The 93778-nt window shown below is 62.3% G+C and carries 83 protein-coding genes and 4 tRNA genes; 55 read left to right on the forward strand and 32 right to left on the reverse strand.

Features of this window, described 5'->3' with window-relative positions:
- The first annotated feature begins 119 nt into the window (after positions 1-119).
- The 7 genes from GOB87_RS07650 (at position 120) to GOB87_RS07680 (ending at position 9552) form a co-directional block, all read left to right on the forward strand.
- Complete coding sequence (locus GOB87_RS07650; protein WP_166314601.1) at positions 120-266, forward strand: hypothetical protein; 147 nt, start codon at positions 120-122, stop codon at positions 264-266.
- A 122-nt stretch (positions 267-388) separates the two neighbouring features.
- Entirely contained in the window at positions 389-1702 is a 1314-nt protein-coding gene (locus tag GOB87_RS07655) for an HlyD family secretion protein (protein ID WP_166314604.1), read from the forward strand.
- Entirely contained in the window at positions 1699-3972 is a 2274-nt protein-coding gene (locus GOB87_RS07660; RefSeq protein ID WP_242006235.1) for a peptidase domain-containing ABC transporter, read from the forward strand. Before GOB87_RS07655 ends, GOB87_RS07660 begins: the two co-directional genes overlap by 4 nt.
- A gap of 87 nt (positions 3973-4059) precedes the next feature.
- On the forward strand, positions 4060-5220 hold the full coding sequence (locus tag GOB87_RS07665; protein WP_242006236.1) for a metallophosphoesterase family protein: 1161 nt from the start codon (positions 4060-4062) through the stop codon (positions 5218-5220).
- Complete coding sequence (locus GOB87_RS07670) at positions 5217-7898, forward strand: AAA family ATPase (protein WP_166314607.1); 2682 nt, start codon at positions 5217-5219, stop codon at positions 7896-7898. The genes GOB87_RS07665 and GOB87_RS07670 overlap by 4 nt, the downstream gene beginning before the upstream one ends.
- A gap of 118 nt (positions 7899-8016) precedes the next feature.
- Positions 8017-8949, forward strand: a complete 933-nt coding sequence (locus GOB87_RS07675; protein WP_166314610.1) for a ribose-phosphate pyrophosphokinase — start codon at positions 8017-8019, stop codon at positions 8947-8949.
- Between the two features lie 12 nt (positions 8950-8961).
- The gene (locus GOB87_RS07680; RefSeq protein ID WP_166314613.1) at positions 8962-9552 is read left to right on the forward strand and encodes a histidine phosphatase family protein; all 591 of its coding nucleotides are present in this window, start codon (positions 8962-8964) and stop codon (positions 9550-9552) included.
- 39 nt (positions 9553-9591) lie between these two features.
- Here GOB87_RS07680 and GOB87_RS07685 read toward each other — a convergent pair whose 3' ends face one another.
- Positions 9592-9831 carry a hypothetical protein gene (locus GOB87_RS07685; protein ID WP_166314616.1) on the reverse strand — a complete coding sequence of 80 codons (240 nt, stop codon included), beginning with the start codon at positions 9829-9831 and terminating at the stop codon, positions 9592-9594.
- A gap of 133 nt (positions 9832-9964) precedes the next feature.
- Here GOB87_RS07685 and GOB87_RS07690 point away from each other — a divergent pair, with 133 nt between their 5' ends.
- Complete coding sequence (locus GOB87_RS07690) at positions 9965-10396, forward strand: CHRD domain-containing protein (protein WP_166314619.1); 432 nt, start codon at positions 9965-9967, stop codon at positions 10394-10396.
- A 123-nt stretch (positions 10397-10519) separates the two neighbouring features.
- On the opposite strand, the gene serB is transcribed toward GOB87_RS07690, so the two are convergent.
- Positions 10520-11416, reverse strand: coding sequence for a phosphoserine phosphatase SerB (gene serB / locus GOB87_RS07695; RefSeq protein WP_166314621.1), 897 nt, complete (start codon positions 11414-11416; stop codon positions 10520-10522).
- A gap of 1 nt (position 11417) precedes the next feature.
- Between serB and miaA the strand changes: the two genes are divergently transcribed.
- Positions 11418-12482 (forward strand): tRNA (adenosine(37)-N6)-dimethylallyltransferase MiaA, encoded by a 1065-nt coding sequence (miaA, locus tag GOB87_RS07700; protein ID WP_166314922.1) that lies wholly within the window; start codon positions 11418-11420, stop codon positions 12480-12482.
- On the opposite strand, the gene GOB87_RS16965 is transcribed toward miaA, so the two are convergent.
- Entirely contained in the window at positions 12479-12601 is a 123-nt protein-coding gene (locus tag GOB87_RS16965; protein ID WP_264805869.1) for a hypothetical protein, read from the reverse strand. The genes miaA and GOB87_RS16965 overlap by 4 nt on opposite strands.
- Here GOB87_RS16965 and ilvB point away from each other — a divergent pair.
- From ilvB to ilvC, 3 genes are all read left to right on the forward strand, one after another.
- Complete coding sequence (gene ilvB / locus GOB87_RS07705; protein WP_166314624.1) at positions 12600-14414, forward strand: biosynthetic-type acetolactate synthase large subunit; 1815 nt, start codon at positions 12600-12602, stop codon at positions 14412-14414. The genes GOB87_RS16965 and ilvB overlap by 2 nt on opposite strands.
- Positions 14415-14510: 96 nt before the next feature.
- Positions 14511-15080 (forward strand): acetolactate synthase small subunit, encoded by a 570-nt coding sequence (gene ilvN, locus GOB87_RS07710; RefSeq protein ID WP_166314641.1) that lies wholly within the window; start codon positions 14511-14513, stop codon positions 15078-15080.
- 77 nt (positions 15081-15157) lie between these two features.
- Positions 15158-16177, forward strand: coding sequence for a ketol-acid reductoisomerase (gene ilvC, locus GOB87_RS07715; protein ID WP_166314925.1), 1020 nt, complete (start codon positions 15158-15160; stop codon positions 16175-16177).
- A 97-nt stretch (positions 16178-16274) separates the two neighbouring features.
- Here the strand turns inward: ilvC and GOB87_RS07720 are convergent, their stop codons facing one another.
- Together GOB87_RS07720 and GOB87_RS16970 are read right to left on the reverse strand one after the other, a co-directional pair.
- The gene (locus GOB87_RS07720) at positions 16275-16865 is read right to left on the reverse strand and encodes an NYN domain-containing protein (protein ID WP_242006239.1); all 591 of its coding nucleotides are present in this window, start codon (positions 16863-16865) and stop codon (positions 16275-16277) included.
- Entirely contained in the window at positions 16837-16968 is a 132-nt protein-coding gene (locus GOB87_RS16970) for a PIN domain-containing protein (RefSeq protein WP_264805865.1), read from the reverse strand. Before GOB87_RS16970 ends, GOB87_RS07720 begins: the two co-directional genes overlap by 29 nt.
- Positions 16969-17093: 125 nt before the next feature.
- Here GOB87_RS16970 and GOB87_RS07725 point away from each other — a divergent pair, with 125 nt between their 5' ends.
- Positions 17094-17444 (forward strand): RidA family protein, encoded by a 351-nt coding sequence (locus GOB87_RS07725; RefSeq protein WP_166314644.1) that lies wholly within the window; start codon positions 17094-17096, stop codon positions 17442-17444.
- 24 nt (positions 17445-17468) lie between these two features.
- Here GOB87_RS07725 and acuI read toward each other — a convergent pair whose 3' ends face one another.
- The 4 genes from acuI to proP all read right to left on the reverse strand — a co-directional run bounded on the left by acuI (position 17469) and on the right by proP (position 21718).
- On the reverse strand, positions 17469-18455 hold the full coding sequence (acuI, locus tag GOB87_RS07730; protein ID WP_166314647.1) for an acrylyl-CoA reductase (NADPH): 987 nt from the start codon (positions 18453-18455) through the stop codon (positions 17469-17471).
- Between the two features lie 358 nt (positions 18456-18813).
- Positions 18814-18890 (reverse strand) — tRNA-Arg (locus tag GOB87_RS07735).
- Positions 18891-18979: 89 nt separating this feature from the next.
- Positions 18980-20185: an S-methyl-5-thioribose kinase gene (gene mtnK / locus GOB87_RS07740; protein ID WP_166314650.1), complete on the reverse strand. Its 1206-nt coding sequence runs from the start codon at positions 20183-20185 to the stop codon at positions 18980-18982.
- 78 nt (positions 20186-20263) lie between these two features.
- Complete coding sequence (gene proP / locus GOB87_RS07745) at positions 20264-21718, reverse strand: glycine betaine/L-proline transporter ProP (protein ID WP_166314653.1); 1455 nt, start codon at positions 21716-21718, stop codon at positions 20264-20266.
- Positions 21719-22013: 295 nt separating this feature from the next.
- On the opposite strand from proP, the gene GOB87_RS07750 reads away from it, so the two are divergent.
- From GOB87_RS07750 to GOB87_RS07770, 5 genes are all read left to right on the forward strand, one after another.
- Positions 22014-22685 carry a 2OG-Fe(II) oxygenase gene (locus GOB87_RS07750; RefSeq protein ID WP_242006240.1) on the forward strand — a complete coding sequence of 224 codons (672 nt, stop codon included), beginning with the start codon at positions 22014-22016 and terminating at the stop codon, positions 22683-22685.
- A 139-nt stretch (positions 22686-22824) separates the two neighbouring features.
- The gene (locus GOB87_RS07755) at positions 22825-24456 is read left to right on the forward strand and encodes an electron transfer flavoprotein-ubiquinone oxidoreductase (protein WP_166314659.1); all 1632 of its coding nucleotides are present in this window, start codon (positions 22825-22827) and stop codon (positions 24454-24456) included.
- Positions 24457-24560: 104 nt separating this feature from the next.
- Positions 24561-25310 (forward strand): electron transfer flavoprotein subunit beta/FixA family protein, encoded by a 750-nt coding sequence (locus GOB87_RS07760; protein WP_166314662.1) that lies wholly within the window; start codon positions 24561-24563, stop codon positions 25308-25310.
- A gap of 2 nt (positions 25311-25312) precedes the next feature.
- A complete protein-coding gene (locus tag GOB87_RS07765) occupies positions 25313-26248 on the forward strand; it encodes an electron transfer flavoprotein subunit alpha/FixB family protein (RefSeq protein ID WP_166314665.1) in 936 nt (311 codons plus the stop codon).
- Positions 26249-26393: 145 nt separating this feature from the next.
- A complete protein-coding gene (locus GOB87_RS07770; RefSeq protein ID WP_166314668.1) occupies positions 26394-28748 on the forward strand; it encodes a bifunctional diguanylate cyclase/phosphodiesterase in 2355 nt (784 codons plus the stop codon).
- A 9-nt stretch (positions 28749-28757) separates the two neighbouring features.
- On the opposite strand, the gene GOB87_RS07775 is transcribed toward GOB87_RS07770, so the two are convergent.
- The 4 genes from GOB87_RS07775 to GOB87_RS07790 form a co-directional block, all read right to left on the reverse strand.
- Positions 28758-29990, reverse strand: coding sequence for a multidrug effflux MFS transporter (locus GOB87_RS07775; protein WP_166314671.1), 1233 nt, complete (start codon positions 29988-29990; stop codon positions 28758-28760).
- A 107-nt stretch (positions 29991-30097) separates the two neighbouring features.
- Entirely contained in the window at positions 30098-31438 is a 1341-nt protein-coding gene (locus GOB87_RS07780; RefSeq protein ID WP_166314674.1) for a class I SAM-dependent RNA methyltransferase, read from the reverse strand.
- A complete protein-coding gene (locus GOB87_RS07785) occupies positions 31422-33323 on the reverse strand; it encodes a DEAD/DEAH box helicase (RefSeq protein WP_373320704.1) in 1902 nt (633 codons plus the stop codon). The genes GOB87_RS07780 and GOB87_RS07785 overlap by 17 nt, the downstream gene beginning before the upstream one ends.
- Before the next feature lie 453 nt (positions 33324-33776).
- Positions 33777-34226: a hypothetical protein gene (locus GOB87_RS07790; RefSeq protein WP_166314680.1), complete on the reverse strand. Its 450-nt coding sequence runs from the start codon at positions 34224-34226 to the stop codon at positions 33777-33779.
- A 120-nt stretch (positions 34227-34346) separates the two neighbouring features.
- Between GOB87_RS07790 and GOB87_RS07795 the strand changes: the two genes are divergently transcribed.
- The 29 genes from GOB87_RS07795 to GOB87_RS07935 all read left to right on the forward strand — a co-directional run bounded on the left by GOB87_RS07795 (position 34347) and on the right by GOB87_RS07935 (position 64718).
- Positions 34347-35804 (forward strand): NAD(P)H-hydrate dehydratase, encoded by a 1458-nt coding sequence (locus tag GOB87_RS07795; RefSeq protein ID WP_166314683.1) that lies wholly within the window; start codon positions 34347-34349, stop codon positions 35802-35804.
- Positions 35805-35894: 90 nt separating this feature from the next.
- Positions 35895-35979 (forward strand) — tRNA-Leu (locus GOB87_RS07800).
- A 125-nt stretch (positions 35980-36104) separates the two neighbouring features.
- A complete protein-coding gene (gene tig / locus GOB87_RS07805; protein WP_166314686.1) occupies positions 36105-37436 on the forward strand; it encodes a trigger factor in 1332 nt (443 codons plus the stop codon).
- Between the two features lie 242 nt (positions 37437-37678).
- The gene (locus GOB87_RS07810; RefSeq protein WP_166314689.1) at positions 37679-38317 is read left to right on the forward strand and encodes an ATP-dependent Clp protease proteolytic subunit; all 639 of its coding nucleotides are present in this window, start codon (positions 37679-37681) and stop codon (positions 38315-38317) included.
- A gap of 127 nt (positions 38318-38444) precedes the next feature.
- The gene (gene clpX, locus GOB87_RS07815) at positions 38445-39710 is read left to right on the forward strand and encodes an ATP-dependent Clp protease ATP-binding subunit ClpX (RefSeq protein ID WP_166314692.1); all 1266 of its coding nucleotides are present in this window, start codon (positions 38445-38447) and stop codon (positions 39708-39710) included.
- Positions 39711-39923: 213 nt separating this feature from the next.
- Positions 39924-42422, forward strand: coding sequence for an endopeptidase La (lon, locus tag GOB87_RS07820; RefSeq protein WP_166314695.1), 2499 nt, complete (start codon positions 39924-39926; stop codon positions 42420-42422).
- A 153-nt stretch (positions 42423-42575) separates the two neighbouring features.
- Positions 42576-42860: an HU family DNA-binding protein gene (locus GOB87_RS07825; protein WP_166314698.1), complete on the forward strand. Its 285-nt coding sequence runs from the start codon at positions 42576-42578 to the stop codon at positions 42858-42860.
- A 111-nt stretch (positions 42861-42971) separates the two neighbouring features.
- Positions 42972-43046, forward strand: a tRNA-Val gene (locus tag GOB87_RS07830).
- A gap of 336 nt (positions 43047-43382) precedes the next feature.
- A complete protein-coding gene (locus GOB87_RS07835; protein WP_166314701.1) occupies positions 43383-43748 on the forward strand; it encodes an NADH-quinone oxidoreductase subunit A in 366 nt (121 codons plus the stop codon).
- A gap of 52 nt (positions 43749-43800) precedes the next feature.
- The gene (locus GOB87_RS07840) at positions 43801-44382 is read left to right on the forward strand and encodes a NuoB/complex I 20 kDa subunit family protein (protein WP_166314704.1); all 582 of its coding nucleotides are present in this window, start codon (positions 43801-43803) and stop codon (positions 44380-44382) included.
- Positions 44375-45031 (forward strand): NADH-quinone oxidoreductase subunit C, encoded by a 657-nt coding sequence (locus GOB87_RS07845; protein WP_166314707.1) that lies wholly within the window; start codon positions 44375-44377, stop codon positions 45029-45031. The genes GOB87_RS07840 and GOB87_RS07845 overlap by 8 nt, the downstream gene beginning before the upstream one ends.
- A gap of 13 nt (positions 45032-45044) precedes the next feature.
- Complete coding sequence (locus GOB87_RS07850) at positions 45045-46337, forward strand: NADH-quinone oxidoreductase subunit D (RefSeq protein WP_242006241.1); 1293 nt, start codon at positions 45045-45047, stop codon at positions 46335-46337.
- Entirely contained in the window at positions 46334-46975 is a 642-nt protein-coding gene (locus GOB87_RS07855; RefSeq protein ID WP_166314710.1) for a complex I 24 kDa subunit family protein, read from the forward strand. Before GOB87_RS07850 ends, GOB87_RS07855 begins: the two co-directional genes overlap by 4 nt.
- A 12-nt stretch (positions 46976-46987) precedes the next feature.
- On the forward strand, positions 46988-48322 hold the full coding sequence (gene nuoF, locus GOB87_RS07860) for an NADH-quinone oxidoreductase subunit NuoF (protein WP_166314713.1): 1335 nt from the start codon (positions 46988-46990) through the stop codon (positions 48320-48322).
- Positions 48323-48327: 5 nt separating this feature from the next.
- Entirely contained in the window at positions 48328-50358 is a 2031-nt protein-coding gene (gene nuoG, locus GOB87_RS07865; protein ID WP_166314716.1) for an NADH-quinone oxidoreductase subunit NuoG, read from the forward strand.
- A 4-nt stretch (positions 50359-50362) separates the two neighbouring features.
- A complete protein-coding gene (gene nuoH / locus GOB87_RS07870) occupies positions 50363-51385 on the forward strand; it encodes an NADH-quinone oxidoreductase subunit NuoH (protein WP_166314719.1) in 1023 nt (340 codons plus the stop codon).
- Positions 51385-51873 carry an NADH-quinone oxidoreductase subunit NuoI gene (gene nuoI / locus GOB87_RS07875; protein ID WP_166314722.1) on the forward strand — a complete coding sequence of 163 codons (489 nt, stop codon included), beginning with the start codon at positions 51385-51387 and terminating at the stop codon, positions 51871-51873. Before nuoH ends, nuoI begins: the two co-directional genes overlap by 1 nt.
- Positions 51874-51915: 42 nt before the next feature.
- Complete coding sequence (locus GOB87_RS07880; RefSeq protein WP_166314725.1) at positions 51916-52656, forward strand: NADH-quinone oxidoreductase subunit J; 741 nt, start codon at positions 51916-51918, stop codon at positions 52654-52656.
- Complete coding sequence (gene nuoK / locus GOB87_RS07885) at positions 52653-52976, forward strand: NADH-quinone oxidoreductase subunit NuoK (protein ID WP_194303270.1); 324 nt, start codon at positions 52653-52655, stop codon at positions 52974-52976. Before GOB87_RS07880 ends, nuoK begins: the two co-directional genes overlap by 4 nt.
- 5 nt (positions 52977-52981) lie before the next feature.
- A complete protein-coding gene (gene nuoL / locus GOB87_RS07890; protein ID WP_166314728.1) occupies positions 52982-54925 on the forward strand; it encodes an NADH-quinone oxidoreductase subunit L in 1944 nt (647 codons plus the stop codon).
- 46 nt (positions 54926-54971) lie between these two features.
- Positions 54972-56396 carry an NADH-quinone oxidoreductase subunit NuoN gene (nuoN, locus tag GOB87_RS07895; RefSeq protein ID WP_166314731.1) on the forward strand — a complete coding sequence of 475 codons (1425 nt, stop codon included), beginning with the start codon at positions 54972-54974 and terminating at the stop codon, positions 56394-56396.
- A 7-nt stretch (positions 56397-56403) separates the two neighbouring features.
- Positions 56404-57195, forward strand: a complete 792-nt coding sequence (locus GOB87_RS07900) for a biotin--[acetyl-CoA-carboxylase] ligase (protein ID WP_264805842.1) — start codon at positions 56404-56406, stop codon at positions 57193-57195.
- Positions 57179-57991 (forward strand): type III pantothenate kinase, encoded by an 813-nt coding sequence (locus GOB87_RS07905; protein ID WP_166314737.1) that lies wholly within the window; start codon positions 57179-57181, stop codon positions 57989-57991. Before GOB87_RS07900 ends, GOB87_RS07905 begins: the two co-directional genes overlap by 17 nt.
- A gap of 9 nt (positions 57992-58000) precedes the next feature.
- Positions 58001-59650, forward strand: coding sequence for a ribonuclease J (locus tag GOB87_RS07910; protein ID WP_166314740.1), 1650 nt, complete (start codon positions 58001-58003; stop codon positions 59648-59650).
- A gap of 150 nt (positions 59651-59800) precedes the next feature.
- Entirely contained in the window at positions 59801-61129 is a 1329-nt protein-coding gene (proS, locus tag GOB87_RS07915) for a proline--tRNA ligase (protein ID WP_166314743.1), read from the forward strand.
- Positions 61129-62376: a lipoprotein-releasing ABC transporter permease subunit gene (locus GOB87_RS07920; RefSeq protein ID WP_166314746.1), complete on the forward strand. Its 1248-nt coding sequence runs from the start codon at positions 61129-61131 to the stop codon at positions 62374-62376. The genes proS and GOB87_RS07920 overlap by 1 nt, the downstream gene beginning before the upstream one ends.
- On the forward strand, positions 62369-63049 hold the full coding sequence (locus tag GOB87_RS07925) for an ABC transporter ATP-binding protein (RefSeq protein ID WP_166314749.1): 681 nt from the start codon (positions 62369-62371) through the stop codon (positions 63047-63049). Before GOB87_RS07920 ends, GOB87_RS07925 begins: the two co-directional genes overlap by 8 nt.
- A gap of 95 nt (positions 63050-63144) precedes the next feature.
- Complete coding sequence (locus tag GOB87_RS07930) at positions 63145-64116, forward strand: L,D-transpeptidase (protein ID WP_242006242.1); 972 nt, start codon at positions 63145-63147, stop codon at positions 64114-64116.
- 230 nt (positions 64117-64346) lie between these two features.
- On the forward strand, positions 64347-64718 hold the full coding sequence (locus GOB87_RS07935) for a hypothetical protein (RefSeq protein WP_166314752.1): 372 nt from the start codon (positions 64347-64349) through the stop codon (positions 64716-64718).
- A gap of 261 nt (positions 64719-64979) precedes the next feature.
- On the opposite strand, the gene GOB87_RS07940 is transcribed toward GOB87_RS07935, so the two are convergent.
- From GOB87_RS07940 to fliI, 8 genes are all read right to left on the reverse strand, one after another.
- Positions 64980-66551 carry a 2-isopropylmalate synthase gene (locus tag GOB87_RS07940; RefSeq protein ID WP_166314755.1) on the reverse strand — a complete coding sequence of 524 codons (1572 nt, stop codon included), beginning with the start codon at positions 66549-66551 and terminating at the stop codon, positions 64980-64982.
- A 290-nt stretch (positions 66552-66841) separates the two neighbouring features.
- Positions 66842-67303 (reverse strand): hypothetical protein, encoded by a 462-nt coding sequence (locus GOB87_RS07945; protein WP_166314758.1) that lies wholly within the window; start codon positions 67301-67303, stop codon positions 66842-66844.
- A 308-nt stretch (positions 67304-67611) separates the two neighbouring features.
- On the reverse strand, positions 67612-67938 hold the full coding sequence (trxA, locus tag GOB87_RS07950; protein WP_166314761.1) for a thioredoxin TrxA: 327 nt from the start codon (positions 67936-67938) through the stop codon (positions 67612-67614).
- Between the two features lie 93 nt (positions 67939-68031).
- Entirely contained in the window at positions 68032-71550 is a 3519-nt protein-coding gene (gene addA, locus GOB87_RS07955) for a double-strand break repair helicase AddA (RefSeq protein WP_166314764.1), read from the reverse strand.
- The gene (gene addB, locus GOB87_RS07960; RefSeq protein WP_166314767.1) at positions 71547-74636 is read right to left on the reverse strand and encodes a double-strand break repair protein AddB; all 3090 of its coding nucleotides are present in this window, start codon (positions 74634-74636) and stop codon (positions 71547-71549) included. The genes addA and addB overlap by 4 nt, the downstream gene beginning before the upstream one ends.
- Positions 74633-75118, reverse strand: coding sequence for a tRNA (adenosine(37)-N6)-threonylcarbamoyltransferase complex ATPase subunit type 1 TsaE (gene tsaE / locus GOB87_RS07965; protein WP_166314770.1), 486 nt, complete (start codon positions 75116-75118; stop codon positions 74633-74635). The genes addB and tsaE overlap by 4 nt, the downstream gene beginning before the upstream one ends.
- Positions 75119-75360: 242 nt before the next feature.
- On the reverse strand, positions 75361-75792 hold the full coding sequence (fliJ, locus tag GOB87_RS07970; RefSeq protein WP_166314773.1) for a flagellar export protein FliJ: 432 nt from the start codon (positions 75790-75792) through the stop codon (positions 75361-75363).
- Positions 75793-75824: 32 nt separating this feature from the next.
- A complete protein-coding gene (gene fliI / locus GOB87_RS07975) occupies positions 75825-77228 on the reverse strand; it encodes a flagellar protein export ATPase FliI (RefSeq protein ID WP_166314776.1) in 1404 nt (467 codons plus the stop codon).
- 187 nt (positions 77229-77415) lie between these two features.
- On the opposite strand from fliI, the gene GOB87_RS07980 reads away from it, so the two are divergent.
- Positions 77416-78159: a response regulator transcription factor gene (locus GOB87_RS07980; RefSeq protein ID WP_166314779.1), complete on the forward strand. Its 744-nt coding sequence runs from the start codon at positions 77416-77418 to the stop codon at positions 78157-78159.
- A gap of 7 nt (positions 78160-78166) precedes the next feature.
- Here GOB87_RS07980 and thiD read toward each other — a convergent pair whose 3' ends face one another.
- From thiD to GOB87_RS08010, 6 genes are all read right to left on the reverse strand, one after another.
- A complete protein-coding gene (gene thiD / locus GOB87_RS07985; RefSeq protein WP_166314782.1) occupies positions 78167-78991 on the reverse strand; it encodes a bifunctional hydroxymethylpyrimidine kinase/phosphomethylpyrimidine kinase in 825 nt (274 codons plus the stop codon).
- A 3-nt stretch (positions 78992-78994) separates the two neighbouring features.
- Positions 78995-80353 (reverse strand): phosphoglucosamine mutase, encoded by a 1359-nt coding sequence (glmM, locus tag GOB87_RS07990; protein WP_166314785.1) that lies wholly within the window; start codon positions 80351-80353, stop codon positions 78995-78997.
- 104 nt (positions 80354-80457) lie between these two features.
- Positions 80458-81894 carry a pyruvate kinase gene (gene pyk, locus GOB87_RS07995; RefSeq protein WP_166314788.1) on the reverse strand — a complete coding sequence of 479 codons (1437 nt, stop codon included), beginning with the start codon at positions 81892-81894 and terminating at the stop codon, positions 80458-80460.
- A gap of 107 nt (positions 81895-82001) precedes the next feature.
- A complete protein-coding gene (locus tag GOB87_RS08000; RefSeq protein WP_242006243.1) occupies positions 82002-83036 on the reverse strand; it encodes an SH3 domain-containing protein in 1035 nt (344 codons plus the stop codon).
- A 67-nt stretch (positions 83037-83103) separates the two neighbouring features.
- Complete coding sequence (locus tag GOB87_RS08005) at positions 83104-83490, reverse strand: DsrE family protein (RefSeq protein WP_166314794.1); 387 nt, start codon at positions 83488-83490, stop codon at positions 83104-83106.
- Entirely contained in the window at positions 83487-84287 is an 801-nt protein-coding gene (locus tag GOB87_RS08010) for a HesA/MoeB/ThiF family protein (protein ID WP_166314797.1), read from the reverse strand. The genes GOB87_RS08005 and GOB87_RS08010 overlap by 4 nt, the downstream gene beginning before the upstream one ends.
- A gap of 104 nt (positions 84288-84391) precedes the next feature.
- Between GOB87_RS08010 and GOB87_RS08015 the strand changes: the two genes are divergently transcribed.
- On the forward strand, positions 84392-85015 hold the full coding sequence (locus GOB87_RS08015) for a DUF2939 domain-containing protein (RefSeq protein WP_166314799.1): 624 nt from the start codon (positions 84392-84394) through the stop codon (positions 85013-85015).
- Positions 85016-85085: 70 nt separating this feature from the next.
- Here the strand turns inward: GOB87_RS08015 and GOB87_RS08020 are convergent, their stop codons facing one another.
- Positions 85086-85313, reverse strand: a complete 228-nt coding sequence (locus tag GOB87_RS08020; RefSeq protein WP_166314800.1) for a DUF3126 family protein — start codon at positions 85311-85313, stop codon at positions 85086-85088.
- 216 nt (positions 85314-85529) lie between these two features.
- Here GOB87_RS08020 and GOB87_RS08025 point away from each other — a divergent pair, with 216 nt between their 5' ends.
- A complete protein-coding gene (locus tag GOB87_RS08025) occupies positions 85530-86207 on the forward strand; it encodes a hypothetical protein (RefSeq protein ID WP_166314802.1) in 678 nt (225 codons plus the stop codon).
- Between the two features lie 10 nt (positions 86208-86217).
- Here GOB87_RS08025 and hrcA read toward each other — a convergent pair whose 3' ends face one another.
- On the reverse strand, positions 86218-87288 hold the full coding sequence (gene hrcA, locus GOB87_RS08030) for a heat-inducible transcriptional repressor HrcA (RefSeq protein WP_373320702.1): 1071 nt from the start codon (positions 87286-87288) through the stop codon (positions 86218-86220).
- 212 nt (positions 87289-87500) lie between these two features.
- On the opposite strand from hrcA, the gene rph reads away from it, so the two are divergent.
- Together rph and rdgB are read left to right on the forward strand one after the other, a co-directional pair.
- Complete coding sequence (gene rph / locus GOB87_RS08035) at positions 87501-88229, forward strand: ribonuclease PH (protein ID WP_166314804.1); 729 nt, start codon at positions 87501-87503, stop codon at positions 88227-88229.
- The gene (rdgB, locus tag GOB87_RS08040) at positions 88226-88828 is read left to right on the forward strand and encodes an RdgB/HAM1 family non-canonical purine NTP pyrophosphatase (RefSeq protein WP_166314806.1); all 603 of its coding nucleotides are present in this window, start codon (positions 88226-88228) and stop codon (positions 88826-88828) included. The genes rph and rdgB overlap by 4 nt, the downstream gene beginning before the upstream one ends.
- A 41-nt stretch (positions 88829-88869) precedes the next feature.
- Here rdgB and rpoH read toward each other — a convergent pair whose 3' ends face one another.
- On the reverse strand, positions 88870-89766 hold the full coding sequence (gene rpoH, locus GOB87_RS08045) for an RNA polymerase sigma factor RpoH (RefSeq protein WP_166314808.1): 897 nt from the start codon (positions 89764-89766) through the stop codon (positions 88870-88872).
- Between the two features lie 235 nt (positions 89767-90001).
- Positions 90002-90988, reverse strand: a complete 987-nt coding sequence (locus GOB87_RS08050) for an RluA family pseudouridine synthase (protein WP_166314810.1) — start codon at positions 90986-90988, stop codon at positions 90002-90004.
- A gap of 50 nt (positions 90989-91038) precedes the next feature.
- On the opposite strand from GOB87_RS08050, the gene GOB87_RS08055 reads away from it, so the two are divergent.
- From GOB87_RS08055 to GOB87_RS08065, 3 genes are all read left to right on the forward strand, one after another.
- Positions 91039-91371, forward strand: coding sequence for a hypothetical protein (locus GOB87_RS08055; RefSeq protein ID WP_166314813.1), 333 nt, complete (start codon positions 91039-91041; stop codon positions 91369-91371).
- Positions 91372-91446: 75 nt separating this feature from the next.
- Positions 91447-91522, forward strand: a tRNA-Glu gene (locus GOB87_RS08060).
- Between the two features lie 198 nt (positions 91523-91720).
- Positions 91721-91924, forward strand: coding sequence for a hypothetical protein (locus tag GOB87_RS08065; protein WP_166314816.1), 204 nt, complete (start codon positions 91721-91723; stop codon positions 91922-91924).
- Between the two features lie 139 nt (positions 91925-92063).
- Here the strand turns inward: GOB87_RS08065 and GOB87_RS08070 are convergent.
- Positions 92064-93778 (reverse strand): glycosyltransferase family 61 protein (locus GOB87_RS08070; protein ID WP_166314819.1); only part of this gene is annotated, 1715 nt, incomplete at its 5' end.

A 93778-nucleotide genomic window follows, 5' to 3' on the forward strand; every position in this document is an offset into this window, starting at 1 on the left:
AACAATCAGAGACCATTCTTCGTCGCTGATATCAGACGGATATGGTTTGCGTGCAGTATTCATCCATCTGTTCTGCAACACTCACGCCAGAAAGTACATAACACCCTCTAGGTCAGAGTATGACAGTCTGTCAGGCCACTACGCTGCTGAACAATGTTGTGGCTTCCATTCACTCCGCTGTGACATTGAATGGCTGTGGCAAGGTGACGGCAATGAACACGATTACCTTCCCGCCTTCCGCTGGCGGTGGCGGCTTCGGTTCCTGATTTTTTATCAGAATCGGCCCGCGCAGCCTTCGGGATGCGCGGGTGTTCCGTTTTTCTTTATTATTGGACACTAACCCTGTAAGGGCACGTTTTCCGCACCTCATGGGGTTTGCTCGGTCGTAATGTCATCTCTTTACCGTCAGGAAGCGCTGGACGCTCGTCGGCAGGCCTGGCTGGGACAGGTGCAGGCGACCCAGTCTCTTTCGATCAGAGTGATCGCGTGGGTTACGCTGATCCTCGTCCTCCTCACCGTTGTTTATCTCCGATTCGGCATCTACACCCGGCGCGTGCACGCCACGGGACTGATGCTGCCGCCCACTGGCCTTATCACCATCGATGCGACCGCCGCTGGAATCATCAGTCGGCGCACAGCGGAAGAAGGGCTCCACGTTCACAAGGGCCAACCGCTTTTCGTGATCGACCTTGAGGCGCGCACATTGGCGGGCGCCACGCAGGAACAGGTGCTTGCCCAACTCCATCGTCAGAAAGAATTGCTGGAACGCCAGAAGGAAATCCGCATCGCGGACGCTCCGGTGGAAAAGCAGTCACTGGTCAATCAGATCCGCAATCTCGATCAGCAGCATCGCCTGACGGCTCTGCAGCTTTCTCACGATGCGCAGGTTCTTCCCGTCGTGGAAGCGGCCGTCAACCGTATGCGCAACGCCCAGAGCGCCCACCTCGTGACGGAGACGCAGTTCCAGAGCCAGCTCTACACCTACGCTCAACTGCTGAGCAGTCACGCGCAGTTTCTGCAGAATTACACAGATACCGAAGGCAAGATCGCGGACAACACATCCAAGCTCATGCGCTATGACCGTCAGACGGCGCACGATATCAACGAACTGGATCGGCAGATTTCCGACGTCGATAAGCAGATCGACGAGAGCGAAAGCCACCGCGAAATCGTCATCACCGCGCCGGAAGATGGCGTTCTGACCGCTGTGCGCGGCAATCTGGGGCAGCAGGTGTCCACCGGCGCACCGCTTGTCACGCTGCTGCCCACCGGTCGCACGCTGGACGCGGAACTCTATGTCAGCAGCGCTTCCATCGGCTTTTTGCGTGAAGGCGAGCCGGTTCTTCTGCGTTACGCCGCCTTTCCCTACCAGCGTTTCGGTCTTGCCCGTGGGCATGTGATCGAGATTACACGCGCGCCCCTCACCGCCACGGACCCAACGCAGGCGTCCCAGCAGGCAAATGGGCAGGGAAGCCGCGACAAGAAAGACGGAGGCGGTGGCAACGACATCTACCGTATCCGCGTGAAGCCGGATCTCCCCTATATGATGGCGTATGGGGTGAAGAAACCGCTGGAGGCCGGCATGGCGGTCGAGGCGGATATCGCCATCGATTCCCGTCGACTCTATCAATGGATACTGGACCCTGTGATCAGCATGCATGACAGTCTGACGAACGTCAGCAGCGGGATTACGGGCCAATGAAGAATCCGTTCGCGGCGCTCCAGTTCGGTTTCGGCAAGCGCGTTCCAGTTATTTTGCAGGTTGAGGCTGCCGAGTGCGGACTGGCCTGCATCGCCATGGTCATGGGCTATTACGGCCACCGGATCGACCTCGCGACCATGCGCCGCCGCTACTCCGTCTCCATTCAGGGTGTGACGCTGCGCAGTCTGGTGCAGATCGCGGACCAACTCGGCTTTTCCACCCGCGCCGTGCGGCTGGAACTGGAAGATCTGACCAACCTTCGCAAGCCCTGCATCCTTCACTGGGGCATGAACCACTTTGTGGTGCTGGTGGACGTCAAGGGCGACAAGGTCATTATCAATGACCCGGGCGTGGGGCGCCGGACACTCTCCATGGAGGAGGTGTCGCGCGAGTTCACCGGTGTTGCGCTGGAAATCACCCCCAATGAGGGATTCGAGCGCAAGGACGAGCGCGAGACCATTCGCCTGCGCGATCTGTTCCGCCATGTGGTGGGCCTGCGCGGCGCGCTGATGGGGCTGTTCTTCCTTTCGCTGGGGCTGGAAGTCATTGCGCTGATGTCGCCGATGGTCTCGCAGGTCGTGATCGATGAGGTGATCGTCACCGCCGACCACGATTTGCTCAAGACCATCACCTTCGGGCTGGCGTTGCTGCTGCTGCTCCAGATGTTCATTGGCTCCGTGCGGACCTGGGCTGTGACGCTGTTCAGCACGCGCGTCGGGCTGGAGTGGAGCACCAGCCTGTTCGACCATCTCACGCGCCTGCCGCTGGACTATTTCGCCAAGCGGCATGTGGGTGATGTACTCTCGCGTTTCGGTTCGCTCGGCTCCATCCAGCAGGCGATGACGACCGACATGGTGCAGACCGTCATGGACGGCATCATGGGCGTGGGCATGGGCATCATGCTCTTCGTCTATGGCGGCTGGCTCGGTCTTGTGGCGTGCGTGGCGTTGTTCCTCGACATTTTGCTACGGCTGGTGACGTACAGTACTTACCGCGAAGCGTCGGAGGAGCAGATCGTCGTCAGCGCCAAGCAGCAGAGTCATTTCATCGAGACGCTGCGCGGCATGGCGAGCGTCAAGCTGCTGGGTCTGCGTGAGCGCCGCCGTTCGACGTGGCTCAACATCGTCATCGACAGCATCAATATTAAGCTACGCCTGCAACGGTTCGATCTGATCTATGGCCGTCTGGGTGATTTCATCTTCGGGGCCGATCGTCTCATCATGATGGTGCTGGGCGCGACGCAGGTGATGGATGGCTCCATGTCGGTCGGTATGCTGGTGGCGTTCCTGTCCTACAAGGATCAGTTTGCCGGGCGCGTCGGATCGCTGGTCAGCACCGGATTCAAACTGCGGATGCTCAACATCCAGAGCGATCGTCTGGCCGATATCGTCATGACCGAGCCTGAGCCGATCTCGCCCGGAATCGTGCATGAGGCACACGGCACGCCGGCGGGACTGGCCTGCCGTGGCGTGTCGGTGCGCTATGCCGCGCAGGAGCCATGGATTTTCCGCAATCTGGACCTCGATGTACCGGCTGGCAGCAGTGTCGCCATCGTGGGGCCGTCGGGCTGCGGCAAGACGACGCTGCTCAAATCCATGATGGGGCTGCATCCGCTCGATGACGGCAATATCTACATGGATGGCATCGACATCGCTGTGATGTCGCTGGAAGCCTACCGCGAGCGGATTGCGGGCGTGTTGCAGGATGACGGCCTGTTTTCCGGTTCCATTGCGGACAATATCAGCGGTTTTTCCGATCATCCCGATCAGGCGCTGATCGAGCAGTGCGCACAGCGTGCCGCTATTTTCGATGACATCAAGCGCATGCCCATGGGCTTCGAGACGCTGGTGGGCGACATGGGTGATGCGCTTTCGGGCGGTCAGAAGCAGCGCGTGATTCTTGCCCGTGCGCTCTACAAGCAGCCGCAAATCCTGTTTCTCGATGAGGCGACCAGCCATCTGGATGAATACACGGAATCGCTCGTGGCTCAGTCGCTGCGGGACATGAACGTGACGCGTGTGATGGTGGCGCATCGCCCGGCCACGATTGCGCATGCGGACTACATCTATTCGTTTGAGAAGGGCGGCGAACTGGTGCTGCGCAAGGCACCTCCTCAGCCGGTAGCGCCTGCACCCGCACCCGCACCCGCACCCGCACCCGCACCAGCGGCGGCTCCGGAAACACCGCCCACCGCCTCTCCGGCGGCGGGGACGGGCACGTATGGCATGACCTACGGCTTCGGCGGCGGCTGGCCCAACACATCGCAGTAAAGCCGGGCTTAAATCGACAGGACGTGTCTGCCAGCCACTGACGGCATTGGGTGCGTTCGCTGCGTTGCGGTATGACACTTTTCTCGCATGCAGAGTGGGAAGAGTTCATTGCGGTTCGTGCACACGTCCGACTGGCAGATTGGCAAGACCTTTGGCTTTGCCGACGATGAAGTACTCAATGCGCTCCAGAACGAGCGGCTTGAGGTTATTCTCCGCCTTGGCCGTCTGGCCCGCGCGCAGGGCGCGTCCGACGTGCTGGTGGCGGGCGACGTGTACGACCATGAAAGCCCGTCCGACCGCACGTTGCGTCAGCCGCTGGAGCGGATGCGCCAGTTTCCGGACCTGCGCTGGCACCTGATTCCGGGCAACCATGACGCACATCTGCCCAATGGTGTCTGGTCGCGCGTTCTTCGCGCTGGCCTGCCGGATAACGTGTGCGCGCATCTGGACGCGGCGCCCGTGCCGATGACGCCCGACGGGCAGACATGGCTTTTGCCCGCAGTGCTGAATCGCCGTCACACGATGGGGGATCCGACCGAATGGATGGACGCCGCCACAACGCCGGAAGGTGCGATTCGCATCGGTCTGGCGCACGGTTCCGTCCGCTCCTTTGGCAGCGACGAGAGCGCGCAACACAATCTGATCGCCATCGATCGCTCCGCCCGCGCCGGACTGGCCTATCTGGCCATGGGCGACTGGCACGGATTCAACAGGATCGGTGAGCGCTGCGTCTATTCCGGCACGCCCGAATGTGACGGCTTCGATCTCGGTGGGGAGGGGGGCGGTCACGCGCTGGTGGTGAGCGTGGATGCTCCAGACGCTGTGCCGGATATGGATGTGCACCGCACGGGACGCTTTTTCTGGTGCGAGATGAAAGCTATCGTGACCACGCGCGAGACGATTGACGATCTGGAAAACCGTCTGCGCGCAGTGCATCCGGAAGATCCGAGCTGCGTGCTGGTGAAATTGACGGCCGAAGGTGCCCTCACGCTTGACGATATGACAGCGTTCGAGGACCGGATCCTTGGTTCCGTGGCATCGGCCCTGCGCTGTTTGCGCGTGGAGAAGCTGCCGGAACTGGTGACATCGGCTGATGACCTCATGCTCTTTGATGAATCCGGTGTGGTCAGTCAGGCGGCGGCGCGTTTGCAGGAACTGGCAGCCGCACCGGGAGAGGAACAGGCGCATGCGGCAGCTGCGCTTCAGCGACTGGCCGTGCTGTGGCGCAGCGAGAGGGGGGCGGCATGAGCGGCATGATCCTCACCAGCTTCGAGGTGGAGCAGGTCCGGCGCTTTGGCGCGTGTCACCGGCTGGACGGGCTGGGACCGGGACTGAACCTGCTGGCTGCGCCCAATGAGGCGGGCAAGTCCACCCTGCTGGCGGCTCTCCGGGCGTTGTTTCTGCTGCGGTTCGGATCGAAAACGCAGGCCATTCGTGATCTTGCGCCACGCGATGGGGGCAGTCCGCGTATCCGTGCCGAGTTCACGTTGGGGAACGCGGCATACTGTTTTGAAAAACGCTTTCTGACGAAGGCCTTTGCGCGTTTGAATGGCGAAGGACGTACGTTGGAAGGCGATGACGCGGAAGCCCAAATCAACGATCTGCTCGGGCTGGATGCGGCCAAGCGCGGCGAGGTGGAAGGGCTGTTGTCCACTTTGTGGGTGGGGCAGACACAAAGTTTCACGCCGCCCGAACTTTCTGACACTGCACATCGCACCATTCAGTCCTGTCTTGCCACCGATCTGGACGAGATCACGGGTGGTGCGGAGGCGGGACGCATCCTCGTGCGTGTCAGAAGCGATCTGGCGGAACTGGTCGATGGACGCCGCAAACCCAAGGGACGCTACGCGGACGCGATCGAAGGCGAGGACGCTGCTATCCAGCGCCTGCGGGATCTGGAAAACCGACGTGCGATGCTGGAACACGACATTGCCGATCTGGACCAGTGCTCCCGCCTTCTGACCAAGGAAGCGGACCCGGCCCGGCAGCAGAGGGATCAGTCTGAACTGGAAAAGGCCCGTGCCCAGCGCGATGCGCTGATGCGCTTTGCCACCCGTGTGGCGGAGGGGAAGGCCGCGGTGCAGGAAGCGCAGCGTCTGGCGCAGCGGTGGCGTGATGAGCGCGCGCGTCGGCTGGAGCGTCGCGCGACGCTGACGGCTCTCGGTCATCGGCGGGACGAAGTGGCGGAGGCCGAACGGGCCGCGCAACTGCGTCTGACCCGCGCGGAGAGCGTGCTCGCGGAAAAGCGGACGCAACTGGCGCAGGCGGAAGAGAAGCTGGCACAGGCCGCGCACGCCACCCGCACAGTGGAGCAGCAGGTCGAACGGCTTCGCCTGCGTGAGCAGCGTGACGATGTGAAGCGCAGGCTGGAGCGGCTGGAACGCCTGCGCGATCAGGTGGCGCAGACGCGCGCCGCGTTGGGCGCTATCGCCGTGAACGAGGCGAAACTGCGCGAACTGACCGTGGCCGAACGCGCTGTGGAGACGGCGCAGGCCGCGTTGCAGGCTCAGGCCACGACTCTGGATGTGGCGCTGGACGCCGGGGCTTCCGCGCGCGTCACGCTCGATGGAAAGCCGCTGGTGGATGGACGGAGCAATCTGCTCGATCCGGCGGAGCTGCGTATCGAGGGGGTGGGCGTTTTTCGCATCGCGCCGGCTGTCGGAGATCGGGCCAAAGGACAGGCCGCGCTGGACCGGGCGCGTCATGCGTTCGAAGCCGCGCTGGCCAGCGTGAAATGCGCTGATATGGCGGAAGTTCACGCCACCATGGAGCGCCGTCGCCAGTTGGCCGTGACGTTGGGTGGCGCGGAAGAAGCCCTGAAGGGTGCCTGCGCGGAACCGGGGGCAGGCGCCGCGTCGGATGTCGAGAGTGCGCTGTCCCATCTGCGCGAACGGTTGGCGGCTTGCGATGCGGGCTTGACGGACGGCGTGGAAGAAGAGGGTCTGACAGCGGAGGCGGCGCAGGCCCAGCTTATGGACGCGCGCGCGGCCGCGTTGCAGACCGAGCAGGCCGTGGCGGCTGCGCGTCAGGCCGTGCTGGAACCCGATGGCGAGCATCGTCTGGCCGAGCGTCTGCTCACGGAGCGCCGCGCCGACAGCCGCACTGTGCGCGAACAGATGGAGCGTCTTGCGGCGGAAGACGAGATGGCGCGGGGCGAACTCCCCGATGCCGATCTGGATGAGCGGCTGGGCCGGGCGCAACAGACGCTGGAGCAGGCCGAGCGCGCTCTGGCACGACTGGATGAGCAGCGCCCCGATGGCAGCGAGGCGCTGCTGGATGCGTCCATACAGCGTCTGGAAGAGCGGATTTCCGGCAGTCGCCAGCGTCTGGCCGACTTGCAGCAACGTCGTGCCGCCTTGCTGGCCCGTGTGCAGGCGACGGAGGGCGAAGGTCTGGATGAAACCATTGACGCCACCCGCCGCGAGCGTGACCGGCATTGTTCCGCGCGGGAGGCGTGCGAGCGGGAGGTGGGCGCGCTCCGGCTTCTGGCGCGCACGCTGGAAGAGGCCGAACGGTCCGTGACGGAGCGCTATCTCGCGCCATTGACCCGTGCCGTGCAGCCGGCCATCGAAATGCTGTTCCCCCGTGCCGCGACGCGGTTCGGGACGGATTTCACGATTGAGGGGCTGGAACGCGGACGCGGCGAGGAGACGCTGGATTCGCTGTCCGATGGCACGCGCGAGCAGATTTCCGTTCTGGTGCGGCTGGGGCTGGCAGATCTTCTGCTCGCGCGAGGTCGTCCGGCGATGCTGGTGCTCGATGATGCGCTGTGTTTCTCGGATGCGGCAAGGCTGGAGACGATGTTCGACATTCTCGCGGAAGCGTCCCGACGGATGCAGATCATTGTCATGACCTGCCGCGCGGAAGCGTTCTCCGCTCTCTCGGCGCGAGAGTTGCGGCTGAGCGTTGCAGACATGCCAGCCTGAGCAGGAATGGGCATCGGGTGTCGGCTGTGCGGATGACACGGGGCGGCGACGTTGCTAGAAGGCGCGCAACGCCCGGGCACCGGGCGGGTTCCGGGGCAGCTCACGGGAATTTCGGCCGATGAAGATCGTCGCTTGTAACAGCAACCTCCCCTTGGCCGAGGCCGTGGCAGCAGAGCTCGACATGTCGCTCTGCAATGTCTCGGTCCGCCGCTTTGCGGATATGGAGGTCTTTGTCGAGATCTTCGAGAATGTCCGGGGTGAGGACGTGTTCGTGGTGCAGAGCACCTGCACGCCCACCAATGACAATCTGATGGAACTGCTGATCATGCTCGACGCGCTGCGTCGTGGGTCGGCCCGTCGCATTACCGCTGTCATGCCGTATTTCGGCTATGCCCGGCAGGATCGCAAATCCGGTCCCCGCACGCCGATCAGCGCCAAACTGGTGGCCAATCTGCTGGTCGAGGCCGGGGCGGACCGCGTGCTGACGCTGGATCTGCACGCCATGCAGATTCAGGGCTTTTTCGACATTCCTGTGGACAATCTTTATGCCGCGCCGCTGTTCGTGCGCGACATCAAGGAGCGTTACGGCGACCGCGACCTGATGATCGTCTCGCCCGATGTGGGCGGCGTGGTTCGCGCGCGTCAGTTGGCCCAGCGCCTAAACACCGATCTGGCCATCATCGACAAGCGCCGTGAGCGCGCCGGCGTGTCCGAAGTCATGAACGTGATCGGTGACGTGAAGGGGCGCCACTGTCTTCTGGTGGATGACATCGTGGACAGCGGCGGGTCGCTGTGCAACGCGGCGCAGGCCATCGTGGACAATGGCGCGGCGTCTGTCGGTGCGTATGTCACGCACGGCGTGCTGACAGGGCGTGCGGTTGAGCGTATTGGCGAGTCTCCGATTGAGATGCTGACGCTGACGAACAGCATCAAGGCGACCGAAGCGGTGGAAGCCGCGCACAATATCCGCCAGATCAGCATCGCGGGCCTGCTGGCGCGCGCCATGCGGGCCGTGTCGGACGAAAGCTCCGTCTCTTCGCTGTTCGACTGAGGGAGAGACGCCGTGATTACGCCCACAGCCTACTGGTATCTGCGTCACGGCGAGACGGACTGGAACCGTCAGGGTCTCTCGCAAGGGCGCACGGACATTCCGCTCAACGCCACCGGTCTCGCGCAGGCCGAGGCGGCGGGAAAGGCGCTGGTGGCCAATGCCACGGGCGATCTCAAGATCGCCCGTATCGTGTCCTCCCCACTGTCACGAGCCCTGCGCACGGCTGAGATCGCGGCGGACTGTCTGGCCCACGCCACGGGGCATCGTCCCCTCATAGGCATGGATGTCGGGCTGGAGGAAGTCTGCTTCGGAGAGCAGGAAGGCCAGCCGATGGGGGAGTGGTACGATGACTGGATTGAGGGGCATTACACCCCGCCCGGCGCCGAACCGTTCGCTTTCCTGCGTGACCGGGCTGTGGCCGCGCTCAATCGGGCGCTTGTCGGTCCGGACTTAGTGCTTGTGGTGGCCCATGGGGCGCTGTTCCGCGCCCTGCGCTCGGCCATGCATCTGCCGGCCAATGTGCGCCTTCCCAACGCTGTGCCTCTTCTCGTAGAGCCACCGGTCGGGGGCGCTCCGGCGTGGACGCTGCGCCGCTTCGACTGAGACAGGGCTGCGCGTTGCGGCGCGCAGCCTTGGGGCGTTTCAGCCGAACAGTTTGACGGCTGCCGATCCGACAGCCGTGTGATTCTTGCTCTTGTCTTCGGAGGCGATCACGTTGCCCGTGCTGTCGAGGGCAATGGCGAAGGAACTGCCATGTCCACGGCTGTTGGCTGCGCCGATGCCGGTGTCCGCCTGTTTGGCGGGCGAAGCAGAGGTGCGGCCGCGATGTTGGAGGGCGAGCAGATCGTGGCTGGTGCCGGTAATGCTGGCGGTTGTGCTCATGACGTATCTCCTTGTCCGGCGCTGACCATGCGCCGCCGGAGTTAGCGAAACATGAATCGTTACATCAGATATGAACGCCGGCAGGGCTGGGACGTTGGGAGATCGGGATATTCGTTTCCCGGGAGAAGCAGATATGCGAATGGGTCAGATAATTCCAGCGGCTTTCATGACCATCGGACTGACAGCCGTGTCGTTTGGCGCGGCACAGGCGGCGGATAAGGTGGAATTCGGCGGCCTTTTTACAGGCGAGCACAGCGCGACGTCGCAACCCCATGGGGACGTTAAAGCCACGCTCGATCCGGACACCAATAAACTATCCTACAGCATCCGCTGGAGAGGTCTGAGCGGTCCGGTGCAGGCCGCCCATTTTCATGGTCCGGCTAGTCCGGATCAAGATGCGGATGTCATCGCCCCGATCGACGGTCCGTATAACGAGCCACTCAAGGGCACAGTCCAACTCGACAGCGAGCAGGTGGCGGAAGTCATGAAGGGGCAGGTATATGTGAACCTGCACACTCAGGCGTTCCCCAATGGAGAAGCCCGTGCCCAGCTTGTGAAGCAGTGATGCCTGTCAAAGAGGCGTAATCATCTTTGAAAACCGATTATCTGTCAGAGGAATCAGGGTGAAGGGATCAGCGATCCCTTCCGGGTTCGGGCAGCGCCCGGTAATCATCCTCTCCTTGCGGAATCAGCATTCCACAAAATCCGCGCGACGATAGCCTTGGGCGAAGAGTGCTGCGCACAGCATGCCGTGATCGATACGATTGACGATCTCGCGTCGCACGGCGGGCTTGGCGTGGTAGGCTAGTCCCAGTCCTGCCGTGCGGAGCATGGGCAGGTCGTTCGCCCCGTCGCCAATGGCCAGCGTTGCCGCAAACGGCGCATGGGCAGCGGAGGCAAGCCGCGTCAGATGCGCGAGCTTGCTGTCGGGACCGAGGATCGGCTCCGAGACGGTGCCCGCCAGACGGTCTCCATGAATGTCGAGGGTATTGGCGTGATGTTCGGCAAAGCCGCAGGCTTTCGCCACGCGGTCCGTGAACCACGTAAAGCCACCCGAGACCAGCGCCGTGACAGCGCCGTTCGCCTTCATGGTGGCGACAAGGGTCTTCGCACCCTTGTTGATCCGAACCTCTTTCCAGGCCTGTTCCAGCAGGGAGGCGGGCAGATCGTGCAGAAGGGCGACGCGGCTGCGCAACGAGGTAGCGAAGTCGATCTCGCCGTTCATGGAACGGCGGGTTACAGCGGCCACTTCGCCTCCAAGGCCGGGGCGCAGGCTTTCGGCCTGAGCGGCGATGTCGTCCAGCGTTTCGTTGGCCACCATGGTGCTGTCCATGTCGGCCACGAGCACGCGCTTGCGTCGGCCTTCGCCCGGTCCATACAGCACGTCGATAAAACGGCTGGAGAGCGCGGTACGGATGGCATCGATCTGCGCTGGTGTGAGCGGCGCGCAGGGGATATCCACGGCCTCACCGTCCGAAAGGGTGGCGGCCGTGCGTCCTGCGGCCAGCGTCGTGGCGAGATCGATGTCCTCACGTGTGAGGGTCGTGGCTTCGCGGTTGGCGACGAGTGTCAGGATGGCAGTCATGATGTCCCTGCGTGTGGCAGGGTTGGCGGAAAGAGGCAAGCGGTTGGCGGATCGGGGCAAGCAGGGGGGCGGCACGGTGGAGCGCGCGGCCGTGATCGTTGCGGGGCCGACCTGTTCGGGCAAGTCGGCGCTCGCGCTCGCACTGGGGGAGCGTCTGGCGGGAGAGCGATGGCGCGGCGGCACTATCATCAACGCGGATTCCATGCAGGTGTATCGTGACCTGCGCATCCTGACGGCCCGCCCGACACCGGAGGACGAAGCACGCCTGCCGCATCGTCTCTACGGCGTCAGTCCGGCGGCCGAGGCGCGCAGTGTCGCATGGTGGCGCGAACAGGCTCTGGCCGCGATGGAAGAGGCGTGGGCGGTGGGACGTCTGCCCATTCTGTGTGGCGGGACGGGCATGTATCTGCGCGCGCTCACCAACGGTCTGGCCGAAGTGCCCGAGCCGACGGAGGCGGCCCGCGCTGAGGCCCGCGCGCTGGCGGCAGACCCGGCAGCCCTGCATGTCCGGCTGGCGGAGGTGGACCCCGCGACCGCCGCCACTCTCCGTCCGAGCGATCCGCAGCGTCTGGCGCGGGCATGGGAGGTATGGCGCAGCACGGGAAAGGGGCTTGTGTGGTGGCGCGCCCAGCCCGGCCTGCCCCCGGCGTCCTGTCGTTTTGTCATGGTGCGACTCGCACCCAAGCGGGAGGTGCTGCGGGAGGCCATCGCGCGCAGGTTTGCGGTGATGATGGAGCAGGGGGCGGTCGAGGAAGTGCGCGCCTTGATGGCGCAGGGGCTGGACCCCGCACTTCCCGCCATGCGCGCGCATGGCGTGCCGGAACTCTCGGCTATGCTGCGCGGGGTGTTGTCGCGCGAGGAAGCGGAGGAGCGCGCCGTGCAGGCCACAGGGCGTTACACCAAGCGGCAGGCGACATGGTTTGCTCACCAGAAATTGGTGGCGGATGAGGATGAGTTTATAATCGGAAACAGATTCGCTGACTCTGCGCAATTTTCGGAAAGGAAGAACGAAGAAATCGTATCTTTTGTTCTCAATCGGATTGACGCAGTGAGCGCACGGGCCTAAACCCGCACTCCACCCGCGCCATTGGGGCGTGGGCCACGGCCATGAATGTGTCCGGGAGCGTCCCGGTCCGGCCCCAGACAACCCGGCTTGGAGAGCGATGCCGGGGGAGATGACGCCATGAACGCCACCACCAAGACAGATATGACCCTGCCCGAGGCCAGCACCGCGCTGACCGGTGCCGAGGTGCTCATGAAGGTCCTTGTGGATCAGGGCGTCGAGGTCATTTTCGGTTATCCGGGCGGGGCCGTCCTTCCCATTTATGATGCGCTGTTCCAGCAGGACCGCATTCGCCACATTCTGGTGCGTCATGAACAGGCCGCCGTGCATGCGGCTGAGGCCTATGCCCGTTCCACCGGCAAGGTGGGCGTGGTGCTGGTCACCAGCGGTCCCGGTGCGACCAATGCCGTGACCGGTCTTCTGGACGCGCTGATGGACTCCATCCCTGTCGTCTGTCTGAGTGGACAGGTGCCGGTGTCCCTGATCGGCAACGATGCGTTTCAGGAAGCCGACACGACAGGCATCACGCGACCGGTCACGAAATACAATTATCTGGTCAAGCGTCCGGAGGATCTGGCGTCCACCGTGCATGAGGCGTTCACGGTGGCCCGCACGGGCCGTCCGGGGCCGGTGCTGGTGGATCTGCCCAAGAACATCACCGTCGGACCGGCGCCTTATGAGCCGCCGGGCGGCCCGGAGCGTGCGTCCTATCGTCCGCGCACGGAGCCGGATCACGACGCCGTGGCGCGCGCTGTTGCGGCCATGGTGAAGGCCAAGCGCCCGCTGTTCTATGTGGGCGGCGGTGTGGTGAACGCGGGGCCGAAAGCCAGCGAAGATCTGACGGCGCTGGTGCATGAAACGGGCTTTCCCTGCACCGCAACGCTGATGGGTCTCGGTGCCTTTCCGGGCAGCGACAAGCAGTTCCTCGGCATGCTGGGGATGCATGGCACATATGAGGCCAATCTGGCCACACATGACTGCGACGTGCTGATCGCGCTCGGCTCGCGCTTCGATGATCGTGTCACGGGGCGCGTGGATGCGTTCTCGCCGCATTCCTTCAAGATTCACGCCGACATCGATCCATCGCAGATCAACAAGATCATTCGCGTGGACGTGCCGATCGTGGGCGATGCCGGTCGCACCATCGAACTGATGCGCGAGGAATGGAAGAAACAGGCGGCCAAGCCCGATGCGGAGGCGCTGAAGGCGTGGTGGGCGCGGATCAAGGCGTGGCGTGCGCTTGATTGTCTCCGCTTCACGCAGGATCCATCCCCCGATGCCGTCATCAAGCCGCAGCAGGCGATCCGCCGTATCCATGAGTTGGCAGTCGAGACGGGTCGTGAGACCTTCGTGAGTACGGAAGTGGGCCAGCATCAGATGTGGGCGGCGCAGTTCTTCAGCTTCGAGAAGCCCAATCACTGGCTGACCTCGGGCGGTCTTGGCACGATGGGCTATGGTCTGCCGGCCGCGATGGGCGCGCAGGTGGCGCATCCGGACGCTCTGGTGATCGACGTGGCGGGTGAAGCCTCGACCCTGATGAACATTCAGGAACTGGGGACGATCGCGCAGTATCGCCTTCCGGTGAAGATCTTCATCATCAACAACCACTATATGGGCATGGTCCGGCAGTGGCAGGAACTGCTGCACGGTTCGCGCTATTCCGAAAGCTACAGCGCGGCTCTGCCTGATTTCGTGAAGCTGGCGGACAGTTTCCACGCCAAGGGATTCCGCGCCACGAAACTGAGCGAACTGGATGACACGATCCGCGCGGCCCTCGCGCATGAGGGCGCTGCGGTGATCGACATCTGCGTGGCCGAAGGGGAGAACTGCTTCCCGATGATCCCATCAGGAGCCGCGCATAACGAGATGATCCTTGGCCCAGAGCAGGAAGAAAAAGGCGCGGGCATCACGGATGAAGGGCGGATGCTCGTCTGACGTGAACCCGTCGGGACCGTCCTGCACGGGCGGTCCCTTTTCTTTTGCCCGCGCGGCCTATACAGCCGCACCGATGTCGCAGCGGATGTTGAGTCCATGAAACATATTTCCGGTCCGTCCTTCGAGACGGCAAATCTTTCCGCCGATGGCTACGCTTGCGGTCCCGATACGCAGGTGCGCGCGGTGATCTCCGTGCTGGTGGACAACGAGAGCGGCGTGCTGGCCCGCGTTGTCGGCCTGTTCTCCGGACGTGGCTACAACATCGAGAGCCTGACGGTTGCGCCGGTCGAAGCCGAGGGCGGTCGTTCACGCATCAACATCGTCACGTCCGGTACGCCGGAGATCATCGAGCAGATCCGCGCTCAGCTTGAGCGGCAGGTGCCGGTGTGCCGTGTTGCCAACCTGACGACGCTTGGGCCACATATCGCTCGCGAAATGGTGCTCGTGAAGGTGGTGTCCACGGGTGAGGCCCGAACCGAGGCACTCCGCATTGCGGAGGCGTTCCGGGCGAGGGCAGTGGACACGACCGCGAGTTCCTTCGTCTTCGAGTTGACGGGAGCGAGTGACAAGTTGGACAGCTTCATCGAACTGATGCGCCCCATCGGACTGGCCGAGGTGTCCCGTACGGGCGTCGCCGGTCTGACCCGAGGCCCCCGCACGCTCTGACGATTTTCCTTTGCGGACACGGCGCTTCTCTTGGCACCGGGTCCGCCGATTTCCACTGAAAGGCAGAACACATGTCCATGCGTGTCTATTACGATCGCGATGCCGACGTGAACCTGATCAAGAACAAGAAGGTCGCGATCATCGGTTATGGCAGCCAGGGCCACGCCCATGCCAACAACCTCAAGGACAGCGGCGTCAAGGAGATCGTCATCGGTCTGCGTCCGACGTCTTCCGCCGTCGCCAAGGCCGAGGGTGCCGGCTTCAAGGTGATGACGCCTGATGAAGCCGCCAAGTGGGCCGATGTCGTCATGGTGCTGACGCCGGACGAAGGGCAGGGCGCGCTCTACAAGGAGTCGCTTGAGAAGAACATGAAACAGGGTGCGGCGCTGGCGTTCGCACACGGTCTGTCCGTTCATTTCCGCATCATCGAGCCGCGCCCTGACCTCGACGTGTTCCTGATCGCGCCGAAGGGCCCGGGCCACACGGTTCGTTCCGAGTATCAGCGTGGCGGCGGCGTGCCGTCCCTCGTGGCCGTGGCGCAGAACGCTTCGGGCAATGCGCTTGAGATCGCCCTGTCCTATGCTTCCGCCAATGGCGGTGGCCGTGCGGGCATCATCGAGACGACGTTCAAGGAAGAGGTCGAGACCGACCTGTTCGGTGAGCAGGCCGTGCTGTGCGGTGGTCTTGTCGAACTGATCCGCGCCGGTTTCGAGACGCTGGTCGAGGCGGGTTATGCTCCCGAGATGGCCTATTTCGAGTGCCTGCACGAGATGAAGCTGATCGTGGACCTGATCTACGAAGGTGGCATCGCCAATATGAACTACTCCATCTCGAACACGGCCGAGTACGGTGAGTATGTTTCGGGTCCGCGCGTTGTGACGCCGGAGACGAAAGCCGAGATGAAGCGCATCCTGAACGACATTCAGGACGGCACGTTCGTGCGCAACTTCATCCTTGAGAACCAGTCCGGCAATGTCGGCTTCAAGGCTGTCCGTGCCCGCAACGATGCGCACCCGATCGAGGCGACCGGCGAAAAGCTGCGCGCCATGATGCCGTGGATCGCGAAGTCCAAGCTCGTGGACAAGACGAAGAACTGATCTTTGTTTTTTGTGAGATGCGGGCTTTAGGTCCGCATCTGTGAAAAGCCCCTTTCCTGTCTGATGCAGGGAAGGGGTTTTTCGTGAGAGATGCTGTTTATTTCAGGCGAACCATGGCGCATGGTTTGGGGGCGCCTCTGATTTCAATGTCGGCCATACCTGAATCCCGGATCAGTTCGCTCAATTTGGCATAACCAAAATTCTTGGCTGTGAAAGGTGTTTTCATCTTTCCAAGGTTGATGCCAACAACAGAAAGAGAGGCCCATCCTGTCGCGTCGGCAGAGGCGCGCATGGCCTTGCGCAGTCTGTTCAGATCGTTCTTTTCGGGAATACGCCGGGTGGAAAAACGCTGTGTGTCTGCAACAGTCTCCGTTTCTTCCAAAGTATCGAAATAAACAAACACGTCGCACGCTTTGGTGAAGGAATGCGGTGTTTTCCGATCCCCAAATCCATAGGTTGTGACACCCTGTTTTCGGATACGGGCGGCAAGACAGGTAAAATCGCTGTCGCTTGAGATGAGGCTGAAGTCAGAAAATTGCCTTGTGTGCAGCGGGTCCATGGCATCGATAATCATTGCGCTGTCGGGGGCGTTTTTTTTATGTGTATAAGAAAACTTCTGGCAGGGATGTATGGAGTGTTCGAGCAGAGCCTCTTTCCGTTCAGATGCGCTTGAGATGAGCGGGGCCATAGGAGCGGACCCGGTTGAGAAGTGGCGTGAGGATGCGCGGTGTGATGTTGTCGCCATCGATCAGAACGGCTAACGATTTTTTGTTGTCTGTTTCGGATTCCATAGAAATGGAAACGCCTTTCCTCAAACTTGCAATGTCATGCAGAAGATATGTCTGTCTGCACGGCTTTGCCGCCGTTCTCTGACGTGAGAGGATGCAGTCTGCTCTCTCGTATGGAGATTTCACCAATGACCATCAAACGCCTCGCCCCCGAAGAACGCCTCAGCGGAGCCTCTGTCTGCGGAAACATGGTTTATCTCGCAGGCCAGATTGCCGATGACACAACGCTGGACGTGGAGGGCCAGACCGCTGACATCCTGCGTCAGATCGACACGCTGCTAGCCGAGGCTGACACGAGCAAGAGCAACCTGCTCTCGGTTCAGATCTTCCTTGCCGATATCAACGATATGGCCGCGATGAACCGTGCGTGGGATGCGTGGCTGGACCGTGCCAACAAGCCTGCCCGCGCTACAGTGGAAGCCAAGCTGGCCGATCCGTCATGGAAGGTCGAGATCACGGGGGTCGCCGTTATTCCCTGACGTCATCAGGATTGTTCCGGTGCGCTATTCCGTCACCCGGACGATGCGCCGCCCGCGAATGCGACCAGCCAGCAGATCGTCCGCGGCACGCACGACATCGGGCAGGCGGCATTCGCTCACCACCGTTTCGAGCTGGCGCACATCGAGCAGTTCTGCCAGCAACGCCCACGCTTCCGTGCGTTCGGATGGTGGGCACATGACACTGTCGATGCCCATCAGGCTGATCCCGCGCAGGATAAAGGGCGCGACGGTCAAGGGCAGGTCCATGCCGGCGGCCAAACCACACGCTGCCACAGCACCGCGATGGGTGATGGAAGCGCAGAGCGTAGCCAGCACCTGCCCTCCCGCCACGTCGATTCCACCTGCCCAGCGGGCCTTTTCCAATGGTTTGCCCGTAGGAGCCAGAGTTTCGCGTCCCAGAACTTCGCGTGCGCCAAGTCCTTGCAGCCACTCTTTTTCCTGCGTGCGTCCTGTAATGGCCACGACCTCATAGCCCAGTCTGGCAAGCAGCATCACCGCCACACAGCCGACGCCACCAGAGGCACCTGTCACCACGATAGGGCCGCGTGATGGGACGAGACCCGCGCGTTCCAGTGCCATCACGCACAGCATCGCGGTATAACCCGCGGTGCCGATAATCATCGCTTCGCGCGTGGTGAAGGCTTCGGGCAAAGGGGTGAGCCATTCACCGCTGACGCGGGCATGGCCAGCGAAACCGCCCCAGTGCCGCTCCCCTACACCCCAGCCGTTCAGCAACACCTTGTCGCCCGGTTTGAAAGCCGGCGTGTCTGAGGACAGCACGGTGCCCGCGAAGTCGATTCCGGGAATCATGGGAAAGGATTTGACGATGGGGCCGCGCCCCGTGATCGCCAGCGCGTCCTTGTAGTTGAGGGTGGACCATTCCACCCCCACGAGAACATCGCCCTGCGGGAGTTGGCTGTCCTCCAGTTGACGGAGACTGACGTGTTGACGCCCATCGTTGAGGCGCTCGATCATCATGGCATCAAACATGGGAATCCTCCCTGTTTCCGCATCCTTGTCCTCACATGAAATCAAGTGAGGCTGGACGCTGTCATTCTGTCCGATGATCGGTGTTATCGCTGAGTCTATGCCAATATTTTCGCGCGGCAATCACTTCACACCTGCGTGGCCGGTCGATGCCTTGAATTGTAACAAAACATCGCATGGTAGTGCTGTTTGGGATTGTAAAACGGGAAGGATCGCCCCATGTCAGTCGGGCGTGCCGGTTTCTTCTTCCGCACGGTGCGTCGGGCGATTCTGATGTTCTTTCCGTTCAGGAAGGCGACAACAGAATCGCCCGTTACGCCGCGTCATGCGTAATGCTGAAAATATTTTGATTTTGGAGAAGTGGCGCACCCGAAAGGACTCGAACCTCTAACCCCCAGATTCGTAGTCTGGTGCTCTATCCAATTGAGCTACGGGTGCGTTGCGAGGCGCCTTATAGGCGGAGGAAAAACGCCCGACAATCCCCTTTTGTCATTTTTCCGAAAAAATTTCCGTCGTTGCGGAATATATCAGGAAAAATGCGGCGCCATCAGCCGACTCCATGCCTGTGCACGATCACGCAGGAGTTGCATGGCAAAAGTGAGCGCCTTTTTCTGCCGTTCTCCACATGCCGGTTCAGGCAGCATCGTGAAATATGCGGTCTGGGCATAGCCCGTCAGGCGACGAATCATCTCCATGGCTGCGAACCCCGCCATATCCTGTCGGATGACAGCCAGTTCGTCTTCATCGACACCTCTTCTGTGGCGCAGAAAAGCGGGCGCTAGATCGGCCTCCGGTGCGCCGTTCGCACAAAGATGGCGATATTCTGACTCGAAGTTCTCCGCGAACAGCGGCAGCGCCGTCGCCAGATGGGCGCGTGCGTCGGTGTCGGGCAGGGCGAATCCGGCGAGTAGCAGGCTTGCGGCGAACATACCGCAGTCGAAGCCGATGGGGCCGACCAACGCGAACTCGCCGTCGATCACGGCGGTGTCCGTGCCTTTCACCATGATGGAACCCGCGTGCAGATCGCCATGCAACAGAGCCTGCCGACTGGTGAGAAAACGCTCCTGCATCCGGCAGACGGCGTGGTGAATCTGCGCGTCCGTGTGAAGCTGTTTCACGAGATCGGTCAGCGCAGGGTGATGATGGTTGCGGGGATGCACGCGGTAGGGATCGCTCAGCACCAGATCGACGGTGATGCGCGTCAGCACCGTATTGCCGGCAAAGATCTGCTCGCGCCGCGCGCATTCCTCGAACGGGCCGCCGCGCGGAGACGTGTGAAAGGCGGTGTGGGCGATGAAGCGCCCAATCCGGTGCGCCACCGGCAGCGGATCGTGGCCTTTCAGAAGTGCCGGGCCGAGGGTCTCGTAACCGTCGAGGCAATGGGTGATGAGCAAATATAGTGTCGGGTTGAAATGCAGGAGTGCGGGAATGGCGTCGCCCACGAAGGGCGCGACGTTTTCCAGCCATGCTTTTTCGAATGCGGTGCGGTCCAGCGGCATCTTCCATGACGGGTCCACGCGCACATGCGGCAGGGACTGCTTGGCGCACAGCGAACCGGTGGGGCCATGCACCAGCCACACGGTGTTGAGGTTGCCGTCGCTCACTTCCCGGATGGACCAGTTGTCGGGCGCCCCTCCCAGTCGTTGTACCAGTGCGGGCACACCGGCCAGTTCGGCGCGCAGCCCCTCGATATCGAGGGGGCGATAGGAAGGGGGCAGAGAAGGTGCGCTCATGAAGTTGAGCCTGCCACGAAGGGCAGACAAGAAAAAAGCCTCTTTCCGCTTCGTAGGAAGAAGGAAAGAGGCTGCGTCTTATGGCGCGGCCGGTCGCACCTGATCGACGGTGAGGGGCTGTTTGCCCTGCATGAGTCGATCCGCCTCATCCTCGCTTGCTACGGCAGGCGGTGAGCCGCGCAGCGGCATGCGGGCAGTTTCCTTCACCGTCAGCATCGTCACGGCGCCGACAACGGCGGCCGCCATGAGATACCACGCGGGCATGTCGAGTTGTCCGGTTGTCTTCACCAGCCACGCCGTTACCAGCGGCGTCGTGCCGCCGAACAGGGAGACCGAGACGTTGAACGCCACCGAAAGCGCTGTGTAGCGAATGGGCGTGTAGAACAGCGCGGGCAGCGTGGACGGCATGGAACTGGTGAAGCACACCAGCGCCAGTCCGAGCAGCATCAGGCCCGTGAAGATCAGCATGTCATTGCCGCTGCGGATCAGGTGGAAGCAGGGAATGGCGAGCACCAGAAGCGCCAGACAGGCGCCGATGATCATGGGACGACGCCCCAGCCGGTCGCTGAAATAACCTCCCACCACATTCAGTGGCATCATCATCAGCATGACGATGATGATGAGGATCAACCCCTTGCTCTCAGGGTAGTTGAGCGTGACCGTCATGTAGCTCGGGATATAGGTAAGCAGCATGTAATCGGTGACGTTGAACACCAGCACGAGTCCGATGCACTTCAGAAGCTGCCGCCAATGCACCACGAGCAGTTCGCGCCAGCCCGGTTTTTCAAGCTCGCGTTTTTCCGCTTCCACGGCGTAGGCCTGAAAGGCCGGTGTCTCTTCCAGCTTCATGCGCATGTAGAGACCCAGAAGCCCGAGAGGTCCGGCAATGAGGAAGGGTATGCGCCAGCCCCAACTCACCATGGCGGTCTCATCCAGCGTCAACTGAAGCGCGGTCACCACGCCTGCGCCGGCCACGTAGCCCGCCAGCGTGCCGAACTCCAGCCAGCTCCCCATCAGGCCGCGATTTCGGTCGGTGGAGTATTCCGCAATGAAGGTGGCCGCTCCCCCGTATTCGCCGCCTGTGGAGAACCCCTGCACCAGACGGGCGAGCAGGAGCAGCAGGGGCGCGCCAACACCGATTCGGCCATAGGACGGGATGAGGCCGATGGAAAACGTCCCCAGCGCCATCAGGATCATGGTGGTGGCGAGCACCTTCTGGCGTCCGTAGCGGTCTCCCAGCGGTCCGAACACGGCGCCGCCGATGGGACGCACGAGAAAGGCGACGGTGAAGGTGGCGAATGTGGCGATCAGCCGCACCATGGCGTCATCGGATGGGAAGAACACCTTGCCCAGCGTGACGGCGATGTAGCCATAAACGCCGAAGTCGAACCACTCCATGGCGTTGCCAAGAGCGGCCGCGCCGACGGCTCTTTTAAGCATATCCGTGTCAACGACAGTAATGTCATCCGGACTTAACTGCTTTCGACGCTTGAACCAGCCGAAATGCGGGTGAAGTGTGTCGTGAGTATTCATGGGGAACACCTCTTCCTGCAGTGCGTTTTGAAATCTGTGCAGGGGATGTTCGTGGCTACTGTGGAACTGTTATCGGATCTCATGGCGCTGCATTTACACATTTCCGTCATGTATGTCGAAAATAGAATATCTGTTGAAGAGACAACGCATCGGCACCGGAAAAGATTGTCCGTTTTCTAAAAGGCCGGTGGGGGCGAGGGCGTATGACGCATTCCGACAACACCTTGGCCATTTCCGTGCGCTGTCTTTGGGATCGCGCTTGCGTCCATCCGCTCCCATGTGAAGGATGGCGGCCATGACAGCCACACCCTCATCTCCCGTTCTCAAGACCGCTCTCGCCGGTCTGCACGGCGCACTCGCCCGGGCGCGGGAAGACGTAACGCCGTTCCGCCACTGGACGCTGGACGATGTGCTGCCCGAAGCGGCCTGTCAGGCTCTGGTGGAATGGGAACCCGAACCGACCTCCGTTGCGGGCGACACGGGTGGGCGACGCGAGACCCGCAATGGCGCGCGGGTGTTTGTGGAACCGCAGGCGCGCGCGCGCGACGCACGACTGGATGTGATGGCGCGGATGTTCGATGCGCCGGAGGGACGTGCGGCCATTGAGGCGTTATGCGACACCGATCTGGCGCATACGGCCCTGCGGCTGGAACTGAGTCTGGACACGGATGGCTTCTGGCTGGAGCCGCACACCGATATTGGCGCCAAGAAACTGACGTTGCTGATTCCGCTCTCCGAGCATCCTGACGCCGAACAGTGGGGCACGGATCTGATGAACGCGGAGGGGGATTCCGTGGTCCGCAGTTCCGGCCGTTTCAACAGCGGCACCCTGTTCGTGCCGGGTGACGATACGTGGCATGGCTTTGTCCGTCGCCCCATCACGGGCTTGCGGCGCGGGTTGATCGTCAATTTCGTGGACACGACATGGCGGGCCACGCAGGAACTGGCGTTCGGTCCCGCTATCTGATTGCGATACCCTCTGGCGGTTCTGTCGTGTGCTCCGTCACGACAGAACGGTCTTGGCAAAACGGGACGAACGTCCTACCCCCCGACGCATCCGGGAGCGTCGTCTCCCGCCCGCACGCAGATCATGGAGAGCAGCAGCGATGAGCGAACGCGAGGCGATGGAATTCGATGTCGTCATCGTGGGTGGCGGCCCGGCCGGTCTTGCCGCCGCGATCCGCATGCGACAGGTTGCGCCCGAGGCCACTGTCTGCCTGATTGAGAAAGGCAGCGAGATCGGCGCGCATATCGTCTCCGGTGCGGTGATTGAACCGCGCGCGCTGGATGAGCTGTTGCCCGACTGGCGCGAGCGCAACGCGCCCATCACGACGCCCGTCACGCAGGAGGAGATGTATTTCCTCACCGAGAAAAAGGGCTACAGGATTCCAGCCCTTGAGCGCGTGATGCCGCACATTGCCAATCACGGGAACTACATCGTCAGTCTCGGTGAGGTCTGCCGCTGGCTTGCCGCGCAGGCCGAAGAGATGGGCGTGGAGATCTACCCCGGCTTCGCGGGCGCGGAACTGTTGATCGAGCGGAACCGCGTGGTTGGTGTGGCGACCGGCGACATGGGCATTGGCCGCGATGGCGAGAAAGGCCCGAACTATCAGCCGGGCATGGAGCTGCGTGCGAAATACACGCTGTTCGCGGAAGGTTGCCGTGGTTCGCTGAGCAAGCAACTCATGGAGCATTACAATCTGCGCAAGGGCGTGGACCCGCAGACCTATGGGCTGGGCGTCAAGGAAGTGTGGGAAATCCCCGCCGAGAACCATCGCCCCGGTCTTGTGGTGCACAGCTTCGGCTGGCCGCTCGATGACCGCACCTATGGCGGCGCGTGGCTCTATCATTTCGGGGAGAACCTTGTCTCCTACGGCTTCGTCACGGGGCTGGATTACGAGAACACGTGGCTCTCGCCGTTCGAGGAAATGCAGCGCACCAAGCTGCATCCGATCTTCCGTCCGCATTTCGAGGGTGGCCGTCGTCTGATCTATGGCGCACGCGCCCTGTCCGAAGGTGGCCTGCAGTCCATTCCGCGCCTGACCTTCCCGGGTGGTGCGCTGATTGGGGACACGGCGGGCTTCCTCAACACGCCCAAGATCAAGGGCACGCACACAGCCATGAAGTCCGGCACGCTGGCGGCGGAAGCCGTGGCGGAGGCTCTGACGACCGAGCGCGTGGAGCCTGCGTCCTACACGGATCGCGTGCGCAATTCGTGGGTGTTCGAGGAACTGCATTCCGCCCGCAATGTGCGTCCCGCCTTTGCGCGTTGGGGTTCGAAACTGGGCGCGCTCTATTCCGGCTTCGACGCGATGGTGCTGCGGGGCAAAGCGCCGTGGACGCTGCACTTCAAGCACGCGGACAACGAAACACTGCGTCCGGCGGAGCTCTGCAAGCCGATCGATTATCCCAAGCCCGACGGCAAGGTGACGTTCGATCGTCTTTCCTCTGTCTTCCTCTCCAACACCAACCATGAGGAGGACCAGCCGGTTCATCTCAAGGTCCGCAACATGGCCCTTTGGAAGACGGTGAACTGGGACGTGTTCCGCGCGCCCGAGAGCCGTTATTGCCCGGCGGGTGTGTATGAAGCGGCGGATGTGGAGACGGAAGCGCGTCTGGTCATCAATTCGCAGAACTGCGTGCATTGCAAGACCTGCGACATCAAGGATCCGACCCAGAACATCGACTGGGTCACGCCGGAAGGCGCAGGCGGCCCCAACTACCCCGCAGGGATGTAATTTCCGCGATAGTACGTTAAGCCAGCCGCCAATTCAGGTGGTCCGTCTGCGGGGCGTGGTTCCGTGGGCGGCTCACTTCCCCACGCGTACAGGCTAGAGAGACCATGAAGATTCTCGTCCCCGTGAAGCGCGTCGTCGATTACAACATCAAGGTTCTGGTCAAGTCCGACGGAACCGGGGTGGAGACGGCCGGTCTGAAGATGTCCATGAACCCCTTCGACGAAATTGCCGTCGAGGAAGCCGTGCGCCTGCGCGAGAAAGGTGCGGCGACGGAGGTGATCGCCGTTTCCATCGGTGTGCAGCAGGCGCAGGACACGCTGCGCACAGCCATGGCGATGGGGGCCGATCGCTCCATCCTCGTACTGTCCGAGGAAAGCCCCGAGCCGTTGGCTGTGGCCAAGGTGCTCAAGGCGCTGGTCGAGCGCGAAAAGCCCGATCTGGTGTTCCTTGGCAAGCAGGCCATCGATGACGACATGAACGCGACGGGCCAGATGCTGGCCGGTCTGCTCGGCTGGGGTCAGGGTACGTTCGCCAGCAAGGTCGAACTGGCCGATGGTCGCACCGAGGTCACGCGCGAAGTGGACGGTGGCACCGAGACGGTTTCGCTCGCGCTGCCCGCCATCGTGACGGCGGATCTGCGCCTGAACGAGCCGCGCTATGCCTCGCTGCCCAACATCATGAAGGCCAAGAAGAAGCCGATGGAAACGCTTCAGGCGGCCGATCTGGGCGTGGACATGGCACGTCGCCTCACCACTCTGTCGGTGGCTGAGCCGCCGGCCCGCAAGGCAGGCGAGAAGGTCGGCTCGGTGGCCGAACTGGTTGAGAAGCTGCGCAACGAAGCCAAGGTGATCTGATCATGACGGTTCTTGTTCTTATCGAGACCGAAGACGGACAGGTCCGTCAGGCGTCCCGTTCCGCCATTGCCGCTGCAGGCAAGCTGGGCGAAGTCCATGCGCTCGTAACCGGCACGGAAGCCTCCGCACAGGCGGCTGCCGATGCGGCTGCGAAGGTTCCGGGTGTGGCCAAGGTGCGCAAAGTTGCGTCCGACGTGCTGGCGCACGATCTGGCCGAGCCTCTGGCGGATGTGGTGGTCGCGCTCGCGGATGATTACAATCACATTGTCGCGGCGTCCACGGCGTCCGGCAAGAATGTGCTGCCCCGCGTGGCCGCCCTTCTCGATGTGCAGCCGATCCCCGATGTGGTGGAGATCAAGGCCGCCGACACGTTCGTGCGTCCGATCTATGCGGGTAACGCTCTGGCGACGGTGAAGTCTTCCGACACGAAGAAGGTGCTGACGATTCGTCCCACCAACTTCGATCCGGCAGCCGCCGAGGGCGGTTCCGCCGCGATTGAAGCTGTTGTGCCGAATGTGACGGACACCGTCTCACGCTTTGTCTCTTCTGAGACACCACAGAGCGACCGTCCGGAACTGGAGTCGGCGCGCGTGATCGTGTCCGGTGGACGTGGTCTGGGAAGCTGCGAGAACTTCCACAAGATTCTCGATCCGCTGGCGGACAAGCTGGGTGCGGCCCTCGGCGCCTCTCGCGTGGCGGTCGATTCGGGCTTTGCGCCGAATGACTGTCAGGTGGGTCAGACCGGCAAGGTCGTGGCGCCGGAGCTGTATATTGCGGTGGGCATTTCGGGTGCGATCCAGCATCTGGCCGGCATGAAGGACAGCAAGGTGATCGTGGCGATCAACAAGGACCCCGATGCGCCGATTCTTCAGGTGGCGGACTACGCACTGGTGGGCGATCTGTTCGAGATTGTGCCGGAACTGACGAACGCGATCTGAACGTCTCCGTCATTGAACATCTGAGGAAGGGCGCTCCGTTACCAGACGGGGCGCCCTTCTTCTTTACGAACATTCATCGTTGTTAACGCACCGGTGACGCACAGCAGGCACACTTGGGACTTCTGCCCCGAAAACAGTGTGCTCCATGCCCGATCTCCTCCGAGAACTTGCCGCCCACAACCCGCTGTTCCTCGCGGGTGCGACTTTGCTGTGCGCGGCGACGATGCTGATTTCGGTCCGCATGATCTGTCGTGCCGCCATGGCGCGACGGCGTTCGCAACGCTTGACACGGTTGTTTCTGGCGGCGGCGGTGGCGGCCAATGGCGTCTGGGCCACCCATTTCATGGCCATGCTGGGCCGTCAGTCCGCCGTTCAGACAGCCTATGACCTGCCGCTGACACTGTTTTCGGTCATCGTGGCGTGCGGGTTTTTTCTGGCCGCGTGGTGGGTCGAGATCCGGACGAAGGGTGGTTCCCGCTCGCCGCTGACCGCTCTTCTGATGACGGCCGCCGTGGGTGGCATGCACTATATCGGCATCGCGGCCATCACGAGCGATGCCTCCACCCATGTGCAACCACTCCGTATCGGATTGTCGCTGGGAAGCGGCTTTCTGCTGTTTCTTCTGGGGACATGGCTGCTGCGTGAGGAGCGAGGACACCGTCGTGCGTTTGCCGCTGTCGCGTGGATTCTTGGCGTTGTCCTTCTGCATTTCATCGGTATGCCCGCCGATCATATGACCGCAGCTATGTCGCACGCGGCCCATCGCGCCGATTCGGTTTCCCTGGCCGCGATGGTGATGGGCGGTTCCGGCTCATTTCTCGGACTGGCTCTGGTTTTTCTGTTGCTGGAGTATCGCGGTGTTCGGCATCGCAATGAGGAAAATCTGCGGGCCCGTCATTTTGCGGATGTGGCCATAGAAGGCCTCATCATCACGAGTGGCGGGGCTATTGTGGACGCCAACGCGGCTTTCTGGGAACTGGTGGGGGCGGCGCGTCCGGATGTGGGGCTGGTCCGTTCCCGTCTGCCGGATCTGCAAACGGAAGATGATGTGCAGGCGCTCGTGCGGCAGGAAAAGCCGCGTGAGATGGTCATGGTGCGCGCCGATGGCGAGACGATCCCTGTGGAAGTCTATGGGCGTCATGTCTCGTGGCAGGGGAAGAATCGTGACGTTCTGGCCATTCTCGATCTGCGGGCGCGGAAAGAAGCCGAGATGGCGCTGCAGGAACTGGCCGTCAGGGACATGCTCACGGGCATCGGTAATCGTGCTTTCTTCGTCTCTACCCTGACAGACATACTGGAACACGGAAAACGGCACGGGCGTTATCTGGCCGTGTTTCTGGTCGATGTGGACCGCTTCAAGTCCATCAACGAGACCTGTGGGCACGCGACGGGGGATGCGGTTCTGGGAGCTATCGCCCGCAGGCTCCAGCTTCTGGTGCCGCAAGGTGCGATCAGCGCGCGGATCGCTGGGGACGAGTTTGCCGTGGCCTTCGATGTCACGGAGCGGGATGCGGGCGAGTTCGCGGTGTATCTGGCGCACCAACTCCGGATGCCACTGCCCGATCATCCGGACGAACTGCCTGTTTCGGTCAGCGTCGGGTTTGTGATGTCCTCTGACGAGACACCGGACGGGGATACGCTGCTGCATCGCTCCGGCATAGCGCTTCTGGCCGCCAAGCAGGCGGGACGCGGCAATGCCCGCGAATATGACCAGTCCTTCGATACGTCGATTCGCGAGCGTATCCGCATGGAACGCGAAATCCGGCAGGCGCTGGATCGCGAGGAATTCTTTCTTGAATATCAGCCGATCATGTCCACCGGCGATCATTGCCTGACGGGCTACGAAGCGCTGGTGCGCTGGCAGCATCCGGAGCGTGGGCGGGTACCCCCCGATCAGTTTATCGGGGTGGCCGAGGAATGCGGTCTCATTGCCGATCTGGGCGAATGGGTGGTGCGCCGCGCCTGCGCCGATGCCGTGTCATGGAAAAACGGATTGGGCGTGTCCGTGAATGTTTCGCCCGTGCAGTTCGCCATGTCCGACCTTCCGGCGGTCATCAGTGCGGCACTGGGAGATTCCGGATTGTCGCCCGACCGGCTGAGCGTGGAAATTACGGAAAATACATTGCTGCAGGGGCGTGAGAATGTCCGCATCCTGCGTCAGTTGCGCGAAATTGGCGTGGGCATTGTCATGGACGATTTCGGGACCGGATATTCCAGCCTGAGTTATCTGCGAGAGTTCCAGTTCGACAGGATAAAGATCGACCGTTCGTTCATTGGGGACATGCTGAGGGAACGCCAGTCGGCCGGGATTGTGGATTTGATCCTGTCGCTTGGGCGCGTGCTGGGGGTGGACATCGTGGCCGAAGGAATCGAGACGGCCGATCAGTTGTCCTATCTGGAGGCGCGGGCCTGCACGTTGGTGCAGGGATATTTCATCGGTCGTCCCAGCCGGGAGATCGCGCCTGCGCCGTCTGCCGCGGCTTTGGCGGTCTCGCCCTGAGAACGGATTTCAGGGACCGGGACTGAGACGACGGCGTAGGGCGTTTGCCGCCACCATCATCACCGGCCCCAGCGCCATGACGCAGAAGGTGGGGATGATCGAGTCGGCGGGCATGAAGCCCATGATAAGGCCGCTCACCGATCCGATGCTGAATTGCAGTGTGCCCATCATGGCCGAGGCAGTGCCGGCATGAGCGCCGTGATGGTGCAGGGCCAGCACGGTGGCGTTGCCTCCGATAAAGCCCAGAGAGCCGGTCATGAAGACGATCAGTGCGCCTATGGCAAGCGGCGTAGCGGCCGTCACGATATGGGATGCGACCAGTCCCACACTCAATAATCCGGCACACGCGCACCACGCGATGCCGAACTGCATGAGCGTTTCCAGTTCCATGCGGTGAATGAGCCATCCACTGACCTGTGTGCTGGCAATGAACAGGGCGGCATTGATGCCGAAGAAGATGGCGAACTGAGCGGGGGAGAAGCCCAGAAGATGCTCGAACACCACAGGTGCGCCGCCGATATAGGCGAACATGACAAAGGTGGAAGCACTGGCGATGAGCGCATTGAGCAGGAAATGCGGCTCGCGCAGAACCAGAAGATAGCGTGAAAGGATGGCGATGGGCGGCAGACGCACACGTCGCGCCTGTGGAAGTGTTTCGGGCAGCATGAGCGCAATCGCCGCGCACCCTATGAGGCCATAGAGCACGGCAATCCAGAAGATATACCGCCATGAGCCGAAGGCGAGAACGACTCCGCCCAGAGAAGGCGCCAGAATCGGCATGACACCGAATACCAGCGTGAGCTGAGTCATGATGCGTGCGCCGTCCCGTCCGGTCGCGATGTCGCGGATCACGGCGCGCGGCACCACGGCGCTGGCCGATCCCCCGATGGCCGCGAGAAAACGGAACACACAGAAAAGGTGAAAGTTGGCGGTTACGGCGCAGCCGATGGACGCGAGGATGTAGATCAGCAACCCACCCATCAGCGGTGCGCGTCGCCCGAACCGGTCCGAAAGGGGACCTGAGGAAAACTGCCCCACCGCCAGCCCGGCAAACCATGCTGCCAGCGTGAACTGGGCGGAACCCGGCCCTCCCCCGAGATCGTGATCCAGAATGGGAAAGGCCGGAAGATACATGTCGGTGGACAGCGGACCGATGGCGGTCACGAGGCCCAGCAGGACGACAAGGGAGAAGGGCAGGCGTCCACTGGCCTGCATCAGTTCGACGGAGTGCTTGCTGGGCATGCCTGAATCCGGCCAGAAAACGAGAGAGTTGCGCCTATGCCCGTGCAGGCTGAGCCTGTCCATGCCTGCCCGGTGTGAAGCCGACCTCGGCACACGGCATGGCGGCGTTAGCGGGTGGTTTTGCGTGAAAAACGGCAGACCGTCTCGATCTCGGCCGACCACAGGAACTGGTCCACTACGGTCACCGCATCGATCGTGTAGCCACAGGCCAGAAGTCGGGTGGCATCACGAAACAGCATCTGCGGATTGCAACTTACATAGATGAGGGTCGTGGGTTTGGCGTCGAGCAGAGCCTGCATTTGCAGCCCGGCGCCCCCATACGGTGGGTCGAGCACCACAGCCAGCGCTGTTCCGAGTTCGCGGGTGTTCAGTGGCTGCCGGTCAAGATCGCGCTGGTGAGCTTCCACCCGATGCCCTGTGGCCGCGCGCTGAAGGGCGCGGGTGGCTCCGCGATGGCCCTCATACGCTTCGACCCGGACATGCTCTGCCAACGGAAACGTGAGAGTTCCACAGCCCGCGTGGAGTTCGACGACGTGGGCTTTGCGTCCCGGAATACGAGGCAGCGCGGCTACAACGGCCTGCTGGATCGCGGCTTCCCCTTCCCGACTGGCCTGCAGAAAGGCTCCGGGCGGTGGTTCGACATCCACGCCTGCAAAAGCGATTCGCGGCGCGCCCACCTGAGCCAGTATTTCCGGCTCTTCCTTCGGTCCCGGCTGTTTGCCCGCAATGCGGGGAATGCCGTGCGCACGGGCGAAATCGGCCAGCCGCTCCCGATCGCGTGGGGAGGCATCGTGCTTCGAGACGATCAGAAGATCAGGCCCGGTATCGAGAAGATTGATCGCAAGTTCCGCTTCGCGACGGAACAGATCAAGCCGGGGAAACAGATCCCGCAGAGGGGGAAGAAGCTTCAGGATATCGGGGTGCAGCACATGGCATTCGGTCAGATCCACCACATCGCCGCCACGGCGATGCAGGCCGATAACCAGAGCTGTGCCCTGTTGGCGCACGGCCAGATCCGCACGCCGGCGTGTGGAAGGCGCCGTTGCGACAACGGAGATCGACGGAAGCGTTGTGGCGCCCGCTTTTTGGAGCCCGTCCTGAATCCGGTTCTTCTTCCACGTCTGAATCCACGACAGGGGAAGATGCTGGAGCGTGCAGCCGCCGCAGACACCGAAAAGCCCGCAAGGTGGCGGAACCCGCTCGGGAGCCGGGATCATCACCTCCACAAGTCGGGCGCGGCCTTGAGCACTCGGCTGGGCCAGCACCACGTCGCCGGGGGCTGTCAGGGAGATGAAGGCAACATCCGTGCCATTCGACGGATCGAGTGGCCGCGCCAGCCCATCCCCGGCACTTCCAAGCGCTTCGACCTTCCATGCGAAAGGCGGAACAAGGACAGCGTCAGGACGAGGTGAAGTGCGGGAACGGCGGCGCTCAGGCTTCCGCCGCATCCTCACCCATATCCTCGATCTTTACCGGCACGCGGCGGGGGAGCGTCATGAAGTGGGGCATATCCGCGCCAAAACCGGTCACGCTTTCTGCCGGGGCATCGGGGATATCGGAACTGCCGTTATTGTTGCGACGGTCATCGCGCTTGCGCGGTGGTGCACGACGCTCCTCACGGGCCGGAGCCTGCGTTTCTTCACGAGGCTTGACCGGACGGGCCTCACGCTCCTCGGTCTTGCGTGCGGCGGGTTGCGCGTCCGTCTCGGATTTTTTGTCCGCGTTGCTGCGGCGCTTGCGCTTGTTGCGGCCGCGTCCACCCGTGTCATCGTCTTCCGCAGCCCAATCGAGCTGTTCGACGCCTTCGAGTTTAAGGCGGGGAATCGGCGCGCCGGTCAGGGCTTCGATCGCTTCGGCGAATTTGCGGTCATGCGGCGTGGCCAGACTGTAAGCCTTGCCTTGCTTTCCCGCGCGACCGGTGCGTCCGATGCGGTGGACATAATCCTCCGCATGGAACGGCAGGTCGAAATTGAAAACATGCGACAGACCGCCGATGTCGATCCCGCGAGCGGCAACATCAGAGCAGACAAGAATCTTCAGTTCGCCGGACTTGAACTTCTCCAGTGTCTGGAAACGAACCGACTGCGGCAGGTCGCCATGCAGTGCGCCTGCGGAGAAACCGTGCTTGAGCAACGATTTCAGCAGCACATCCACGTCACGTTTGCGGTTGCAGAAGATGATCGCATTCTGGAGATTTTCGGCCCGCAGCATACGGCGCAGCGTCTTGCGCTTGTCCCCGTCGTCCACGACCACCAGGCCCGCTTCGATCGTCGTGGCCACCGTGGAGGGACGGCTGACGGTGATCTCACGCGGGGACTGGAGAAAAGCGTCGGCCAGACGACGGATTTCGGGAGCCATGGTGGCCGAGAAGAAGAGTGTCTGGCGGGTGCGGGGCAGGAGGCCCACAATACGCTCAATGTCGGGGATGAAACCCATGTCCAGCATGCGGTCGGCTTCGTCGATGACGAGGATGCGCGTCTGCGTCAGCAGCAGGCCGCCACGCTCGAACAGGTCGATCAGGCGACCGGGGGTTGCGATCAGCACGTCCACGCCGCGGTTCAGCACTTCCTTCTGATCGGCCATGCTTTCACCGCCGATGAGCAGCGCGTGGGTCAGCTTGAGGTGCTTGCCGTAGTTGACGAAGTTCTCCGCCACCTGAAGCGCAAGTTCGCGCGTCGGTTCGAGAATGAGAGAGCGCGGCATCCGGGCGCGGGCGCGGGAGCCGGACAGGATTTCAAGCAGCGGCAGCGTGAAGGAAGCTGTCTTGCCGGTGCCGGTCTGCGCCACGCCCAGCACATCCTGCCCACGTAACACGGCGGGAATGGCCTGCGCCTGAATCGGTGTCGGATGGACGTAGCCCATCTCCTGCACGGCTTGCAGGAGCGGTGCGGAAAGACCCAGATCGCTGAACAATGGCTCAGCGTCTTCGGCTTTGGCCACAGGTGCCGCAACGACAGGCGCCGCTTCGACAATGACGGATTTGTGCGACTGGGGAGCCGGTTCTGTGGTGACTTCCAGCGCGCCGGTGATGTGGAGCGGGTGGTGCTCCTCATCTTCCGCAGGCGTCTGCGGTTCGACGGTTTCAGCCGTAGGGGTCGTCTCTTCGGTGGCTTCTACCTTGGTCGCTTTCTTTGCACGCGGTTTGCGGGTGGTCGTGCTGGTGGCGCGCTTGCGCGGTGTCTTTTTCGGAGTGTCCTCAGCAGCCTCGGGCGCGTCAGCCGATTCGGCTGCTGGTGCGGCTTCGGCAACAGCGGTTGTCGCGGCCTTGCGCCGGGGCGTCCGCTTTTTTACCGGGGCCTTCACCTCTTCCTCAGTGGCCGTCGGTGTTTCCACCTCTGTGGCAACTTCAGGCTTGGCAACTTTTTTGCGTGTGCGCGTGGTCTTGGGCGCAGGCTTCGCCGGAGTCTCTTCGATCTCGACTGCGGGCGTTTTCACTGCCGCGCTCGTCTTGCGTCGTGTCGTTCGTCGAGCGGGCTTGCCGGTCTCGGCCTGAGGGGCCTCTGTCTGCACGGCAGGGACTTCCGTCGTCTCGTCGGGGACGGGAGCTTCCGCTGTGGCGGCCTTGCGGGCGCGTGGACGTGCTGCCGCCTTGCGCGGCTTCCTCTCGGTCGTGTCGGTGGCTTTGGGGCTCAAGTCGCTCTCAGATATGTCGGCTGCGGTGAGGCAGATGCGCGCGGTGCGCGGATGGCCGGGATCAGAACCGGTGCCTGTCGGTAGGCTGTCCCGAGCAGAAAATCAAGCACCGTCGGCGGTACGGGCGCCGACGGAAATGAGGCGATGCGTGCGTCAGAACCCGTGTCCCATCGCCGCGCAGAGAATGGCGAGCATTCCACAGCCCACGATCCCCAGCATCAGGCTGCGGATGGAGTCGAACGTAGCGGGCTTGGGCCGCATGGCGCGTCGGGCCGTCTGATAGGGACCGTAGAAGACACGCAGGAACAGTCCAGCCATGATGAGACCGAAAACCTGCATGGCGTTGACGGTCCAGGGCATGACGGCAAAGCCGCCTTCGTGCACGATCATGAGCCAGCCGGTGATCAGCACCGTGGGCATCAGGTGCCAGACCACGCGCAGGAACCGCTTGAGCGTGAGCAGATGCACGGCGCTGCGCTGGGCGTTGTCGAGTAGCGTGAGCGCCGGACGGAGGATCAGCGCGGCATAGGTCGCCCCACCCACCCAGACGGCCATGCCGGCGATGTGCAGGGTGAGAACGAGGCTCCAGAGGATGTGAGGCATGCGGACTCCATCGGATCAGGACGACAGGACGATCGTGCGGCTTGATCGCCAATTCGGCCAAGGAACGCAAGCGAGCGCCTGTTTCGCGCGGCTTGCCGAAATCATGAAAGGTTCCCCGACATGACACAGGACCGTCACACATTCGCTCTTCCGTCCCCGCAGGAAATGGGGCGCATCGATCACGCAGCCTCCCGCACCGTGCCTGTGAGTGTTCTCATGGAACACGCCGGTCGGGCCGTGGCCCGCGCCGTGCGACGTTTCACGAAACCGGTTCGTGTGCTGGTCCTCTGCGGGCCGGGCAATAATGGCGGTGACGGCTGGGTGGCCGCCCGCCATCTGGCGAATGCGGGCTGGCCCGTCAGCGCCGCCGTAATGGCGGAGCCGAAACCGGGTAGCGATGCTGCGGCGGTGATGGCCCGATTCCATGGGCCGCGCGTGCCGTTTACGGCTCAGGAGGCCGCGCATGCCGATCTTGTGATCGATGCGGTGTTCGGCGCGGGTCTGTCGCGAGATGTGAGCGACGATGTGGGCGCTGTGCTCGCGGCGGCGAAGCGTGTCGTGGCCATCGACATGCCGACGGGTGTGGACGGCGCGACAGGGCATGTGCGCGGTCCTGCGCGGGCTGCGGAACTGACGGTCACGTTCTTTCGTGCCAAGCCCGGGCATCTGCTTCTGCCGGGACGGGAGTTGTGCGGCCGACTGGAAGTGCATGACATCGGCATTCCTGTCGCCACGCTCGATGACGTCGCGGTGCAGACGTTCTGGAACAGGCCGGGTTTGTGGCGGCTTCCAGTTCCGGGAATGGAGTCGCACAAATACAGCCGTGGCGTGGTGAGTCTGTGCGCGGGAGCAGCCATGCCGGGAGCGGCGCGTCTTTCGGCCACGGCCGCACGGCACACGGGCGCCGGACTGGTGCGCGTTGCAGCGGGTGAGGCGGCGCCCGGCTTCCGGCTGGGGGCGCCGGGGCTGATCATCGATGACGGGGCTCTCGAGACGTTGCTGGAGGACCAGCGGCGACATGTCTGGATCTGCGGTCCCGGTCTGCTGCCGGAAGAAGTGGAAAAGGTGATGCCTGCGCTGGTGGCGGCAAAGCGCTGCGTGCTGGCGGATGCGGGAGCGTTTTCGTGGGCGGCCGGTGCGCCGGAGCGTCTGCGTGGCGTGGCCGTGGTGACGCCCCATGCGGGCGAGTTCGCGCGGGTGTTCGGCAAGCCGGGCGACGACCTTCTGGCAGCGGCCCGCGCGGCGGCGGCGCACATTGAGGCGGTGGTGGTGCTCAAGGGCGCGTCCACGCTCATCGCGGCGCCGGACGGTCGCGTGGCGATCAACACGCATGCCACCCCCGCGCTCGGGACGGCGGGTTCGGGAGACACGCTGACGGGGATCATCGGGGCGCTGCTCGCGGCCCGGATGGCGCCATGGGAGGCGGCCTGCGCCGGTGTGTGGCTGCACGGAGAGGCCGGCCTGCGCGCTGGAGACTGGCTGATCGCGGAGGATCTGGACGTGCATCTGGGCGCAGCCCGGGATGAGGCGACGCGGCTTCAGGGGGAGAGCAATGAGGCGGAATCCCGGAAACGGTGAGCGCACAAGGAGCGGCCGCGACCTTGCCCCGCGCGGCGGTCTGCGGTAAGCGGGCGCCCTTGACGTTCCGGGTGAGCCGGCAGGTCATGTGCGGGCGTGGTGGAATTGGTAGACACGCCAGATTTAGGTTCTGGTGGCGCAAGTCGTGGGGGTTCAAGTCCCTCCGCCCGTACCAATTGTCTGTCTTGGGCTGAGGACGTGACCGCTGTCGCGGTCTTTCGCCGGAATGACGGGTGCAGCCACGAGGGTCGGCGCCCGGATGTTTGTGACGAGTTCGTACGAAGAGGATGGCCTGGGCATATGCAGGTTACAGAGACGCTTTCCGAAGGCCTGAAGCACGCCTTCACCGTGGTCGTTCCGTCGGCCGAACTCGAGCAGAAGGAGGAGGCCCGTCTCAAGGAAGTGGCCGCTTCCGCCAAGCTGCCGGGCTTCCGTCCGGGCAAGGTGCCCGTCGCCATCGCGCGTCAGCGCTTCGGTGACAGCGTGAAGGGCGAAGTGCTTGAGCAGACGGTGAACGACTCGCTGCGCAGCCTGTTCGAGGAGCGTAACCTGCGCCCCGCTCTCCAGCCGAAGGTCGAAGTGACGTCGGGTGGTGACGGCAAGGGCGATCTGGAATTCAAGGTTGAGACGGAAGTTCTGCCCGAAATCAAGGTGCCGGATCTGTCCGATCTGTCCCTCGTGCGCCTGAAAGCCGAGCCGGACGCCGCCACGGTGGACAAGGCCATTGAGGACATCGCCAAGCGTCAGCGTGAATTCGTAACGGTCGAGGAAGTGCGTCCGGCCACCAAGGGCGACGTCATCGCGATCGACTTCGTGGGTAAGCGCGATGGCGTGCCCTTCGAGGGCGGCACGGCTGAGAACATCAATGTCGAGATCGGCGGCGAAGGGTTCATCCCCGGTTTTGCCGAGCAGATCGAGGGCATGAAGCCGGGCGAGGAGAAGGTCATCACGGTGACGTTCCCCGAGGATTACGGCGCGAAGGAACTGGCCGGTCAGACCGCCACGTTCGACATCAAGGCCCGTGAACTGAAGAAGCCGGTCGAATCCGAGATCAACGACGATCTGGCCAAGAAGCTCGGTTTCGAGAGTCTTGAGCAGATCCGTGAGCTGATCGGCAAGCAGGTCGAGGGCGAATACGAGCAGCTTTCTCGCCTGCGTCTGAAGCGCGAGCTTCTGGACAAGCTGGCCGAAAAGACCGATTTCCCCGCGCCGGAAGGCATGGTGGACGCCGAGTTCGAGCAGATCTGGGCGCGTGTCGAGGCTGACCGCAAGTCGGGCGAACTGGACGATGAAGACAAGGACAAGGACGAAGCGACGCTGAAGGCGGACTACCGCAAGATCGCCGAGCGTCGCGTGAAGCTGGGTCTTCTTCTGGCCGAAATTGGCCGCGAAAAGGGCATCACCGTCACGCAGGACGAGATGGCGCGCGCCATCCGTGCCGAGGCCATGCGCTATCGTGGTCAGGAGCAGCAGGTGTTCGACTTCTTCGTGAAGAACCCGCAGGCGGCCGAGTCCCTTCGGGGCCCGATTTTCGAAAACAAGGTGATCGACTACATTGTCGAACTGGCGAAGGTTGAGGACAAGACGGTGACACCGGATGAGCTGGCCGACATGCCAGCCGCTGGCGCCTGAAACGGTTGAGCGGCCCTTTCGGGGCTTGCGATTCGCGGCACCCATCCCTTCCGGTGTGAGGGGATGGGTGCCGTGTTCGTTTTGGGGCATATGTTGGCGCCCGCGATGCAAATCACACCGATTTTCGCGTCGCGGGGTGGCGTCGGAGAGGTTTATCTCTATCTTAGGCAGACCGGGCGCTGCTCCGCCCCGTCTCCGCCATCGGGGCGGGACACGCAGGCACACAAGTCGGGAATGATGTGATGAGGGATTCGAACCCTGTCGAGATTTACAACAACTCTCTCGTGCCGATGGTGGTCGAGCAGACCTCTCGGGGCGAGCGTGCGTTCGATATCTATTCGCGCCTTTTGCAGGAGCGGATCATTTTCCTGACCGGTCCGGTCTACGATCAGGTCGCCTCCGTCATCTGTGCGCAGCTTCTTTATCTGGAGAGCGTGAACCCGACGAAGGAAATCTCGTTCTACATCAACAGCCCCGGCGGCGTAGTGTCGGCGGGCCTGTCGATCTACGACACCATGCAGTACATCCGCAGCCCGGTCAGCACGGTCTGTCTGGGGCAGGCGGCGTCCATGGGATCGTTGTTGCTGGCCGGGGGTGCCGCCAAGCGCCGCTACGCGCTGCCGAATGCGCGCGTGATGGTGCATCAGCCCTCGGGTGGTGCGCAGGGACAGGCGAGCGATATCGAGATTCAGGCGCAGGAGATCCTCACGATCCGCCGGCGCCTCAACGAGATCTACCGCGAGCACACCGGTCAGACGCTTGAGGAAATCGAGCGCAAGCTGGAGCGTGACAGCTACATGTCCGCCGAAGAAGCCAAGTCTTTCGGTATCGTGGACGAAGTCATCCGCAGCCATGAGGCCCAGTCACCGGAGAAGGCGTAAATCCTTCGCCGCAGGCCGGGATGGCCTCGCCTCGCCTTGATGGGCAGGCAGGGAGCGGCTACGGTTTTTATTTGGCCCGGCTTTCAGGTCGGGCGGCCCTTCGGGGTCAGAGGTTGAGGAACGGCTGATGAACGCGAAGTCCGGCGATTCCAAGAACACGCTGTATTGCTCGTTCTGCGGGAAGTCCCAGCATGAGGTCCGCAAGCTCATCGCGGGGCCGACGGTGTTCATCTGCGACGAGTGCGTCGAGCTGTGCATGGACATCATCCGTGAGGAGCACAAGACGACGTTGGTGAAGTCGCGCGACGGCGTGCCGACTCCCAAGGAAATCTGCGCGATCCTCGACGATTATGTGATCGGCCAGTCCGAGGCGAAAAAAGTGCTGTCGGTCGCGGTTCATAATCACTACAAGCGGCTGGCCTACGCACAGAAGAACAGCGACGTTGAGATTTCGAAGTCCAACATCCTGCTCATCGGCCCGACCGGTTCGGGCAAGACGCTGCTGGCCCAGACACTGGCGCGCATTATCGATGTGCCGTTCACCATGGCCGACGCCACCACGCTGACCGAAGCGGGGTATGTGGGCGAGGATGTGGAGAACATCATCCTCAAGCTGCTGCAGGCGGCGGACTACAATGTGGAACGCGCGCAGCGCGGCATCGTCTATATCGACGAGATCGACAAGATTTCCCGCAAGTCCGACAACCCTTCCATCACCCGTGATGTGAGTGGCGAGGGCGTGCAGCAGGCGCTGCTTAAACTGATGGAAGGCACGGTGGCGTCCGTGCCGCCGCAGGGTGGGCGCAAGCATCCGCAGCAGGAATTCCTGCAGGTGGACACCACCAACATGCTCTTCATCTGTGGCGGTGCGTTCGCGGGGCTCGAGAAGATCATTTCCGCGCGTGGAAAAGGTTCGGGCATCGGCTTCGGTGCCGATGTGAAGGACCCGGACGAGCAGCGCACGGGTGCTGTGCTCAAGAATGTGGAGCCTGAGGATCTGGTCAAGTTCGGCCTGATCCCCGAGTTTATCGGTCGTCTGCCTGTCGTGGCGACGCTTGACGATCTGGACGAAGCTGCATTGGTGCAGATTCTGTCCGCGCCGAAGAACGCGCTGGTCAAGCAGTATGCCAAGCTCTTCCAGATGGAAGATGTGAAGCTGACGTTCACGGACGACGCTCTGAAAGCGATTGCCCACCGTGCGCTGGAGCGCAAGACGGGTGCGCGCGGTCTGCGCTCCATTCTCGAGAGCATTCTGCTGTCCACCATGTTTGACCTGCCCGGGCTGGAAAACGTGGAGGAAGTGGTGGTCAACCACAATGCCGCGGAGGGCCGTGCCGCTCCTGTCTATGTGTATGGCAAGGGCAAGGAGCAGCCGACGGAGCAGTCCGCCTGAGTGCGGCCGGCTCTCTTTGCTTCACACTGCGGGGACGAGGGGAACATCTGTTCCGCTGGCCCCTTGTGAGCGCACCAATCGATACCGATATCAAGGAAGGAAGCGGCGGCCGGAATGTAGGTCGCCGTTTGCCGACGGGCAGATCTGCCGTGGGCGTGCCGAAGGCGGGCGCGCAGGGCGGGATCGTCCATTCAGGAGGTCATCGGCACTAGTATGACAGAAAAAAACAAGACCCCCGCTCCGCGCCGCAAGCGCACCACCAAGAAGACGGAAGCGGTTGTGCCTGCCACGTCTCCCGTGGAAGAGGCGGTGAAGACGCTTCCCGAGACGCCGGGCCGTGTGGCGGTGCTGCCGCTGCGCGACATTGTGGTCTTTCCGCATATGATCGTTCCCCTCTTCGTGGGACGCGAGAAGTCCGTGCGCGCCCTGGAAGCCGTCACCAGCGAGGACAAGCAGATCCTGCTGGTGACGCAGAAGGATGCGACGGTGGACGATCCGGCGGCGGACGATATCTATCGTTTCGGTACGGTTTCCACGATCCTGCAGCTTCTCAAGCTGCCCGATGGCACGGTGAAAGTGCTGGTCGAGGGCAACCGCCGCGCACGGGTAAAGACGCTGCACGAGGTCGAGGGCCATTTCGAGGCCGACATCGAACTGGTCGAGGATGTCCCGGTCGCGAGCGAGGAGGCGGAAGCCCTTGCGCGCGCGGTGGTGGGGCAGTTCGAGCAGTATGTGAAGCTCAACAAGAAGATCGCGGCCGAGGTGATGGTCTCGCTGAATCAGATCAGCGACCTGTCCAAGCTGGCCGACACGATTGCGAGCCATCTCAATCTCAAGATTTCCGAGAAGCAGGAAATCCTTGAACTGCCGACAGTCACCAAGCAGCTTGAAAAGATTCTCGCCCATATGGAAGCCGAGATCGGCGTCCTGCAGGTGGAGAAGCGCATCCGTGGCCGTGTGAAGCGGCAGATGGAGAAGACGCAGCGCGAGTACTATCTCAACGAGCAGCTCAAGGCGATCCAGAAGGAACTGGGCGAAGGCGAGGACGGCAAGGACGAGACGGCCGAACTCGAAGAGAAGATCGCCAAGACGAAGTTCAGCAAGGAGGCGCGCGAGAAGGCGCAGGCCGAGCTGAAGAAGCTGCGCGGCATGAGCCCGATGTCGGCCGAGTCCACGGTCGTGCGCAACTATCTCGACTGGCTGCTGAGCGTGCCATGGAAGAAGCGCACCAAGGTCAAGACCGATCTGGTCGAGGCCGAGAAGGTTCTTGATGAGGACCATTATGCGCTGGAGAAGGTCAAGGAGCGTATCCTTGAATATCTCGCGGTGCAGAGCCGTTCCCAGAAGGTGAAGGGGCCGATCCTGTGCCTTGTCGGGCCGCCGGGCGTGGGTAAGACAACCTTGGCGCGCGCCATCGCGAAGGCGACGGGGCGGCACTATGTCCGCATGTCGCTGGGTGGCGTGCGTGACGAGTCCGAGATCCGTGGCCACCGCCGGACCTATATCGGCTCCATGCCGGGCAAGATCATTCAGGGTATGAAGAAGGCGAAGGTGTCCAACCCGCTCTTCCTGCTTGATGAGATCGACAAGCTCGGCGCGGACTGGCGTGGCGATCCGGCATCCGCCCTGCTTGAGGTTCTCGACCCTGAGCAGAATGCGACGTTCTCGGACCACTATCTCGAAGTGGATTACGACCTGTCGGATGTGATGTTCGTCACCACGGCGAACAGTCTGAACATGCCGCAGCCGCTTCTGGACCGCATGGAGATCATTCGTCTCTCCGGTTACACTGAGGATGAGAAGCTCAACATCGCCAAGCGGCATCTGATCGTCAAGCAGAGCGAGGCGCATAACCTCAAGCCTGAGGAGTGGTCGATCTCGGATGCGGCGCTGATGGATCTGATCCGCTTCTACACACGTGAAGCGGGTGTCCGCAGTCTTGAGCGTGAGATTGCCAATGTGGCCCGTAAGGTCGTGAAGGAAATCGTCACGGGCAAGGCCAAGAAGGTCGCGGTCACCGAGAAGAATCTCGGCAAGTTCGCGGGTGTGCGCCGGTTCTCGCATGGAGAGACGGAGATCACCGACATGGTCGGCGTGGTCACCGGGCTGGCCTGGACCGAGGTAGGTGGCGAGATCCTGACGATCGAGAGCGTGATGGTGCCCGGCAAGGGCAACGTCAAGCAGACCGGCAAGCTGGGCGATGTGATGCAGGAGAGCGTCTCTGCGGCTCTTTCCTATGTCCGTAGCCGTGCGGTGCAGTTCGGCATCAAGCCGACGCTGTTCGAAAAGCGCGATCTGCACGTGCATGTTCCGGAAGGGGCGACTCCGAAAGACGGTCCTTCGGCGGGCATCGCCATGGCGACGTCGCTGGTCAGCGTGCTGACGGGTATTCCTGTGCGGCATGACGTAGCCATGACCGGGGAGATCACTCTGCGTGGCCGTGTGCTGCCCATTGGCGGTCTCAAGGAAAAGCTGCTGGCGGCTCTGCGCGCCGGCATCAAGACCGTGTTCCTGCCCAAGGAGAACGAGAAGGACATTGCGGAACTTCCCGAGGCGGTGAAGCGGAATCTTGAGCTGGTTCCGGTCTCGCATGTGGATGAGGTGATCGACCGCGCGCTGGTTCGTGTCCCGGTGCCGATCGAGTGGGAGGATGAGACGGACCAACTCGCTCCCATCGCCGCTCCCGCCGTTGCGAGCGCTGTCGCTCACTGAAGGGTGGAGTCGTCAACGGGCAGGTAACCATTTTTGCGGGCCTGCCGCACGCGGAGGCTGTTGACGTGGCGGAAAACGGCTTCATAGTGCGCCGCGGAATGTCCCCCGGGGTCGGAACGGTTCCGGGGGACCTGAACATAGAAAGGCGTACGTATGGACAAACCGCTCAACAAGCAGGAACTCGTCTCGGTTGTTGCAGACGAAGTTGACCTGCCCAAGGCGAAGGCTGGCGAAGTGGTGGACGCGGTGTTCGCGGCTATCGAGAAGGCGCTCAAGGGTGGGCAGGAAGTCCGTCTCGTCGGTTTCGGCTCGTTTGTGACGGCTCACCGCAAGGCCACCAAGGGCCGCAATCCGCGCACCGGTGAGGAGATCGACATTCCGGCCTCCACCTCCGTGCGCTTCAAGCCGGGCAAGACCCTCAAGGACGCCGTGAGCTGATCACGGTCCTTTAGGGCAAGCTTTTGGAACGGGCGGTCAGGGGAAACTCTGTCCGCCCGTTTCGTATTTCAGCGACTTGATTGTTCCGTGGCTTTTGGCTAACCACGGCGCGGGTGATTAGCTCAGCGGTAGAGCGTCTCGTTTACACCGAGATGGTCGGCGGTTCGATCCCGTCATCACCCACCATTCTCTCTTCCTTGCAAATTGCTGTTTCACGTCTCGACTGCTGGCGCAGAAAACCTTTGCGCGGCCGCCCGTAGTGTTTCGTGCACGGAATGACATACCGATTTGTTTCATGTCATTGCGTGTCACATGCGCGTGTGTTGAATAAGAAAAAGTGGCTGTTTTCCGTAGGGATCGCCGTGACTGTATACGGGCGAGTCGTTTCACACGGAAAAGTTCCCGTGCAGATGGGGGCGCGTCACTGGTCAGGCTGGGTTCACGGACCTAGTTTGGGCGCGACGGTTAGGACAGACGGGACACACCATCCGCAGCCATCGGATGGAGGAGAAGGGAGACAGCATGACTTCGACGATCGACGCTTATCTTCCCGTGCTGATTTTCGGAGCGCTGGCGGTGGTAATCGCCGGTGCGATGCTGGGCGCTTCCCTCGTGTGCGGGCAGCAGAAGCCCTATGCCGAGAAACTCACGGCGTATGAGTGCGGATTCGAGGCGTTCGATGACGCCCGACGTCGCTTCGATGTGCGGTTCTATCTCGTCTCGATCCTGTTCATCATCTTCGATCTGGAAGTGGCCTTCCTGTTCCCTTGGGCAATCAGCCTTTCGCGGATCGGGTTGCTCGGCTTTCTGTCCATGATGGGTTTTCTCGGCGTGCTGGGAATCGGTTTTCTCTACGAGTGGCGCAAAGGTGCGCTCGATTGGGATTGATGGACTGGGTGCGAGAGTACGGCCGAGTGTGTGATGTGGTGGAGAACGCGCGATGAGCGGTGAAAACCCCGAGACAGCCCAAAATGCGGGGCAGAATATCGTCTGGAACCGCGACATGGTGCCGCCGGGGCCCGAGCAGGACGCCATCGTCCGCGGAATCACCGGTGAGATCAGCGAGAAGGGCTTTGTCGTCGCCAGTCTCGACAAGCTGGTGAACTGGGGACGCACGGGCAGCCTGTGGCCGATGTCCTTCGGTCTGGCCTGCTGCGCGGTGGAGATGATCCACGCTTACATGCCGCGCTACGATCTTGACCGCATGGGCATCATCCCGCGTGGATCGCCGCGTCAGTCGGACGTGATGATCGTGGCGGGGACGCTCACCAACAAGATGGCGCCCGCTCTGCGGCGCGTGTACGACCAGATGGCCGAGCCACGCTGGGTCATTTCCATGGGCTCCTGCGCCAATGGTGGTGGCTATTACCATTATTCCTATTCGGTCGTGCGGGGCTGTGACCGCGTGGTGCCGGTGGATGTGTATGTGCCCGGCTGCCCGCCCACGGCGGAAGCGCTGATCTACGGCATTCTGCTGCTTCAGAAAAAGATTCGTCGGACAGGGACCATTCTCCGTGGCTGAGGCAACCGCACCCGTTGGGACGCGCGGCTCGTCCTGCCTTTCCGCTCTGGCGTTCACCCTCTCCACGACGCTGCCGGGCATCCGCTCCGCGTCGCTGGAAGGCGGGGAACTCGTTGTTCGGGCCGAACGTGAACGCCTGATCCCGCTGATGACGCTGTTGCGTGACGATCCGCGCTTTCGTTGCGAACAGATGATGGATCTCTGTGGCGTCGATTTCCCGGAGCGTCCAGAACGGTTCGACGTGGTGTACAACCTGCTCTCCGTCAGTCACAATCACCGCATCCGCGTGATCGTGACGACCGATGAACTCACGCCGGTCCCCTCCATTCACAAGCTTTGGCCCTGCGCCACGTGGTGGGAGCGGGAGTGCTACGATCTGTTTGGCGTGCTGTTCTCAGGCCAGCCGGATCTGCGGCGCATCCTCTCGGATTACGGGTTCGAGGGGCATCCGCTGCGCAAGGATTTCCCGCTGACGGGGTACACCGAGGTCCGCTACGACCCGGACCGTCGCCAGATCGTGCGCGAGCCGGTTTCGCTCACGCAGGATTTCCGCGATTTCGATTTCGTCTCGCCATGGGAAGGGGTGCTGACCCTGCCGGGTGACGAGCGGGCGCATGAACTGCGCCAGATCATGAAGAAGCTGAAGTGACAGGAGCCCAAGGATGACACAGGCCCTGAAAACGGATGGACCGCAGCCCGGTCTGCGTGATGTGCTCGATGAAGGTCCGCTGCCGGAATCGCTCCTGCCGGAACCCGCGGTCGAGCAGAAAGTCGAGCGGCGCACGGTCGAGATCGACAGCCATTCGCTGAATTTCGGCCCCCAGCATCCGTCGGCACATGGTGTGCTGCGTCTGGTGCTGGAGATGGAGGGCGAGGTTGTGGCCCGTGCGGTGCCACATATCGGCCTGTTGCATCGCGGCACGGAAAAGCTGATCGAATACAAGACATATCCCAAGGCGCTGCCCTATTTCGATCGGCTCGATTACGCCTCCCCGATGAGCGAGGAACATGCGTTCGCGCTGGCAACCGAGAAGCTTCTGGGCATCACGGCGCCGGAGCGGGCGCAGTGGATTCGGGTCATCTTCGCGGAAATCACACGCATCCTGAATCATATCCTCAATCTGACCGCCATGGGGCTGGATTGCGGCGCGGTGACGCCGGCACTTTGGGGATATGAGGAGCGTGAAAAGCTTCTCGAATTTTATGAAGCCGTCTCGGGTGCGCGGTTCCATGCCAACTATTTCCGTCCCGGCGGCGTGGCGCGTGATCTTCCGGCGGGGCTGGAAGAGCGGATCGGTCGGTGGGCGGATGAGTTCCCGGCATGGATCGACGATCTCGAAAGCCTGCTGACGGAAAACCGTATCTGGAAGCAGCGCACGGTGGGGATCGGTGTGTTCACCAGCGAGCAGGCGCTGGCGTGGGGTTTCAGCGGTCCCTGCCTGCGTGGCTCGGGTGTGCCATGGGATCTGCGGCGTTCGCAGCCTTATGACACCTATGACCGGGTGACGTTCGACATCCCCGTGGCGCGGCATGGTGACTGCTACGACCGCTATCTCGTCCGTGTGGCCGAGATGCGCGAGAGCGTGAAGATCATCAAGCAGGGGCTGGAGCAGATCAAGCCCGGTCCGGTGAAGGTGCAGGATCCCAAGTTCTCGCCGCCGCCGCGCGCGGAGATGAAGCGTTCGATGGAAGCGCTGATCCATCACTTCAAGCTGTTTACCGAAGGCTATCACGTGCCGCCGGGCGCGACCTATACGGCGGTCGAGACGCCAAAGGGTGAGTTCGGCGTCTATCTGGTGGCGGACGGCAGCAACCGACCCTATCGCTGCAAGATCCGCCCCACGGGTTTCGCGCATTTGCAGGCCATCGATGAGATGTCGCGGCGCGGCATGCTGGCCGACGCCGTGGCGATCATCGGATCGCTGGATCTCGTCTTTGGTGAGGTGGACCGATGAGCGACGTGAATCACGATCAGCCGACACACTTCGCGTTCGATGAAGTGAGCGAGGCCGAGATCACAAAGGTTCTGGCTAAGTATCCGCCCGAGCGGAAGGCCAGTGGCGCGCTGCCGTTGCTCTACATCGTGCAGGACCAGATGAAGCGCCAGACCGGTAGTGCCTGGGTGCCAACGGTGGCGATGGATGTGGTGGCGGAGCGTCTCGATGTCGCGCCGATCCGCATTTACGAGGTCGCGACATTTTACACGATGTTCAATCTCAAGCCGATCGGGAAGTATCACCTTCAGGTCTGCACCACGACATCATGCTGGTTGCGCGGTTCGGACGATGTGCTGGGCGCGTGCAAGAAAGCCGCAGGCATCGCTCATGTGGGTGGCACCAGCGCGGACGGCCTGTTCACGCTGAGCGAGGCGGAATGTCTTGGCGCATGCGCCAATGCGCCGATCCTTCAGGTGGATAACGATTTCTATGAAGACCTCGACGGCCCGCGCACCGAAGCGCTGATCGCGGCGTTGCGGCGTGACGAGGTGCCGCAGCCCGGCCCCACCAACGGTCGGCACGGCTCCGAGCCCGAAGGCGGACGACGGGTGTTGCTTGACGCGAACGCGGGGGCCGCAGGCCCACAGAAGGGCTGAGGAGAACCGGCGATGCTGAGCGACAAGGACCGGATTTACACCAATCTCTACGGCCAGAACGATTGGCATCTCGCGGGTGCTCGCGCGCGTGGGGATTGGGATGACACCAAAGCCATTCTCGACAAGGGTCGCGATTGGATCGTGAGTGAGATGAAGGCGTCGGGCCTTCGCGGACGTGGTGGCGCGGGCTTCCCGACGGGTGTGAAGTGGTCCTTCATGCCGAAGGGCGATGGGCCGCTGCCGCATTACCTCGTCATCAATGGGGACGAGTCCGAACCGGGCACCTGCAAGGACCGCGAGATCCTGCGCCATGAGCCGCACAAGCTGATCGAGAGTGCACTGATCGCCTCCTTCGCCATGGGGGCGCACGCGGCTTACATCTATATCCGCGGCGAGTTCTATAACGAGGCACGGCATCTCCAGATCGCGGTGGATGAGGCCTACGAAGCCGGGCTGCTGGGCAAGAATGCGGCGGGCACCGGCTGGGATTTCGATTTCTACATCCATCGTGGCGCGGGTGCGTATATCTGCGGTGAGGAAACGGCGCTGCTGGAAAGCCTTGAAGGCAAGAAGGGCCAGCCGCGCATGAAGCCGCCTTTCCCGGCGGGGGCGGGTCTGTATGGGTGCCCGACGACGGTGAACAATGTGGAGTCCATCGCCTCGGCCTCCACCATTCTGCGTCGTGGGGCCGCGTGGTTCTCCGCTCTTGGTCGTCCGAACAATGCGGGCACCAAGCTGATGGCCATCTCAGGTCATGTGAATACGCCCTGCGTGTTCGAGGAAGAGCTGGGTGTTTCGATGAAGGAGATCATCGAGAAGCATGGCGGCGGCGTGCGCGGCGGGTGGGATAACCTGCTGGCTGTCATTCCCGGCGGCTGCTCGGTGCCGGTGTTGCCGAAAGAGACCTGTGAGACCGTGCTGATGGACTATGACAGCCTGCGGGCCGTGCAGTCCGGTCTGGGCACCGGCTGCATGATCGTGATGGATAAATCCACCGACATCATCAAGGCGATCGCCCGTTTTTCACAGTTCTTCAAGCATGAGAGTTGCGGTCAGTGCACGCCCTGCCGTGAAGGCACGGGCTGGATGATGCGCGTGATGAACCGGATGGTCGAAGGACGGGCGGAGATCGAGGAGATCGACATGCTCGAACAGGTCACGCGGCAGGTGGAAGGCCACACGATCTGCGCGCTGGGCGATGCGGCAGCGTGGCCGATCCAGGGGCTGATCCGCCATTTCCGTCCGGTGATGGAAGAGCGCATCCGCACCTATAAACGGCAGCATGGCGGCTCGCAGCAGGTGCAGGTGCCTGTCGGTGCGCCGCTCGCCACGATTGCGGCGGAGTAAAGCGGATGGTCAAGGTTATCGTTGACGGCATTCCGGTCGAGGTTCCCGCTGGGTCTTCCGCGTTGCAGGCGTGTGAGGCGGCGGGCAAGGAAATCCCACGCTTCTGCTACCACGAGCGTCTGTCGGTCGCGGGTAACTGCCGCATGTGTCTCGTGCAGGTGGCGCGTGCGCCCAAGCCGGTGGCATCGTGCGGTTTCCCGGTGGGCGAGGGAATGCAGATCTTCACCGACACCGAGACCGTGCGGAAAGCACGGCGGGCGGTGATGGAGTTCCTGCTCATCAACCATCCACTCGATTGCCCGATCTGCGATCAGGGGGGCGAGTGCGACCTTCAGGATCAGGCCTACGGGTATGGCAGCGGCATGTCCCGCTACCATGAAGACAAACGCGCCGTGACCGACAAGAATCTTGGGCCGCTGGTCAAGACGGTGATGACACGCTGCATCCAGTGCACCCGCTGCGTGCGTTTCTCCACGGAGGTGGCGGGCACGCCAGAGTTGGGCGGTATTTCGCGCGGCGAAAATCTGGAGATCACCACCTATGTCGAGAAAGCACTGACGTCCGAGCTTTCGGGCAACCTGATCGACATCTGCCCTGTGGGCGCATTGACGTCGAAGCCTTCGGCCTTTCAGGCGCGGCCGTGGGAATTGAAAAAGACGGACGCCATCGACGTGATGGACGCGGTGGGCACCAACATCGTCATTCAGGCGCGGGGCGGCGAAGTTAAGCGCATCGTGCCGCGCATCAATGACGAGGTGAACGAGGAGTGGCTGTCCGACAAGGGACGCTTCTCTGTGGATGGCCTCAAGCGTCGTCGTCTCGATCGGCCTTGGGTGCGCGTGCATGGCAAGCTGCATCCGGCTTCGTGGCAGGATGCATTCGTGGCCATAGCCAAACGTCTCGAAGGTGTGCCCGGCTCACGGATCGGCGCGATTGTGGGCGATCTGTGCGAGGCCGAGAGCATCATGGCGCTGCGTGATCTGATGCACGCGCTCGGTTCAAGCAACCTCGATTGCCGTCAGGATGGTGCGCAATACGATCTGACCGATCGTGCGAACTACATTTTTGCCGATGGCATCACGGGCATTGATGAGGCGGACGCGGTGCTGGTCGTGGGCGCGAATGTCCGTCAGGACGCGCCGGTGCTCAATGCGCGCATCCGCAAGCGGTATCTCTCGCTTGGGCGCGGCGGTCTGCCGATTGGCGTGATCGGCACGCTGCCCTCCGATCCGACATGGGCCTATGAGCCACTTGGCGATGATCCGACGGCGCTGAACGCGCTGATGGATGGCACGGAAGGCTTCGCCGCGAAGCTCAAGGCGGCCAAGCGGCCTTTGATTATTGTCGGGCAGGAAGTTCTGGTGCGTGAGGATGCGCTGGCGATCCTCGCCGGGTGCCGCAAAGTGCTGGCAGCGGGTGAGCGGGCGGAAGGCTGGCACGGTTTGAACATCCTGCACACGGCGGCCTCGCGCGTGGCGGCTCTGGATCTGGGCTTCGTGCCCGGCAATGGCGGCCGCAGCGTGCGCGGGATGCTCAGCGGCGGTGTGGATGTGCTGTGGCTGCTGGGCGCGGATGAGTTTCCTGTTCACTCCATCAGCCCGGACACGTTCGTGGTCTATCAGGGCCATCATGGGGACGCAGGGGCCGCGCGCGCGGATGTGATTCTGCCGGGTGCGACCTACACCGAGAAAGAGGGCACCTGGGTCAACACAGAAGGGCGCGTCCAGCGTGGCTTTCAGGCGGTGTTCCCGCCGGGCGAGGCCAAGGAGGACTGGAAAATCCTGCGTGCTGTCTCGGAAGTTCTGGGGGCGACGCTGCCCTATGACACGATTGGCGCATTGCGCGAACGAATGCAGCTTGGCGTTTCATCGGCGGCCGCTGCGCCTGAGGTAGCCAGTCAGGTGGCGCTCGACGCACGGCCTCTTGTACCGGCAACACACGGATATTACCTGACAAATCCGATCAGCCGGGCCAGTCCGACCATGAATGAGTGCGCGGCGGTGTATGCGCCGAGTGCGGCTGTAGCGGCGGAGTAGGAACGTGGCGTATTTTTTCCTCCGTACGCTGATCGGTCAGATCATTCTGATCGCTCTTGAAGCGCTGGCGGTGCTGGTGCCGCTGCTGATCGCCGTGGCCTATCTCACGCTGATGGAGCGCAAGGTGATGGCCGCGATGCAGTTGCGTCGCGGGCCGAACGTGAACGGCATTTTCGGTCTGCTTCAGGCTTTTGCCGACGCGATCAAGATGATCACCAAGGAGACCATCATTCCGGCGGGGGCCAACAGGTTCCTGTTCCTGTTCGCTCCGTTCCTCACCTTCTCGCTGGCCATGCTGGCCTGGGCGGTGATCCCGACCGGCAGCGGGCTGGCGGTGGCCAACATCAATGTGGGTATTCTCTACCTGCTCGCTATTTCCTCGCTGGGGGTTTACGGCACCCTGATCGCGGGCTGGGCGTCCAATTCCAAATACGCCTTTCTCGGTTCGCTGCGAGCGGCGGCGCAGATGGTGTCCTACGAAGTCTCCATCGGCTTGGTGATCGTCTCGGTACTGCTGGCGGTGGGAAGCCTGAACCTCAATGACATCGTGCTGGCGCAGCAGCACATCTGGTTCTGCGTGCCGATGTTCCCGATGTTCATCGTGTTCTTCATCTCGGCGCTGGCCGAGACGGGGCGCGCACCGTTCGACCTTCCCGAAGGCGAGAGCGAACTGGTGGCTGGCTTCTTCGTGGAATATTCCTCGCTGTCGTTCGGCCTCTTCTTCCTTGGTGAATACGCCAACATGATCCTCATGTCCGGCATGGTCAGCATCCTCTTCCTTGGTGGCTGGTTGCCGCCGCTCGGGATCGCGCCCTTTACATGGGTGCCGGGGCCGCTGTGGTTCATCGCCAAGATTCTGTTCTGTCTTTTCGTGTTCATCTGGACCCGCGCAACCTTTCCCCGCTTTCGCTACGATCAGCTCATGCGGCTGGGCTGGAAGATCTTCCTGCCCATGTCCCTGCTGTGGATGATCGCGACGGCCGGGTTCCTTCTCGCGACGGGCATGTTGCCGCAGGGAGCAAGCTGATGGCTGGCATGGACCGCGCACTGAAGTCTTTTCTTCTGACCGAGATCGTCTCCGGCATGGTTTCGACCTTCAAGACGATGTTCAAGCCGAAGGTCACGCTGAACTATCCCTATGAAAAGGGACCGCTCTCGCCGCGTTTCCGGGGCGAGCACGCCCTGCGCCGCTACCCCAATGGGGAAGAGCGCTGCATCGCCTGCAAACTGTGCGAGGCGACGTGCCCGGCGGAGGCCATCACGATCGAGGCCGAGCCGCGCGAGGACGGCTCGCGCCGCACCACGCGCTACGACATCGACATGACCAAGTGCATCTATTGCGGTCTGTGCGAGGAGGCCTGCCCGGTCGACGCGATCGTGGAAGGGCCGAACTACGAGTTCGCGACCGAGACCCGCGAGGAGTTGATGTACAACAAGGACAAGCTGCTCGCGAACGGGGACCGCTGGGAAAGCGTGCTGGCACGGAGGCTCGAACTCGATGCGCCGTATCGCTGATCGTCCCGTCATGACGACCTGCTCCAAGGGAAGGGCGGCCTGATGCTCCAGTTGATCTTCTATGTGTTCGCGACGATCCTTGTCGCTTCTGGCGCGATGGTCATCAGCGCGCGCAATCCGGTTCACTCGGTGCTGTTCCTGATCCTTGCGTTCTTCAACGCGGCGGGACTGTTCCTGTTGGCCGGGGCCGAGTTCCTCGCGATGATCCTTGTGATCGTCTATGTCGGCGCGGTCGCGGTGCTGTTCCTCTTCGTGGTGATGATGCTCGACATCGACTTCACGAAGATGCGCGAAGGTTTGCAGAAATACGCGCCGTTCGGGGCGGCGGTGGGCTGCATCCTGTTCGCGGAACTGGTGATGGCCGGGCTGCACTGGATGTTCTCGCCCGTCATGCCGCTGCCCATCACGGGTGGGCTGGGACAGATGGGCGGTCCGGTGACCAATACCGGCGCGCTCGGCACGCTGATCTACACGCATTATCTGCTGCTCTTCCAGCTTTGCGGGCTGGTGCTCCTGGTCGCGATGATCGGCGCGATTACGCTCACGCTGCGCGACCGTCCGACAGGGCGCCGTCAGATCATCTCGCTTCAGCACGAGCGCAAGCGCGCCGACACGCTGGAGATGATGGATCTGCCGCTCGGTCAGGGCACGGACGCCAATGGCGGTTTCCTGCGCCCGCATGACTCCTACTACGTCACGGCGGTGCCCGGTTCCTACGGCGTGCCAGAGGCCGTCGAGGAGGAACACGAGGAACTGGTGGTCCGCGAAGGAGAGGAACGATGAACGCTGCGATCGCCCAGATCGGGCTTGGTCCCTACCTCACGGTCAGCGCGGCGCTGCTGGTGCTGGGCGTGTTCGGGATTTTCCTCAACCGCAAGAACATCATCATTATCATGATGTCGATGGAGCTGATCCTGCTCTCGGCCAATCTCAACCTCGTGGCGTTTTCGGCCGCTCTGGGGGATCTGTCGGGACAGGTGCTCACGCTGTTCGTGCTGACCATCGCCGCTGCTGAAGCGGCGATCGGGCTGGCCATTCTCACCGTCTATTTCCGCAACCGTGGCTCGATTCAGGTCGAGGACGTTGCGACGATGAAGGGCTGAGCACCATGCAAGCCGCACTCATCCTTTTCTCGATTGCCATTCTTGCCCCTCTGGGTGGCTCCCTGATCGCGGGGCTGTTCGGACGACGCATGGGCGACGGTCCGGCGCAGGCCGTGACCATTGCCTTCATGCTGGTGGCGACGCTGTGCAGTTATGGCGCGCTTCTGGGCGGTCTGATCGGTGGCGGGATGCCCGGCGTGGCACTGTTGGCGCACTGGGTGGATGCGGGGTCGTTCCATGTGAACTGGGCGCTGCGCTTCGACACGCTCTCGATCACCATGGCGGCCATGGTGCTGACAGTCTCGCTGCTCGTGCATGTGTACAGCCTCGGTTACATGGCGCACGATTCCATGCCGCGGTACCGGTTTTTCTCGTACCTCTCGCTGTTTACCTTCGCCATGCTGATGCTGATCTCGTCCAACGACCTGATGCAGCTCTTCTTCGGTTGGGAGGGCGTGGGTCTCGCGAGTTACCTGCTCATTGGCTACTGGTATCAGCGCCCGAGCGCCTGTGCAGCGGCCATCAAGGCCTTCGTGGTCAATCGTGTGGCGGACCTGTTCTTTCTGGTGGGCATCGGCCTGATCTTCGTGGTGTTCGGCACCATCCAGTATGACGACATCTTCGCTACCGTGCCGGATCAGGTGAACACGACGTATCATCTGTTCGGCGCCAATCATTCGGTGCTGGAACTGATCGCGACCCTTCTGTTCATCGGGGCGATGGGCAAGTCGGCGCAGTTGTTCCTGCACACATGGTTGCCGGATGCGATGGAAGGCCCGACGCCGGTCTCCGCCCTGATCCATGCGGCCACCATGGTCACGGCAGGCGTATTCCTGATGGCGCGCATGTCGCCGCTGGTGGAGTTTGCGCCCGATACGCGCATCTTCATCGTGCTGATCGGGGCGACGACCTGTTTCTTCGCCGCAACCGTGGGGCTGGTGCAGCCCGACATCAAACGCACGATTGCCTATTCCACCTGTTCGCAGCTTGGCTACATGTTCATGGCGATTGGTGTGGGCGCGTATCAGGCGGCGGTGTTCCATCTGACCACGCACGCTTTCTTCAAGGCGCTGCTGTTCCTTGGTGCGGGCTGCGTGATCCATGCTCTTCATGACGAGCAGAACATGTTCCGCATGGGCGGTCTGTGGAAGAAAATCCCCGTGACCTACGCTGTCATGTGGATTGGCAGTCTGGCGCTGGCGGGTGTGTTCCCCTTTGCGGGTTACTGGTCCAAGGATGCCATTCTCAACGCCGCATGGGCTTCGCATTCGGGCATCGGCACCTATGGCTGGGTGCTGGGCACGATCACGGCCTTCATCACGGCGCTGTATAGCTGGCGTCTCATCTTCCTCGTCTTCCACGGTACGCCGCGCGATCAGCACGCACACGATCATGCGCATGAAAGCCCGCCGGTGATGATGGGTCCGGTGGTGATCCTCTCCATTGGCGCCGTTGTGGCGGGTGTCGTGCTGGCGCCGTTTTATATCGGCGGCAAGCAGGCGGCTTTCTGGAGCGGGGCGATCTTCAACGCGCCGGGCAACACCATCATGGAGCGTCTTGAGGACGTGCCTGCTCTGATCGGGCTGCTGCCGAGCATCGTGGGGCTTGCTGGCATTGCGCTGGCCTATGTTCTCTACATCGCCAAACCCGAACTGCCCGCGTCCATCGCCACGTCCTTTCGGCCGATCTACCTTTTTCTGCTCAACAAATGGTATTTCGACGAGTTGTATGACGTGATCTTCGTTAAGCCCTACGCCTTTATCGCGCGTGTGCTGTGGCGGGGTGTGGATGAAGGCGCGGTGGAGAAGCTGCCCGTCGGGCTGGCGCGTGCCACCCGCGATACGGCGATTGTCGCTACCCGCACGCAGACCGGCTCGATCGCGGTCTATGCGCTGACCATGCTTGTGGGCCTCGTGGTGCTGGTCACCACCGTGGTGTTCTTCCAATGAGCGCCGTCTTTCCGACTGATCTGATGAACGTCATGGAGTACGGGCGATGAACTGGATGCTTGCCTTGCCGGAACTGGTGCTGGCGGTCAGTGGTCTTGTCGTGCTTTCGGGCGGCGTTCTGACGAAGAAGGGCCATGCGTTCCTGCCCACGGCGGCGCTCACCATCGCGGCGTTCGTGGCGACGATCTTTCTCGTCGGCCTGTCCCCGGATGGCGTGGGGTATCATGGCCTGTTTCAGGTCGATGCCTTCGCGCGTTTCATCAAGGTGCTGGCCCTGATCGGGGCCATCGTGGCGGTGGCGCTTTCGGTGGGGCATCGCGATGAGGGCCATGAGCTTCCGTTCGAGATGCCGGTGCTGGTGCTGTTCTCCACGCTGGGCGCGATGGTGATGGCGTCGTCCGCCAGCCTGATGACGCTGTTCGTGGGGCTGGAGTTGTCCTCACTCTCCATCTACGTGCTGTGCGCGATTGAGCGGGATCGCCCGCAGGCGGCGGAATCCGGACTGAAATATTTCATTCTTGGATCGCTGGCTTCAGGGCTGCTGCTTTACGGCATCTCGCTGGTCTATGGCTTTGCCGGGACGCTGTCGTACGCGCCCATCGCCGCCGAGATCAACAGTGTGGGCGCGCTGCCGCTGGGTCTGGTGATCGGTGTTGTGTTCATGCTGGTGGGACTGGCGTTCAAGCTGTCCGCCGTGCCGTTTCATATGTGGACGCCGGATGTCTATCAGGGCGCACCCACGCCCGTGACGGCTTACATGGCGGGTGCGCCGAAATTCGCGGCGTTCGCGTTGATCCTGCGTGTGATGAGCGGTCCCTTCGGGGCGATGTCTCCGCGCTGGCAGATCCTCGTGGAAGTGATCGCGGCGATGTCGATGCTCTTCGGCTCGTTCGCGGCCATTCCGCAGCACAATATCAAGCGACTGATGGCCTATTCCTCCATCGGGCACATGGGCTACGCCATGATGGGTCTGGCGGCCGCCTCTCCCGCCGGGACGACGGGCACGCTGGTCTATCTTTCGACCTATCTGGTGATGAACGCGGGCACGTTCGGTGTGATCGAGGCCATGCGGCGTCGCGGGCAGGAAGTGGACGAGATCTCGGATTTGGCGGGACTTGGTCGCACCAACCCGGGCATGGCGCTGATCCTTGCCATCTGCATGTTCAGCATGGTGGGCGTGCCGCCTCTGGCCGGGTTCTTCGGCAAGTTCATGGTGTTCGCTGCAGCCTGGCAGGCGGGGCTGTATCCGCTGATCTTCCTCGGTGCGGTCTCTGCCGTGGTGGGCGCCTATTACTATCTGCGCGTGGTGAAGGTGGCGTGGTTCGATGCGCCAGCGGCACCGTTCGACCGTCCGGCGGCCTCTGTCTCCTTCGTGTCCATCGCCATGGGACTGGCGACGGTGCTGTTCCTGCTGGGGCTGGGGCCGATCAGCGACGCTGCACGGGCAGCGGCCATGGCGCTCGTTGGCTGAGGGGCGCGTGACGGACGGGGCTTTCGGCCCGGTTCCATTGGGTTGGCGGTTCGAGGTGTATGACGAACTGCCCTCCACCTCCGATTTATGTGTCGAGCGGGCAGATGGAGGCGAAGGCGGCTGCCTCGCGGTCCTTGCCCGTCGTCAGACGAAAGCGCGAGGCAGCCGGGGGCGTTCGTGGTCCGATCCGGGCGAAAGCTTGGCGCTTTCCGTTCTGTTGCGGCCGGAAGAGGCGGAGCGAGCGCGTCCCGATATATGGCCGTTTCTTGCGGCTCTGGCGTTTCACGATGCTCTGGGAGGCGAGCGCTCCAGTTCCCGGCTGCGCATCAAATGGCCCAATGACATTCTGTACGATGGCCGCAAGCTGGGCGGCATCCTGATCGAGACCGGCGGCGGAGCGTCCCCGTGGGTGGTGATCGGGTTTGGTGGAAACCTGACATCTTCGCCCGCTGTGCCGGGCCGACGGCTGGCGTGTCTGGGGGAGTTTCGGGTGGACTGCGCGCCCGAACCTCTGGCGCTACGGCTGCTGGAGGCGCTGGACGTGTGGCGGACGGTTCTGGCGCAGAAAGGCGTGGCGGCTCTCCATGCCGCGTGGCTTGCGCGCGGGCTGCCCCTTGGCTCGCCTCTTGTGGTTCGGGGCATGGGAACCTATGCTGAAGGCCTTTTCATGGGCATTGGAGAGGGCGGGGAACTGCTCCTTGATTGCAACGGCAAGGTGGAGCGTGTGATTACCGGTGATGTCCTCTTTGGCAATCACGTGACAAACGAAGTGGGTTCCGGTCGTGCTGCTGGTCATTGACGCTGGCAACACCAACGTCGTCTTTGCCGTGGATGACGGCGAAAAATGGCGCGGCACATGGCGCATCTCGATGCAGACCGCGCGGACCACGGACGAATACGCTGTCTGGCTGCTGACCCTGCTGCACAATGAAGGTCTCTCGCCTCGTGACATCACCGGTGCCGCCATTGGAACGGTGGTGCCGGCCGCGCTTTATCACCTGCGGCAGCTTTGCCGGCAGTATTTCGAGGTCGAGCCGCTTATTGCCTCGCCGCGGCTGGACTGGGGGTTTTCGATTGCGCTGGACAACCCGCAGGAAGTGGGCGTGGACCGGCTGCTCAACGGATTGGCGGCGCACAGGCTGTATGGCGGTCCGCTTGTGGTGATCGACTTTGGCACGGCTACGACGTTCGATGTCGTGGGAGGAGATGGAACCTATTGCGGCGGCGTGATCGCGCCGGGCATCAATCTTTCGGTGGAGGCGCTGCATACGGCGGCGGCGCGTCTGCCACGCATCGGAATTGGACGGCCCGAAGGCGGGCTGGTGATCGGGCGGAACACGAACATGGCCATGCGGTCGGGCGTGTTCTGGGGGTATATCGGACTGGTCGAGGGGATTGTTGAGAGGATCCGCAAGGAATTCGGGGCATCCATGAAGGTGCTTGCGACCGGCGGTCTGGCTCCGCTCTTTTCGGAAGGCACACGTATCTTCGATCACATCGATCCTGAACTGACCATCAATGGATTGCGGTTTCTGGCCGAACGTAACCCGGAACCGCCACTGCACAACGCATCTGACATCACACAAGAAGGATGACCTGACGATATGACAGAACACGACGACGGTCTGGCCTTCCTGCCTCTGGGCGGGACGGGCGAGATCGGCATGAACCTCAACCTCTACCGGTTGGGCGAGACATGGCTGGCTGTGGATTGCGGCATCGGCTTTTCGGGCAACGATACGCCGGAAGCCGAGATTCTGGTGCCCGATCCCACCTACATCATGGAGCGTCGCGACAAGTTGGCCGGTCTGGTCATCACGCACGCGCATGAAGATCACATCGGCGCTGTGGCGCATCTGTGGACGCGGCTGGGCTGCGCTATCTACGCCACGCCGTTTGCTGCGACTGTCCTGCGCCGCAAGCTGGGCGAGGCGCGGCTTGATCAGCAAGTGAAGATCCACGTCATCAAGTGTGGCGGACGCTTCAATGTCGGTCCGTTCGACATTGAGTTCATCCCTGTGACGCATTCCGTGCCGGAAGCGCAGGCGATGGCCATCCGCACGCCGCACGGGCTTGTGGTCCACACAGGCGACTGGAAGCTCGATCCGTCCCCCATGGTCGGGCCGCCGACGGATGTGGAGCGTCTGCGTCAGATCGGTGACGAGGGCGTGCTGGCGCTGGTGTGCGACAGCACCAACGTCATGACGCCGGGCGCATCGCGTTCCGAGGGCGAAGTGCGCATTGGGCTGACGGAGCTGATCTCCTCGCTCAAGGGGCGCATCGCGGTGACGTGCTTCGCGTCCAACGTGGCGCGTGTCGAGACCATCGCCATGGCCGCGCAGGCGGCGGGGCGCACGGTCGTGCTGGTGGGGCGTTCGCTGCGTAATCTCGATGTGGCGGCGCGTGAGTGCGGCTATCTCTCGGGCGTGCTGCCGTTCCTGACGGAACACGAAGCCAACGATCTTCCCGATGAACAGGTGGTGATGATCATCACCGGCAGTCAGGGCGAGCCGCGCTCGGCACTTTCGCGCATCGCCTCCGACACGCATCCGTCCATCGCGCTGGGCGAGGGCGATACGGTCATCTATTCCAGCCGTATGATCCCCGGAAACGAACGGGCCATCATGCAGGTGCAGGACAATCTGACCCGTCGCGGCGTGCGCGTCATCACCGACAAGGACGGGGTGATGATCCATTGCTCCGGTCATGCCACGGCGGACGATGTGCGGACGATGTACGACCTCATCCGCCCGCAATACGCCGTGCCGACGCATGGCGAGTGGCGTCACCTGACGGCGCATGCCGCGCTCGCTCAGGAAAAGGGCATTGCCGCCGTTCTTCTGGAAGACGGGGACATCCTCAATCTGGCGCCGGGCAAGGTGCAGGTGGTGGACACGGCTCCCACGGGTCGCCTGGCAGTGGACGGCAATCGCCTGCTGGCCATGACGGGCGATGTGCTGACCGCGCGCCGCAAGATGCTGTTCAACGGCATCATCATCGCGAGCTTCGCGGTGGACGATGAGGGCTATGTGATCGGTGAGCCCAAGATCAGCGCGCCGGGCCTGCTGGAGCCGGATGAGCCTGAGAGCATCCGTGTGCGTGAGGAGTTCGCGCAGGCGATCGACGAGATCCCCGACGAGTTGCGTCTGGACGATCAGGCGTTTCGCGAGGCCGCCAAGACGGCGTTGCGTCGCGCGCTGGGCCGCAAGCTCCAGAAGCGTCCGCTGGTGGACGTTCACGTCCTGCGCGTCTGATCCCGCTCGCCCCGCGACGGCTTTCAGCGGTCGCGGGGGCTGGGCGCTTGCATCCTGCGCCCGCGTGGGAGAACAGTTACGCCTCCGATGTCATCCGGTTGGGTGACGCTGTTTCAATGCCTTGCATTTCTGTCACGAGAGTTGTCGCGCATGCGCCTGTCCCGCAGTTTTCTGCCCACCCTGAAGGAAACCCCGGCGGAGGCGCAGATCGCGTCGCACCGTCTCATGCTGCGCGCCGGTTTGGTGCGTCAGACGGCTTCGGGCATCTACACCTGGTTGCCGGCGGGCCTGCGGGTGCTGCGCAATATCGCCAATATCGTGCGTGAAGAGCAGGATCGTGTGGGCGCGCAGGAAGTGCTGATGCCCACGATCCAGTCCGCCGATCTGTGGAAGAAATCGGGTCGTTACGACGCTTATGGTCCCGAGATGCTCCGCATCAAGGACCGTCACGAGCGTGAACTGTTGTACGGACCGACGAACGAAGAAGTCATCACCGACATCTTCGGGCAGGCGGTGAAGTCCTACAAGGAACTGCCGCAGGTTCTTTATCAGATCCAGTGGAAGTTTCGTGACGAGGTGCGTCCGCGTTTTGGCGTGATGCGGGGCCGCGAATTCTACATGAAGGACGGTTACGGCTTCGATATCGACTACGAGGGCGCGGTCGATACCTATCGCCGCATGATGCTGTCCTATCTTCGCACTTTCCAGCGTCTGGGCGTGCGCGCGGTGCCGATGGTGGCCGACACAGGCCCGATCGGCGGCGATCTGAGCCATGAGTTCCTGATTCTTGCCCCCACTGGGGAGAGCGGCGTGTTCTATGACGGCGCGCTGGACACGTTGGACTGGCTGGCCGATCCGGTGGACGTGGACAAGTCCGAGGATCTGGAGCGCTTCTTCAACAACGTTTCGTCTTATTACGCCGCGACGGACGAGAAGCATGACGAGACGGCGTGGGCGTCCGTCCCGCAGGATCGTCGCCGTGAAGGGCGCGGCATCGAAGTCGCGCACATCTTCTATTTCGGTACCAAATACACCAAGTCGATGGACATCACGGTGACGGGGCCGGACGGCTCGCCGGTTTATCCGGAGATGGGATCGTATGGCATCGGCGTGTCGCGTCTGGTGGGCGCGATCATCGAAGCCAGCCATGACGAAAACGGCATCATCTGGCCGGACAGTGTCGCCCCCTTCAAGGCTGCGATCCTGAACCTCAAGGTGGGTGACGAAACCTGTGATGCGGTGTGCGAGACGATTTACAACAAGGCTCCCACGCAGTTCCTCTATGACGACCGCAGCGACCGCGCGGGTGCCAAGTTCGCGGATGCGGATCTGATGGGCCATCCGTGGCAGATCATCGTCGGTCCACGTGGAGCCAAGGACGGCAAGGTCGAACTCAAGCGCCGTGCCACGGGCGAGCGGTTCGAACTGTCCGCCGATGAAGCGCTGGTGAAAGTGCTCGCTCCGGCCGCGGAGGGCTGATGTTCAACGCCTTCGAGCGCGCCGTTGCCGGGCGTTACCTGCGCGCCCGCAAGGGGGAGCGGTTTGTCTCGGTCATCGCCATCTTCTCGCTGGTGGGGATCGCGCTGGGCGTGGCCACGCTCATTATCGTCATGGCGGTGATGAACGGCTTCCGCTCCGACCTGATGGGCCGCATCCTTGGCCTCAACGGTGATCTTTCGCTCTATGGCGTGACACGCTCGATCACGGATTACGATGATGTGGCCGCACGGGTGCGCAAGGTGCCGGGCGTGGTCAGCGCCACGCCGCTGCTTGAGGGACAGGTGCTGCTGAGTGCCGGCAACTACAGCGCCGGTGGTGTGGTCCATGGCATGACAAGGCAGGGGCTGACGGATCTGTCGGCGGTCAGTTCGTCCATCATCGCCGGTTCATTGGATCAGTTCGATGGCGATGACGCCGTGGCCATCGGTGTGACGCTGGCGGATCGTGCGGGGCTGAACATCGGCTCACAGATCACGCTGGTCTCGCCCAATGGCGCGGCGACGGCGTTCGGCACGATGCCGCGTGTGCGGGCCTATCATGTCGTGGCGATCTTTGACGCGGGCGTGAACGATTACAATGCGGGCTATGTGTTCCTGCCGCTCAAGGCGGCGCAGGTCTATTTCCAGATGCCCAATGCCGTCAGCCAGATTCAGGTGATGACGAAGGACGCCGAGAATGTGCGGCCCATCACGCAGGCCATCGTGAACACGCTGCGCGATCCGCGCATCCGGGTGTTGGACTGGACCCGCAGCAACAATGCGTTCTTCGGCGCCGTGCAGGTCGAGCAGAACGTAATGTTCCTTATCCTGACGCTGATTATTCTGGTCGCGGCGTTCAATGTCATCTCGTCCCTCATCATGATGGTGAAGGACAAGACGGTGGACATCGCGGTTCTGCGCACGCTTGGAGCTACGCGCGGTGCGATCATGCGCATCTTCCTGATGTGCGGCGCGTCCGTCGGCGTGACGGGCACGGTGCTCGGCACGCTGATCGGTGTGGTGTTCTGCGAAAACATCGAGCGTATCCGCCAGCTTTTGCAGAAACTGACGGGCACCAACCTGTTCAACCCGGAGGTCTATTATCTTGAGCATCTGCCCGCCAAGCTGGTGTGGGGACAGGTGATCGAGGTGATTGTCATGGCGCTGGGTCTGTCGCTGCTGGCGACGCTCTATCCCTCATGGCGTGCGGCCAAGACGGACCCCGTGGAGGCGCTGCGTCATGGCTGAGGCGGTGATGCATCTGCGCGATGTGGCGCGGGAGTTCGTCAGTGGCGACGAGACGTTGCATGTCCTGCGCGGCGTAAACTTTACGCTCAATGCGGGTGAGACGGTGGCGCTCGTGGCCCCGTCCGGCACGGGCAAGTCCACGTTGCTGCATGTGGCGGGACTTCTGGATCACCCTGACAGCGGCACGGTGCGGATTGCGGGCAGAGACGCGGCCAAGCTGCCGGACGGCGAGCGCACCGCTATCCGCTGTTCCGAGATCGGCTTTGTCTATCAGTTCCATCATCTTCTGGGCGAGTTCACGGCGCGTGAGAACGTCATGCTGCCGCAGATGATCGCGGGCGTGCCGAAAGCGCAGGCGCGTGTGCGGGCGGATGAACTGCTTGGCCTGTTCGGGCTGGGACATCGGCTGAACCATCTGCCGGGCAAGCTTTCGGGCGGTGAGCAGCAGCGCGTCGCGATTGCCCGTGCGTTGGCCAATGCGCCGTCAATCCTGCTGGCGGACGAGCCGACCGGCAATCTGGATGTGGCGACGGCGGATGTGGTGTTCGATGAACTTCTGCGGGTCGTACGGGGGTCCGGTCTGGGAGCGTTGATCGCCACCCATAACGACGATCTGGCACGGCGCATGGATCGGGTGGTGGCGCTGCGCGACGGTGTGCTGGTCGAACTATAGGTGCCCTCGCGGATATGTGAGGGGTGTTTCACCTGTCGGTCATTGTGGTGCATCATAAACGAGACACAACAGGCCGGTGAAAGGGCAGCGAAAGAATGAAGGCTTTGGGAGCGGCGGCGCTGGCCGTGACGGTGGCAGCGTGGTCTTCACCCGCCTTGTGCGAAACAGCGGGCGAGACGACCGCTCCCACCGCCGGTTCCTTGTCCGTCATGGGCGAGACGCCGCCCACAGCCCCCACCGATCCAGCCTCTTCTGTCGTGCCGCCGGAGAGCGTTCCTGCACCGCCCCCCGTGATCGTGCCGCCTCTGCCGTCGCTGGACGATGACGCCGCGCGTGCCGAGGCCATGAAACTGTCTGTCGCGATGCGGCGCGAGGTCGTGGGCGTGCAGAAGCTGACCGCCGATCAGAAGGCGAAATGGGTGAAACTGGCGCAGGACCAGATTGCACAGTCCGATTTTCGCATTACCCGTGCACAGGTCATTGCCGTCGTGGATCGTAACCCGAAGGTGCAGCGTCTGGCGCTCATTCTTGCCCTGCCGGACACGACCGACTGGATGGTGATCGGCAGCGTGAAGGTCTCCACCGGCACGACGGGCCGCAAGTATTACTACATCACGCCGACGGGCGTGTTTCCCAACACAACGGATCGTCTGGGTTATCGCGCCGAAGGGACGAAGAACGAGAACGGCATCCGGGGCATTGGCGCCAAGGGAATGCGCGTGTGGGATTTTGGCTGGCACAATGCGGTGAAAGGCTGGCTCACCAAAGGTGAGACGGGCGACATCCGGTTGGAAATGCACGCTACGGACCCGCAGTTCCTTGAATGGCGGCTGGGGCATCCGGCGTCCGAAGGCTGCGTGCGGATTCCCGCGACGTTCAATGTGTTCATGGATCATCACGGCCTGCTCGACGTCGAATACGAGCAGGCAGCGAGTTACGATCCGCGTTTCAAGGCATTGTTGCCGAAGGACCGGGTGCCGTCTCCGATTGCAGGTGAGGCGCTGGTGGTGGTGGATTCTGGTGAGGTGCCGAGTGATCGGGCGTTGCTGGAGGCACGGAAGGCTTAGGGACGAAGGGCGGCTTACGCCCTCATGTCGGTCATTCGCAAAGCTCTATATAGCAAGGGAAAGCGGAATTCTGGTAATTGCTATTGTACATGTGGAAGGCATCTGTGACACCTTACTTGTTTGGCCTGCATTTTAAGCATGGCAAAATATCTTGCGGGCGTGAGATATTCATCTAACAATCAGATTTTATCATGCTTTTAATAAAGGCAATACGCAAAGGAAAGTGTATCGTGAAATACAAAAGCTACTCAAGTTCTTCGCAAGCAAAAGACCCCGAAAACAATATCCCAACATTTCATGATTATTGTGTCACTGGCGCAGATCATAAAAATAAAACAAACCATTGTTTCTCGACATTTCATTTGTGGAGATTGGTTTTAAAGAAAAAAAATGATGAACTTATCGAAATGTGGGAAGATATGGATTGGGTTTCTCCTGAAAAAATATTAGATATTCTAATTAATTCTGTAGATAATTTGTATTCCGGTAAGGAGAACTTTGCAAGTATTGAAACGGGTGAAAAAATAGAGCTTGAATTTAGAATTGCGCATAATGCTAGCTCTTTTGATTTAAGTAAGATGCCAGGTAAACCTCCAAAATAGATACAGAATAGAAGTTTTCATAATGGAAATGGCCTGTTTCCTGAAGCATCTCTACAACCGTAGAAGCTGCTCAATCTACGTAATGTCATCCAATGTCAGGTTTTGCGCCTCAATTGAGAGATAGGAGACATTCCGTTTCCCCCCCAAAGCCGACATAAACATTACCTACAAAACGGCAACTTAGCCCCAAACCACCCCACAAATGTCAGCAGCCCTTCCCGGGTCCGTCGGGGGCAACCACACCCCCGACACCACTTCCCCTCAAGCCGGCAGCGCTTCCGGCTCCGCCCGTGTCCGCTTCACCAGCAGCTTGTTCAGCGCATGGACATAGGCCCGTACGGCGGAGACCACCGTGTCCGCATCTGCGCCCTGACCGTCCACCATCTTGCCGTCCTCTTCCAGACGCACTGTGGTGCGTGCCTGTGCGTCCGTACCTTCGGTCACGGCGCCGACCGAGAACAGGGCCAGACGGGCATCGTGTGGGAAAGCGTGGCGGATGGCATTGAAAGCCGCGTCCACGGGGCCGTTGCCGGTGGCGGTGGCTTCCACCAGTTCGCCATCGATTTCCAGTTCCAGCGTGGCCTCGGCGGGACGGCGTGAACCGCCTTCCACATCCAGCGCGAGGAAACGGATGCGAGCGTGATCGCGCACTTCGTCATCGACCAGCGCCACGATGTCGTCGTCGTAGACAACCTTCTTGCGGTCGGCCAGATCTTTGAAGCGCTGGAATGCCTCGTTCAGCTTGTCATCATCCAGCGTGTACCCCAGCGCCGCCAGTTTGTCGCGGAACGCAGCGCGGCCCGAGTGCTTGCCCAACACCAGCGAGGACTTGGACCAGCCCACGCTCTCCGGCGTCATGATCTCATAGGTAGCGGCGTTCTTCAGCACGCCGTCCTGATGGATGCCGCTCTCATGCGCGAAGGCGTTGCGCCCGACGATGGCCTTGTTGGGCTGCACATCGAAGCTGGTGATGGTGGACAGCATCCGCGATAGCTTGAGCAGCTTCGTGGTCTCGATGCCGGTGGTGTAGGGATACTGGTCGTGGCGCGTGCGGATCGCCATGACGATCTCTTCCAGCGCCGCGTTGCCCGCGCGCTCGCCAATGCCATTGATGGTACATTCCACCTGCCGCGCGCCGCCGCGCAGGGAGGCCAGCGTGTTGGCGACGCCCAGACCCAGATCGTTGTGGTTGTGGGCCGAGAAGATGACCTGATCCGCGCCCGGCACGCGCTCCTTGAGCATGGAGAAGATCTTCTCCATGTCTTCGGGCGTGGCATAGCCCACGGTGTCGGGGATGTTGATGGTGGTCGCACCCGCCTTGATGGCGGCCTCCACGCAGCGACACAGGAAGTCCGGCTCGGTGCGTGAGCCGTCTTCGGCGGACCATTCCACATCCGCGGTCAGGTTGCGGGCGGCTTTGTTGCCTGCGGTGATGATCTCCAGAACCGTCTCAGGCTCCATCCGCAGCTTGTATTTCATGTGCAGCGGAGAGGTGGAGATGAAGTTGTGGATGCGTCCGCGCTCGGCATGGGCGATGGCTTCGCCTGCGGCCTGAATGTCGTTCTTGCCGCCGGAGCGGGCCAGCGCGCAGACGACGGCGCCCTTGGCCACGCGGGCGATTTCAGCCACGGATTCGAAATCACCTTTGGAGGCGACGGGGAAGCCCGCTTCGATCACGTCCACGCCCAGATCGGCCAGCGCTTCGGCCATGCGCAGCTTTTCCTCCAGATTCATGGAGAAGCCGGGCGACTGCTCGCCATCACGCAGCGTGGTGTCGAAAATGAAGACGCGGTCGTTGCTGACGCGGCCGAAAGAAGGATGTTCGAAGGTCATGGATGCCTCGGAAGTGACGTGTCTTGGTCCCTGTTTCGTCCTCGCTTACGGACGAAACGCCCTGCTCGCAATATCCCCTGGGCGTACCGGCGTTGGGCCAGTCTGCTCGCTCAGGGGCGGATAAGTCGAAGGAGAAGAAGCTGGGAGAGGCCGCACGCAGCCGTGGCGCGAAAGCGCTTCATCGACTCGGAGGTGGTGCGGACGGTCGTCATGGAGGCATTACATACAGAATCGAGGCGGCGTTGCAACCACAAGACGCCGCCTCCTTATCCTGCGCGGGTAAGGCGCGGTCAGTCCTGCGGGACGAGGAAACTGCCGTCATCCAGCCGGATGGCGTGCTGTGCGGCGTGGGCGCAGGTGGCTGTGCGGACATCGTCGGGCAGGGTGGAGAGGTCCGTCATCTGCCCCGCTGCCGTGGTCAGACGACCGACGCCACCAGCCGGATAAGCAGGATCGCCCTTTACATCATCGCGCTTGGCGAGTGAGCGCCCGACGGAGCGGACGGTCGTGTCATCGTCGATGCCGTGGGCGTAGCAATAATACATCAGGCCGGCGACATTACCGACGGAAGCGTTGTCCACGGACGGTCCCGGTCCAACCTTCACTTCCGGCAGAGCGACCTTCACGTCAGGAAGCGTGATGCCGCTGTCATCGGTCTTGGTGGTCGTGTCGGCTGCGTGAGCGGCGGGCACGGCGGCGGCCAGTGTCAGGCAGCCGAGGGCGGCGAGGGCGACCTTGCGCACTGTGTTCATGGTTAACCTCCTGAAAATCCGAACAACGAGTGCAGTGTTCGTTTCTCGTTGGAGGGCGGCAAGAGCGCTACGTGCCGGTCTGTCATGCGTATGTCAGGTCTTTGCCTCGGTCGGAACGCATGATGAAAAGAGGAAATAGCTTCAGAACCTGAAAGTGTACTGGATTTGTACGGTTATTTATCGCTCAAGCATCTGTGAATACGTGTGCGGTAGTGGGGCTGGCGTGCCGTCACCTGAAAGGCAGAACGGGACGCCGAGCATCAGCCCGGCTTCCCGTTTTTACATGATGTCAGTGAGGAAAGAGTGGCTCAGACCAGCCCTTCGACCCATGCCTTGAGCTGGCTCTTGGGTTTCGCGCCAACCTGCGTTTCCACCGGCTTGCCGTCCTTGAACAGGATGAGTGTGGGAATGCCGCGCACGCCGAACTTGTTGGGCGTTTCCGGATTGTCGTCGATGTTGACCTTGGCGACCGTCAGCTTGCCCTTGAACTCGGCGCCGATCTCATCGAGCGCGGGGGCGATCATTTTGCACGGACCGCACCATTCGGCCCAGAAATCAACCAGAACGGGGCCGGACGCCTTGAGGACGTCGTTTTCGAAAGAGGCGTCAGTGACGGCGACGGTGTTCTCGCTCATAGGTGTGTTCCCTTGATGGTGTGTCTGCACAGTTGGGGGTTGGCGGGACAGGGTCAAGTGTCGGCTCAGAGAAGAGTGCTCAAACGAAAATCTTTACCCCGGCGCGTATTCATCCAGTAATGCATCGGGCAGCCACATGACGGAAGGCGTTTCCGTCCACACGAGAGCACACCGTATCTCCCGTGTTGGATGGAGCGCGTGCAACAGGGCGCGGTAGGCCGCCATCTGGCGTAGATAGAGCACGGGCGTGCGGTCCACGGACACGGGCGGTTTGCGGTTGGTCTTGAAATCGCACAGCAGCACGGCGTCGTCCGTGACGACCATCCGGTCCACCTGACCCACGATCACGCTCTCTTCCACCACACCGGCCAGACGCTGCTCGGCACGGCTTGCGGTGCCGAACAGGGGCGCAAGTTGCGGGTCGTCCATCACCTGAAGCACGCGGGCGACCAGACGCATCGCCTCCTCATCGTCCAGTCCGTTGCCTCGGCGACGCAGCCAGTCATAGGCGATGTCGGTGCGGTCGTTGGCGGGACGTTCCGGCAGGAACTGAAGCAGCGCATGGACGAGAGTGCCGCGTCGGAAAGCCGCTTCACGCGCGGCATTGGGCGTAAGCGCCGCCAGATCGAGCGGGGAGCGCGAGGCGGGGCGCTCTCCCAGCTTCACGTCGTCGGGGCGGCTGGGGGAGAGCGGACGTGCCAGCGGCGGTTCGCTGGGGGGCGGTTGGGGTGTCCAGTCCGGTGCCGTGCCGACCCATCTGGGCAATGGCGCGGGAAGCGGGCGTTCCACGACACTACGTGGTCTGCCCGCCGTGGTGCGGGCTTCCTCGATCACCAGTTTCCCACCATCCCATCCCAGATCGAACGGTTCGCTCTTCGCGCCCGCGGAGGTGAAGCCGTCCACGCAGCGGGCATACCAGCTTTCGTCTCCCAGCGTGCGCGGTTCCCAACCGCAGATCACGAGCCGGTCGCTCGCACGGGTGAGGGCCACATAGAGCAGCCGGTTGTATTCCTCGGCCGCCCGACGCTTCACGTTCTCAGAAAGACTTTTCGTAAGATCGGTGGCGACATCCGCGCGGGGAAGGAACACGGGCAGGGGAGGGGCATCGCCTTGCCCCTCAAGCCAGAGAAGATTTGTGTCCGAGCGTGGTGCGCCGATGGTGTCGGGCAGAATGACCAGCCGCGCCTGCAGCCCCTTGGAGCCGTGCGCCGTCATCACACGTACGGCGTTCCCGCCTGTGTCCGGCTCGCGTTTTACGGATTCGTCCGAATTGCGCAGCCAGTGGAGAAAACCTTGCAGGGATTGGGCGTGCGCATCCTCGTAACGCAGGGCGGCGGAGAGCAACTCATCGATCGGTTCCGCAGCTTCCGGGCCGAGACGGGCGAGAATACGTGCTCGGCCACCAAGATTTCCCAAAGCAGCCGTCAGCAGCGCATAGGGCGAGATGTAGTCCACCTGCCGGAACAGCGTGGAGAGGAAGCGCCACGCGGTAGCCCAGTCAGGACGTTCGGCATGGCGTTCGCGCAGGACCGTCCATAACGGCTCGCCTTCACGGCCCATGGCCAGCGCCATCAGGCTGTCGTCGCTCACGCCACCAAGAGGTGATGTCAGCACGCAGGCCAGCGTCAGGTCATCCTGCGGCAGGAGCAGCGCATCGCACAGCGCCATCAGATCCTGCACCACGGTCTGATCGGCAAGTCCTGTGCGCACGAGGGTTGCCACCGGCACGTCCACCGATTTCAATGCCCGGATGAGTGCGCCGACGAAGGGAGAGCGCCGTGGCACCAGAACCAGCACGTCGGCAGGTGTCAATGGCGCTTCGCCGGGTTCGGGTGGACGCAGCAGTTCGCCTGCGATCCAGCGCGCCAGCGTCTCAGCCAGTTTCTGACGAGGCGAGACCTGCGTTTCGTTTTTCACGGCCGGCGCCCACGGGTCCGGCGTGGTGTCCTCGCTGTCTTCGCCGTTCTCGCGCGGCACGAGCGGCCACAGCTCCACCCGTCCGCCCTCACCGGGGCGCGCGCTTTCATGGCGCGGCATGTTCTCACCCGGTTCCGCCACGCCTCGGGCGGCGAGGGGATGACTGAACACGGCGTCCACAAGCGTTAGCACGGGCGCTGTGGAGCGGAAGGAGACGGTCAGTTGCGGTTCGCGCCAGATCTCTCCGGCATTCTTCACACGTTTTTCAAAACGCTTTCGCCATGTGTGGAAAGCGTCCGGGTCCGCGCCCTGAAAGCCGTAGATGGATTGTTTGTAGTCACCCACAGCGAAGATCGTGCGTGGTCCGAAGGCGGGATCATGGCTTCCTTCACCGGAGAAGAAATCCGACGTCAGGCCACCTGCGATCCGCCATTGTTCGCGCGACGTATCCTGCACCTCATCGAGCAGAAGATGATCGATGCCACCATCGAGTTTGTAGAGCACCCATGCCGCACCCGGATCGCGGAGCAGGCCGAGTGTGCGCAGGATCAGGTCGTCATATTCCACCTGCCCACGCAGACTTTTCCCGGTGCCATAGGTTGTGAGAATGGGCGCGGCCGTGCGCAGAAGTGCGAAAGTGAGATCGGCCAGAATGGCGGCGCGGCGCTGGTCTTCCACATGCAGGATGCGGGTGGCCTCGGTGAAAAGACGCTCGGCGATGCGTTCATGAGCATCGGCAAACTTCTTGTTCAGACCGGCATTCTTGCGGGGTTCACCTTTGGCCGTGAGGAAAAGTCCGCGCCATGTGGACCAGTCTTTCGCACGTTCGGGTGGATGCTGCGAGAGCCAGTCCAGCATCGCGGTGGCCATACGACGCACACTGTCGGAAGCTTCTTCGGCCACCACACGCAGATCGGCGCGCAGGGAATCTTCGTCGGGAATATCGGCGCAGGCGTCAAGAACAGGATCGTCTGTGCTGTCATCGGTAAGTTTCAGACCCTGTCGCAGAAGTGCGCGCAGCCGATCCGGATCGGTCGCGGCCAATGTCAGGGCTTCACGCGAGAGATCGGTGGTGCGCAGAGTCGCCAGCAGCTTCGTCAGTTCGGACAGCGGTACACGCGCTGCCAGTGTGGCTAATTGTTGTGCTGGCAGACGGGCCAGTTCGGTTTCTGTTGCGTTCTGTAAGGCAAGGGTCGCGTCCGTGTCTTCCAGCAGCGTGAAGTGCGGGTTGATCGCGGCTTCCAGCGGGAACCGGCGCAACAGCGACTGACAGAACGCATGGATCGTGCCGATACGCATCCCGCCCGGCAGGTCCAGCACGCGGGCGAACAGGGCGCGCGCCTCCGCGCGGGCGGAGGGGGGAACGTGCAGGGCGCGCAGCGCGGCGTTGAGCTTTTCGTCCGGTAGTGTCACCCACTGGCCCAGTGTGCGCTGGAGTCGCACGGCCATCTCGGCCGCCGCTGCCTTGGTGAAGGTCAGGCACAGGATGCGGCCGGGATTGGTGCCGGGGATGAGCGGTCCAAGTGGGTCACGCGGGTTTTCGCGCGGCAGCATCAGCCGCAACAGCCGGTCGATGAGCAGCTTGGTCTTGCCGCTACCGGCCGAGGCGGAGACGAAGACAGAGGCGTTCGGGTCGGATGCGGCGTCCTGCTGGGCGCAGGCCAGCGCGATGGCGGAGCGGGACGGAGACGTCATTCGCTGCCCTCCTCGCGGGCGGTGCTCCACTCAGCCACGCGGGCGAGTTGGGCGTAATCGGCAAAGCGGGGCTCATTGCCCGGATGGGGATGCGACAGATAGGGTTGGGCGAGGCTGTCATAGGCCACAACGCGGCGGCGCAGACTGTCCCATGCGTTCGCGGCCAGATCGGCCAGTGTCTGGTCCTTGTTGCGGATCGGGCTTTCCTCGCCGGCCGGTGTGCCGCCGGTCAGCCGCCAGTAAAGCAGGTCGGCCAGAGAGAGGTCTGCGCCTTCTGGAAAAGCCTTGGCTACATCAGGAAAGGCTCCAAGTGTGAGCATGGCCGCTTCAAGAGGAAGCTGCGGGTTCCATCCGCCGATGACGGCCTTGTTCGAGGGCACTGTGCCGGTCTTGTAGTCCAGCAAGGTCAGGGCTCCCTCTGGAGAAATATCGATCCGGTCCGCGCGGCCCGTCAGAGCGAAGGGACCGCCGGGCGCGTCCGCGATGGCGGCGCGGCCTTTCGTTTCGGTGACGATGGCGTGAGGAACATTCTCGTTTCGTCGTGCGGTTTCTGTCTCGGCCACCCAGTCCGCGATGCGCAGCAGCCGTGGACGCCACCATGCGGCAAGGGCGGGGCGCAGATCGGCTTTTTCCAGTGTCGCAAGAAAGGTACTGCGAAGCGAGGCGGCAGCGTTCTTTGGCCAATCCGTGCCATGTTTACCGAACCAGTCGTCCAGCGCGTCATGGACGAGTGTGCCGTAATCGGACGCATCCACGGATTGTTCCAATGGGTCGAGCGGACGCAGTTTCAGCACGTGCTTGGCATAGATGGCGTAGGGGTCGCGCATCCACGTCTCGATCTCGGTCACGCTCATACGGCGGGGACGGGCTTTTACGGGCGGGCGGGGTTCCGGTGGGGGAGCCGGTTGCGGCGGCCCCTCCGGTCGGTCGATGCCGCCCAGCCAGGATTGCGCCGGATGGTCCACAAGCTGCTGTCCGCGTCCGGCAAGGAAAGCTTCCAGCCGCACGAGCCATCGCGCGAGCACGGCGGGGGCGCCGTCACGCCGTGCGGGGGTGGAGAGCACGATCTCGCGCGCCGAGGCCACGCAGGCGGCGAAATCATGCGCCGCCTGTCCGATGGCCTGTTCCGGCGCGGGCAGCCCGACACGCGCGCGCATTGGGCGGCTGAGCCACGGACCGGGATCGGTGGCGGGAGGCCACACGCCTTCGACCAGCCCGCCCAGCACCATGACATCGGCGTTCTGGAGGCGGGCTTCGGTCAGTCCCCATATAAAAACGCGTGGATGCAGTTCCAGCGTGGCACCCCCCTGTCCGCGCAGGGCGCGGCGTCCCGGGATGCGGGCTTCGGTGAACACGGCGCAAAGCAGGCCGTCCACCACGGTCCATGGCTGGTCGGGCAGGATGTCGGTGGCCGTCAGCAGGTCCGACAGGCTAGTGGCGAGCGCATTGCCATCTTCACCGCGCCAGAGTCGGTCCGCGCCAGTTGCGTCATCGGTGGCCGCCAGTGCCTCGGCGGTGGTGAGGAGTGCCGTGATGAGATCCGGCAGGGAGCGGTTTTCTCGCGCGGCGTCCATCGCGGGGGCGAGGCAGTCTTCCAGTCGTGTGAGAAAGTCGTCCAGTGGGCGTGGCGCATCGGGCCGGTCGGCGGAAGTGCCGTCCGGGGCGTCGGGCGTGCGGGAAGGATGCTGGGCGATGTCGTGAGCCCGCGCGCGCAGCCCGTCCGGACCGGGAGCCGGGGCAGGGCCACGCAGGAGGCGGCGTTCCAGCAGGCGGGCGGAAGCGCGGCAGGCGCCGGGCGTCAGCCCGCAGGCGACGAGAGGATGCTTGAGCAGGGACAGGAGCGCCACGGGGGCGAGTTTCTCGTCCACGGCTTGGGCAATGAGCCGCAGCAGCACCGCAACAGGTGTGGAGATGAGCAACTCGCCCGCCGAATCGTCCGCCAGAATCCCCCAGCGACCGAGTTCGGCGGCGACACGTCCGGCCAGAGCGCGATCGGGCGTTACGAGGGCGGCCTGCTGCCCTTTTTTCTCGATGGCGTCGCGCAGGATGAGCGCAATGGCGGCGGCTTCTTCCTGCTGGTCGGCGGCGTTCAGGCGGGTGAGGCCGCCGCAGTCCACGCGGGCTGGATCGGCGGCCCAGTCGGACAGAGCCTGTGCGGGCAGCAGGGCGCGGGCGATGGTGTGGCTGCGGGCGGCGAGCCGGGCGCGATGCGCCGCGTCATCGTCCACCACGGAGGTCCATTCCTTCACATCGTCGCGCCGGACATCGAGAGCCGCGAGCAGGTGGGACAGACCGGCCTGTGGGTGACCGTCCGGCAGGGAAGCGAAAATCTCCCCCTCCATTGTGAGATCCAGTCCCGGCAGGATCAGTTCGCCTTTTGGGTGACGCAGGATGCCCCGCAGAGCCTCGACGGTGGCGGGAAAAGCATTGGTGAAGCCTGCGGCCCACAGCCGTCCGTCCGGATGAGCGGCGGCGTGTCCGGCCCAGTAACCGCCCTGCGCCTTGAGCAACGCGACCTGCCGGGCGATGGGGTTCATCAGCCCCTGTTCGCGCAGCCAGTCGGGCCAGACTTTCGTGACGATTTCGAGGAAGCGCAGCGTGACCTGCCAATGTTGTGCGAAGCCGTCCGCCACCGCATCGGGCAGTCGTTCGGCCAGATCCACGCCCGCCCATTCCGCTTCATCCATCAGATCGGCCAGAGCGCGGGCCAGAGGCCACGCCTGATCGAGCATCGGACGGGTGCCGAAAGCCTCGCCGGCCTGAAGCACCAGCCGCGTGAGCACTGCCAGACGGCGCATCGGCGGCACGGCGGGAGGCAGCAGCAGGCTGTCAGGATTGGCGAGGGCGGTTTCAGCCTCATCCAGGCCGCCCACGGGCATGATGCGCGGCAGAAGAATGGCGCGGCCATCGGCCTGTCGCAGGAAGGCTTCCGTCAGGGCGCGCGCGGCGCGGCGTCCGGGCAGCACGATCGTGCCGTCGCCGATACGCTCGGGATCGTGGTCCACACCCGCGCTCCAGCGGGCGGCCATCTCGTCGAGAAAGCGAAGATGGGCCGGAATGGTGACGATACGGGGAGCGGTGGTCATGCCAGTGGGAAATCCTCGGACAGCGGACGGTCCTCCCAGCCGCTCAGTGTAGCGGTGCGGGGCGTGTCCTCATCCTCGTTTCTGTCGGGAGCCGGATGCGGCGTGAGCGTGAGATGCAGGGCCGGTGTGGGGGTGAGGTCTTCCAGCCGTTCGGGCCATTCCACGAGCACGATTCCGTCGCGCGCGTCATCCCATCCAAGTTCTTCCAGTGCTTCCGGACCTTGAAGCCGCCACAAATCGAAGTGCCAGATGGCGCCTTTGGGCGAGTCATAAGTCTGCACCAGTGTGAAGGTCGGACTTGGCACGTCCAGAGAGGGATCTTCGCACAGTGTCCGGAGGAAGGCGCGGGCGAACACGCTCTTTCCAGCTCCCAAGGGGCCGGACAGCAACAGTGCGTCGCCCGGTTGCGTGACGCAGGCAAGGGAGCAAGCAAGGCGTTCGGTGTCGGCCCGGCTGTCCAGCCGGAAAGTGCGGGCGGTCATGGGCGCGTCATCCCGTCTGGGTGTGGGCGAAGGTGCGTGTCGTCGTGTGTTACCTGTCACGCATGGGCTTGTGCAGGGGGTGAAGCCTGATGCCGTCCAATGTGATGGGTGTGTGTCTGAGGCGACAAGACAGGATGCTGCCTTTGGAAACCGATTATGTATTGAGGAAATCAGGGTGGTGGGATCAATGATCCCTTCCGGATTCGGAGCGCCCGGGAGTGCCATACATGCGTGTGTTGGCGTCAGTCCTGCGGGGAGCGATGTTTCTGCGCGGACAGATCGTCCAGAGCCGCCTGCTCGCGTTTTTCCGCCAGCACCTGTTGCTCTTTGGCGCGTTTTTCCGCCAGTTTTTCCGCGACTTCCAGCGCACTGCGGGCGAGATTGACGCGCATGCGGCAGGATTCCACCTCGGCTGTGGCGTCGCGTTCGCTCCGGCGTGCCCGATCGAGCGCTGCCCGCCCAACGGGCAGCCAGCGGGAGTAGGCCTCCACGGCCTGATCGTTGGCGGCGAGATCAATAGCCGCGTTGCGTTCACGCACCATGTCCTGTTCCGCGTTCTTGACGGCGTCCGAGGCCATGACGGAGCGGGCGAGAGCCTCCGAAAGAAGCTTTTTCGCTTCGTCGAGTTCCTGTCGTCTGATCTTGAGAAGCGAATCGAGCGGAGTGCGGGGCATGGAGTGGTTCCGGTTTTCAGAAGAAAAGAGTGTCAGGCCGCGTTAGCCGGGACGGCCGGTTCGGGAATCGGTGTCTCCGCCAGCGCATCCCGCAGGGCGGCGAAACTTTGTTCCAGCGTCGCGCGCTCGTGGCGGCCCTGCGACAGAACGGCCTCGATTGCAGGCTGGAACCGGATGGCTTCGTCCACCGCGGGATCGGAACCGGGGCGATAGGCACCGAGGCGAATCATGTCGGCCATTTCGCTGTAGGTGGCGAGAATGGCGCGTGCCCGACGGGTCAGGGCGTTTTCATCCGCCGAGTTGCAGCCGGGGACGGTTCGCGAAAGGGACCGCAGCACGTCGATGGCGGGATAACGCCCGCTTTCGGCAATGCGACGGTCCATGACAACGTGGCCATCAAGAATGCCGCGCACGGCGTCCGCCACGGGTTCGTTCTGGTCATCGCCTTCCACCAGAACGGAAAAGAGCGCTGAGATCTGTCCCGCCGAGCCGTCGGGGCGCACAAGGCCGGGACCGGCGCGTTCCAGCAGGCGCGGGAGTTCCGCGAACACCGATGGCGGGTAACCGCGTGTGGCCGGCGGTTCGCCCACCGAAAGGCCAATTTCGCGGAGTGCCTGACAAAAGCGGGTCACGCTGTCCATCAACAGCAATGCGGATTTGCCTTCGTCGCGGAAATACTCCGCGACGGTGAGCGCGGTGTAGGCCGCTTCCCGACGCATGAGAGGGGGAGAATCGGAGGTGGCGATCACCACGACGGACTTCGCCAGTCCTTCCGGGCCGAGATCGTCTTCCACGAACTCCCGCACTTCGCGCCCGCGCTCGCCCACAAGAGAAATGACGGCCACGTCGCAGGCCGTGTTGCGGGCCAACATGGACATGAGAGTGGACTTGCCGACGCCCGAGCCTGCGAACAGACCGAGTCTCTGGCCCTGACGGCAGGTGGTGAAAAGATTCATCGCCCGTACGCCCAGATCGATTCGGGGGCCGAGACGAGCGCGCATCGTGGCGTCCGGGGGAGACGCGCGGACGGGGCAGGGACGGGGACCGGGAGGCAACGGTCCTTTTCCATCCAGCGGACGTCCGAGCGGATCGATGATGCGGCCCACCCACGCGTCCGAAATGCGCAGGCTGCCGCCGGGACCATGCGCGCGGGGGCCGGTGAAGAACGGAAACCGCACTTCACTGCCATTGCCCAGACCGTCGAGGCTGCCAAACGCCATAGCGCGTGCATGGTGTCCGGAGAAACCGATGATCTCGGCCGGGATTTCGCTGCCATCGCGGCGGATGAGGGTCACCCGGTCTCCTACCACGGCCAATCCCCCAAGCCCCGCCACCGTGATGGCGAGTCCCGACAGCGCCGTCACCCGCGCGGAGACGAAAGCAGCGGGAATACGCGCCGTGGTTGCATTGACGCGCTCGCATACGTTCAGAGTCATCGGGCGAGGGTTCCTGAAATATGCTGGTTTTCTGCGGGCTTCAGATAGGTGTGTATAAAAAACAAGACGTTTTCCGTTTCATTAACGCGCTTCGAATTTCTTTATACACGCTTTACGTGAAATTTCCGTGGACGCTTACAACCTACGATGGTAACTAATGGTCAACAACGAACCGGGAGTTACAGGGATGCGTGTTCTGCTCGTTGAAGACGATACGGCAGCCGTCGGTGAAATCACTCAGGTCATGAAAGGGGCCGGTTTTACGGTCGATCATGTCGAGTCCGGAGAAGAAGCGGTCGAGATGCTGCGGCATTACGATTACGATCTGGCGGTGCTCGAACTGATGCTGCCCGACATCGAGGGATACGAAGTCGTGCGTCGGGCTCGCGCGGCCCGTGTGGCGACACCGATGATCGTGCTCTCCAGCCTCACGCGACCGCAGGCCAAGGTGAAGGCGTTCTCTATCGGCGCGGACGATTATCTGACCAAACCCTTCGATCCGGACGAACTGGTGGCCCGCATGCAGGCGATCCTGCGTCGCTCCAAGGGCTTCAGTGAGCCGACCCTGCGTGTGGGGCCGCTGCATCTGAGCCTCGACAGCCGGGAGGTGAGCGTCAATGACGTGCCCGTGCATCTGACGGGCAAGGAATATGCCATTCTGGAGCTGCTGGTTCTGCGCAAGGGGATGGTTCTGACGAAGGATGCGTTCCTGAACCATCTCTACGGTGGCATGGATGAACCCGAGATGAAGATCATCGACGTTTTCATCTGCAAACTGCGCAAGAAGCTTCAGGCCGCAGGGGCTGGCAACGTCATCACCACAGTCTGGGGACGTGGCTACATGCTGCGCGAGCAGACGGCAGGACGTGTGGAAAAGCCTGCGGAAACGGCGGCTCCGGTGGCCGCGCATACCGAGACGGTCGCGGCCTGAGGAAGGCTCAGGACGCGGAAGGTGTAGCCCCGGTGGACCATGCCGGGCTGACCGTCACGCAGTGGTTGAGTGGTCCGGCACCCGCGCCATAGCCGGGAGCCTGTTCGATGGTCATGCGCAGATACGCCCGCGCATTGATGACGGCATCGGACAGGGGCCATCCCTGAGCCAGTCGCGTAGCGATGGCGCTAGCGAGTGTACATCCCGTCCCGTGGGTGTGACGGGTCTCGATCCGCTCTGAGGAAAACGTCTCCACACCCTGTTCCGTGGCCAGCACATCCGTAAGAAGGTCGCCGGACAGATGACCGCCCTTGAGAAGCACGGCGGGAGCGCCCTGTTCGCGGAGTTTTTTCGCGGCACGCACCATATCGTCCGGTGTCGTGATCGTTCGGTCCAGCAGGGCTTCGGCCTCCGGAATGTTGGGCGTCAGTACGGTGCAGAGAGGAAGCAGTTCCTCCGTCAGAGCCGCAACTGCTTCCTTCGCAAGCAGGGAGGCGCCACCTTTGGCCACCATCACGGGATCGAGCACGAAGGGCACATCCCGGTAGCGGCGGATCTCTTCGGCGACAACGCGAATAATGCCCGCGTTCGACAGCATGCCCGTCTTGAAAGTGTCCGCGCCCAGATCGTCGAGCACGCAGCGGATCTGTGTGCGCAGGAACTCGGGCGGCACGTCCATCACGTCCATCACGCCCAGCGTGTTCTGGGCCGTCAGAGCTGTGATGGCCGTCATGGCGAATCCACCCAGCACGGTCACGGCCTTGATGTCCGCCTGAATCCCGGCTCCCCCGCCCGAATCGCTGCCTGCGATGCTGAGAACGCGCCCTTTCATGGCTCAGGCCACGACAGGCATTGTGGTGATGGCGGCGCACATGTCGTCCACCGCACGCTCCACGTCGCGGGCGTCTTCCGCTTCCACCATGACTCGCACCAGCGGTTCCGTGCCGCTCTCGCGCAGGACGAGACGACCGCGTGCGCCGAGGCGTTCCTCAATCTGGCGACGCGCGGCCTGCACTTCGGGCAGATGAAGCGGGCTGCGGCCCTCGAAGCGGATGTTCTTTAGCAGTTGCGGGAAAGGCTCGAACACGCGGCAGACTTCACTGGCGGGGCGCCCTTCCTCAATGAGAACGGCCAGAACTTGCAACGCGGCCACCAATCCATCGCCGGTTGTGGCGAAATCGGACAGCACCACGTGGCCTGACTGTTCTCCGCCCACATTGGCGCCGTTCTCACGCATGCGCTCGACCACATAGCGATCGCCCACCGCCGTGCGTTCCAGCGCCATGCCCTGCTCATGAAGAAAGCGCTCGAGTCCCATGTTGGACATCACGGTCGCCACGATTGAGGAGGTGGCCAGACGACCCGACCGCGCCCATGAGCGGGCAATCAGGCCAAGAATCTGATCGCCATCCACCAGACGGCCGGTTTCGTCGGCCAAGAGCATCCGGTCCGCATCGCCGTCGAGCGCGATTCCGAGATCGGCCTTGTGCTCGATCACGGCGCGGCACAGCGCTTCGGGGTGCGTGGAGCCACATTTTTCGTTGATGTTCACGCCGTCTGGCTCACAGCCCAGACGCACCACTTCCGCCCCCAGTTCCCACAAAGCAGTGGGAGCCACGCGGTATCCCGCGCCGTTGGCGCAGTCGATGACGATCTTGAGCCCATCCAGACGACAGCCGCGCGGAAAGGAGGCCTTGGCGTGCTCGATGTAGCGTCCTGCGGCGTCGTTCAGGCGTGAGGCGCGGCCGATCTCTCCCGGTGCGGCAAGCTGCCCCGTCAGGGCGGAGAGCATCATCGCCTCGATGGTCTGCTCCTCCTGATCGGAGAGCTTGAAGCCATCGGGGCCGAACAGCTTGATGCCGTTGTCGCTAAACGGATTGTGGGACGCCGAGATCATGACGCCCAGATCGGCGCGCAAGGAACGGGTGAGCATGGCGATGGCGGGCGTGGGCATGGGGCCGACGAGGATCACGTCCATGCCGGCAGACAGGAACCCCGCCACCAGCGCGCACTCGATCATGTAGCCGGACAGGCGTGTGTCCTTGCCCACCACGACGCTGTGACGGTGATGACCACGCCGGAAATGCAGGCCCGCCGCCTGTCCGAGTTTCTGCGCCACGTCCACGGTCATGGGAGGGGTGTTGGCTTTCCCGCGAATGCCGTCCGTGCCGAAGAACCTGCGTGTATTGCTCATGCCGTGCCTGATGCTGTCGGTGAGGAACCGCTGTGGGCTCCACCCCTCATGTCTGGAAACCGGGACTGTTTACCGTCCCCATGCACAGGGGACCAGAGGCAAGCTCAGACAGAGTCCGGGACTTTTGCCACCCTCAGCGTGTTGGTGGAGCCGCTGACGCCGAACGGCACGCCTGCGATGATGACCATCGTATCGCCCGCGCGGGCCAGTCCGCTGGTGCGCCCTGTCTCGACCGCCGTGGACACCATCGATTCCGTGTCATGGGCATGATGCGCCGGGTCCGGCACGCAGGGGTGCACGCCCCACACAAGCGTCAGGCGACGGGCCGTTGTCAGTGTGGGTGTCAGGCCGAGAATGGCGGCGATGGGCCGTTCGCGCGCGATGCGCAGCGCGGTCGGTCCCGCATGCGTGTAGGCGACAATGGTGCTGGCATCGAGCGTATTGGCCACAAGCTGCGCGGCTCCGGCGATGGCGTCCGCCACATGATGTTCCGGCTCAAGACGCGCGGCCTGCATGAGCGCGCGCCAGCCCGCATCGGCCTCCACGCGCTCCAGAATGCGGTTCATCACCGTCACGGCCTCGCGCGGGTAAGCTCCCGCTGCCGATTCCGCCGAGAGCATCACGGCGTCTGCGCCATCGAACACGGCCGTCGCCACGTCGGAGGCTTCCGCGCGGGTGGGTGTGGGCGCTGTGATCATGCTCTCAAGCATCTGTGTGGCCACGATGACGGGCTTGCCCAGTTTCCGCGCGGCCCGCGTGATGCGCTTCTGCGCCAGCGGCACCGCTTCGGGCGGCAGTTCCACGCCAAGGTCGCCCCGCGCGACCATCACGGCGTCGGACGCTGCGAGGATGGCGTCGAGATTCTCCATGGCCTGAGGTTTTTCCAGCTTGGAGACGATCCACGCCCGGCCCTTCACCAGTTCGCGGGCTTCCAGCACGTCTTCGGCCTTCTGGATGAAGGAGAGGGCGATGAAATCTGCTCCGAGTTCCAGCGCGAAGGCGAGATTTTCCCGGTCGCGTGGCGTCAGGGCCGGAATGGGGAGCATCAGGTCGGGAACATTCACGCCCTTGTGGTCGCTCAGAGGTCCGCCGACCTGCACCTCGGTTTCAAGAAAATCACGACCGACGGTCGTCACTTTCAGGCGCAGTTTGCCGTCGTCGAGCAGCAGCACGCTGCCGGGATGGGCGGCGGCGATGATTTCGGGGTGTGGGAGCTGTACCCGCTTCGTCGTGCCGGGCGTTTCATCCAGATCGAGGCGGAAAGGCGCGCCCGTCTCCAGCGTGATGTGCCCATCGGCAAAATGGCCGACCCGGAGTTTCGGGCCCTGCATGTCGGCAAGAACACCGAGCGGACGTCCGACCTCCGCTTCCACCTGTCGCACGATGCGGTAGCGGGCGGCGTGCTCGGCTTGTGTGCCGTGGGAGAAATTGAAACGGAACACGTCCGCGCCTGCCGTGGCCAGTGCGAGGATCGTCGCGTGATCGGAAGAGGACGGGCCGAGCGTGGCGACGATCTTGGTGCGGCACTGGGCGGCGGTCATGGAAAATCCTCTTCCGACATGATGGGTGTCAGCAGGATAACACCTGAGGCGGCCAGTGGTCGCATCGCGAGCCGCAACGCTGCCCCGGAAAAGGACTGGCCGGAAGGTCAGGAGGGCGGATAGGCCTCGTCGGGCAGCAGGCCCCAGATCTGGTTGCGGTGCAGCCAGCCGTCACGACGCTGGATCGTGACCTGACACCACACCGACCCGGCCGCGCAACTGCGCAACGTGCCGACCGAGCCGGGCATCAGCACCGCCACGGGTGCTGCGCTGTCATCGCCCGATGACCGCAGAATCACGGCGTTGGGGATTTTCTCCGCTTCGGCCGCCGTGGCCACGTGGCCGATCACCTGCGACTCGGTATGACGGTTGCCGCTCTTTTCTTCCGGCTTGTCGGAAGAGGCGGCCTTCTGCTGCGGTGCGGCGTCGGGCGACGGCGCCTTGCCGGGCGGATAGGGGATGACGAAATCATGGGAACCCACAAGCGTGGCCTGATGCACCCAGCCCTTCACGCCGTCCGGGTCTTCCACCAGCCGCCAGATGTCGAACTCACGCTCGATTTTCACCGGCAGTCCCCGACGGTGATAGATGAACTGGATGGGATAACGCTGGCCGGGGCCGGCACGCATGTTCACATCATCCGCGCGCAGGGCCGCAAAGCGTGGCAGCGGCAGGCCGGTGTTGGTGCCCTTTGTCAGATCCGGGCCTGTGGGAGCGGGCGTCGCGGACGAGTCGGCGGCAGGAGCGGCATCGTCCGTGTCGGAATGGGCCGCGGCAGCGCCCGCCGCCGCACCGACCGCAGCCCCCGTCGCCAAATGGGCGGCGTGGTGATGGTTTGCACCGGAATGCGTGGCCTTGCTGTGGTGCGTTGTTTTTTCTTCGCTCGCATGCCGCGTGGCGTGGGTGTGGTGTTCGCTGTTCTCCGTCGCCTTGTGCGTGGCGTGCTTGTGATGAGCGGCTTTTTCTTCCGTGTGCCCCGAACTGTGGGTCACGGTTTTCCCCTCCGTGGTCGCCGCCTTCTTGTGATGATGGTGCGGCGTGGCGCTGTTTTGCGTTGCGGCCACGGCAGAACCGGTGAACGTGGCGAGGGGCGTTGCCGCCAGCAGCGAGAGGACGGCGCGCAGGGAGCGGGATGCGATCATGGGCGCATCCGTGCCAAGCCCTGACGCGCTCGGCAAGTGGGTTCGTGCATTCGGATGCGCGGAACTGTCAGAATGAGACGATCTGTCGCCCCTGCGCCTGGTCGAGAAAGGTCGGAATCCCCACGACTTTCACGCCGTCGAGCAGGTCCGACTCTTCCCGCGCGATCCGCCGCAGGCCGGTCTCGCACACCATCAGTTCCGCTTCCATCAGCACCAGTGCGTCGCGCAGCGTGGCCAATGTGGCGACTCCACGTTCCGCCAACCGCTCTTCCTCTTCCGGGCGAAAGACAGACGACGCATCGCGGCACAGAGCGGCTGTAGCCGGACCCGTGGCAAAGACCAGAACGGGGCGGTCGAGCGCCAGAGCGCCAGCGGCCAGCAGGAACGCTGCGTGAAGCCGGTCGGGATGGGCGTCGCACAGCAAAATGGCCAGACCGTTTGCGGGATCTGTCATGATGATGCGTCTCTATGCAGAGAGCCGCAGACCGGACAGGCCGGATCGGCATCCATCGTGATGGTGGTGAAGCGCGTGGCCAGCGCGTCCCACAGCAGCAACCGCCCGGCCAGTGTTTCCCCGATATGGAGCAGTTCTTTCAGGGCTTCGGTGGCCTGCAATGTGCCGAGCACACCCGCGACGGCCCCGAAGATTCCCGCGTCCCCGCAGGAGAGAGCGTCCTGTGCCGCCTGTGTGCGGGGAAAGAGACATTCGTAGCAAGGACCGCCCCGATGAGGTCGGAAGGTGGACAACTGGCCGTCAAACCGGGCGATGGCGGCGGACACCAATGTGCGGCGTTGCGCCACGCAGGCGGCGTTGACGAGGTAGCGCGTCTCGAAATTGTCGCTGCCGTCGCACACGAGGTCATAGGCCGCGACCAGAGTCTCCGCATTGTCGGGCGTCAGCCGTGCCTCGTGTGTCTCGATGCGGATGTCCGGGTTCAGGGCCGAAAGAGTCCGGGCGGCGGACGCAACCTTGGGCTGGCCCACGCGCTCGGTGGTGTGAAGGATCTGCCGCTGAAGGTTGGAGAGTTCGACATGGTCGTGATCGACCAGCCCGATACGCCCTACCCCGGCGGCCGCAAGGTAGCAGGCCACGGGCGAGCCCAGCCCGCCCGCTCCCACGATCAGCACCGAGGCGTTCTTGAGGCGCATCTGTCCCGTTCCACCCACCTCCGGAAGGAGAATGTGGCGGGAATAGCGCCGGATTTCGGCTTCCGTAAGGTCAATGGGCGGGGGTGTTGTTGAAGGCGGCATCAGGAAATCACTTTTTCGTGATTGATGGGAGCGGGGGCAACCGTTTGCTGCATGTCTGCTTTGCGTATGGTAGATATACTGACATGAACACAGGGAGTCCCGACATGCGCGCCGCTGAACTCACTTCTGTCTCCGAAGCATGGGCCTGTCCCGCACGGAAGCGGGCGCGGGTTCTGTGTGTCGCCTCGTTGGCGATGTCCCTCGCTCTCTATGCGTTGTCGCCCTTCGTGACGCTGTGGACCATCGCCCGTTCGGTCGAGACGCATGACATGCTTGCCCTTGGGCAGACCATCAACTGGACGTCGCTGGACGCGTCGCTCAAGGAGCAGGTTCTGGACGGGCTCAATCTCGGTCATGCGACGGAGGCGGCGGATGAACTGCCGGAATTCGGTGCGTCCTTTGCCACCAATGTCGTGTCGAATGCCGTGGATCTGACTGTGACGCAGCAGAATCTGGGGATGGTGGTGGATCAGGCCATGGGAGCGACCGCACCCGGCAAGATGAGCGCGAGCACCATGTTGTCGGCTGTCGGTCATGCTGTGGTGCGTTTCACAGGCGGCAACACGTTCGAGGCGGCGATGGTGGTGCCGGGGCATGAGACGGAGACGCCCTTGCGGGTGCAGCTTCGCATCGAGCGCTGGCAGTGGAAGTTGACGCGGGTGGATCTGCCGGCTCCTGTGCCGCATCCGGTCATGGAAGCGTCGCTGTCATCGCGCCGCCCTGCCTGAAAACGACTTTAATCTTTCTGCTTTGGCAGGCCGGCGCCCGCATGGATGCCGGCCTTTTTCATGCCGTCCTTCAGGCCTTGGGCGGCAGATCTTCTTCCAGCACCACAATGTTGAGAATGTAGGACACTTCGCCCTCGTCCTCATCACGGTGAACGGTGCCGATCACCTCGCCATCCACGGCCAGTTCGACGGACAGGCCACGGCGCGGCGGCGGGTTGACGCTCAGGCCCTTCGCGCCCAGCAGGCGGCGCAGGCAGGTCTGAAGGCGCTGGATTTCGTCGGAAGAAAAGTCGCTCATGATAGGAATCTCCGCAGCTGACGGCTGCCTGTGGCGGACGCGTCTGTCGTTCACGACGGAGCGCGGACATTCACATCGAAGGACAGCACAAAGGGAAAGGTCGTGCCGCTAATAGGCAACAGCGACCGAGGCTGCAACATTTCTGGATGCAGGTGGTTGTCGGTGAGGTGAGGGAACCGTTACCGAAGGCGGGGCGTTGGTCGAACCGGGATGAGAATGGTGTCGTTGAAGTTGCGTGTCGCGAGCCGTGCAGGGCTTGCGTGTCTGGTACTGTGTCTGACGGGGTGTGGGTATTTCGACTCCAGAACGGTCCACAAGGCGCAGCTTGCCATGATCGGGATGACGGAGAATGACCTCCACTCCTGTGCAGGGATTCCCGACAAGACGCTCAAGATGAACGCGACCACGGTGCTGGAGCAGTATATCTACAAGCCCAACACGCCGGGCACCTTTTCCATCGCGCCGCTGAACATGGGCACCGTGACCTATAACGGCAGCGGCAGCGCCTGCGTCATGATGATCCGGATCGATCGGGGGCAGGTGAGCGAGGTGCATTTTGCCGGGGATAATGATCGTCTCATCGGTCACGAGGGCATTTGCGAACCTGTGATCCGTGGATGTGTACGCCAGCCGGAGTCGACCATGCGCCATGTGAGCGGCGGCCTGTTCGGCCCGGTGTCGGCTTTCAGTTCGCCGCCCATTCCGCCGCAGAGTCAGAGCGCGGTGTGGAACGGCCCGGCGGCGGACTTGCCCGCACTGCGCACGCCTGCGGACCAGATCGCGGGTGGTGCGGCGAAAGCGGCGGCCGCCTCCCGCGCGGCGGCGCCATCGGCTCCTGTTGTGCCGGGGGGAGAGGCGGTCATTGAGCGGAGTGACGCGGCTTCCCAGAAGTGAGTGTGTGTCGTCAGCCGAGAATGCGACCGATGATCTGCGCGGTGTAGTCGATGACAGGAATGATGCGGCCGTAGTTGATGCGTGTCGGCCCGATCACGCCGATGGCCCCCACAATCTTGTTGCTCTCATTGCGGGCCGGGGCCACGACCATGGACATGCCCGACAGCCCGAACAGGTCGCTCTCCGCCCCGATGAAAATCCGTACGCCGTCCGAGGCTTCGGCCAGTTCTAGAAGACGCAGCATGGCATCCTGACGTTCCAGCCGCTCGAACAGGCGCTGAATGGTGGAGAGCCGCTCGATCTCGGTAATGTCCGTCAGCAGGTTGCCCTGTCCGCGGATGATGAGGGTGCCGCCGCGCCCCTCATCGCTCCATGTGGCAAGGCCGCTCGCCACCACTTCGCTCGTGAGCTGGTCGAGTTGGGTACGATCGGTGGCCATATCTTCGTCCACGAGGCTCCGCAACTCGCCCAGCGTGCGGCCGGACAGGCGCGCGTTGAGATAGTTGGCGGCTTCCGTCAGCGCTGAGGGCGGCATGCCCGGTGGTGTCTGGATGACGCGGTTTTCCACTTGTCCGTCCGCGCCCACCAGCACCACAAGCGCCCGGTTTTCGCCCAGCGGTACGAACTCGATATGCCGGATCGTGCCCTCTCCTTTGGGTGCGATGACGAGACTGGCGGCGTGTGACAGGCCCGAAAGCATGGTGGAGGCTTCCGTGAGCGTGTCCTCAAGCGAGCGCCCTCGTGTTTCCAGCGAATTGGCGATCGATTCGCGTTCGTCTTCGCTCAGGCTGCCGAACTGGAGCAGGCCATCCACGAACAGCCGCAGCCCCCGTTCGGTGGGCAGGCGACCGGCGGAGGTGTGGGGGGAAAACAGCAGGCCCGCTTCGGTCAGGGCGGCCATCACATTGCGGATGGAGGCGGTGGAAAGCCCGAGCGACAGGCGATCCGCCAAGGTACGGCTGCCCACCGGATCCCCGGTCTCCAGATAATGCTCCACCAGCTCGCGCAGGATGGTGGCCGAACGGGCGTTCAGGCCCGAGGCGAGGGTGGAGAGATCCGGTGTGCGACCGGTCAGGTCCAGTGGACGAGGGCCGGTGGGGCGTGATCCGGGGGAACGGGCGATGGTCGTCTCTCCTTGGCCAAGTGAGGGGCTTTGAGTCGGATTCTGGGAAGAGTGGTGGAGAGAAGCAAGGGGCAGGGTGGTCAGTCTGCGGAGCGCGGGTTATGCAGCCGTACGTCCGACAGGTGGGCTTATGCCGCCTGTTTCTGCCTGTTCTCCTGAGGAGCCTGCCCATGCGCCCGTCCGGCCGCGCCGCTGACGCCATGCGTCCCGTTACCATCGAAACCGGTTTTTCCCATCACGCCGAAGGCTCTGCATTGATCCGCGTGGGGGGCACGGAAGTGCTTTGCACCGCCAGTGTGGAGCAGCGGGTGCCTCCGTTCCTGCGCGGCAAGGGCACGGGCTGGGTGACGGCCGAGTATGGCATGCTGCCCCGCGCCACGCATACGCGCGGCAACCGAGAAGCCGCCAAGGGCAAGCAGTCCGGCCGCACGCAGGAAATCCAGCGTTTGATCGGCCGGTCCCTTCGCGCCGTGACCGACCTGAAGGCGCTGGGCGAGATGAGCATCACGCTCGACTGCGACGTGCTCAACGCCGATGGCGGCACGCGCTGCGCGTCCATCACCGGTGCATGGGTGGCGCTCCGTCTGGCGCTGGGTAAGCTGCACGCGCAGCGGGTTCTCTCCTCCATTCCGCTTACCGGACAGGTTGCCGCCGTGTCCTGCGGCCTGACCACGGAGGGCGCGGTGCTCGACCTCGACTATGTGGAAGACAGCAGTGCTGTGGCCGACACCAACTTCGTGCTGACGGCTGCGGGCGGCATCGTGGAAATTCAGGGCACAGCGGAAGAGAAGCCGTTCTCCGAGGAAGAATTCTTCAAGCTGCTCGCGTTGGCCAAGAAGGGCACGCAGGAACTGTTCGCGGCGCAGGATGCGGTGGTGCGGGCCACGGAAGGCGCATGAGCGCCACCCTTCCGCTGAAGGCGGGGAGCCGTCTGGTTCTCGCCAGTCACAACAAGGGCAAGCTCGTGGAGTTTACCGCTCTGCTGGCGCCCTATGACATCGAGGTTATCTCGGCCGGGGAACTGAACCTCCCTGAGCCTGAGGAGACGGCCACGACGTTCGAGGGCAACGCGCAGTTGAAGGCGCTCGCGGCGGCGAAGGCGACGGGGCTTCCGGCGCTGGCCGATGACTCGGGTCTGTGTGTGTCCGCCCTCGGAGGGGCGCCCGGTATTTACTCCGCGCGCTGGGCCGGGCCGGAGAAAGACTTTCCCGCCGCCATGAAGCGGATTGAGGACGGCATTGGCGGGGACGAGCGCGACGCATGGTTTATCTGCGTGCTGGCGCTGGCTTTCCCCGACGGCTCGGGGAAATGTTTCGAGGGACGGATCGACGGCACCATTGCGCCCGAACCTCGGGGCGCTGCGGGACATGGTTATGACCCGATCTTTGTGCCGGTGGGCGAAAGCCGCACCTTCGCGGAGATGACGGACGCCGAGAAGAACGCCATCAGCCACCGCGCGCGGGCGTTTGAGGCGTTTCGTGAAGGCTGTCTCAGCTAAAAAGACAGATGCGATAAGGAGAGCGCGCAAGCGCCCTCCCGTCAGGTGGTCGCGGGGATTTCGTTGCGACGGGCGTCCACGTCCGCCTTCATCTGTGCCTGCACTTTCTCGAAAGCGCGGCTTTCGATCTGGCGCACGCGCTCGCGGGAGATGCCGTATTGCTGGGCGAGTTCCTCCAGCGTGACGGGATCGTCCTTGAGACGCCGCTCGGTGAAGATGTGGCGCTCGCGGTCGTTGAGGGATTTCATCGCGGAGGTCAGCAGGGCGTGGCGATCCGAGAACTCCTCGTGTTCGCCCAGCATGTCTTCCTGATTCTCGCCCTCATCCACCAGCCAGTCCTGCCATTCTCCATCGCCTTCCGCCCGCAGGGGGGCGTTCAGACTGTGGTCGGCAGCGGCCAGACGGCGGTTCATGGACACGACGTCCTGCTCCGGAACGCCCAGCGTCTTGGCGATGTGGTTCACCTGCTCGGGGGCGAGATCGCCCTCATCGATGGCCTTCATCTGCCCCTTGAGGCGACGCAGGTTGAAGAACAGCTTTTTCTGGGCCGAGGTCGTGCCGATTTTCACCAGCGACCAGCTGTGCAGGATGTATTCCTGAATGGCGGCGCGAATCCACCACATCGCGTATGTGGCAAGGCGGAAGCCGCGCTCGGGATCGAAGCGGCGAACGGCCTGCATCATTCCCACATTGCCTTCGCTGATGAGTTCGTTCAGCGGCAGACCATAACCGCGATATCCCATCGCGATCTTGGCGACGAGACGCAGATGGGAAGTGACGAGCTTGTGCGCGGCCTTCACATCCGCTTTGTCACGCCAGCGGCGGGCAAGGGCGGATTCGTCCTTTGGGGAAAGAAGGGGGTATTTGCGGATGTCCTGAAGATAGCGCGAAAGGCTGGCGTCAGGACCGATTGCGAGAGATGGTGTTGAGGATGCCATGGAGACTGCTCCTTCATCCCGGCACCGGCGCTGTGCGTGATCCGACTTCAATCGGCGAACATCGGATCGGCCTGTGCTTTCGGGCAACGCTGGGGAGTGGACCTGTTCGTCCCCGAAGGCCTTCCCTCAATGAGGCAAAAGACTTCGGGACATCCATTCCGGCGGCCGCATCGGCGCGTCGAAAAGACCTTGACTTCGTAGAATAGGAGCCCGGAAAAGTCAAGATTAACAAAAGTTATTTTATAAGGGCATTCGTCAGCATGGTTTCAAGAGCGATGAAATCCGCGGGGGCTGGCGTTTCGAAAAGCAGGGCTTCACCAGTACGTGGATGGACGAAACCGAGCTTGCGCGCGTGCAGGGCCTGTCGGGGGAAATCCAGTGCGGCGTCCTTGGCCTCCACCGGGCAGCCTTTCGCGGCGGCAGGGATGCGGCGCAGATAGAGAGGATCGCCAAGCAGCGGATGACCGTTCGCAGCGAAATGCACGCGGATCTGATGGGTGCGGCCCGTTGCGAGGCGACATTCCACCAGTGCCATGTGGGAGCCGAAAGCGCGTAGCACCGTGTAGCGCGTAAGCGCCGTCTTGCCGCTGCGCGTGAGCAGCGCCATGCGTTTGCGGTCACGGGGATCGCGGCCGATATTGCCTTCGTATTCTCCCTTGGTCGGAGACGGCACGCCCCAACACAGGGCGAGATAGGCGCGGTCGATGCGACGGGCCGCAAAATCTGCCGAGAGGGCGAGATGTGTGGCCTCGGTCTTGGCCACGACCATGATGCCGGATGTGTCCTTGTCCAGCCTGTGGACGATCCCCGGGCGCCGCTCCCCTCCGATACCTTTGAGGCTTTCCCCGCAATGAGCGATCAGGGCGTTGACCAGTGTGCCGGTTTCATGGCCGGGCGCCGGATGAACCACCATGCCTGCCGGCTTGTCGAGCACGAGCAGATCTTCATCTTCGTAGAGAATGGTGAAGGGGATATCCTCGCCCTGCGGCGTGGCGGGAGCGGGTGGGGGGATGTCCAGCGCCAGCGCCATGCCGGTTCGCGTGGTGTGCGAGACGTCGTGCAGGACAACCCCGTTGCAGGTCAGACAGCCGCTTTCGATGAGAGATTTTATCCGCGAGCGTGAGAGTTCAGGGAGCGCCAGCGTCAACACGCGGTCAAGACGCTGTCCGGCCTGATCTTCGGTGAGGATGAGGGAGCGGGGACCGTGGGTTGAATCAGTCATGGGTGTCATCTACAGGCCGGGCGACAGAACGCAGGAAAGGCGGCACCGCAATGGAAGAGGGCAGTACGGCGCGACGGGTGCTGATGGCGGCTGTCATCGGCATGGGCGTCCTGATCGTTGCGGGAGTGGGGCTGCTGGTTGCGGTGATCCTGCATCGGGTCTCGCATCCGCATGCGGCTGTAACACCGCCGCCCGTCCTCGAAAAGCCGATACACGCGGAGACGCTTCTGCTGCATGAGCCCGAGGGCAGCCATGTCGCAACGATGGCGTGGCGCGATGGCAATGTGCTGGCCCTGAGTCTGACGGGCGGTGGCCCTGATCGCATCGTGCTGTGGGATGTGACGCAAGGGCGTGTCATCGGGAGGCTGGAGGTCGGGCGTTAAGCGCTGGGTGATTATTTTTCGTTTCCCTTCTTGCGCCGTTTCACCATTTTCCGTATGAACCCGCCCACGGCCAATGTCCCATTCGTCTAGAGGCCTAGGACACCGCCCTCTCACGGCGGCAACAGGGGTTCGAATCCCCTATGGGACGCCAGATTTGCCTACTCCTTACATGCTCCGAAGACACCATACCTGGTATCTCAGGCTTCGCGTTCCCGCAGACCTGAGCATATTGTCGGACAGTATGTCGTTCGCTCTTTGAAGACGGGGGATGGGTCTCTGGCCCAGGCGCGAGCCTTCCAAGCGTGGTGGAACCCTTGGACAGGATACGATTATCCGTCACCTCCGAGAGATGAAGTTTTTCCTCAAATGGTGCGTCCTGGCGTGTCTGATTGAGGGCAAGGGATTTGCCGATGTTCAGGCCCGCGCCCGCACTCAGGAAGAGAAGAAAACCCGTCAGGAGGACAGAAGATGGGCTTTCACGGAGACGGAACTGATGGAGGCGAAGCGTTTCTGGCTCATGCCTGACACGAATCACGGATTTCTGGTTCCTTGATTCCTCCAGGTCGGTACCTTTTCAGTATCTGCTCGATAGAGTATTATTCAGATATTTCTGGTGTGGAAATATTTCTTCGAATATTTGGTTGTTGTTCTTAATTAAATTATTTGTAAAATTCATATTGTTCTTTAAGTAATCATGAATTTCGAGGGTGTCTGCAATTTTCATTTAAAAATTTCAAAAAAATATCTGAAAAATCTTCTGTTTTTCTGTGATTGTTAAATCCTTTTTGTGTTTCAGTGAAAATGTAACCAGTTTTTTGTTGCAGTCTTTCTCCCACGCCAGATTGAAGAGCATCGAATGCGCCGTCTCCATGTATTCCGCAAACTGTTGTTTTTGGTGGGCTGAAAATGGAGCCATGGAGTCCGGAGCCATAAGGTCCGACAATATGAGTGGCTTTTCGGAACATCGAGATTTGTTCTGGTAAAGTAAGTAATTCTGGAGCTACTGCTTGAAAACCATAATTTTCAGCCATTTCTATTAAATTCTTTTCGTTAATAAGAGTTCGACCATGTTTTCCTCCCATAGAGCGAGAAATAAAAATTCGTGAGGAGAAATTTGTTTCAGGTAGAGAAGAAAATTCGTTTATACGTTCGTTTATCCACGTCGCTGCGGCTGTAAAAAAGGGAACGCATCGTCCTCCCCAACGCAATGTTGATGGGATGACTAACTCATCTATATCCAATATTTCTGTTTCTGGATTGTAAGAGATAAATTGATCATCGTAAAATCGAAGAACCTTGAGAAGATTTTTTCCGAATTCACCCATGTTCTCTGGAACTAATAATTTTATGTTTTCAATATTATATCCAGAGTGAGCTAAAAGGGCTAGCTTTGGTAGAAAATCAATCAACCAATGGCCGTATATTTGATGCCCATTGCATGCAATAAGAATGGCCTTCCCTCGAATTTTTCGTATTGAAATAATTCTTTCCTTCAATTTTTTTTCTATTTCTTGCAAGCGATTTTGTGAACTTTCAGTAGTGGGATTGGAGGCGATATCAGGAATATTAAAGAAATTGCCCATGGCTTCCAAAAGCACGCCTATTTGGAAGAACGGACCTATTAAACGGACATCGGAAATTGTTAAAATACGAACGGGTGGAATATATTGGTCATTGCGAAAGTGATTTATCTGTTTGGATGGAATATATCCATACAGAAAATCAGGGTCAGGTCTGGGTTCAAAAGCTTCAGCGCTTAAAAGGTTGATTGAAAATTTCTCAGATACTTCGAGTGATGTTGGTATTTCTACAACTGACGAAGTTTTTTTGTTTTCTTTCATTGTGTCGCTATCATTGGATCTTTGATTTCTGGATGTGAGGTCGTATTTATAGGCGTCAAAAACCTGACGAAGAAGAATATTATCAGATGGATCAGAAAAACAAATCCCTTCTTTTATCTCTGACGTTGGGGTAAATTCTACAATTCTAAAGTGTTTTTCATGTGTATGAATTTCATTTAATTGAGATTTTTCTTTTGGTTTGTTTAGTCCAATAAGCAGAAATCTTGCGGAATCTGTTTTGGTTTTTAAAGATTCCCATAATTTTCTGTATTCGGAGCTGTATATATGGTCGCTGGAAACTACGTGCACAAAAAGCTTTGGTTTTGAACTTTTTAGCACACATCGAAAACGATCCACAGCTCGTGTAAGTGCATAAAAATCCTTATCTACTGAAATGTTATGATGATTTATAATAACCTTATTCCCGTATAATTTTTCAAATATTGGAAGTTTCCACCTGGAGGGATCGAAGAACCGTTGGTTGATGCGCCTGGCTCGTGATTTCAGGCTTTTGACGATTTGATTGACGGTTTTTGGGGGAGCTTTTGATCTGCGTTTTGAGCAGA

The organism is Acetobacter estunensis (genome assembly GCF_011516945.1).
Taxonomy (GTDB): Bacteria; Pseudomonadota; Alphaproteobacteria; order Acetobacterales; family Acetobacteraceae; genus Acetobacter; species Acetobacter estunensis.

Coding starts and splice junctions, on each gene's coding strand:
- GOB87_RS07650 (WP_166314601.1), top strand. CDS start 120: ATGACAGTCTGTCAGGCCACTACGCTGCTGAACAATGTTGTGGCTTCC.
- GOB87_RS07655 (WP_166314604.1), top strand. CDS start 389: ATGTCATCTCTTTACCGTCAGGAAGCGCTGGACGCTCGTCGGCAGGCC.
- GOB87_RS07660 (WP_242006235.1), top strand. CDS start 1,699: ATGAAGAATCCGTTCGCGGCGCTCCAGTTCGGTTTCGGCAAGCGCGTT.
- GOB87_RS07665 (WP_242006236.1), top strand. CDS start 4,060: ATGCAGAGTGGGAAGAGTTCATTGCGGTTCGTGCACACGTCCGACTGG.
- GOB87_RS07670 (WP_166314607.1), top strand. CDS start 5,217: ATGAGCGGCATGATCCTCACCAGCTTCGAGGTGGAGCAGGTCCGGCGC.
- GOB87_RS07675 (WP_166314610.1), top strand. CDS start 8,017: ATGAAGATCGTCGCTTGTAACAGCAACCTCCCCTTGGCCGAGGCCGTG.
- GOB87_RS07685 (WP_166314616.1), bottom strand. CDS start 9,831: ATGAGCACAACCGCCAGCATTACCGGCACCAGCCACGATCTGCTCGCC.
- GOB87_RS07690 (WP_166314619.1), top strand. CDS start 9,965: ATGCGAATGGGTCAGATAATTCCAGCGGCTTTCATGACCATCGGACTG.
- serB (WP_166314621.1), bottom strand. CDS start 11,416: ATGACTGCCATCCTGACACTCGTCGCCAACCGCGAAGCCACGACCCTC.
- miaA (WP_166314922.1), top strand. CDS start 11,418: ATGTCCCTGCGTGTGGCAGGGTTGGCGGAAAGAGGCAAGCGGTTGGCG.
- ilvB (WP_166314624.1), top strand. CDS start 12,600: ATGAACGCCACCACCAAGACAGATATGACCCTGCCCGAGGCCAGCACC.
- GOB87_RS16965 (WP_264805869.1), bottom strand. CDS start 12,601: ATGGCGTCATCTCCCCCGGCATCGCTCTCCAAGCCGGGTTGTCTGGGG.
- ilvN (WP_166314641.1), top strand. CDS start 14,511: ATGAAACATATTTCCGGTCCGTCCTTCGAGACGGCAAATCTTTCCGCC.
- ilvC (WP_166314925.1), top strand. CDS start 15,158: ATGCGTGTCTATTACGATCGCGATGCCGACGTGAACCTGATCAAGAAC.
- GOB87_RS07720 (WP_242006239.1), bottom strand. CDS start 16,865: ATGGCCCCGCTCATCTCAAGCGCATCTGAACGGAAAGAGGCTCTGCTC.
- GOB87_RS16970 (WP_264805865.1), bottom strand. CDS start 16,968: ATGGAATCCGAAACAGACAACAAAAAATCGTTAGCCGTTCTGATCGAT.
- GOB87_RS07725 (WP_166314644.1), top strand. CDS start 17,094: ATGACCATCAAACGCCTCGCCCCCGAAGAACGCCTCAGCGGAGCCTCT.
- acuI (WP_166314647.1), bottom strand. CDS start 18,455: ATGTTTGATGCCATGATGATCGAGCGCCTCAACGATGGGCGTCAACAC.
- mtnK (WP_166314650.1), bottom strand. CDS start 20,185: ATGAGCGCACCTTCTCTGCCCCCTTCCTATCGCCCCCTCGATATCGAG.
- proP (WP_166314653.1), bottom strand. CDS start 21,718: ATGAATACTCACGACACACTTCACCCGCATTTCGGCTGGTTCAAGCGT.
- GOB87_RS07750 (WP_242006240.1), top strand. CDS start 22,014: ATGACAGCCACACCCTCATCTCCCGTTCTCAAGACCGCTCTCGCCGGT.
- GOB87_RS07755 (WP_166314659.1), top strand. CDS start 22,825: ATGAGCGAACGCGAGGCGATGGAATTCGATGTCGTCATCGTGGGTGGC.
- GOB87_RS07760 (WP_166314662.1), top strand. CDS start 24,561: ATGAAGATTCTCGTCCCCGTGAAGCGCGTCGTCGATTACAACATCAAG.
- GOB87_RS07765 (WP_166314665.1), top strand. CDS start 25,313: ATGACGGTTCTTGTTCTTATCGAGACCGAAGACGGACAGGTCCGTCAG.
- GOB87_RS07770 (WP_166314668.1), top strand. CDS start 26,394: ATGCCCGATCTCCTCCGAGAACTTGCCGCCCACAACCCGCTGTTCCTC.
- GOB87_RS07775 (WP_166314671.1), bottom strand. CDS start 29,990: ATGCCCAGCAAGCACTCCGTCGAACTGATGCAGGCCAGTGGACGCCTG.
- GOB87_RS07780 (WP_166314674.1), bottom strand. CDS start 31,438: ATGCGGCGGAAGCCTGAGCGCCGCCGTTCCCGCACTTCACCTCGTCCT.
- GOB87_RS07790 (WP_166314680.1), bottom strand. CDS start 34,226: ATGCCTCACATCCTCTGGAGCCTCGTTCTCACCCTGCACATCGCCGGC.
- GOB87_RS07795 (WP_166314683.1), top strand. CDS start 34,347: ATGACACAGGACCGTCACACATTCGCTCTTCCGTCCCCGCAGGAAATG.
- tig (WP_166314686.1), top strand. CDS start 36,105: ATGCAGGTTACAGAGACGCTTTCCGAAGGCCTGAAGCACGCCTTCACC.
- GOB87_RS07810 (WP_166314689.1), top strand. CDS start 37,679: ATGAGGGATTCGAACCCTGTCGAGATTTACAACAACTCTCTCGTGCCG.
- clpX (WP_166314692.1), top strand. CDS start 38,445: ATGAACGCGAAGTCCGGCGATTCCAAGAACACGCTGTATTGCTCGTTC.
- lon (WP_166314695.1), top strand. CDS start 39,924: ATGACAGAAAAAAACAAGACCCCCGCTCCGCGCCGCAAGCGCACCACC.
- GOB87_RS07825 (WP_166314698.1), top strand. CDS start 42,576: ATGGACAAACCGCTCAACAAGCAGGAACTCGTCTCGGTTGTTGCAGAC.
- GOB87_RS07835 (WP_166314701.1), top strand. CDS start 43,383: ATGACTTCGACGATCGACGCTTATCTTCCCGTGCTGATTTTCGGAGCG.
- GOB87_RS07840 (WP_166314704.1), top strand. CDS start 43,801: ATGAGCGGTGAAAACCCCGAGACAGCCCAAAATGCGGGGCAGAATATC.
- GOB87_RS07850 (WP_242006241.1), top strand. CDS start 45,045: ATGACACAGGCCCTGAAAACGGATGGACCGCAGCCCGGTCTGCGTGAT.
- GOB87_RS07855 (WP_166314710.1), top strand. CDS start 46,334: ATGAGCGACGTGAATCACGATCAGCCGACACACTTCGCGTTCGATGAA.
- nuoF (WP_166314713.1), top strand. CDS start 46,988: ATGCTGAGCGACAAGGACCGGATTTACACCAATCTCTACGGCCAGAAC.
- nuoG (WP_166314716.1), top strand. CDS start 48,328: ATGGTCAAGGTTATCGTTGACGGCATTCCGGTCGAGGTTCCCGCTGGG.
- nuoI (WP_166314722.1), top strand. CDS start 51,385: ATGGCTGGCATGGACCGCGCACTGAAGTCTTTTCTTCTGACCGAGATC.
- GOB87_RS07880 (WP_166314725.1), top strand. CDS start 51,916: ATGCTCCAGTTGATCTTCTATGTGTTCGCGACGATCCTTGTCGCTTCT.
- nuoK (WP_194303270.1), top strand. CDS start 52,653: ATGAACGCTGCGATCGCCCAGATCGGGCTTGGTCCCTACCTCACGGTC.
- nuoL (WP_166314728.1), top strand. CDS start 52,982: ATGCAAGCCGCACTCATCCTTTTCTCGATTGCCATTCTTGCCCCTCTG.
- nuoN (WP_166314731.1), top strand. CDS start 54,972: ATGAACTGGATGCTTGCCTTGCCGGAACTGGTGCTGGCGGTCAGTGGT.
- GOB87_RS07910 (WP_166314740.1), top strand. CDS start 58,001: ATGACAGAACACGACGACGGTCTGGCCTTCCTGCCTCTGGGCGGGACG.
- proS (WP_166314743.1), top strand. CDS start 59,801: ATGCGCCTGTCCCGCAGTTTTCTGCCCACCCTGAAGGAAACCCCGGCG.
- GOB87_RS07920 (WP_166314746.1), top strand. CDS start 61,129: ATGTTCAACGCCTTCGAGCGCGCCGTTGCCGGGCGTTACCTGCGCGCC.
- GOB87_RS07925 (WP_166314749.1), top strand. CDS start 62,369: ATGGCTGAGGCGGTGATGCATCTGCGCGATGTGGCGCGGGAGTTCGTC.
- GOB87_RS07930 (WP_242006242.1), top strand. CDS start 63,145: ATGAAGGCTTTGGGAGCGGCGGCGCTGGCCGTGACGGTGGCAGCGTGG.
- GOB87_RS07940 (WP_166314755.1), bottom strand. CDS start 66,551: ATGACCTTCGAACATCCTTCTTTCGGCCGCGTCAGCAACGACCGCGTC.
- GOB87_RS07945 (WP_166314758.1), bottom strand. CDS start 67,303: ATGAACACAGTGCGCAAGGTCGCCCTCGCCGCCCTCGGCTGCCTGACA.
- trxA (WP_166314761.1), bottom strand. CDS start 67,938: ATGAGCGAGAACACCGTCGCCGTCACTGACGCCTCTTTCGAAAACGAC.
- addA (WP_166314764.1), bottom strand. CDS start 71,550: ATGACGTCTCCGTCCCGCTCCGCCATCGCGCTGGCCTGCGCCCAGCAG.
- addB (WP_166314767.1), bottom strand. CDS start 74,636: ATGACCACCGCTCCCCGTATCGTCACCATTCCGGCCCATCTTCGCTTT.
- tsaE (WP_166314770.1), bottom strand. CDS start 75,118: ATGACCGCCCGCACTTTCCGGCTGGACAGCCGGGCCGACACCGAACGC.
- fliJ (WP_166314773.1), bottom strand. CDS start 75,792: ATGCCCCGCACTCCGCTCGATTCGCTTCTCAAGATCAGACGACAGGAA.
- fliI (WP_166314776.1), bottom strand. CDS start 77,228: ATGACTCTGAACGTATGCGAGCGCGTCAATGCAACCACGGCGCGTATT.
- GOB87_RS07980 (WP_166314779.1), top strand. CDS start 77,416: ATGCGTGTTCTGCTCGTTGAAGACGATACGGCAGCCGTCGGTGAAATC.
- thiD (WP_166314782.1), bottom strand. CDS start 78,991: ATGAAAGGGCGCGTTCTCAGCATCGCAGGCAGCGATTCGGGCGGGGGA.
- glmM (WP_166314785.1), bottom strand. CDS start 80,353: ATGAGCAATACACGCAGGTTCTTCGGCACGGACGGCATTCGCGGGAAA.
- pyk (WP_166314788.1), bottom strand. CDS start 81,894: ATGACCGCCGCCCAGTGCCGCACCAAGATCGTCGCCACGCTCGGCCCG.
- GOB87_RS08000 (WP_242006243.1), bottom strand. CDS start 83,036: ATGATCGCATCCCGCTCCCTGCGCGCCGTCCTCTCGCTGCTGGCGGCA.
- GOB87_RS08005 (WP_166314794.1), bottom strand. CDS start 83,490: ATGACAGATCCCGCAAACGGTCTGGCCATTTTGCTGTGCGACGCCCAT.
- GOB87_RS08010 (WP_166314797.1), bottom strand. CDS start 84,287: ATGCCGCCTTCAACAACACCCCCGCCCATTGACCTTACGGAAGCCGAA.
- GOB87_RS08015 (WP_166314799.1), top strand. CDS start 84,392: ATGCGCGCCGCTGAACTCACTTCTGTCTCCGAAGCATGGGCCTGTCCC.
- GOB87_RS08020 (WP_166314800.1), bottom strand. CDS start 85,313: ATGAGCGACTTTTCTTCCGACGAAATCCAGCGCCTTCAGACCTGCCTG.
- GOB87_RS08025 (WP_166314802.1), top strand. CDS start 85,530: ATGGTGTCGTTGAAGTTGCGTGTCGCGAGCCGTGCAGGGCTTGCGTGT.
- rph (WP_166314804.1), top strand. CDS start 87,501: ATGCGCCCGTCCGGCCGCGCCGCTGACGCCATGCGTCCCGTTACCATC.
- rdgB (WP_166314806.1), top strand. CDS start 88,226: ATGAGCGCCACCCTTCCGCTGAAGGCGGGGAGCCGTCTGGTTCTCGCC.
- rpoH (WP_166314808.1), bottom strand. CDS start 89,766: ATGGCATCCTCAACACCATCTCTCGCAATCGGTCCTGACGCCAGCCTT.
- GOB87_RS08050 (WP_166314810.1), bottom strand. CDS start 90,988: ATGACTGATTCAACCCACGGTCCCCGCTCCCTCATCCTCACCGAAGAT.
- GOB87_RS08055 (WP_166314813.1), top strand. CDS start 91,039: ATGGAAGAGGGCAGTACGGCGCGACGGGTGCTGATGGCGGCTGTCATC.
- GOB87_RS08065 (WP_166314816.1), top strand. CDS start 91,721: ATGAAGTTTTTCCTCAAATGGTGCGTCCTGGCGTGTCTGATTGAGGGC.